The 115,343-nt window shown below is 73.4% G+C and carries 88 protein-coding genes, 1 other RNA gene and 2 pseudogenes (1 of these 91 only partly in view); 58 read left to right on the forward strand and 33 right to left on the reverse strand.

Going from position 1 to position 115,343, the window contains the following annotated elements:
* The first annotated feature begins 56 nt into the window (after window positions 1–56).
* A complete protein-coding gene (locus RM446_RS05615; RefSeq protein WP_311544039.1) occupies window positions 57–317 on the forward strand; it encodes a hypothetical protein in 261 nt (86 codons plus the stop codon).
* A gap of 18 nt (window positions 318–335) precedes the next feature.
* Here RM446_RS05615 and RM446_RS05620 read toward each other — a convergent pair whose 3' ends face one another.
* The gene (locus tag RM446_RS05620; protein ID WP_311544040.1) at window positions 336–788 is read right to left on the reverse strand and encodes a metallopeptidase family protein; all 453 of its coding nucleotides are present in this window, start codon (window positions 786–788) and stop codon (window positions 336–338) included.
* 119 nt (window positions 789–907) lie between these two features.
* Here RM446_RS05620 and RM446_RS05625 point away from each other — a divergent pair, with 119 nt between their 5' ends.
* The 5 genes from RM446_RS05625 to RM446_RS05645 all read left to right on the forward strand — a co-directional run bounded on the left by RM446_RS05625 (window position 908) and on the right by RM446_RS05645 (window position 5,553).
* Window positions 908–1,315, forward strand: a complete 408-nt coding sequence (locus RM446_RS05625; RefSeq protein ID WP_311544041.1) for a DUF3499 domain-containing protein — start codon at window positions 908–910, stop codon at window positions 1,313–1,315.
* Between the two features lie 137 nt (window positions 1,316–1,452).
* Window positions 1,453–2,811 (forward strand): phosphomannomutase/phosphoglucomutase, encoded by a 1,359-nt coding sequence (locus RM446_RS05630; RefSeq protein ID WP_311544042.1) that lies wholly within the window; start codon window positions 1,453–1,455, stop codon window positions 2,809–2,811.
* Between the two features lie 43 nt (window positions 2,812–2,854).
* Window positions 2,855–3,031, forward strand: coding sequence for a Trm112 family protein (locus RM446_RS05635; protein WP_155998242.1), 177 nt, complete (start codon window positions 2,855–2,857; stop codon window positions 3,029–3,031).
* Between the two features lie 55 nt (window positions 3,032–3,086).
* A complete protein-coding gene (locus RM446_RS05640; protein WP_311544043.1) occupies window positions 3,087–4,187 on the forward strand; it encodes an SIS domain-containing protein in 1,101 nt (366 codons plus the stop codon).
* Window positions 4,188–4,218: 31 nt separating this feature from the next.
* Window positions 4,219–5,553 carry a serine/threonine-protein kinase gene (locus RM446_RS05645; protein WP_311544044.1) on the forward strand — a complete coding sequence of 445 codons (1,335 nt, stop codon included), beginning with the start codon at window positions 4,219–4,221 and terminating at the stop codon, window positions 5,551–5,553.
* A gap of 106 nt (window positions 5,554–5,659) precedes the next feature.
* Here RM446_RS05645 and RM446_RS05650 read toward each other — a convergent pair whose 3' ends face one another.
* The gene (locus RM446_RS05650; protein WP_311544045.1) at window positions 5,660–7,141 is read right to left on the reverse strand and encodes a hypothetical protein; all 1,482 of its coding nucleotides are present in this window, start codon (window positions 7,139–7,141) and stop codon (window positions 5,660–5,662) included.
* A 357-nt stretch (window positions 7,142–7,498) separates the two neighbouring features.
* On the opposite strand from RM446_RS05650, the gene RM446_RS05655 reads away from it, so the two are divergent.
* Window positions 7,499–9,595 (forward strand): acyltransferase family protein, encoded by a 2,097-nt coding sequence (locus tag RM446_RS05655; protein ID WP_311544046.1) that lies wholly within the window; start codon window positions 7,499–7,501, stop codon window positions 9,593–9,595.
* A 29-nt stretch (window positions 9,596–9,624) separates the two neighbouring features.
* On the opposite strand, the gene RM446_RS05660 is transcribed toward RM446_RS05655, so the two are convergent.
* The gene (locus tag RM446_RS05660) at window positions 9,625–10,008 is read right to left on the reverse strand and encodes a MerR family transcriptional regulator (protein ID WP_311544047.1); all 384 of its coding nucleotides are present in this window, start codon (window positions 10,006–10,008) and stop codon (window positions 9,625–9,627) included.
* Window positions 10,009–10,316: 308 nt separating this feature from the next.
* On the opposite strand from RM446_RS05660, the gene ahcY (RM446_RS05665) reads away from it, so the two are divergent.
* Window positions 10,317–11,753: an adenosylhomocysteinase gene (ahcY, locus tag RM446_RS05665; protein WP_311544048.1), complete on the forward strand. Its 1,437-nt coding sequence runs from the start codon at window positions 10,317–10,319 to the stop codon at window positions 11,751–11,753.
* A 39-nt stretch (window positions 11,754–11,792) separates the two neighbouring features.
* Complete coding sequence (ahcY, locus tag RM446_RS05670) at window positions 11,793–13,055, forward strand: adenosylhomocysteinase (RefSeq protein WP_311544049.1); 1,263 nt, start codon at window positions 11,793–11,795, stop codon at window positions 13,053–13,055.
* A 256-nt stretch (window positions 13,056–13,311) separates the two neighbouring features.
* Here ahcY (RM446_RS05670) and RM446_RS05675 read toward each other — a convergent pair.
* A pseudogene (locus RM446_RS05675) lies at window positions 13,312–14,106 on the reverse strand (RDD family protein); the annotation flags it as partial.
* Between the two features lie 183 nt (window positions 14,107–14,289).
* On the opposite strand from RM446_RS05675, the gene RM446_RS05680 reads away from it, so the two are divergent.
* Window positions 14,290–15,285, forward strand: a complete 996-nt coding sequence (locus RM446_RS05680) for a stage II sporulation protein M (RefSeq protein WP_311544050.1) — start codon at window positions 14,290–14,292, stop codon at window positions 15,283–15,285.
* 99 nt (window positions 15,286–15,384) lie between these two features.
* Here the strand turns inward: RM446_RS05680 and RM446_RS05685 are convergent, their stop codons facing one another.
* The 5 genes from RM446_RS05685 to RM446_RS05705 all read right to left on the reverse strand — a co-directional run bounded on the left by RM446_RS05685 (window position 15,385) and on the right by RM446_RS05705 (window position 21,102).
* Window positions 15,385–16,686, reverse strand: coding sequence for a DUF58 domain-containing protein (locus RM446_RS05685; protein ID WP_311544051.1), 1,302 nt, complete (start codon window positions 16,684–16,686; stop codon window positions 15,385–15,387).
* Window positions 16,687–16,750: 64 nt separating this feature from the next.
* Window positions 16,751–17,743, reverse strand: a complete 993-nt coding sequence (locus tag RM446_RS05690; protein WP_311544052.1) for an AAA family ATPase — start codon at window positions 17,741–17,743, stop codon at window positions 16,751–16,753.
* Between the two features lie 82 nt (window positions 17,744–17,825).
* The gene (locus RM446_RS05695; RefSeq protein WP_311544053.1) at window positions 17,826–19,007 is read right to left on the reverse strand and encodes a DUF4350 domain-containing protein; all 1,182 of its coding nucleotides are present in this window, start codon (window positions 19,005–19,007) and stop codon (window positions 17,826–17,828) included.
* Window positions 19,004–19,651 (reverse strand): DUF4129 domain-containing protein, encoded by a 648-nt coding sequence (locus RM446_RS05700; protein WP_311544054.1) that lies wholly within the window; start codon window positions 19,649–19,651, stop codon window positions 19,004–19,006. The genes RM446_RS05695 and RM446_RS05700 overlap by 4 nt, the downstream gene beginning before the upstream one ends.
* Window positions 19,651–21,102, reverse strand: coding sequence for a hypothetical protein (locus RM446_RS05705; protein ID WP_311544055.1), 1,452 nt, complete (start codon window positions 21,100–21,102; stop codon window positions 19,651–19,653). Before RM446_RS05705 ends, RM446_RS05700 begins: the two co-directional genes overlap by 1 nt.
* 486 nt (window positions 21,103–21,588) lie before the next feature.
* On the opposite strand from RM446_RS05705, the gene mtrA reads away from it, so the two are divergent.
* From mtrA to hpf, 5 genes are all read left to right on the forward strand, one after another.
* Window positions 21,589–22,266 (forward strand): MtrAB system response regulator MtrA, encoded by a 678-nt coding sequence (gene mtrA / locus RM446_RS05710; RefSeq protein WP_311544229.1) that lies wholly within the window; start codon window positions 21,589–21,591, stop codon window positions 22,264–22,266.
* Between the two features lie 10 nt (window positions 22,267–22,276).
* Window positions 22,277–24,055: an MtrAB system histidine kinase MtrB gene (gene mtrB, locus RM446_RS05715; protein ID WP_311544056.1), complete on the forward strand. Its 1,779-nt coding sequence runs from the start codon at window positions 22,277–22,279 to the stop codon at window positions 24,053–24,055.
* On the forward strand, window positions 24,052–25,956 hold the full coding sequence (locus RM446_RS05720; RefSeq protein ID WP_311544057.1) for an LpqB family beta-propeller domain-containing protein: 1,905 nt from the start codon (window positions 24,052–24,054) through the stop codon (window positions 25,954–25,956). Before mtrB ends, RM446_RS05720 begins: the two co-directional genes overlap by 4 nt.
* 84 nt (window positions 25,957–26,040) lie before the next feature.
* Window positions 26,041–27,054: a ComF family protein gene (locus tag RM446_RS05725; protein WP_311544058.1), complete on the forward strand. Its 1,014-nt coding sequence runs from the start codon at window positions 26,041–26,043 to the stop codon at window positions 27,052–27,054.
* A 659-nt stretch (window positions 27,055–27,713) separates the two neighbouring features.
* On the forward strand, window positions 27,714–28,400 hold the full coding sequence (hpf, locus tag RM446_RS05730; protein WP_311544059.1) for a ribosome hibernation-promoting factor, HPF/YfiA family: 687 nt from the start codon (window positions 27,714–27,716) through the stop codon (window positions 28,398–28,400).
* Window positions 28,401–28,543: 143 nt separating this feature from the next.
* Here the strand turns inward: hpf and RM446_RS05735 are convergent, their stop codons facing one another.
* The gene (locus tag RM446_RS05735) at window positions 28,544–28,996 is read right to left on the reverse strand and encodes a hypothetical protein (RefSeq protein ID WP_311544060.1); all 453 of its coding nucleotides are present in this window, start codon (window positions 28,994–28,996) and stop codon (window positions 28,544–28,546) included.
* A 229-nt stretch (window positions 28,997–29,225) separates the two neighbouring features.
* On the opposite strand from RM446_RS05735, the gene secA reads away from it, so the two are divergent.
* Window positions 29,226–32,168: a preprotein translocase subunit SecA gene (secA, locus tag RM446_RS05740; protein ID WP_311544061.1), complete on the forward strand. Its 2,943-nt coding sequence runs from the start codon at window positions 29,226–29,228 to the stop codon at window positions 32,166–32,168.
* 237 nt (window positions 32,169–32,405) lie between these two features.
* Here secA and RM446_RS05745 read toward each other — a convergent pair whose 3' ends face one another.
* Window positions 32,406–33,833 (reverse strand): PTS transporter subunit EIIC, encoded by a 1,428-nt coding sequence (locus RM446_RS05745; RefSeq protein ID WP_311544062.1) that lies wholly within the window; start codon window positions 33,831–33,833, stop codon window positions 32,406–32,408.
* A gap of 73 nt (window positions 33,834–33,906) precedes the next feature.
* Window positions 33,907–34,647, reverse strand: coding sequence for a GntR family transcriptional regulator (locus RM446_RS05750; protein WP_311544063.1), 741 nt, complete (start codon window positions 34,645–34,647; stop codon window positions 33,907–33,909).
* A gap of 182 nt (window positions 34,648–34,829) precedes the next feature.
* On the opposite strand from RM446_RS05750, the gene RM446_RS05755 reads away from it, so the two are divergent.
* The 7 genes from RM446_RS05755 (at window position 34,830) to RM446_RS05785 (ending at window position 41,399) form a co-directional block, all read left to right on the forward strand.
* Window positions 34,830–35,873 (forward strand): SIS domain-containing protein, encoded by a 1,044-nt coding sequence (locus tag RM446_RS05755; RefSeq protein WP_311544064.1) that lies wholly within the window; start codon window positions 34,830–34,832, stop codon window positions 35,871–35,873.
* Between the two features lie 131 nt (window positions 35,874–36,004).
* The gene (locus RM446_RS05760) at window positions 36,005–36,253 is read left to right on the forward strand and encodes a PTS glucose/sucrose transporter subunit IIB (protein ID WP_311544230.1); all 249 of its coding nucleotides are present in this window, start codon (window positions 36,005–36,007) and stop codon (window positions 36,251–36,253) included.
* A 78-nt stretch (window positions 36,254–36,331) separates the two neighbouring features.
* Complete coding sequence (locus RM446_RS05765) at window positions 36,332–36,778, forward strand: PTS sugar transporter subunit IIA (protein ID WP_311544065.1); 447 nt, start codon at window positions 36,332–36,334, stop codon at window positions 36,776–36,778.
* On the forward strand, window positions 36,775–37,470 hold the full coding sequence (locus RM446_RS05770; protein WP_311544066.1) for an HAD family hydrolase: 696 nt from the start codon (window positions 36,775–36,777) through the stop codon (window positions 37,468–37,470). Before RM446_RS05765 ends, RM446_RS05770 begins: the two co-directional genes overlap by 4 nt.
* 22 nt (window positions 37,471–37,492) lie before the next feature.
* The gene (locus tag RM446_RS05775; RefSeq protein WP_311544067.1) at window positions 37,493–37,750 is read left to right on the forward strand and encodes an HPr family phosphocarrier protein; all 258 of its coding nucleotides are present in this window, start codon (window positions 37,493–37,495) and stop codon (window positions 37,748–37,750) included.
* A 12-nt stretch (window positions 37,751–37,762) separates the two neighbouring features.
* Window positions 37,763–39,445, forward strand: a complete 1,683-nt coding sequence (gene ptsP / locus RM446_RS05780; protein ID WP_311544068.1) for a phosphoenolpyruvate--protein phosphotransferase — start codon at window positions 37,763–37,765, stop codon at window positions 39,443–39,445.
* Between the two features lie 271 nt (window positions 39,446–39,716).
* On the forward strand, window positions 39,717–41,399 hold the full coding sequence (locus RM446_RS05785; protein ID WP_311544069.1) for a glycoside hydrolase family 3 protein: 1,683 nt from the start codon (window positions 39,717–39,719) through the stop codon (window positions 41,397–41,399).
* A 64-nt stretch (window positions 41,400–41,463) separates the two neighbouring features.
* On the opposite strand, the gene RM446_RS05790 is transcribed toward RM446_RS05785, so the two are convergent.
* A complete protein-coding gene (locus tag RM446_RS05790) occupies window positions 41,464–42,663 on the reverse strand; it encodes an acyl-CoA dehydrogenase family protein (protein WP_311544070.1) in 1,200 nt (399 codons plus the stop codon).
* A 211-nt stretch (window positions 42,664–42,874) separates the two neighbouring features.
* Here RM446_RS05790 and RM446_RS05795 point away from each other — a divergent pair, with 211 nt between their 5' ends.
* From RM446_RS05795 to pruA, 3 genes are all read left to right on the forward strand, one after another.
* Window positions 42,875–43,540: an HAD family hydrolase gene (locus tag RM446_RS05795; RefSeq protein ID WP_311544072.1), complete on the forward strand. Its 666-nt coding sequence runs from the start codon at window positions 42,875–42,877 to the stop codon at window positions 43,538–43,540.
* 189 nt (window positions 43,541–43,729) lie between these two features.
* Window positions 43,730–44,212 (forward strand): DUF6912 family protein, encoded by a 483-nt coding sequence (locus RM446_RS05800; RefSeq protein WP_311544073.1) that lies wholly within the window; start codon window positions 43,730–43,732, stop codon window positions 44,210–44,212.
* A 140-nt stretch (window positions 44,213–44,352) separates the two neighbouring features.
* Entirely contained in the window at window positions 44,353–45,981 is a 1,629-nt protein-coding gene (gene pruA / locus RM446_RS05805) for an L-glutamate gamma-semialdehyde dehydrogenase (protein WP_311544074.1), read from the forward strand.
* Window positions 45,982–46,026: 45 nt separating this feature from the next.
* On the opposite strand, the gene RM446_RS05810 is transcribed toward pruA, so the two are convergent.
* Complete coding sequence (locus RM446_RS05810; protein WP_311544075.1) at window positions 46,027–47,607, reverse strand: ATP-binding protein; 1,581 nt, start codon at window positions 47,605–47,607, stop codon at window positions 46,027–46,029.
* A gap of 197 nt (window positions 47,608–47,804) precedes the next feature.
* Here RM446_RS05810 and RM446_RS05815 point away from each other — a divergent pair, with 197 nt between their 5' ends.
* The 8 genes from RM446_RS05815 to ssrA all read left to right on the forward strand — a co-directional run bounded on the left by RM446_RS05815 (window position 47,805) and on the right by ssrA (window position 60,494).
* Window positions 47,805–48,506 carry an HAD family hydrolase gene (locus tag RM446_RS05815; protein ID WP_311544231.1) on the forward strand — a complete coding sequence of 234 codons (702 nt, stop codon included), beginning with the start codon at window positions 47,805–47,807 and terminating at the stop codon, window positions 48,504–48,506.
* 378 nt (window positions 48,507–48,884) lie between these two features.
* Window positions 48,885–53,792 carry an NAD-glutamate dehydrogenase gene (locus RM446_RS05820; protein ID WP_311544076.1) on the forward strand — a complete coding sequence of 1,636 codons (4,908 nt, stop codon included), beginning with the start codon at window positions 48,885–48,887 and terminating at the stop codon, window positions 53,790–53,792.
* A 113-nt stretch (window positions 53,793–53,905) separates the two neighbouring features.
* Window positions 53,906–55,021, forward strand: coding sequence for a peptide chain release factor 2 (prfB, locus tag RM446_RS05825; protein WP_311544077.1), 1,116 nt, complete (start codon window positions 53,906–53,908; stop codon window positions 55,019–55,021).
* A gap of 328 nt (window positions 55,022–55,349) precedes the next feature.
* Window positions 55,350–56,039 carry a cell division ATP-binding protein FtsE gene (ftsE, locus tag RM446_RS05830; protein ID WP_311544078.1) on the forward strand — a complete coding sequence of 230 codons (690 nt, stop codon included), beginning with the start codon at window positions 55,350–55,352 and terminating at the stop codon, window positions 56,037–56,039.
* Between the two features lie 75 nt (window positions 56,040–56,114).
* Entirely contained in the window at window positions 56,115–57,023 is a 909-nt protein-coding gene (gene ftsX, locus RM446_RS05835) for a permease-like cell division protein FtsX (RefSeq protein ID WP_311544079.1), read from the forward strand.
* Window positions 57,024–57,073: 50 nt separating this feature from the next.
* A complete protein-coding gene (gene smpB / locus RM446_RS05840; RefSeq protein ID WP_311544080.1) occupies window positions 57,074–57,538 on the forward strand; it encodes an SsrA-binding protein SmpB in 465 nt (154 codons plus the stop codon).
* A 22-nt stretch (window positions 57,539–57,560) separates the two neighbouring features.
* Window positions 57,561–59,594, forward strand: a complete 2,034-nt coding sequence (locus tag RM446_RS05845; RefSeq protein ID WP_311544081.1) for a penicillin-binding transpeptidase domain-containing protein — start codon at window positions 57,561–57,563, stop codon at window positions 59,592–59,594.
* A gap of 529 nt (window positions 59,595–60,123) precedes the next feature.
* Window positions 60,124–60,494: a transfer-messenger RNA gene (gene ssrA, locus RM446_RS05850) on the forward strand.
* Between the two features lie 223 nt (window positions 60,495–60,717).
* Here ssrA and RM446_RS05855 read toward each other — a convergent pair.
* From RM446_RS05855 to nagA, 4 genes are all read right to left on the reverse strand, one after another.
* Window positions 60,718–61,317: a DUF4352 domain-containing protein gene (locus RM446_RS05855; RefSeq protein WP_311544082.1), complete on the reverse strand. Its 600-nt coding sequence runs from the start codon at window positions 61,315–61,317 to the stop codon at window positions 60,718–60,720.
* A 251-nt stretch (window positions 61,318–61,568) separates the two neighbouring features.
* Entirely contained in the window at window positions 61,569–61,886 is a 318-nt protein-coding gene (locus RM446_RS05860; RefSeq protein ID WP_398694544.1) for a hypothetical protein, read from the reverse strand.
* A 204-nt stretch (window positions 61,887–62,090) separates the two neighbouring features.
* On the reverse strand, window positions 62,091–64,250 hold the full coding sequence (locus RM446_RS05865; RefSeq protein WP_311544083.1) for a glycosyltransferase family 2 protein: 2,160 nt from the start codon (window positions 64,248–64,250) through the stop codon (window positions 62,091–62,093).
* A 195-nt stretch (window positions 64,251–64,445) separates the two neighbouring features.
* Entirely contained in the window at window positions 64,446–65,600 is a 1,155-nt protein-coding gene (nagA, locus tag RM446_RS05870) for an N-acetylglucosamine-6-phosphate deacetylase (RefSeq protein ID WP_311544084.1), read from the reverse strand.
* Window positions 65,601–66,131: 531 nt separating this feature from the next.
* On the opposite strand from nagA, the gene RM446_RS05875 reads away from it, so the two are divergent.
* The gene (locus tag RM446_RS05875; RefSeq protein WP_311544085.1) at window positions 66,132–66,665 is read left to right on the forward strand and encodes an NADPH-dependent FMN reductase; all 534 of its coding nucleotides are present in this window, start codon (window positions 66,132–66,134) and stop codon (window positions 66,663–66,665) included.
* A 25-nt stretch (window positions 66,666–66,690) separates the two neighbouring features.
* Here RM446_RS05875 and RM446_RS05880 read toward each other — a convergent pair whose 3' ends face one another.
* Entirely contained in the window at window positions 66,691–67,623 is a 933-nt protein-coding gene (locus RM446_RS05880) for a hypothetical protein (protein ID WP_311544086.1), read from the reverse strand.
* 704 nt (window positions 67,624–68,327) lie between these two features.
* Here RM446_RS05880 and RM446_RS05885 point away from each other — a divergent pair.
* From RM446_RS05885 to RM446_RS24835, 7 genes and pseudogenes are all read left to right on the forward strand, one after another.
* Window positions 68,328–70,133 (forward strand): GDSL-type esterase/lipase family protein, encoded by a 1,806-nt coding sequence (locus RM446_RS05885; RefSeq protein WP_311544087.1) that lies wholly within the window; start codon window positions 68,328–68,330, stop codon window positions 70,131–70,133.
* Between the two features lie 58 nt (window positions 70,134–70,191).
* Complete coding sequence (locus tag RM446_RS05890; RefSeq protein ID WP_398694545.1) at window positions 70,192–72,234, forward strand: hypothetical protein; 2,043 nt, start codon at window positions 70,192–70,194, stop codon at window positions 72,232–72,234.
* Window positions 72,231–72,371, forward strand: coding sequence for a hypothetical protein (locus RM446_RS05895; protein WP_311544088.1), 141 nt, complete (start codon window positions 72,231–72,233; stop codon window positions 72,369–72,371). The genes RM446_RS05890 and RM446_RS05895 overlap by 4 nt, the downstream gene beginning before the upstream one ends.
* 248 nt (window positions 72,372–72,619) lie before the next feature.
* Window positions 72,620–74,080, forward strand: coding sequence for a glycosyltransferase family 4 protein (locus RM446_RS05900; RefSeq protein ID WP_311544089.1), 1,461 nt, complete (start codon window positions 72,620–72,622; stop codon window positions 74,078–74,080).
* Window positions 74,077–78,840: an alpha-(1->3)-arabinofuranosyltransferase gene (locus tag RM446_RS05905; protein WP_398694546.1), complete on the forward strand. Its 4,764-nt coding sequence runs from the start codon at window positions 74,077–74,079 to the stop codon at window positions 78,838–78,840. The genes RM446_RS05900 and RM446_RS05905 overlap by 4 nt, the downstream gene beginning before the upstream one ends.
* Complete coding sequence (locus RM446_RS05910) at window positions 78,837–79,916, forward strand: DUF3068 domain-containing protein (RefSeq protein WP_311544090.1); 1,080 nt, start codon at window positions 78,837–78,839, stop codon at window positions 79,914–79,916. Before RM446_RS05905 ends, RM446_RS05910 begins: the two co-directional genes overlap by 4 nt.
* A 71-nt stretch (window positions 79,917–79,987) precedes the next feature.
* Window positions 79,988–80,281: pseudogene (locus RM446_RS24835) on the forward strand (pyridoxamine 5'-phosphate oxidase family protein); the annotation flags it as partial.
* A 187-nt stretch (window positions 80,282–80,468) separates the two neighbouring features.
* Here the strand turns inward: RM446_RS24835 and RM446_RS05915 are convergent.
* Window positions 80,469–81,182, reverse strand: coding sequence for a class I SAM-dependent methyltransferase (locus tag RM446_RS05915; protein ID WP_311544235.1), 714 nt, complete (start codon window positions 81,180–81,182; stop codon window positions 80,469–80,471).
* Window positions 81,183–81,277: 95 nt separating this feature from the next.
* Window positions 81,278–82,024 (reverse strand): methyltransferase domain-containing protein, encoded by a 747-nt coding sequence (locus tag RM446_RS05920; protein ID WP_311544091.1) that lies wholly within the window; start codon window positions 82,022–82,024, stop codon window positions 81,278–81,280.
* A gap of 175 nt (window positions 82,025–82,199) precedes the next feature.
* On the opposite strand from RM446_RS05920, the gene RM446_RS05925 reads away from it, so the two are divergent.
* A complete protein-coding gene (locus RM446_RS05925; protein WP_311544092.1) occupies window positions 82,200–84,284 on the forward strand; it encodes a hypothetical protein in 2,085 nt (694 codons plus the stop codon).
* Window positions 84,285–84,305: 21 nt separating this feature from the next.
* On the opposite strand, the gene RM446_RS05930 is transcribed toward RM446_RS05925, so the two are convergent.
* Complete coding sequence (locus RM446_RS05930; protein ID WP_311544093.1) at window positions 84,306–85,658, reverse strand: acyltransferase family protein; 1,353 nt, start codon at window positions 85,656–85,658, stop codon at window positions 84,306–84,308.
* A 268-nt stretch (window positions 85,659–85,926) separates the two neighbouring features.
* Between RM446_RS05930 and RM446_RS05935 the strand changes: the two genes are divergently transcribed.
* From RM446_RS05935 to RM446_RS05955, 5 genes are all read left to right on the forward strand, one after another.
* Entirely contained in the window at window positions 85,927–86,850 is a 924-nt protein-coding gene (locus RM446_RS05935) for a DUF3068 domain-containing protein (protein ID WP_311544094.1), read from the forward strand.
* Window positions 86,851–86,862: 12 nt separating this feature from the next.
* Complete coding sequence (locus tag RM446_RS05940; protein ID WP_311544095.1) at window positions 86,863–87,840, forward strand: decaprenyl-phosphate phosphoribosyltransferase; 978 nt, start codon at window positions 86,863–86,865, stop codon at window positions 87,838–87,840.
* Between the two features lie 50 nt (window positions 87,841–87,890).
* Window positions 87,891–89,279, forward strand: coding sequence for an FAD-binding oxidoreductase (locus RM446_RS05945; RefSeq protein WP_311544096.1), 1,389 nt, complete (start codon window positions 87,891–87,893; stop codon window positions 89,277–89,279).
* A gap of 42 nt (window positions 89,280–89,321) precedes the next feature.
* Complete coding sequence (locus RM446_RS05950) at window positions 89,322–89,696, forward strand: hypothetical protein (RefSeq protein WP_311544097.1); 375 nt, start codon at window positions 89,322–89,324, stop codon at window positions 89,694–89,696.
* A gap of 84 nt (window positions 89,697–89,780) precedes the next feature.
* Window positions 89,781–90,542: a decaprenylphospho-beta-D-erythro-pentofuranosid-2-ulose 2-reductase gene (locus RM446_RS05955; protein WP_311544098.1), complete on the forward strand. Its 762-nt coding sequence runs from the start codon at window positions 89,781–89,783 to the stop codon at window positions 90,540–90,542.
* A 40-nt stretch (window positions 90,543–90,582) separates the two neighbouring features.
* Here RM446_RS05955 and RM446_RS05960 read toward each other — a convergent pair whose 3' ends face one another.
* Genes RM446_RS05960 through RM446_RS05975 form a run of 4 tightly spaced genes read right to left on the reverse strand, consistent with a single transcriptional unit; the run spans window position 90,583 to window position 94,590 of the window.
* Window positions 90,583–91,170, reverse strand: a complete 588-nt coding sequence (locus tag RM446_RS05960; protein ID WP_311544099.1) for a GTP-binding protein — start codon at window positions 91,168–91,170, stop codon at window positions 90,583–90,585.
* Window positions 91,151–91,525: a DUF742 domain-containing protein gene (locus RM446_RS05965; protein ID WP_311544100.1), complete on the reverse strand. Its 375-nt coding sequence runs from the start codon at window positions 91,523–91,525 to the stop codon at window positions 91,151–91,153. Before RM446_RS05965 ends, RM446_RS05960 begins: the two co-directional genes overlap by 20 nt.
* A gap of 12 nt (window positions 91,526–91,537) precedes the next feature.
* Window positions 91,538–91,981 carry a roadblock/LC7 domain-containing protein gene (locus tag RM446_RS05970; protein ID WP_311544101.1) on the reverse strand — a complete coding sequence of 148 codons (444 nt, stop codon included), beginning with the start codon at window positions 91,979–91,981 and terminating at the stop codon, window positions 91,538–91,540.
* A complete protein-coding gene (locus RM446_RS05975) occupies window positions 91,978–94,590 on the reverse strand; it encodes a sensor histidine kinase (RefSeq protein WP_311544102.1) in 2,613 nt (870 codons plus the stop codon). The genes RM446_RS05970 and RM446_RS05975 overlap by 4 nt, the downstream gene beginning before the upstream one ends.
* 476 nt (window positions 94,591–95,066) lie before the next feature.
* Between RM446_RS05975 and RM446_RS05980 the strand changes: the two genes are divergently transcribed.
* Window positions 95,067–95,564, forward strand: coding sequence for a hypothetical protein (locus RM446_RS05980; protein ID WP_311544104.1), 498 nt, complete (start codon window positions 95,067–95,069; stop codon window positions 95,562–95,564).
* 69 nt (window positions 95,565–95,633) lie between these two features.
* On the forward strand, window positions 95,634–96,197 hold the full coding sequence (locus tag RM446_RS05985) for an RDD family protein (RefSeq protein ID WP_311544105.1): 564 nt from the start codon (window positions 95,634–95,636) through the stop codon (window positions 96,195–96,197).
* Window positions 96,198–96,213: 16 nt separating this feature from the next.
* Here RM446_RS05985 and RM446_RS05990 read toward each other — a convergent pair whose 3' ends face one another.
* Entirely contained in the window at window positions 96,214–96,627 is a 414-nt protein-coding gene (locus tag RM446_RS05990) for a DUF3592 domain-containing protein (RefSeq protein ID WP_311544107.1), read from the reverse strand.
* 390 nt (window positions 96,628–97,017) lie between these two features.
* A complete protein-coding gene (locus RM446_RS05995; RefSeq protein ID WP_311544108.1) occupies window positions 97,018–98,457 on the reverse strand; it encodes a GuaB1 family IMP dehydrogenase-related protein in 1,440 nt (479 codons plus the stop codon).
* 260 nt (window positions 98,458–98,717) lie between these two features.
* Here RM446_RS05995 and RM446_RS06000 point away from each other — a divergent pair, with 260 nt between their 5' ends.
* Window positions 98,718–99,731, forward strand: a complete 1,014-nt coding sequence (locus tag RM446_RS06000; RefSeq protein ID WP_311544110.1) for a CDP-alcohol phosphatidyltransferase family protein — start codon at window positions 98,718–98,720, stop codon at window positions 99,729–99,731.
* Window positions 99,732–99,842: 111 nt separating this feature from the next.
* On the opposite strand, the gene RM446_RS06005 is transcribed toward RM446_RS06000, so the two are convergent.
* Window positions 99,843–100,949, reverse strand: coding sequence for an acyltransferase family protein (locus tag RM446_RS06005; RefSeq protein WP_311544111.1), 1,107 nt, complete (start codon window positions 100,947–100,949; stop codon window positions 99,843–99,845).
* 504 nt (window positions 100,950–101,453) lie between these two features.
* On the opposite strand from RM446_RS06005, the gene RM446_RS06010 reads away from it, so the two are divergent.
* Both RM446_RS06010 and RM446_RS06015 read left to right on the forward strand, forming a co-directional pair.
* The gene (locus RM446_RS06010) at window positions 101,454–103,634 is read left to right on the forward strand and encodes an amidohydrolase (RefSeq protein WP_449657174.1); all 2,181 of its coding nucleotides are present in this window, start codon (window positions 101,454–101,456) and stop codon (window positions 103,632–103,634) included.
* Between the two features lie 108 nt (window positions 103,635–103,742).
* Window positions 103,743–104,540, forward strand: a complete 798-nt coding sequence (locus RM446_RS06015; protein WP_311544237.1) for a M48 family metallopeptidase — start codon at window positions 103,743–103,745, stop codon at window positions 104,538–104,540.
* 108 nt (window positions 104,541–104,648) lie between these two features.
* Here RM446_RS06015 and RM446_RS06020 read toward each other — a convergent pair whose 3' ends face one another.
* A complete protein-coding gene (locus tag RM446_RS06020) occupies window positions 104,649–106,808 on the reverse strand; it encodes an elongation factor G-like protein EF-G2 (RefSeq protein ID WP_311544112.1) in 2,160 nt (719 codons plus the stop codon).
* A gap of 341 nt (window positions 106,809–107,149) precedes the next feature.
* Here RM446_RS06020 and RM446_RS06025 point away from each other — a divergent pair, with 341 nt between their 5' ends.
* The 3 genes from RM446_RS06025 (at window position 107,150) to RM446_RS06035 (ending at window position 110,349) form a co-directional block, all read left to right on the forward strand.
* Window positions 107,150–107,914, forward strand: coding sequence for a CPBP family glutamic-type intramembrane protease (locus RM446_RS06025; protein ID WP_311544113.1), 765 nt, complete (start codon window positions 107,150–107,152; stop codon window positions 107,912–107,914).
* Window positions 107,915–108,216: 302 nt separating this feature from the next.
* Window positions 108,217–109,029: an alpha/beta hydrolase family protein gene (locus RM446_RS06030; RefSeq protein ID WP_311544114.1), complete on the forward strand. Its 813-nt coding sequence runs from the start codon at window positions 108,217–108,219 to the stop codon at window positions 109,027–109,029.
* Window positions 109,030–109,110: 81 nt separating this feature from the next.
* Window positions 109,111–110,349, forward strand: a complete 1,239-nt coding sequence (locus RM446_RS06035) for an MFS transporter (RefSeq protein WP_311544116.1) — start codon at window positions 109,111–109,113, stop codon at window positions 110,347–110,349.
* Between the two features lie 152 nt (window positions 110,350–110,501).
* Here RM446_RS06035 and RM446_RS06040 read toward each other — a convergent pair whose 3' ends face one another.
* From RM446_RS06040 to RM446_RS06050, 3 genes are all read right to left on the reverse strand, one after another.
* Window positions 110,502–111,488 carry a coiled-coil domain-containing protein gene (locus RM446_RS06040; protein WP_311544117.1) on the reverse strand — a complete coding sequence of 329 codons (987 nt, stop codon included), beginning with the start codon at window positions 111,486–111,488 and terminating at the stop codon, window positions 110,502–110,504.
* 203 nt (window positions 111,489–111,691) lie between these two features.
* Window positions 111,692–112,249: a peptide deformylase gene (locus RM446_RS06045; RefSeq protein WP_311544118.1), complete on the reverse strand. Its 558-nt coding sequence runs from the start codon at window positions 112,247–112,249 to the stop codon at window positions 111,692–111,694.
* Between the two features lie 87 nt (window positions 112,250–112,336).
* Window positions 112,337–113,146, reverse strand: coding sequence for an aminoglycoside adenylyltransferase domain-containing protein (locus RM446_RS06050; protein ID WP_311544119.1), 810 nt, complete (start codon window positions 113,144–113,146; stop codon window positions 112,337–112,339).
* A gap of 888 nt (window positions 113,147–114,034) precedes the next feature.
* Between RM446_RS06050 and RM446_RS06055 the strand changes: the two genes are divergently transcribed.
* Together RM446_RS06055 and RM446_RS06060 are read left to right on the forward strand one after the other, a co-directional pair.
* On the forward strand, window positions 114,035–114,715 hold the full coding sequence (locus tag RM446_RS06055; RefSeq protein WP_311544120.1) for a sirohydrochlorin chelatase: 681 nt from the start codon (window positions 114,035–114,037) through the stop codon (window positions 114,713–114,715).
* 403 nt (window positions 114,716–115,118) lie between these two features.
* Window positions 115,119–115,343 carry the start of an aminoglycoside phosphotransferase family protein gene (locus tag RM446_RS06060; protein WP_311544121.1) on the forward strand. The gene runs 708 nt beyond the window's last position, so 225 of the gene's 933 nt are visible here — the first part of the coding sequence; its start codon is at window positions 115,119–115,121; the stop codon falls past the right edge of the window.

Genomic DNA, 115,343 nt, shown 5'->3' on the forward strand with positions numbered 1-115,343 from the left:
CGCGGGCCGGGGCGCGCGGGCGCCGGGGGGCGGGCCCGCGGGTCCGAGGGAGCCCCATGCGATACAACGGCTACGAGCAGGCGGGCGAGGCGCGAGAGCGCTACGCCGGCACCTACGACACCGCCTTCGCGGCGGCGCGCTGGCTGCGCGGGCGCTACGCCGAGTACCAGCGGGGAGTCGCCAGCCAGTCGGTGCCGGTCATCCGCGAGTGGTTCGCCGAGATCCGACTGGGTAACGGCGAGCCGGTCACCTGGGAGTGCCGCACATCCGACGGGCGGTGGGTGGCGCTGTCCGTGGTGCCCGACAGCCGGTCCTGAGGCGCCCGGCGCGCGCGGTCAGGTCTCGGGGTCGACGGTCTCCGGCTCCAGCCCGAGCAGGTTGGCGACCTCCTCGACCACGCTGTCGTAGACGAGCAGGGCCATCTCGTCGGGCTCGCGCGTGCGGATCTCGACCGGCCTGCGGTAGACGATGATGCGCGCCTGCCCGTTCTTGGCGGTCTCCAGTCGCGAGAAGGGGATGCCGTCCTCGGCCGTGACCCCGCGGGGAACCCGGGGGACGTCCTCGACCAGGAACTCCACGTTGGCGAGCTCTCGCGCCCAGTGGCGCTCCAGCCGCTCCACGGCATCGAGGACCAGGTCGTCGAAAACATGCGCCCGGCTGCGGCTCATGGGGAGCTCAGGCGGCGCCAGGGGTCCGCGGACCCCCCGCCCGCGCCGGTCTCGGCGTCGTACTCGGTCGGCTTGAGCCCTATCAAGGTGCACTCGTCGCACGGTTCGAGAGTATGCCATCCGCCGCCCGGATGCAGCCCCCGCGGGCCGACACACGCGCGGTTCCCGGCTTCCCGGAAGGCCGGGCACAGCGGGGCGATGCTGGCGTGCGGCGTCGGAAGGGCATAAAGTCGGTCCTCGTGAGCGTCGGACGATGCTGCTCGCGCACGGCGTGCCGGCAGCCCGCAGTCTTCACGCTCACTTATGTTTACGCCGATTCCACCGCCGTGCTCGGTCCCCTCGCCGCCTACGCCGAGCCGCACTGCTACGACCTGTGCGCCATGCACGCCGAGCGGCTCACCGCGCCCCGCGGCTGGGAGGTCGTGCGGCTGCCCGCCGACACCTCCGGCGCCGGCCCCGGCAGCGACGACCTGGAGGCGCTCGCCGACGCCGTACGCGAGGCGGCCCGCCCGCCGGCCGCCGGCAGTCCCGTGGGCCAGGGCGTCGAGACCAACAGGCGCGGCCACCTCCGGGTGGTCAAGTCCGAGTCCCAGCAGCACGATCCCCCCTCGCCGCAGCGCTCGGCCCGGCCCGGCCGCGACGCCTGACCCCGCGGCCCGGCACGCGCCCGCATCCCCCGCCCCCTTGGTAACTTGGGACCGACGTGGACGGTGCCCGCCCGCGGCCGCCCCGGCGGCGCGGCGGAGGCCGAAAGCCCCGATCACTACCGAATCCGGAGCAGCGTGTGGGTGACCTAGGCGACATCTTCAAGGCCTACGACGTGCGGGGCGTCTTTCCCGACACCCTCGACGCCGCCACGGCGCGCGCGATCGGCGCGGCCTTCGCGCGCACGGTCGGCGGTCCGTCGGCGGTGGTGGCCTACGACATGCGGCCCTCCTCGCCCGAGCTGGCCGCCGCCTTCGCCGAAGGCGTGACGGGTCAGGGCGTCGACGCGGTCATGGCCGGGCTGGGCTCGACCGACATGCTCTACTTCGCGGCCGGCCGGCTCGACATGCCCGGCGCCATGTTCACCGCCAGTCACAACCCCGCCCAGTACAACGGCATCAAGATGTGCCGGGCCGGCGCGGCACCGGTCGGCTCAGAGAGCGGACTGGCCGAGATCCGCGCGCTGGCCGAGCGAGGCGTGCCCGAGGCCGAGGGCGCCCGCGGCTCCGTCACCGAGCGCGACCTGCTCACCGACTACGCCCGCTACCTGCGCACCCTGGTCGACCTGTCCGGTGTCAGGCCGCTGCGGGTCGTGGTCGACGCGGGCAACGGGATGGGCGGCTACACCGTGCCCGCCGTACTGGGCCCCGATCGCCTGGGCGAGCTGCCTCTGGCGATCGACCCGCTGTACTTCGAACTGGACGGCACCTTCCCCAACCACCCCGCCAACCCGCTCGACTACGACAACCTCGTCGACCTGCAGGCCCGGGTGCGCGAGACCGGCGCGGACATCGGGCTGGCCTTCGACGGCGACGCCGACCGGTGCTTCGTGGTCGACGAGCGCGGCGAGCCCGTGCCGCCGTCGGCCATCACCGCGCTGGTCGCGGTACAGGAGCTGGCCAAGGAGCCGGGTTCGTCGATCATCCACAACCTGATCACCTCCCAGTCGGTGCCCGAGATCGTGCGCGAGCACGGCGGCGAGCCGGTGCGCACGCGGGTGGGCCACTCCTTCATCAAGGAGACGATGGCCGAGACGGGGGCGATCTTCGGCGGCGAGCACTCCGCCCACTACTACTTCCGCGACTTCTGGCGCGCCGACACCGGTATGCTCGCGGCGATGCACGTGCTGCGCGTGCTCGGGTCCGACCCCCGCCCGCTGTCGGAGATCACCGCCGAGTACACCCGCTACGCGGCCTCGGGCGAAATCAACTCCGAGGTCGCCGACCAGCAGGGGCGCATGCAGGCCGTAGAGCAGGCCTACGGCGGTGCCGCGGAGGTCGACCACCTCGACGGCCTTTCGGTCAGCCTGGCCGATGGCTCCTGGTTCAACCTGCGCGCATCCAACACCGAGCCGCTGCTGCGGCTGAACGTCGAGGCCGCCGACTCCGCGGCGATGGCGAAGCTGCGCGACGACGTGCTCGCCATCGTGCGCGCCTGAGCCGGCGCCCGGCGCACCACGACCACCTGACGGGAAGACGGCGATGACCGCGAAGATCGACGACTGGCTGCTGGAGATCCTGGCCTGCCCCAAGAGCAAGGCGCCGCTGCGGCTCGACGAGGAGGCCGGCGAACTGGTCTGCGACGAGAGCGGCCTGGCCTACCCCATCCGCGACGGCATCCCGGTGCTGCTGGTCGACGAGGCCCGCGCCATCGGCTGAGGAGGTTCGCCGCGTCTGCCGGCGCGGTCCGCCCGCACCACCGCGAAAGGAACCGATGCTGCGGGAACCCGACGAGGAGCGGTTGGACGATCCCCGAGTCGGCGCCGAGGCGCTGCGTGCGACGGCGTCGGCGGCGGCGCGGCTCCGGGCGGCGCGCGGGGCGGCGGCCGAGGCCCCGCTCGACGCGCTGTCCCGCGAGGGGCGGCCGCGCTCGCTCGTCGTCGTGGGCGCCGGTGCGGCCGGCCTCGCGGGCGAGGTGCTGGCGGCCGTACTCGGGCCGGGCTGTCCCATCCCCGTCGTGACGGTGCGGGACTACCGGCTGCCCGGCTGGGTGGGCGGCCACGACCTCGTCGTGGCCGCCGCGTCCACAATCGGCCAGATTCCCGAATGGGTGCGCGAGTGCGCCGCCGAGGCGGTGCGGCGCGGCTGCCGGTTCCTCGCGGCGGGGCCGCGCGGCAATCCGCTCGCCGCCGTCGCCGAGCAGGCCCGCGCGCCCGCGGTGACGCTTCCTCAGGTCGGAGGGCCTCCCGACGCGGTCTGGGAGCCGGCCGCCGCCCTGCTGGCGGCGGCCGAGAGCATCGGCCTCACCGCTCCGCCCGACGCCGCCTATGAGGCTGCCGCCGCGCGCCTGGAACAGGCCGCCGCCGACTACGGTCCGACCGTCGAGACCTGGGAGAACGAGGCCAAGACCGCCGCGCTGGAAATCGCCGGCAGCGTTCCGCTGGTGTGCGGGGCCACCCCCGCTGCCGCCGCCGCTGCGGGCTATCTGGCCTCCCGGAGCGCCTCGGTGGCCGGTTATCCTGCGGTCTGCGGCCGGGCGCCCGGACTGCTCGACGGCCCGATCGCCGTCGTGGACGGGCCGTTCGGCGGCACCGGTCCGCGGTCCATCTTCGACGACCCGGTGGAGGGCGGCGCCGTGTCGGTCCGGCTGGTCCTGCTGCGCGACCCGGAGGAGGAGCCGGCGGCCGCGCGCGACCTGGACGCCGCCGCCGATGCGGCCCGCGAGCGGGGAGTCGGCGTGACCGAATTCTCCGCTTCCGAAGCGGGTGCATTGGAACGGATTGCCGGTTTGATCGCTCTAATCGATTACGTCACTGTGTATGTAGCCCTCGCCTATGGCGCGGAGCCCCCAACCCATACGCTGGTCGTGCGCTAGCGCCAGCCACGGCCGCATCTGGAGGACATCGATGCCCGGTCCCGAGTCGCTGTCGCCGAACGACCCCGCCTCGTTCGGTGGCTACAGCGTGGTCGGACGCCTCGGGAAAGGCGGCCAGGGTGTTGTCTACCTCGGCCGCGACGCGGAGGGCGACGAGTTCGCCATCAAGGTCCTCAACGACCAGTGGTCCCAGGACGACGATCTCCGCAAGCGCTTCGCCAAGGAGGTGCGCGCGGCGCAGAAGGTGGCCTCGTTCTGCACCGCCGCCATCCACGACGCCCAGCTCGACGAGGACCCGCCCTACGTCGTCTCCGAGTACGTGCCCGGCAGGTCGCTGCAGGAGGTGGTCGCCGACAAGGGGCCGCACAAGGGCGCGGCGCTGCAGCGCCTCGCGGTCTCGACCGCGACCGCACTCGTCGCCATCCACCAGGCCGGCATCGTGCACCGCGACTTCAAGCCCGGCAACGTGCTGCTTGGCCCGGACGGCCCGCGGGTCATCGACTTCGGGATCGCGCGCGTCTCCGACGGCACGGCGACCATGACCAACTCGATCGTGGGAACGCCGTCCTACATGGCGCCCGAGCAGATCGAGGGCAAGGCGATCACCGAGAAGGTCGACGTCTTCGCGTGGGGCTGCGTGATGGCGTTCGCCTCCACCGGCAGCGCCCCCTTCGGCAGCGACAGCGTCCCCGCCGTCGTTCACCGCGTGGTCAGCGCGCCGCCCAGCCTGAGCGGGCTGCCCGACTGGCTGCTGGGCATCGTCCAGAGCTGCCTGGACAAGGACCCCGCCCGCCGGCCCTCCGCACAGGAGCTGCTGATGCGGCTGCTCGGTCACGAGAGCGCCGTCTCGACCGACGACGCCGTCAAGGAGGGCGAGCGCATCGCCGAGGGGCCGCTCAGCGGTCCGCAGACGCCGATGCCCGGTCCCGGCGTCCCGCCCGTGCAGGGCGGCCCGGCCACGCCGGCGCCCAGCGGGCCGCAGACGCCCCACCCGGGCGGCTACGGCGGCCAGGGCGGCGCAATGGGCCCCCCGCCGAACGCTCCGCCGGCCACGGGCCCCCAGCAGGGCGGCTTCCCGCCGCGCCAGCCGATGGCTCCGGGGCCGCAGATGCCCGGCCCCAACCCCAATCCGAACATGACCGGCGGCCCGCCGCCCGGCCCGCCGCCGACCGGCCCCAACACCATGTACGGCAACCGCGGCATGCCGACCCAGCCGCCCCCGAACATGGGCCGGCAGCGCCCGGGCATGGCGCAGCAGCAGCGGGCCGACGACCCGATCCTGTCGCAGGGATGGGTGGTGCCGGCGGTGCTGATCGCCATCATCATCTTGCTGCTGGTGCTGTTCCTGGTGGCGCTGAGCGGCTAGCGCCTGCATCCCCGAATCCCGTTGATCTTGTAGCTATCGTGAAGGAAAACGATTTCCAGTGACGATGGCTACAAGATCAACGGTGCTGTGCTGGGCGCCGGTGCGGTCAGTAGCGGGCGGTGCGGGCCAGCTGGCCGATGGAGCGCGAGAGCACGTCGTCGACGAAGGCCTCCACCTCGGGCCAGCGGTCGTCGGCGGCGTCGGTGGGCACCAGCGTCACGCAGTCGGCGCATCCGGGTTCCAGGACGTCCATCGCGCCGTCTTCGGCGTTCAGCCGCCCGTCGGCCGTCACGGCGAGCACGCCGGTGGCCGAGGAGCCCACTTCCTGGACGAACACGGTCAGACGAAGGACGCCGTCGGCCAGGTCCACGTCGAGCGAGGCGTGCCACTCGTTCGCGCCGGGGCTGAACAGCGCGCGCCGGGCGGAGTCGCGGCCGCGCTCGGCGGTCGCGGGAGCGACCGCGGTGCGGGTGGCGGTTGCGGAGTCGTCGGCCCGACTCGCGGGTGACGGCTCGGGCTGCGCGCCGGAGGGGCCGCCGCCCTCGGTGCCGCTCGGTGTGGCGAAGGCGGGGCCGCCCGTCGAGCTGCTCACCACGGACCGGCATGCGGGGTCGAGTTCACGCAGGACCAGCTGTAGCGGCGCGCAGCGCAGGCGCAGGTGGTCGACGATCCGGCGGTGGACCGCGGCGGCCAGGCGGCCGCTCTCGCCGCGGCGGGCGGCGGGAACGCGCGGGGGGCGGCTCAGCTCGGAGCGCAGCGCGGCGGTCTCCAGGTCGGCCAGCAGCAGTACCAGCGGAGTGAGCCGGTCGCCCTCGGGACCGGACTCCGTGCTGAGGGCGGCGGCGGGTGCGCGGCCGGGGCCCGGCTCACCGCCCGGGACGGGCGCGGCTGCGGGGACGTCGGGGGTTTCGCCTGCCGCGACGGGCCAGGGCAGGGCGCTCCCGCCCGCGGCGGAGCGCGGCGGAAGGTCGAGCGGGCAGCGGCTGTCGATCGCGGGCGGCGGGAGATCGGAGCGGATCAGCGAGAGCGAGGCCAGCCACCACGGCAGCGGGCGCAGGTGCGCGGGCGGGTCCGGCGGGGCCGGCCGGTCCCCGGCGACTCCGGCGGGGCCTCCGGTCGCAGCGGGGTGCGCCGAGCCGGTCGCCAGCGCCTCGGTGCAGGTAGCGAACAGGTGCGCCGCGCGGATCACCGGATGGGTCTCGACGGACGCGGCCTCGGCCAGCAGCGCGCCCACGCCTTCAGGGGCGGGCAGCGGCGGGCCGAAGTCCGGTGCCCCGCGCGCCAGCGCCTCGAAGTAGTCCGGGGTCAGGCGGACACCGGAACGGCAGTCCTCGGCCGCGGCCAGGAACGCGTCCTCCTCGGCGGCGATGGCGTCGGAGGCGGCGGAGTCCTGGCCCGCCAGCAGCCGCAGCCCCTCGATTCGCCGGCGGGCGCGGCGCCGGTCGACCGCCGGGTCGTCGGTCCGGTCGCCGTAGCGCCGGTTGTCGGCCCACACCTCGCGCAGCCGGTCGAGGTCGCCGAGCCTCCTGCGCACGGCGTAGGGGAAGCGCTCCGGGGCAAGGGCGCCGGCGCGTCGTCGGGTGTCCACGCTGTCACCGTAGCCAGCGGCACGGCCGATAAAACCCGGCATGTGATGATCCTTCCAGGGATTGCGGAGATCGGACCGGGGCCCGCGCAAGCTAAGGATCCGGCCTCGAATCGGCCAACACAGAGCGAACACGCCGATCCCGGGACGGGCGGACCGATAATCTTCCACCGAGACGCACCGGTCCCGACCTCCCGCGATCCTCTGCCGCGCGGGTCCCTGCGGCGTGGGCCGGGCAACCGGAGGCGTACTCCCCGCGTCCTCGATTTCGTCACCTTCGCGCGTCGGCGGTGCTGGGCCGCCGATCCCGCCGCGCGTTCGCCTGCCCCGGCACGGACCGTGAAAGGAGTGGCCGCTCCCGTGCAGACGTCATCGGGCTCCGCTGGGCAGCCCCAGAAGCCTTCGGGCGCCGCCGAGCGCGGCGCGGGCACCGGCCGGGAATCCGGCTCCGGATTCCGCCCCGAGCTCCAGGGGCTGCGTGCCGTCGCGGTGCTGCTCGTGGCCGTCTACCACATCTGGCTGGGCCGGGTATCCGGCGGCGTGGACGTGTTCCTGCTGCTCACCGGCTTCTTGATCACGGGCTCGCTGCTGCGCACCGTGGAGCGGCGCGGCCGCGTCGGCTACGCCGCGTTCTGGTCCCGGCTGGTAAAGCGGCTCTTTCCCGGCGCGGCGGCGGCCCTGGCCGGCATCCTCGTGGCGAGCTACCTGTTCCTGCCCACGACGGCCTGGCGCGACGCGATCTCGGGGACGATCGCGTCGGCGCTGTACTTCCAGAACTGGCATCTGGCGCTGAACTCTGTGGACTACCTCGCCCAGAACAGCGGGGCGGGACCGGCCCAGCACTTCTGGTCGCTGTCGGTTCAGGGGCAGTTCTACCTGGCGTGGCCCCTTCTCATCACGGCGGCAGCCGCCCTGGCACGAGCGGCCGGATGGCCGCTGCGGAGCGTCGCGGCAGCGGCACTCGCCCTGGTCTTCACCGCCTCGCTGGCCTACTCCGCGGCCGTCACGGCCACCGACCAGCCCTGGGCCTACTTCGACACCGGTGCCCGCCTGTGGGAGCTTGCGCTGGGCGGACTGCTCGCCCTCGCCCTGCCCCACCTGCGCCTGCGTCTCCTGCCGCGCATCCTGCTGGGCTGGACCGGGCTCGTGGCCCTGGTCTCCTGCGGCCTCCTGGTGAACGTCTCCACGCTGTTCCCCGGCTATATCGCGCTGTGGCCCACCCTCGCCGCCGTCGCCGTGATCGTCGCGGGCAGCACCGGCTCGCCCCTGGCCGCCGACCGGCTGCTCAACCTGCGGCCGCTGCACTACATCGGAGACCACGCCTACGCGCTCTACCTCTGGCACTGGCCGGTGCTGGTCTGCTACCTGGCGGTCACCGACCGCACCCAGCCCAGCCTGACCGGCGGCTGCCTGGTGCTGGCGGTGTCGATGGCGCTGGCGGTCGCGACGCGGTGGGTCGGCGAGGACGGGGTCGACGCGTTCACCCGCGCCCGCCCGGGACGGCTCTGGTCGGTGTCGGTGGGCGCGGCCTTCCTCGTCCCGGTGCTGGCCGCCTCGGGCGTATGGTCGGGCTATCTCACCCACCAGCAGCGCCAGCAGGAGTTGGCCGCCACGGGGGGCCAGGCCGCCGACTACCCGGGCGCGGCCGCCCTGGCCGCGCCCGCCACCGCACCGGACCAGACCCCGGACGCACCCGTCTACCCCGCCCCCGCCAACGCCGCCGAGGACGTGCCTCTCACCTACGCCGACGGCTGCAACCAGGGGATCCCGGAGTCCGAGGTACTCACCTGCGCCTACGGATCCCAGGACCCGGCCCGCACGATCGCCCTGGTCGGCGCCTCCCACGCCGCGCACTGGTTCCCGGCGCTGCACGAGATCGCCCGGGAGAAGCACTGGCGCGTCGTCAACATCATCAAGGGCTCGTGCCTGTTCACGGCCGCCGAACAGCTGCGCCACGGGCAGGCCTACGAGTCGTGTGCGGTGTGGAACTCCGGTGTCATGGCCGAGCTCGCCGACCTGCGCCCCGACGCCGTGTTCACCACGGCGACACGCACCAACCTCGACCCCGGGTCAGGACCCGTGGGGGAGTCGGTCGTCGAGGGCTACGTGTCGCGCTGGCGCGAGCTGGACGCCATGGGCATCGACGTGATCGCCGTGCGCGACACCCCGCGGCTGGACTTCAGCGCCCCCGACTGCCTGGCCGAGAACCGCCCCGAGGACTGCGTCGGCCAGCGCCACCGGTCCATGGCGCGCACCTCCCCGCTGGAGAGGATCGCGGACCTGCCCGGCAACGTCGCCTACATCGATCTCACCGACCTGCTCTGCCGTGGCGACCGATGCCCGACGGTGATCGGCAACATTCTCGTCTACTGGGACCGCGCCCACATCACCGCCACCTACATGCGCTCACTCGCCCCCGTCCTGAGTGACCGGATCGAGGCCGCCGGCGACCTGTGACGGGCGCCCCCGCCCGAGGGCGGCGCCGCTCATCGCCCGGTCGGACGTCCGCCGCCGGGCTGCTCCCTGTGCTGGAGGAGGCGCAGCGCCTTCTGCTTTTCGAAGTCCATGGCGCGGGCCGGCGCGGGCGCCAGGCGGCCGACGCGCTCGCCGAAGGAGCGGACCCGGGCGAGGATCGCCGGCTCCGCGAGGACGCGCAGCGCGAAGGCGAGCGCGGCCGGCGGGATGCCGTAGGCGCGTTCCAGCTCCAAGCCGGCCGACACCGCGGCGAGGTCGTTCTCGCTGAAGCGCCGGTGGCGGTGGCCGCGGCCGGTGGGCTGCTCCTTGGTCGGGGGGACCAGGCCCAGCGCCTCGCGGTAGCGCAGCATCCGGGCGGTCGTGCCCAGGCGTTCCGCGGCGGCCGAGATCGGCATCCCCGGAGGGGTCTCGGACGGGCCGCCCGAAGGCCGCCGGGGTGCCGGTCCGCCCTCCGCCTGACCCTGAACGTGAGGGGAGTCACCCCGCTCCTCGGATCGGCCGGGGCCGATCGGTCCGAAGCGCGTGGAATGGGAGGTTGTCGCGCGATCGTCTGGGTGCGCCATGGGCAGTAACTGTAGTCCTTCGCAGCGTTTCGCGGCAGCGAATCTGACACTAGGGCGTCAAATTCTCTCCGATGGTCGTGCTTCGGTCGGGCATGCCGTCCTAGACTCGGTGCGCATCCACCCAGGAGGAGTAAAGACGCATGTCCTTCGACTACAAAGTCGCTGACCTGTCCCTCGCCGAGTTCGGGCGCAAGGAGATCCGGCTCGCCGAGCACGAGATGCCCGGCCTCATGGCCACCCGCGCCGAGTACGGTGCCTCTCAGCCGCTCAAGGGCGCGAAGATCATGGGCTCCCTGCACATGACCGTGCAGACCGCCGTCCTCATCGAGACCCTCGTCGCGCTCGGCGCGGAGGTCCGCTGGGTCAGCTGCAACATCTTCTCCACCCAGGACCACGCCGCCGCCGCTGCGGTGGTCGGCCCCAACGGCACCCCGGACAACCCCCAGGGCGTGCCGGTCTACGCCTGGAAGGGCGAGACCCTCGAAGAGTACTGGTGGTGCACCGAGCAGGCGCTGACCTGGCCCGGTGGCGAAGGCCCCAACATGATCCTGGACGACGGCGGCGACGCCACCATGCTCGTCCACAAGGGTGCCGAGTTCGAGAAGGCCGGCGCCGTGCCCTCGCCCAGCGAGGACGACGCCGAGGAGTTCAAGGTCTTCCTGAACCTCCTCAAGAAGAGCGTCGCCGACGATCCGCAGAAGTGGACCCGTGCCGCCTCGCGCATCAAGGGCGTCACCGAGGAGACCACGACCGGTGTGCACCGCCTCTACGAGATGCACCGCGACGGCAAGCTGCTCTTCCCGGCGATCAACGTCAACGACTCGGTCACCAAGAGCAAGTTCGACAACAAGTACGGCATCCGCCACTCGCTGCCGGACGGCATCATGCGGGCCACCGACGTGCTGATCGGCGGCAAGATCGCGCTGGTCGCCGGCTACGGCGACGTCGGCAAGGGCTCCGCCGACGCGCTGCGCGGCCAGGGCGCCCGCGTGGTCGTCACCGAGATCGACCCGATCAACGCCCTCCAGGCCGCCATGGACGGCTACGAGGTCGCCCGGGTCGAGGACTACATCGAGACCGCCGACATCTTCATCACCACCACCGGCAACTTCGACATCTTCACCGCCGACCACATGAAGCGGATGAAGCACCAGGCCATCGTCGGCAACGTGGGCCACTTCGACAACGAGATCGACATGGCCGGCCTGGAGAAGACCCAGGGCATCAAGAAGACCGAGATCAAGCCGCAGGTCCACGAGTACGCGTTCCCCGACGGCCACACCATCCTGGTGCTGTCGGAGGGCCGCCTGCTCAACCTGGGCAACGCCACCGGTCACCCCAGCTTCGTGATGTCCAACAGCTTCACGAACCAGACGATCGCCCAGATCGAGCTGTTCACCAAGACCGCCGAGTACCCGCTCGACGTCTACACGCTGCCCAAGCTCCTGGACGAGAAGGTCGCCCGGCTGCACCTGGACGCCCTCGGCGTGCGCCTGACCGAGCTCACCAAGGAGCAGGCCGCCTACATCGGCGTCGACGTGGCCGGCCCCTACAAGCCCGACCACTACCGCTACTAAAAGCGGTACGGGCTACACGGGATCTGGGACACTCCCCGGATGGCATTCCCAGACAGTGACGTCGCGGACCTCGGCCTGGCCCAGGCCGGGGTCCGCCGCGTCGAATGGGCCGAGCGCGCGATGCCGGTGCTGCGCAAAGTGCACGACCGCTTCGCCGCGGACCGGCCGATGGCGGGCATGCGCGTCGCCGCGTGCATGCACGTCACGGCCGAGACCGCCAACCTGCTGCGGGCGCTCAGCGGCGGCGGCGCCGAGATCGCGCTCGCGGCGTCCAACCCCCTGTCCACACAGGACGACACCGCGGCGGCCCTGGTCGCCGAGTACGGGATCTCGGTCTACGCGCGGGCGGGCATCGACCCCGCCTCCTACGACCGCAACCTGGCCACCGTCCTGGAGCGCCGCCCGCACCTGCTGCTGGACGACGGGTGCGACCTGGTCAACCTCGCCCACATGGAGCGCCCGGAGCTGCTCGACGAGGCCCTGGGCGGCTGCGAGCAGACCACCACGGGCGTCATCCGGCTGCGGCGGATGCGCGCCGACGGCGCGCTGAAGCTGCCCATGGTCGCGGTCAACGACACCGCCACCAAGCGGATGTTCGACAACCGCTACGGCACCGGCCAGTCCACCCTCGACGGCATCATGCGCGCCACCAACGCGATGATCGCCGGCCGCACCGTCGTCGTGGCCGGGTTCGGCTACTGCGGCCGCGGCCTCGCCGAGCGCGCCCGCGGGATGGGCGCGCGCGTCGTCGTCACCGAGGTCGATCCGGTGAAAGCGCTGGACGCGGTGATGCAGGGCTACACGGTGCTGCCCATGGACGAGGCCGCGCCCATCGGCGACGTGCTGGTCACGGTCACCGGAAACCGCGACGTGGTCCGTGCCGAGCACCTCGCCTCGCTCAAGGACGGTGCGGTGCTGGCCAATTCGGGCCACTTCGACGTCGAGATCGACCTGCCCGCCCTCGAAGCGATGTCCGTGGACATCCGCCGGGAGGTGCGCCCGCAGGCCGACGAGTACGTGCTGGCCGACGGCCGCCGGATCGTGCTGCTGGCCGAGGGGCGCCTGGTCAACCTCGGCGCCGCCGAGGGCCACCCCGCCGCGGTGATGGACATGTCCTTCTCGGTGCAGGCGCTGACGGTGGCCTGGCTGGCTCGCAACGCCGCCGACCTGCAGCCCGGCGTCCTGGAGGTGCCGGGAGGCATCGACACCGAGGTGGCGCGCCTGGAGCTGGAGGCCCTGGGTGTGGGCGTCGACCGACTGACCCCCGAGCAGGAGGACTACCTCAACTCCTGGCAGGAGTGAGGCCGCAGCAGGCGCCGCGCGGCTGCACCCGGCCGCTGCGCTAGCCCGGCCCGCGCCCTCCGTCCGGTGCGCCGCGGTGGTCCGCGCCCGGCGCCTGCGACGGGTACCCGCCGTCCTGTGGCTGCGCCTGCGGTCCTCCCGGACCCGCGGGCGCGGCGCCCCCGTAGCCGGGGCCGGGTCCGAACGGGCCTCCTCCGGCGGGCGGCCGCGGTCCGTAGGCGGCCCAACCGGGCGGGCCGACGGTATCCGGCCGGACGCCCTGGCTGTGCTCGCGCAGCCGGGCCTGCCGCTCCTCCTCGCGGCGGCGGCGCTCGGCCAGCACCGCCGCGAGGTACTCCGGGGGAGTGGTGCCCGGCGGCGGCGGAGGGCTGACGGCGGCGGCCACCAGATCGGCGATGCGCACGCCCATCCGGTAGCGGGTCTCCTCCGCCAGTTCGCCGAAGCGCAGCAGGTACTGGCGGGCCGTGCCCGCCGTTTCCGGCGACAGCTGCGACAGCTCGGCCCCGCGTGCCCAGTCGGCCAGGTGCGGCGGCATCGGCAGGGTGTCGTCGGGGCGCCGGGCGGCCCGCTCGTGCACCACCAGGGTGCCGGCGACGAAGTCGCCCACCCGGCGGCCGTCGGGGTTGACCAGCGACGTGATCAGGGCGACGACTCCGGTGGTGATCCAGATCTCCACCACTCCGGTCAGCGCCCGGCCCAGGGCCTGGCGAAACCGCTCCGGCGAGCCGTCGGTGCCAACGACCCGCAGCCCCAGTGCCATCTTGCCCAGCGAGCGCCCGCGTGTAAGGGACTCCATCGCGGTGGGATAGCCCACCAGCACCAGCACGCTCAGTCCCAGGTTCACCGCGGCCGTGGCCGCGGCATCCAGTCCGCTTGCGACGAGGTTGGTCGCCACGGCGGCGGCGAGCAGCGCGGAGATCTGGACGACCCCGTCGACGACCAGGGCCGTCATGCGGCTGGCGAAGCCCGCCGGGCGCAGGTCCAGCACGACAGCGTCGCCGGTGACCAGGGACGACTGTTCGTCGGGTAGTCCACCGCCCGGGTATGCCACCGTTGTCCGCCTCCGTAGGTCCGCCGCGGGTGCTCCGCATTCGTCCCGCCTGTCGTGCTCCCTCCAGTCTGTCAGGAGACGGTCGGCGCCGGTGACACGCACGCCTCCCGCCCCGCCGCGGGCGGGCTATGCCCGCACCGCCGCCGACTCGGCGCCGCAGGGTCGGCCGGTAGAGTCGCCCGCGTGGATCTGGACGTCTTCGCCGCCGCGCACCGCCCCGAGTGGGAACGCCTCGACAGCCTCGTGCGCCGGCGCCGCCGCCTCAGCGGCACCGAGGTCGACGAGCTGGTCGACCTCTACCAGCGCGTCTCCACCCACCTGTCGGTGGTGCGCTCCGCCGGGCAGGACCCGGGGCTGGTCGGCCACCTGTCCGGACTGGTGGCGCGGGCGCGCTCGGCCTCCACGGGCGCCCACGAGTCCTCCTGGCACGACGCCGCCCGGTTCTTCACCGACACCTTCCCGGCCGTGCTGTACCGGCTGCGGTGGTGGTGGATCGCCGCCGGCCTGGGCACCGTGGCGTTCTCCGCCGTGATCGCGGTCTGGATCGCCACCGACCCCCGAGTGCTGGCCGCCGTCGGCACTCCCGAGGAGATCCGCGCCTATGTCGAGAACGACTTCGCCAACTACTACGTGGAGCACCCCGGCGCATCCTTCGCCGCCCAGGTGTGGACCAACAACGCCTGGGCCGCCGCCCAGGCGCTCATCCTCGGCGTGTTCCTGTGCCTGCCCACCCTCTACGTGCTCGCGCTCAACGGCGCCAACCTGGGTGTGGGCGCGGGGATGATGTTCGCCAACGGCAAGGGCGACGTCTTCCTCGGGCTGATCCTGCCGCACGGGCTGCTGGAGCTGACAGCGGTCTTCGTCGCCGCGGGCGTGGGCCTCAAGCTCGGCTGGACCCTCATCGCGCCCGGACCGCGCCCCCGTCTGCGGGCGCTGGCCGAGGAAGCGCGCCCGGCCATCGCGGTGGCGCTCGGGCTGGTGCTCGTGCTGTTCGTCTCCGGACTGATCGAGGGCCTGGTCACCGGATGGGTGCACACCACCTGGCTGCGCATCGGCATCGGCGTGGCCGCCGAACTGCTGTTCTTGGCCTATGTGTTCGTGGTCGGCCGTGCCGCGCACAACCGGGGCGTGACCGGCGACATCGCCGCCGCCCCGCAGGCGGCGCCGGTCGCGGGCTGAACGCCCGGGGCGCGCGGTCACCGCGCAGGCGCGGCCACCCGACGCGCGACCACGGCCCCTTCTGCGGGAGTGATCTGCGGCCGCCGCGCACCTCGGAGCTTATAGCCGCCCCTGGGCCTTGAGGCCGATGTAGGCGTCGGCCAGCGCCGGCGCGATGTGCTCGGGGTCGGCGTCGACGACCTCCACGCCGTGGCGGCGCAGCTCGGCGGTGATGCGGCCGCGCTCGCCCAGCGCGCGCTCGGCGGCCGCGGCGTCGTAGGTGGCCCGGGCGCTGCCGCGCGCCGCGGCCATCTCGCTCACCCGGGGATCGCCCACGGCCGCCACCATCAGCATGTGCCGCGAGGTCAGCGCGGGCAGCCGCGGCAGCAGCCCCTCCTCCAGCGCGGCCGCGTTCAGGTCGGTCAGCAGCACCACCAGCTGCCGGGTCCGGCTGTGGCCGCCGAGGATCGTGGCGACCAGCCCGGCGGGGTCGGACTCCACCAGCTCGGCCTCCAGCGGCGCCATCGCCTGCACGATCTGGGGGACGCGGCTGCCGCGGCCGTGGCTGCGCACCTGGGCGCGCACGCGGCGGTCGTAGGCCAGCAGGTCCACCCGGTCGCCGGCGCGGCCAGCAAGGGCCGCCAGCAGCAGTGCGGCGTCCATGGCGTGGTCCAGGCGCGGCACGTCGCCCACCCGTCCGGCGGAGGTGCGGCTGGTGTCGAGCACCAGCAGGATCCTGCGGTCGCGCTCGGGCCGCCAGGTGCGCACCACGACCGCGTCCCTGCGGGCGGTTGCGCGCCAGTCGATGGAGCGCACGTCGTCGCCGGGCACGTACTCGCGCAGAGAGTCGAACTCGCTTCCCTGGCCGCGCACCAGCGCCGTGTGCTGGCCGTCCAGCTCGCGCAGCCGCGAGAGCTTGCCCGGCAGGTGCCGGCGGCTGTGGAAGGGCGGCAGCGCCCGCACCGTCCACGGCACCGCGTGGGTGCACTGGCGTGCGGCGAGCCCCAGCGGCCCGAGGCTGCGCACCGTGACCCCGGCGGCCGCCTGGTCGCCGCGGCGCGTGGGCGTGAGCCCGGTGGCCACCCGCACCCGGCCGCCGCCGGGCACGGCTACCGGCCGCCGCGGGGGCCGCGCCCCGGCGCTGGGCGCCCACGCGTCGCGGAGCACGCCCCGCAGCCGGCGGCGCGAGGGGTTGGCCACGACCAGCGCCACCTCGGCGGTCTCACCCAGCCGGACGGCGGTGTCGCCGGAGCGCTCGAAGCGCAGGGCCCGCGGGCTGGGCGCCAGAAGTACGTCGGCCAGGATCGCCGCCGCGAGCAGACCCGGCGCCGCCCAGGCGATCCAGCTCCCGACCGCGCCCGCGACCAGCACCGCGAGCGCGGCGGCGAAGGCGGCAAGCACCGCACGCCCCGTGATCGCCATCGTCGCTCCTTCCGTGCCTTTCGACCTGTGCGGACGCGGTGTCCCGCCCTCGTCGGGCGGAGAATCAGCGGGGCACCGGCACCGACGCCAGCACGCCGTCGAGCACCCCCGCGCTCGTGGCGCCTTCCAGTTCGGCCTCGGGGCGCAGCGCCACCCGGTGCCGCAGCGTCGCCTTTGCGAGCGCCTTGACGTCGTCGGGGGTGACGTAGTCGCGTCCGGACAGCCACGCCCAGGCCCGGCTGGTGCGCAGCAGCGCGGTGGCGCCGCGCGGAGAGGCGCCCAGTTGGAGCGACGGCGAACCGCGGGTGGCGCGGCAGATGTCGACGATGTAGCCCAGCACCTCGGGTGCGACCGCGGTCGCGGCCACGGCCGCGCGGGCGGCGCGCAGGTCCTCGGCGCCCGCCACCGGGCGCAGCCCGGCCGCGTCCAGGTCGCCGGGGTCGAAGCCCGCGGCGTGGCGGCCCAGCATGTCGACCTCGTGGGCGCGCTCGGGCAGCGACACCACGAGCTTGAGCAGGAACCGGTCGAGCTGGGCCTCGGGCAGCGGGTAGGTGCCCTCGTACTCCACGGGGTTCTGGGTGGCGGCCACGACGAAGGGGTCGGGCAGCGCAGCCGGCTCGCCCGCGACGGTCACCTGTCGTTCCTCCATGGCCTCCAGCAGCGCCGCCTGCGTCTTGGGCGGCGTCCGGTTGATCTCGTCGGCCAGGAACAGGTTGGTGAAGACCGGTCCCTCGTGGAACTCGAACTTGGAGGTGCGCGAGTCGTAGACCAGCGAGCCCGTGACGTCGCCCGGCATCAGGTCGGGGGTGAACTGGACGCGCTTGTGCCCCAGGGACAGCGCAGCGGAGACCGCGCGCACCAGCAGGGTTTTGGCGACGCCCGGCACACCCTCCATCAGCACGTGGCCGCGGCACAGCAGGGCCACCACCATGCCGGTGACGGTCTCGTCCTGGCCCACGACGGCCTTGGCGACCTCGTGGCGCAGCGCGGTCAGCGCGGCTCTGGCCTGTTCGGCCTGCCCGGACGCGGGCGGGCCGTCGGCGGGGAAGGCGGTCACTTGTGGTCTCCCTCGGTCAGCGGAGTCGGCAGCGGCGGTTTCGGTTGGCGGGCGCCGCCGGGAGCGCCTGCGTGCACGGGTGTCACCGCAGCCGCCCCTCCAACCCGTCCAGTTCGTCGGTCAGCCGCACCAGACCCTGGTCATCGGCAGTGTAGGGGTCGGCGGTCCCCGGTTCGCCCGGGCCGTACAGCAGGGCGCCCACGTGGGACGGCTGCAGGCCGGAGCGCGCGGCGGCCGCCTCCACGACGGCGCCGGGCGCGGTGTCGGGACCCAGTCCCAGCCCGGGCCTGACCCGGCGCAGGGTCCCCGAGCGCAGAGCGTCCGCGGCGCGGTCGCGGGCCCGCCGCGCGGCGTACAGCCCGGCGCGGCCCTCGGTGGTCTCCGAGGCCCGCACGACGACAGGCAGCCGCTCGGTGACCAGCGGGCCCAGACGCCTGCCGCGCCAGAGCGCGAGCAGCACCAGCGCCGCGCAGAGCGGCACCAGGCTCATCCGGACCGAGAGCGGCACCAGGTCCCACAGCCCCGACTGCCCCTGCTCGGGCACGGGGTCGGGGCGCAGCCACACCACGTCGCGCTCGCCCACGAGCGACAGCGCCAGAGCGGCGTTGCCCTCGCCGGCCAGGTCGGCGTTGGTCAGCGGCGCGGGAGCGCCGAGCACGGTGGCGGTGTGCTCGCCGGTGACGCGCACCAGCGCGTGGCCGCCGTCGGCCGGGTAGCAGCCCCGGCCGCCCGGCGGAACCGTGTAGACCTCGCCGCCGACGTCGGCCGCACCGGCGGCCCGGGCGGCCGCGAGCCCGCAGCGGGGCTCCAGGGTCTGCTCGTCGGTGCGTCCGGTCGTCCGCACGCCCGGCGCCAGCGCATCGAGCGCCGGGGTGGTGGGGCGGACCAGGATCCGGTCGCCGAGCCCGTCCGCGAGCCTGCGGACCTGCTCGCGCGGCAGCCGGTGCGAGCCGGCCACCACGGTGACGGTGCCGGGCCCCGCCGCCTGCAGCGCGTCCTCGGTCGTGCGGGCCACCGTCACGTCGCTGCCGCGGTCCCGCAGGATCTGCACGAGCGCGCGGCTGCCCTGGGGGTCGGGCCCCTCGGGCTCCAACGGACCCTCCCGGGGCTGCCGGGCCCCCAAGGACATCAGCACGGCCAGCACGAGGAGGGCGGTGATGAAGGCGGCGGGTCCGCGTACGCGCCGCCACAGCTCTCCCGCTCCGGGCGACACGCGCTCCGAGCGCTCCTCCGGCGGGGCGGGTGCGGCGGCGGGCGCGCTCACGGGGCCCCTCCCGGGGTCTGCGCCGGGCCCGCGGCCGCCTCCTCGGGACGCGCGCGGCGCACCTGCTCGTCGAGCCCGGCGAGCAGTCGGTAGCCCTCGGCGGTGGCGGTGCGCTGGCCGTAGGCGGAGTCGTTGAAGATCTCGGCGGCGGCGTAGAGACTCTCGCGCAGTCGCGGCAGCACGGCCGCGGTCTCGGCGGCAAGTTCCGTGGCGGTCCGGCCGGGGCGTGGTGTGACCACGGCGCCGTCCTCCAGTTCGCGGGTGACGGCGCGCAGCCGCTCGCGGACCGCGGCGCCGAACTCGCCATGGGCGGCGTGGCGCTCGGCGGCGGCGCGGTGGTGGGCGGCGGTCAGCGGCGCGGCCTCGTCGATGGGCTTCCTGCGGCGGGCGCGGCGGGCCGGGCGCATGTACACCAGCAGGGCCACGATCAGCGCGGCCAGTACCACCAGCAGCGGGCCCAGCGTCCACCAGCCGGTCGGGCCGTAGACCTCGACCCCGGAGAGCCCCTCCCGGATGCGCTGCCAGGCGATGTCGAGCAGGCTCGGCTGCGCCTCGCCGTAGATGCGCTTGGCCAGCTCCTCGCGGGCCAGGCGCCGCCCTTCCCCGCGCTCGACGACGGCCGGCGCGAGCAGGAGGGCCCCCATCAGGCGGAGGTCCCCGGACCGCCGTGGCCCGAGCCGCCCCAGCCGTAGCCCTCCGCCGCGTAGCCCCCCTGCGGCGGACCCGGCTGCGCGCCGCCGTAGGGTGCGCTCCCCGGACCGTAGTAGGCACCGCCGGGCGGCGGGTATCCGCCGCTGACCGGGCCGCCGTAGGCACCCGGGCGGGGGTGGGCGAGTGCGGGCGCACCCGGCGCAGCCTCGTCGGGGACGTACACGTCGGCGTCGACCTGCTCGCCCGACTGCGCGGCGGCCTGCAGCCTCAGGTCGAGCCCTTCGCGCCGCATGCGCAGGTCGACGTAGAGGAGCGTGGTGACACCGATGATGAAGGGTGTGCCCAGGGCGCCGGCCAGGACGGTGCCGATGTAGGCCAGTGCGGTCGCGGCCACCGGCACCCACGCGGCGTCGGGCGCGAGGAAGGACAGCACCGCCGCAACCCCCGTGAAGGGCGTCGACAGCAGGTTCACAACGAAGCCGACGAGGAGCTGCGCCAGCAGCAGGATGCCGAACACCCGCCACCAGCTGCGGTTCGTCACCCGCCAGGAGCGCGCCAGCGCCGTCGCGGGGCCGACGCGCTCCAGCACCGCCACCGGCATCGCCAGCGAGGTGCGCACATAGACCCACACGGCAAGAACGAACAGGGCAGGCATGCCCAGGACGCCCACGGCCACGCCCGCGGCGGGGTGGACCGCCGCGCCCAGCAGAACGGCGCCGACGACGAGGCCGACCACGAGCGCGGTCCACAGAAGGCTCAGGAGCACGAGCAGAAGGGCCACGCCGAAGAGCGTGGGCATCCGGCCGCGCGCCACCTGCAGTGCTTCGCGCATCGACAGCCTGCGCCCCAGCACCGCCAGGCCGACGACCGCCGCGAGCAGGCCGGTCAGCAGGATCTGGCCCACGTAACCGAGCAGCGCTCCGCCGTACATCGCCGCGATCGACCACAGCTCGAAGGGCATCGGGTCGTTGGCGGTCGGGCCGTAGGGGTCCTCCAGCGTCTCCTGCATGATCGTGCCGTAGTCGCTGAGGTAGCCGCCCACGCCGATCGAGGTGACGATGCTGAAGACCGCGGTGACGATGAGGGCCAGGCCCAGTGTGGCCTTGGGGTTCTGCCGGATGTAGCCGAATGCGCCGTTGAACACGTCGCCGAGGTTCATCGGCCGCAGCGCGACGACGCCGGGGCGCGGTGCCCAGGGCCGGCCGAGCCCGGGCGGGGGCGCAGTGCCGTGGCCCGGGGGCGCCTGGCCGCCCTGGCCGTAGCCCGGGGGCGCGCCGCCGGACCCGCCGGGAGCCGACCACCCGCCGCCGGAGGAAGGGGGGGCGTCTTCGCCGATAGGCGCCCACCAGCCCCCGGGGTGCGGACCGCCCGCCGCCTCTCGCGGCTGGCCGGAACCGGGTTCCGACCCCGGCGCCCGCCAGTGCCGGCCGTCGTCGTGGCTCATCGGAATCGGTCCTCCGTAGCGGTCCTGGTCGTGCTCGGGGCGGTGGCGGTCTCCACGTTATGCCACAGGTGTCCGGATGCGAGTGCCGGTGGGAGCTCCGGAGGCCCGGGGAGCTTCGGGAACGCCGCTCCGGTTCATTCGTTTTGTATGCTTTCTGTTATCGGCCGACCAGGTCGGCCCAGGCTGCGCAGGCACCGCGGGTCCGCACATCTGGACGCGCGGCGGCGCAGGCGGCAGGGTGGCGCGTGTGACCCGTCGCGCGGAGCGGCCACCGGGAGCGCGTGGCGCGCCCTCCGGCACCGGCTCCTCCGCGGGCCAGCCCGGGCGAAGCCCGGTTCCGAAGATGGCAAGGTTAGTGGGGAGGACGGCTCCCACAAGGGACCCGGCGAAAGTGTCCGAAGTACTGCCGCTTGAGTGTCCGGAAAGGAGAAGGCGCGAGCTGCCGCGCCTCCGACGTGGGAGGAGGGGCTCGTGCCGGATACACCCATGAAGGGACGCGTACTGGTCGTCGACGACGACCTCGCTCTCGCTGAGATGTTGGGCATCGTCCTCAGAGGCGAAGGGTTCGAGCCGTCGTTCGTGCACGACGGCGACAAGGCCATGGAGGCCTTCCGCGAGACCAAGCCCGACCTCGTGCTGCTGGACCTGATGCTGCCCGGCGCCGACGGAATCGACGTGTGCAGGCAGATCCGCGCCGAGTCGGGCGTGCCGATCGTGATGCTCACAGCCAAGAGCGACACCGTGGACATAGTGCTGGGCCTGGAGTCCGGCGCCGACGACTACATCGTCAAGCCGTTCAAGCCCAAGGAGCTGGTGGCCCGGGTGCGCGTGCGGCTGCGCCGCACCGAGGAGCCGGCCCCCGAGGTGCTGCAGATCGGCGACATCACCATCGACGTCGCCGGCCACTCCGTGCGCCGCGACGGCGAGCCGATCAGCCTCACCCCGCTGGAGTTCGACCTGCTGGTGGCCCTGGCCCGCAAACCGCGCCAGGTATTCACCCGCGAGGTCCTGCTGGAGCAGGTGTGGGGCTACCGGCACGCGGCCGACACCCGGCTGGTCAACGTGCACGTGCAGCGGCTGCGGGCGAAGATCGAGAAGGATCCGGAGCACCCCGAGGTGGTAGTCACCGTGCGCGGTGTCGGCTACAAGGCGGGCACCGCCTGAATCCGGCGGGATGGCACAGGTGACGGACGATGACGACACCCGGCACGCCTCCGTGGCGCAGCCGGACGGCGGTCCGGGCGCCGCGCGGTCGCGCTGGCACCGCATCGCCGCCTTTCCGCTGCGCTGCTACCTGACCGCTCAGCGTGGCGCCCGCGCCCTGGTCCGCGCCGTGCATTCGCGCTGGAGGCGCTCACTTCAGCTGCGCGTGGTCACGACGACCCTGCTCATCTCCGCCCTGGTCACCGCGGTCCTCGGTTTCTTCCTGGTTCAGCAGGTGCTGACCGGCCTGCTCGACGCCAAGCGCGAGGCCGCGCTCAACGACCACAAGACCGGGCTGGACACGGCCGTCAGCATCATGCAGGAAGGCGACCAGAGCACCGATCAGGACGGCCGCGCCAAGGAGATCACGACCGAACTGAGCAACCACAGCGGCACGACCGGCCTCTACGAGGTGGTCATCCTGCCCACTGTGGGCGGGCTGCGGGGCTATGCCACCGTCGAGGAGTCCAGCGTCCCCCAGCGCCTCCGCGATGAAGTGAGGCCGAGCCCCGAGCTGGGCGAGCAGTACGTCACCTACACCCAGATCGTCGACGACGACTACCGGGCGCCAGGCCTGGTCGTGGGCGCGCGGCTGTCCAACACCTACGAGCTGTACTACCTGTTCCCGCTGGACCACGAGCAGCAGATGCTCGACCTGGTGCAGAACACAGTCTTCTTCGTCGGAACCGTGCTGATCCTGCTGCTTGCGGTGATCGCCTACATCGTGACGCGCCAGGTGGTGAACCCCGTCCGGGCCGCCGCCGGCTCGGCCGAGCGCCTGGCGGCAGGCGACCTCTCGGAGCGAATGAAGGTCCGCGGTGAGGACGACCTCGCCCGCCTCGCGCTGTCGTTCAACGACATGGCCGGCAACCTGCAGGAGAAGATCCGCGAGCTGGAGGAGCTGTCGCAGGTGCAGCGCCAGTTCGCCTCCGACGTCTCCCACGAGCTGCGCACCCCGCTCACCACCATCCGCATGGCCGGCGACCTGCTGTACGAGGACCGCGACGAGCTTGAGCCCCACATGGGCCGCTCGGTCGAGCTGCTGCAGAGCCAGCTGGAGCGGTTCGAGGAGCTGCTGGCCGACCTGTTGGAGATCAGCCGGCACGACGCGGGCGCCGCGACCCTGTCCATGGAGAGGGTGGACGTGCGCGACGCCGTTATGAAGGCGGTCGGTGACGCCGAGCAGATCGCCGAGAAGTCCGGCATCAAGGTCGTCATGCGGCTGCCCGCCGAGCCGTGCACCGCCGAGTTCGACGCGCGCCGCATCAACCGCATCCTGCGCAACCTCATCGTCAACGCCATCGAGCACAGCGAGGGCAAGGACGTCATCGTCACCGCGGCCGGAGACCGCGACGCCGTCGCCGTGGGCGTGCGCGACTTCGGCGTGGGCCTCAAGGAGGGCGAAGAGCACCTGTGCTTCGACCGCTTCTGGCGGGCCGACCCGGCGCGGGCGCGAACCACCGGGGGCACCGGCCTGGGCCTGGCCATAGCCAAGGAGGACGCCCAGCTGCACGGCGGCTGGCTGCAGGCCTGGGGCATGCCCGGCAAGGGGTCGCAGTTCCGCCTGTCGCTGCCGCGCCGCGAGGGCCAGGAGCTGCGCGGTTCCCCGCTGCCGCTGGCGCCGCCGGAGATGGCCACCGGGCGCGTCCGCGGGTTCTCCGCGACGATGGGCGAGGGCGCTCCGGGCGCCGGATCGGCTGACACCGTCGGCGAACGCGCCGAGGCCGGCGCACCCGAGGAGGTCTCGTGACCACCGCTCACAGCGCGTCCCCCGGGCGCACGCGCCGCGCCGGCGCCGCCGCCGCGCTGCTGGCCCTGGGCCTGTCGGCGTGCGCGACGGTGCCCAGCGGCGGCCCGGTCGTCGAGGGCGAGGGCGGCGCCGCCGGCTCGCTGAGCGGCAGCGGCTACGTCCGCCAGATCCCGCCCGGCCCCCAGCGCGACGTCGAGCCCAACGGCCTGGTGCGCGGCTTCCTCAAGAGCATGGCCAGCTTCGAGGAGAACCACAGCGCCGCCCGCGAGTACCTGGCGCCCAAGACGCGCTCCGACTGGCTGCCCAGCGGACGCGTCCTGGTCTACGAGGACAGCGACAAGCTGGCCCTGGACGCCGAGGTCGCCGACGACGGCGAGACCGCGCAGGTGCGGCTGCTCAGCAGCCAGCTGGCCACCATCGACGCCAGCGGGCAGTACACGCCCGCCGGGGCCGGCCAGGTCATCGACGTCACCCTGGACCTGGTGCGCACCGGCGACGATCAGTGGCGCATCTCCGACCCGCCCGAGCTGCTGGTGCTCAGCCGCAGCGACGTCGACCTCGTCTATCGGCCGCTGAACCTGTACTTCTTCAACCGCGACCGCAGCACCCTCGTGCCCGACGCGGTCTTCCTGCCGGTCAGCAGCGACCGCTCGGCCACCCGGCTGGTCAAGATGCTGGTCGCGGGTCCCACCAGCTGGCTGGACGACGCGGTGGAGTCGGCCTTCCCCAAGGACGCGACGGCCGACGTCGCCTACGACTCGGGGACCGTGACCGTCGAGGTCGACAACGCCTCCGGAGGCACGACGCAGCGCTTCGGCATGCGGGCCCAACTGGTGTGGACGCTGCGCCAGCTGCCCGAAGTGCAGGAGCTGCGGCTGCGCGTGGGCGGCCTGGACATCGACATCCCCGCCGACGAGAGCGAGAACCTGCACACCGGCGAGGGCGACTGGGACTCGGTCAACCCCGCGGGCGTGACCGGGAGCCTGCGGGCCTACTTCGTGCGCGACGGCCGGATGTGGGCTCTGGAGAGCGACAGTCGCGACGCCCAGCTCACCGAGAGCCGGGTCGCGGGGGCTCCGGGAGCCGGCCAGGTTGCTCTGGAGCAGCACGCGGTGTCGCTGGACGAGGACCGGGTGGGCGGCATCCGCGCGGGGGGCAAGGAGGTCGTCGTCGCCGGCACCAGCGAGGGCAGCGACTACACCGCCGTACTCTCGGGCGGCGACTACACTTCGCTCTCCTGGGACGGCTACGGCAACCTGTGGGTCGCCGAGGACGTCTCCACCGGCCGCGAGAGCGACGACGACCGGCAACAGCAGGACTCCGAGGAGGTCGCCGAGGACACCGAGCGCGGCGACCCCTCGCCCACGGCCTCGCCTTCGGGCGGCGAGGCCGGTGACGTCGGCACCCGCGTGTGGATGCTGCGCGGAGGGACCGACCCCGTCGAGGTGGACGCCCCCGAACTGGCGGAGAGCCGGGTCACCGCGCTGCGGATGTCCCGCGACGGAACCCGTGCCGCGGTCCTCAGCAGCAGGGGCGAGGGACTGCCCCGGCTGGCGGTGGGCCGCGTGGTCCACTCGGACGCCGGTATCACCCTCAGCGGCGAGTTCCCGCTGGCCACCGAGCTGCAGGAGATCACCGACGTCGCGTGGCGGGGCGGCGACCAGCTCGCCGTGGTCGGCCACGTCGAGCAGGGCGCCGAGCAGAGCTACCTGGTGGCGCTGGACGGGAGCACCGAGACCACCAGCGCCGGCGCGCCTCCGGGCACCGACATGGGAGGCATCGCCGCCGCGCCGGGACTGCCGCTGCTGTCGGGCACCGAGGACGACAACGTCTGGATGACCGACGACCGCATCAACTGGAAGCGCGTCGGCGTCGGCACCAACCCCGTCTACCCGGGCTGACCCGCCGCCGGTGCGGGGCAGGCGCCGTCCACAGGGCGCGGATCCGCGTGGCGGCGGAGGCTTCGCCGGGCCGAGCCTGGATCCATGAACCAAGAGAGCACCGGGTTCCCGCCACCACCCGGCCCAGTCGGGCCGTCCGCACCCCGCCGACGCCCGGCCCGGTCCGGCCCGTCCGCCGCCGAGGGGGCCGAACCGAGGCCGCGGCCTCCGACACCGCGTACCGCACCGGGCGGCCTCGCGGCGGCCTTCGAGGGTCTGCTCGGCCTGCTGCTGGGCGACCACTGCGCCGGGTGCGCGCGACCCGGCGGCCGGCTGTGCCCCGACTGCGCCCGCGCGCTCGGCACCCGTCCCCGGCCCTGCCGCCGCCGCGCGGGCTGCCCGCTGGTGTGGGCCGTCGGCGCGTACACCGGGCTGGAGCGCACCGCGCTGCTCGCGTTCAAGGAGCAGGGCGCGCGAGGGCTGGCCGTACCGCTGGGCGCACGGCTGGCCGGGGCCGTCGCCGCCGCGGCGGCCTGCCATCCCGACGCGCTGCTGGTACCCGTGCCGGCCCGGCCGGCGGCGCTGCGCACGCGCGGCTACGACCCGGTGCTGCTGATGGCCCGGGCGGCCGAGCGCCGCTGCGCTGCGGTGCGGCTTCCGCCCGAACCGGTGCTGGCGCACCGCCGCCGCGTCCGCGACCAGGTCGGACTCGACCGCGACCGGCGCAGGGCCAACCTCGCCGGCGCTCTGGAGGTGCGCGCTCCCGCCGCGGCGGCGGGGCGGCGGGTTGTGCTCGTCGACGACGTCGTCACCACCGGAGCCACCCTGGCCGAAGCCGCCCGGGCGCTGCGCGGCGCGGGCGCGGCGGTCGTCGGCGGCGCCGTCCTCGCCGAGCGCGGGCGGCCCCCGCCCGCGACAGCCCCGGCCGCCCCCGCGGTCGCCCCCCGCGTGTCCTGCGCGGCCTCCCCGAAGCCGCCCCGCCTGCGGCGACCCCCCGCCCGCGAACGCCGTCCGCGACCGCGGCGACGCTTCGCCTTCGCCCGGATCCGGCGCCCCGGACGGCGTTTCCCGCCGGTCCGGCGCCATGCCCGGGGTGCGCCGGAAGCGCTCCCCACCTGACATCCGGCAGAACTCGGGTTAGCGTGCAGAGCATGGCACCCGTCCGGGTCCGTGGTTGCGCCGAATACGGAGCCCCTTCGCGGGGGCGCCGGCTCGGCAAGCCGATGCCAGCCGCAGGCGAAACGGCCCACGTAAGGCGACTTTTCGTCGACCGATCACGGTGCGGCTTAGAGGTAAGTCCTGCCTCGCGGAGGGACCCGATGTCCCTCGGTCGCGGGAGAAGGGCGGTAGTCGCGCTCAAGCGCGGCGGAACCCTCAGCAGGCGGATGTGGGGACGAAGACCAGGTCGGCCGGACGGGTGGCATCCGAGGGCGGCACGCGGAGCGGGCGAGGCCCCTCCGCGGCCGGCCCGTGGATCGCGCCGGCCCGCTACCGCCCCGCACCGCCCCGGTTCGCACGCCGGCGTGCGGCGATCTGCCCCCCGTGTCCGAAAGCCTCACCTGACCAGTGGGGATTCCTTTACGCGCTTTGGATATGAGCCGTGATCTCGTGGGTATACGCAGAGCCAAACTCAATGACCAGCCGAGTCACCGGCGGCGCCGGAGCGGCGCACCACGGTGGCGGAGAGGAGGCAGCGGAGCGGGCTCCGCGCCCCGCGCGGAGCGGCAGAACGAAGCCGGGCCACCGGTCATCGGTGGCCACGCGTTGAAGGGGGTCTTGTGGACATCATCGTCAAAGGTCGGCGCACCGGTGTCAGCGAGAAGTTCCGGCAGCACGTCGAGAACAAGCTGACCAAGCTCTCCAAGTGGGAGAAGAAGGGCATGAGCGTCGATGTGGAGGTGTCCAAGGAGCGGAACCCGAAGCTCGCCGACATGCGCGAGCGGGTCGAGCTGACCATCCGCGCCACCGGCCCGGTCATCCGCAGTGAGGCGTCCGCCGACGACCGTTACAACGCCCTCGACCTTGCGATAGGCCGCATCGAGGCGCGGCTCCGCAAGCTCGCCGACCGCAACAAGGTGCACAAGGGCAACCGCGCCCCCGTCTCCGTCGCCGCCGCCACTGCCGATCTCGGCAACGACACGGCCGCCCCGTCCCGCGGCCCCGGCGATACGGCGCAGTCCCCGACGGTGCCCGCACCCGCCCCGCACCCCGACGAGTTCGACGGAAGCGCGGTCGACGAGCAGTTCGCCGAGGACGTCGTCGAGCTCGACACCAAGGGCGACGGCCCCGTGATCGTCCGCGAGAAGTTCCATTCGGCCAAACCGATGACCATCGACCAGGCCCTCATGGAGATGGAACTGGTCGGCCACGACTTCTACCTGTTCCACGACGAGGAGCGCGACGCCCCCAGCGTGGTCTACCGCCGCAAGGGCTTCAACTACGGCGTGCTGCGTCTGGTGGACTGACACGCCGGCGCGGACCGGCTGTCGGCGGCCCCGGAGTCCTCTCTGCGGGGCCGCCGCACACGAAAGCCGCGGCACCCCTCTGCCGCGGCGGTTTGCATCCGGGCCCGCCGCTGCGGCGTCCGCAACGGCGGGCCCGGACGGACCTACTCGTCGGGGACCTGCCGGTCGTCGGCCGCGGCGCGGTGGCCCTCCTCGCCCTCCGCGTGCTGCCGGTCCTCGGACTTGATGTGATGCAGCGGGGTGTTGTGCGGCTCCTCCGACTCGTAGTGCGGCTCGTCCAGCACCACGTCGGTGAAGATGTCGGTCACCAGGAACAGCACCCCGCCCGCGGCCATCAGCCCCAGTCCGGAACCGATCAGCCACCAGTTCACGCCAAGCGAAATCCCGATTCCGCCGACCAGGAATCCGACGAAGAACACCCCCACGGCGACCCACGAGGCCGTGCGGCCCCGGTGGGTGTTGGTGGGCGCGAAGTCCCCGCCCGCACCCTGGTAGCCGCGGATGTAGCGGTGGGGTGTGCGCCCGCGTTTCGCGCGCCCCCCGCCCCGACCGCCGGTGGTCCGGGTCCGGGACTCGGAACCCTCGCCGTCCGTCATCACGGCACCCCCCGGTCCAGTTCGGTGTGCACGATTCCCTCATGGGCGGGATAACCGGATCCGCGGGCCCCAAACGGTCCCCTTACCGGGGGCGACGTGTCCGTGACGGTGCTGTGACCATCCGTGAGTGCACCGCGGGGCGGAACCGTCGCCTAAGATGGAAAGCTGGGGGTCAAGGATCCGTCCCGCCTCCAGACGCGGGCCCAGATCTGCGAGGAGCGCATAAGAAGTGCCAGCCATACTCGACAAGGTCCTCCGCGCAGGTGAGGGCAAGATTCTGCGCAGGCTCAACAAGCTGAAGGACCAGATCAACTCGATCGAGGACGACTTCGTCGATCTCAGCGACACCGAGCTGCGCGAACTCACCGACGAGTTGCGCGAGCGCCGCAAGGACGGCGAGTCGCTCGACGACCTGCTGCCCGAGGCCTTCGCCGCTGTGCGCGAGGCCGCCACGCGCACGCTCGGCCAGCGCCCCTTCGACGTCCAGCTCATGGGCGGCGCGGCACTGCATCTCGGCAACATCGCCGAGATGAAGACGGGTGAGGGCAAGACGCTGACCTCGGCCCTCGCCGTCTTCCTCAACGCGCTGTCCGGCGACGGCGTGCACGTCGTGACCCCCAACGACTACCTGGCCAAGCGCGACGCCGAGAACATGGGCCGCATCTACCAGTTCCTCGGCCTCAGGGTCGGCGTGCTGGCGCCCGAGATGGCGCGGACCGACCGCCAGGCCGCCTACGCCGCCGACATCACCTACGGCACCAACAACGAGTTCGGCTTCGACTACCTGCGCGACAACATGGCCATCTCGCTGGAGGAGACGGTCCAGCGCGGCCATCCGTTCGCGATCGTCGACGAGGTCGACTCCATCCTCATCGACGAGGCCCGCACCCCGCTGATCATCAGCGGCCCCGCCGAGCAGAACTCGAAGTGGTACGCCGAGTTCGCGAAGATCGCCCCCCGCCTGCGCCGCGACGCCGACTACGAGGTCGAGGAGAAGAACCGCACGGTCGGCATCACCGAGAGCGGTGTGGCCAAGGTCGAGGACTACCTCGGCATCGACAACCTCTACGAGTCGGTGAACACGCCCCTCATCAGCTTCCTGAACAACGCCATCAAGGCCAAGGAGCTGTACCGGCGCGACAAGGAGTACATCGTCAAGGACGGCGAGGTTCTCATCGTCGACGAGTTCACCGGCCGCGTGCTGCGCGGGCGCCGCTACAACGAGGGCATGCACCAGGCGATCGAGGCCAAGGAGCGCGTCCAGATCAAGGACGAGAACCAGACCCAGGCCAAGATCACCCTGCAGAACTACTTCCGCCTCTACGACAAGCTGTCCGGCATGACCGGTACGGCCGTCACCGAGGCCGCGGAGTTCAACCAGACCTACGGCATCGGCGTCGTGCCCATCCCTACGAACAAGCCGATGATCCGCGCCGACGAGCGCGACGTGATCTACAAGGGCGAGGACGCCAAGTTCGAGGCCGTCGTCGACGACATCGCCGAGTGCAACGAGAAGGGCCAGCCGGTCCTGGTCGGCACCACCAGCGTCGAGAAGTCCGAGCTGCTGTCGAAGATGCTCAAGCGGCGCGGCATCGACCACGAGGTCCTCAACGCCAAGAACCACGCCCGTGAGGCCTCGATCGTCGCCCGGGCCGGCAAGCTCGCCGGGGTCACCGTCGCCACGAACATGGCCGGCCGCGGAACCGACATCATGCTCGGCGGCAACCCCGAGTTCATGGCCGACGAGGAGCTGCAGCGGCGCGGCCTGAGCCCGCTGGAGACTCCGGAGGAGTACGAGGAGGCCTGGCCCGAGGCGCTGGAGAAGGCGAAGAAGGAGGTCGAGAGCGAGCACGAGCAGGTCGTCGAGGCCGGCGGGCTCTACGTTCTGGGCACCGAGCGCCACGAGTCCCGGCGCATCGACAACCAGCTCCGCGGCCGCTCCGGCCGCCAGGGCGACCCCGGCCTCTCGCGCTTCTACCTCTCGCTTGAGGACGACCTCATGCGGCTGTTCAACAGCGCGCGGGTCGAGCTCATCTACGACCGGCTGAACATCCCCGACGACCAGCCCATCGAGTCCAAGGTCGTCACCAAGGCCATCCAGTCGGCGCAGGCCCAGGTCGAGGCGCAGAACTTCGAGATCCGCAAGAACGTCCTGAAGTACGACGAGGTCCTCAACCGCCAGCGCAAGGTCATCTACGCCGAGCGCCACAAGGTCCTCGAAGGCGCCGACCTGCAGGAGCAGGCCGCGGGCATGCTCGACGACGTGCTCGACGGCTACGTCCGCGCCGCCACCGCCGAGGGTGACGCCGGCGACTGGGACCTCGACCGGCTGTGGAAGGCGTTCAAGCAGATCTACCCGATCAGCTTCAGCGTCGACGACCTGATCGAGGACAACGGCGGCGAGCTCACCACGCTGACGCCCGACATCATCTCCGCCCGCGTGCTGGAGGACGCCCACGAGGCCTACCAGCGGCGCGAGGAGGAGCTGGGCTCCGAGGCCATGCGCGAGCTGGAGCGCCGCGTGATCCTCGAGGTCATGGGCCGCAAGTGGCGCGAGCACCTCTACGAGATGGACTACCTCCAGCAGGGCATCGGCCTGCGGGCCATGGCCCAGCGCAACCCGCTGATCGAGTACCAGCGGGAGGGTTTCGACATGTTCCAGGAGATGCTCGAAGCCATCAAGGAGGAGTCCGTCGGCTACCTCTTCAACGTCGAGGTGCAGGTGCGCGGCAAGACCAGCGCGTCGGTCACCCCGGCCAGCGCCGCGGTCGCCGCCGCGGGCACCGGCGGCGCGGTCGTCACAGCCACGCCGGCCGAGGGCTCCGCGGGCGCCGTGAAGACCGGCGAGGAGCCGGAGGACGAGGTCGGCGCCGAGTCGGCCGGTCTGGAGCCCGAGGACGTCGCCGAGGCCGAGGCCGCCGCCGACCGCGAGGCCGCGACCGACGAGGACGCCGTCGACGACGGCGGCGAGGAGCTCGTGGTGCCGGGCTTCGGCCAGAGCCGCCCGAGCCGCCTCCAGTACTCCGCGCCCTCGGAGGACGGGGGGGTCGACACCCGCACCGAGACCGTCGAGGACGCCTACGCCGGCGCTTCGCGCAATGCCCCGTGCCCCTGCGGGTCGGGCAAGAAGTTCAAGAAGTGCCACGGGGACCCGCGCAACCGCGCCTCCTAGCGAGGGCGCAGAGCGGGCCCGGCATCCGACGGTGACGGCCGCGGCCGGAGTGGGAGAACTCCGGCCGCGGCCGTCACCGGTTCGCTGGTCCGTTTGCTGCGGCCGTCCCGCCGCCCGGAAGGCGGATCCCGCAGGAAGCTCCTCACGCGGGATCCGCCCGGCTCACCCGCATGCGGGCGCCCGGCAGGGCACGGACCGGTCAGCGCCGCCGGGCCTTATCCGGCGGGCGGCCCCGCTTCAGCCGGCGCCTTTTCCTCCGTCGGCCGTGCCCGCGCCGCTCGACGCAGTCGCGCCGCTCGACGCACCGGCGTCGTCCGAGGCGTCGGGGTTCGCGGCGACCGACGCCTGCTCCTCCGCGGGCTCGCGGCCCGGGGTGGGCAGGTTCAGGCGCGTGATCAGGAAGTAGAAGATCACGTAGTACAGCCCGGCGTAGACCACACCCATCAGCAGGATCCACACCAGCCCTGTGGTGTTCGACTTGAAGGCGTTGAGCCCCATGTCGATGAGGCCCGCCGAGAACCCGAAGCCGAGATGGGCGTCCAAGGCGTTGAGGATCGCCATCGATATGCCGGTGAGCACGACGTGCACCACGAACAGCACCGGCGCGATGAAGATGAACGCGAACTCGATCGGTTCGGTGATCCCCGTGACGAAGGCGGTCAGCGCCGCCGAGATCATGATGCCTCCGACCGCGGCGCGCTGGGTGGGGTGGGCGGCGCGCCACATCGCGAAGGCGGCCGCGGGCAGCCCGAACATCAGGACCGGGAAGAACCCGGCGAGGAAGCCTCCCGCAGTGGGGTCGCCGGCGAGGTAGCGGTTGATCTCGCCGTGGAAGACGTCGCCCGTCTGGGGGTCGGTGTAGCTGCCGAACACGAACCACACCACGGAGTTGACGATGTGGTGCAGGCCGAAGGGCAGCAGGAGGCGGTTGACGACGCCGTAGACGCCGGCGCCCACGGCGCCCGAGCCGACGATCCACTCGCCGAGGCCGTTGATCCAGCCGCCGACGGTCGGCCAGACGAAGCCGAACACCACGGCCACCAGCAGCGAGGCCACGGCGGTGATGATCGGCACGAAGCGGCGGCCGCCGAAGAAGCCCAGCCAGGTGGGCAGTTTGATGCGGTAGTAGCGCTGCCACAGCAGGGCGGCGAGCAGGCCGATGACGATGCCGCCGAGTACGTCGGTGGGGTTCTTCACGCCCCAGTTGAGGATCTCGGTCCCCGCCTCGTCGTAGGTGGTCACGGTGCCGCGCAGTTCACCGCTGGGGTCGAAGTTGAAGAACATGTACTTCGTGACGCGGTCGAAGACGGCGTAGCCGACGACCGCGGCCAGCGCCGTGGAGCCGTCGGCGCGCTTGGCGAAGCCGATGGCCACACCCACGGCGAACAGCAGCGGCAGCGCCTGGAAGAGCGCGTCGCCGGCGGTGCCGATGACACCGGCCACGGGCTCCATCCAGCCCATGCCGGAGGCATCGGCGAGGCCGCCGGGTTCGGGGCCGTTGCTGCCGAGCATGTCGCCCTGGCCCAGGCGCAGCAGGATCGCCGCCGCCGGCAGGACGGCGATGGGCATCATCAGGCTGCGGCCGATGCGCTGCAGCACTCCCAGGACTTTCGAGGACGAGCCTGCGGCCGGTGGGCCGCCGGTGGCTGCCGAAGTGGAACTCACGGTTCCTCCCAGTTGGAACGGGTCGGATGGTGTGCGTACGCGCGGACGCGTGCGCGGTGGGGCCGGGCGGTGGTCAGGAGCCGCCCGGACGTCGGGGGTCGAGGCGCGAGTGCAGCGTGTAGCGGTCGGCGCGGTACCGCGAGGTGGCCATTTCCACGCAGCGGCCGTTGGCGAAGCTGCGGCGCCGCATGGACAGCACGGGGCTGCCCTGGGGGAGGCCGAGGAGCTTGGCGTCGGCGGGGTCGCAGACGCCGGCCTCGATCGTCTGCTCACCGGAGTCGAGGATGATCCCGTACTCCTGCTCCAGCACGGCGTAGAGCGAGCGGCCGGCCAGGGAGTGCCGGTCGAGTCCGGGGGCCAGGTCGACGGGGATGTTGGAGCGCTCCACGGCCATGGGCTCACCGTCGGCGGTGCGCAGGCGCTCGATGTGGTGGACCGGCGTCTCCGGCGCGAGGCCCATGGCCCGCGCGGTGCTGCCGCTCGCGGGCAGGACGCGGCGAACCAGGTCCTGGGCGCCGGGGCGGTAGCCGCGGGCGCGCATGTCCTCGGTGAACGACGCCAGCGCCAGCGACATCTCGATCTTGGGCCGGGCAAGGAACGTGCCCTTGCCCGGGACCCGGTAGAGCTTGCCCTCCGAGACCATCAGGTCGATGGTCTGGCGCACCGTCATCCGGGACAGCCCGTAGCCCTGGCCGAGTTCGCGTTCCGAGGGGATCGGGTCGTCCACCGACAGGCCGGTCTCCACGATCCAGTCCAGCAGCAGGTCCCTGAGCTGTGAATACTTGGGGACGGGGCTCGTGGGGTCGATCGCCATTGAGGTCGCCTGTTCGGTCGTGTGAGATTCTGGTATGACTGGTATAGGCCGGACTAGACCACAGCTCCGCCACGCGTGTCAACATGTGGACCGCGGCACCGTCGGTGGCATCCGGCGACCTGCCGTATCCGCTGGCCACAACGGCGTGTCGGCGCCGAGACGGACCCGAGGGAAGACATCTGATGACTACGACCGCGAGCGTCATGCGCTCGGAGATCGCCGAGCAGCCCCAAGCTCTGCGGGCGACCCTGGATACGCTGCTGCCGCTCATTCCGGAGATCGCGGCCCTGGGCCGGGAGACCCGGCAGGTGCTGTTCGTCGCCCGCGGCTCCTCCGACAACGCCGCCGTCTACGGCAGCTACCTCCTCCAGGCCCATTCCGGGCGCCTGGCCACCCTGGCCTCACCCTCCATCGCCACCACCTACGGCGCCAAGGTCGACCTGTCCGGGGTACTCGCCGTCGCCATCTCCCAGTCGGGCCGCACCGAGGAGATCGTCGACACCATGGCCTGGGCCGCCGAATGCGGCGCCCGCACGGTCGGCATCACCAACGGCGAGGGCTCTCCGCTGACCCGAGCCGCCGACGTCGCCATGGTCACCCGCGCCGGCACAGAACTGGCGGTCCCCGCCACCAAGACCTACACCACCCAACTGGCGGCGCTGGCCGTGCTCGCCCTCGGCCTGGGCGCCGACCTGGACCCCGCCGAGCTGCAGGCCGTCCCCGACGCCATCGACCAGATGCTCGCCCGCCCGACCGACGACACCGACGCCATCGCCGAGCGCCTCGTGGGCGTGCAGGGCGCCGTCGTCTCCGGGCGTGGCATGGCCTTCTCCACCGCCCTGGAGGCCGCGCTCAAGCTCAAGGAGGCCTGCTACCTGCACGCCATGGGCCTGTCCTACGCCGACCTGCTGCACGGACCCATCGCCGTGGTCGACCGCTCCACCCCCGCGCTGCTGACCGCCGCCGGCTCCGGCCCCACGCTGGAGGGCACCGTGGCGCTGGCGGAGCGCGTCACCGCCGCGGGCGCCCCGGCTTACGGCATCGGCGGCGGCCCGGCGCTCGCCGAAGCCTGCGACCTCTGCGTGCCGGCCCCCGAGCTGCCCGAGTGGCTCGCCCCCATCTCGCTCATCGTCCCCGCCCAGCTGATCACCGAGCGGCTGGCCCGGCGGCTGGGCTACGACCCCGACGCCCCGCGCGGCCTGGGGAAGGTCACCCAGACCTCCTAGCCGACGCGACCCGGGCACCGGGTGGGCGGCGCCCGCGGTGCCGCTTAAGCTCGAATCGTCCCCGGCGCCACGGCACCCCCGGTCGCGGGTACTCCGCGAACCGGCCGGGCACCGGACCACGCACGACCGAACTGGAGGAACACATGGCCGACAAGGCAGCGGCGATCGTCGCCGGGCTCGGCGGCGCCGGCAACATCGAGGACATTGAGGCCTGCATCACCCGGCTGCGCACCGAGGTCGGCGACCCGGCCAAGGTCGACGAGCCGGCGCTCAAGGCGGCCGGCGCGCACGGCGTGCTGATCTCCGGCAACGTCGTCCAGGTCGTGGTGGGACCCGAGGCCGACGCGCTGACCGACGACATCAACGACCTGCTCGACTGACCCGTTCGGTCCGGCAGACACCACTCACCGGGCGCGGTCCGCCGCCGGCGGCCGCGCCCCGTCCGCAGGAGGTGCCGCGTGCTCCAAGTGCTCTCCCCCGTCCCCGGGACCGCCGTCGCCATGTCGGAGGTCGCCGACCCCGTCTTCGCTCAGGGCATGGTCGGCCCCGGCGCGGCCGTGCGGCCCGCGCCGTACCTGCAGGAGGCCGCCGCCCCGGTCGGCGGTCGCGTCGCCAAGCTCCACCCGCACGCGTTCATGGTGGTCGCCGAGACCGGGCGCGGCGTGCTCGTGCACCTGGGAATCGACACCGTCAAGCTCGACGGCGCCGGGTTCGACAAGCTCGTCGAGGAGGGCGCGCACGTCGAGGCCGGCACCCCCGTCATCCGGTGGAACCCGGCCGAGATCGAGGCACGGGGGCTGTCCTCCGTCGTGCCGGTCGTCGCGCTGGACGCCGACACCGCCGCCGTGGGCGCGCCCGCCGAAGGGGAAGTCGCGGCCGGCGACGCGTTGTTCACGTGGTCATGACGGCGATCGACGACACCGCGCCGCGCGCCGCCCTCTTCGACCTCGACGGAACGCTGATCAACAGTGAGCCGCGCTCCATGCAGGTGTGGTCGCGGCTGCTGGACATGCACAACGTCCCCCACGACGAGAGCACCCTGCACCGCTTCATGGGACGCCGCGGAGCCGACGTGCTCAACGAGGACCCCCACCTGTTCCCCGGCGTCACCTGGGACGTGCTTCTCGCCGAGCTGCAGATGATCCAGGCCTCGCCCGACCTCCCCGACTCGCAGGTGCTGCCCGAGTCGGTGCGGTTCCTGTACCGCCTGCACGCTGACGGCGTCCCCTTCGGCCTGGTGACCTCCGCGGGCCGCGGGTGGGCCCGCATCGCCCTGGACCGCCTGGGCGTGCTGCCGATGTTCCGCGGCCTGGTCACCGCCACCGACGTCGCCGAGGGCAAGCCCGCCCCCGAGGGCTACCTCAGCGGCGCCCGCCTGCTGGGCGAGGACCCCGCGCGCATCGTGGTGTTCGAGGACACCCCCGCCGGGATCGAGGCCGGGCGGCGCGCCGGCATGCGCGTCGTCGGCATCACCACCACCCACGAGTCCGCGGTTCTGGACGAGGCCGATCTGGTGGTCGACCACCTCACCGAGGTCGACTGGCCCCGGATCGCCCGCCGGGTGCGCCCCGGGGAGCAACCGCAAGACGAGCAGTAGCAATCCGAAGAAAGGTGCCTCCGTGGCGCAACGCCGAGTCACAGTCCAGTCCGAGGTCGGCCTGCACGCCCGCCCCGCCGCCCTGTTCGTCGAGGCCGCCGCCAAGGGCGGCTCCGAGGTGACCGTCGCCAAGGGCGACGGCGCCCCGGTCTCGGCCAAGAGCATTCTCGCCGTGATGAGCCTCGACGTCCGCAACGGCGACGAGATCGTCATCACCGCCGACGGCCAGGACGCCGAGGCGCTGCTCGACCGGCTCGCCGAGATCGCCGACGCCGGTTAGGTGGAGAGAAGCATGCCGCAGACGCTCAAAGGCGCCGGGGTCAGCCCCGGTGCGGGCTACGGACCCGCCAAGCGGCTGGTCCGCGAGATCCCCGATCCGGATCCCGACGCCGGGCACGGCGGCGACCCCGCCGCCGAAGCCGAACGCGCCGTCGGCGCGATGGAGGAGACCGCCCGGGACCTGACCGATCGCGGCGAGGCCGCCGGCGGCGACGCCGCCGAGGTGCTCAATGCCCAGGCGCTCATGGCGCGGGACCCCGCCCTCGCCGACGATGTGCGCAAGCGCGTGGAGGAGGGCGCGTCGGCGGCGCGGGCCGTCTCCGAGGCGATGGCGGTCTACCGGCGGATGCTCGCCGGGGCAGGGGACTACCTCGCCGCCCGCGTCGCCGACCTCGACGACGTCCGGGACCGGATCGTGGCCCGCCTGATGGGCGCACCGGTGCCCGGGATCCCCGAATCCGACGCCCCCTTCGTGCTGGTCGCCGAGGACCTCGCGCCCGCCGACACCGCCGCGCTCGACCCCGAGCGCGTCGTCGCGTTCGTGACCCGTGAGGGAGGGCCGACGAGCCACACCGCCATCCTCGCCCGTGCGCTGGGCCTGCCCGCCGTGGTCGCCTGCCCCGGCGCCGAGACGGTCGCCGAGGAGACGATGGTGCTGGTCGACGGCGCCACCGGCGAGGTCGCCCTCGACCCCGACGCCGCGGCCGTCGAGGCCGCCACCGCCGCCTCCGCTGCCCGTGCCGCCGCGGCGGCACGCAGCACCGGGCCCGGCCGGACCGCCGACGGGCACGCGGTGCCGCTGCTCGCCAACATCGGCGGCCCCAAGGACCTGCCCGCCGCGCTGGAGAACGGCGCCGAGGGCGTGGGGCTGTACCGCACCGAGTTCCTCTTCCTCGACCGCGCCGACGCCCCCGGTCACGACGAGCAGGTCGCGGCCTACCGGGCGGTGCTGGAGGCGTTCCCCGGCGGTCGGGTCGTGGTGCGCACCCTGGACGCCGGCGCCGACAAGCCGCTGGAGTTCCTCCCGGCGGGCGAGCCCGAACCCAACCCGGCGCTGGGGGAGCGCGGGCTGCGGATGATGCGCCGGCTGCCCCGGACCCTGGACGCCCAGTTGTCGGCATTGGCCGAGGCCGGACGGGACACCGGTGCCTATCTGCAGGTCATGGCGCCCATGGTGACCGACGTGGCCGACGCCGAGTGGTTCGCGGCCGCCGCGGCCAAGACCGGTATCCAGCACGCCGGTGTGATGATCGAGGTGCCCGCCGCGGCGCTGCGGGCCCGCCACATCGCCGACCACGTGGACTTCTTCAGCATCGGGACCAACGACCTGACGCAGTACACGTGCGCGGCCGACCGCGAGACCGCGGGCCTGGGGCGCTTCCAGGACCCGTGGCAGCCCGCGGTGCTGGACCTGGTGGCGGCCTCGGCCGCCTCCGCCGCCGACGCGGGCCGCAGTTGCGGCGTGTGCGGCGAGGCGGCGGCGGACCCGCTGCTCGCCTGCGTGCTCGCCGGGCTCGGGGTCACCAGCCTGTCCATGGGCGCTCCGGCCCTGCCGCTGGTGCGGGCCGCCCTCGCCCGCGCCGAACTCGCCCAGTGCCGCGCCGCCGCCGAGGCGGCCCGCGCCGCCCGGAGCCCCGAGGCGGCCCGCGCCGCGGCGGCCGAGCGGCTTCCCGGGCTGGCCGAGCTGGGGCTGTAGCCCTCCCGGTGCGCCGCCGACCGCGGGTGCGGTCGGCGGCGGGCGGTTCCCCCGGCGGCCCCGGAGCCGTGAGGGGGCGCCTCCCCACGTTCCGCCGCACGCCGCGGCGCGCTCGCGCGGTCGGGCCAGGCGCTATCGTGGGGCGGGCCGCGATCCGCCGCGGGCACACTCCCTGCGCGCGCCCCTGCGCGCCGCCGCGCACAGCGCCCCGGCTTCGCGACCTTCCCCCTCCGTACCGCCGCCCCGCCGTGTCCGCCCCCGGAAGGTCCGCATGCCGCTTCGCCGCCTGTCCGCGCTGCTGGGAACCGCTGTACTGGCGCTGGTCCCCGCCATGTCCGGGTGCACCTCGGGCTCCGCACCGTCCGGCTCCCCCTCCGGCTCCCCCTCACCCTCCGCGTCGGCGTCCGACTCCGCCGCGGCCGAAAGAGCCCGCGAGCGCCTTTCCGGGATGTCGGTCGAGGAGAAGATCGGCCAGCTGATGGTGCTGCTCGCCGAGGGGACCACCGCAGAGGAGAGCGCCGGCCTGGTCTCCGCCTACAACCCCGGCGGGCTGATCTACTTCCCCGAGAACCTGTCCGGGGCCGAGCAGATCGCCCGCATGTCCAACGGGCTGCAGCGCACCGCCGCCGACAACGGCGCCGGGGTCCCCCTGTTCCTCGGCATCGACCAGGAGCAGGGGATGGTGTCCCGGCTGCCGGTGGGCACGCGCTTCCCCGACGCGATGGCGGTCGGCGCCACCCGCGACACCGCCCACGCCGAGGCGCTGGCCGGAGCCACCGCCGAGGAGTTGACGGCGCTGGGCATCAACCTCGACTACGCGCCGGTGGCCGATACGAACACGAACCCGGACAATCCCGTAATCGGCATCCGCTCCTTCGGTTCCGACCCCGACCTGGTCTCCGAGATGGCCGCGGCCGAGGCCGCCGCCTTCGGTGCGGGCGGCGTTGTGCCGGTGGTCAAGCACTTTCCCGGCCACGGCGACACCGATGTCGACAGCCACACCGGGCTGCCCGTCATCGACAAGCCGCGAGATGAGTGGGAGAAGGAGGACCTTCCGCCGTTCCGCGCCGCGGTCGAGTCCGGTGTCGACGCGATCATGACGGCGCACGTGCTGATGCCCGCACTCGACGACTCCGGCGAGCCGTCGACGCTCTCGCCCGACGTCATCGGCGGCGTCCTGCGCGACGAGCTCGGCTACGACGGCATCGTCACCACCGACGCGCTGAACATGGAAGGCGTCCGCCAGACGCATTCCGACGGAGAGGTCGCGGTGCGCGCCGTCCTGGCCGGAGCCGACCAGCTGCTGATGCCGCCCGACCCGCAGGCGGCATTCGACGCGCTGCGCAATGCGGTGCGCAAGGGGCGCATCAGCACCGAGCGGCTGGACCGGTCCGTCCTGCGCATCCTCACCGCCAAGGCCGAACGCGGCCTGTTCGGCGCCGAACCCGCCGACGCCGCCGGCGCCGAGGCGGCGGTCGGCACGCAGGAGCATCGCGCGGCCGCGCGCGCCCTCGCCGAGGACTCGGCGACCCTGCTGCGGAACAAGGGCGGCGTGCTGCCGCTGGATGCGGATGCGACGGTGAGCGTCACCGGCTCCGGCGCCGAGGATATCGGCGCGGGTCTGGAGGAGCTGGGCTACACGGTCACCGCCGATCCGGCCTCCGCCGACGCCGCCGTCGTCGGCACGCTCAGCGCGCGCGGCGACGCGGAGCAGCTGTCGCTCGTCTCGGCCGCCCGGGAGTCGGGCACCCCCGTGGTGGTCGTCGCGCAGGGCACCCCCTACGACATCACCGACCTGGGCGCGGTCGACGGCTATCTGGCCACCTACTCGTCGGTGGACGCCTCCCGCTCGGCGGCGGCCCGCGTCCTCGCCGGCGAGGTGGCCCCGGCGGGCAGGCTGCCCGTGGGCATCCCGGGGACTGACCTGGACTTCGGCGACGGGCTGTCCTACTGAGACCCGCCGGGGGCGCCGGGGGCGCCCGCCCCGGCGCCCCCGAGCGTTCGGAGCGGCTCGCCCCCTACGGCCGCCGCCTGGTCTCCTGGCGGGCCAGGGAGCGCAGGTGCACCTCGTCGGGGCCGTCGAAGATCCGCATCGCCCGCGCGTGGGCGTACATCTCGGCCAGCGGGAAGTCGTCGCTGACCCCGGCGCCGCCGTGCACCTGGATCGCGCGGTCCAGGACCTCGACCGCCGCCCGCGGCGCCGCGACCTTGATCGCCGAGATCTCGGTGCGCGCCTCCTTCGTACCGCGGTTGTCGATCAGCCAGGCCGTCTTGAGCACCAGCAGCCGCGCCTGCTCGATGGCCAGCCGCGACTCCGCGATCTGCTGCTGGACCACGCCCTGCGCGGCCAGCGGCTTGCCGAAGGCCTCCCGCTGGCCGGCGCGGCGCACCAGCAGCTCCAGCGCCCGCTCGGCCATGCCGATCGCCCGCATGCAGTGGTGGACGCGGCCCGGGCCCAGCCGGGCCTGGGCGATCGCGAAGCCCTCTCCCTCGCCCGAGACCAGGTTGCCGGCAGGCACCCGAACGTCGGTGAACCGCAGTTCGCAGTGGCCTTCCTGGTCCTGGTAGCCGAAGACGGGCAGCGCACGCACGATCTCCAGACCGGGGGTGTCGCGGGGGACCAGGATCATCGACTGCTGCCGGTGCGCGGGAGCCCGGGGATCGGTCTTGCCCATCACGATGAGGACCTCGCACCGCGGGTCCGCCGCACCGCTGATCCACCACTTGCGCCCGTTGATCACATACTCCTCGCCGTCGCGGACGATCGAGGTGGCGATGTTCGCGGCGTCGGAAGAGGCCACATCGGGCTCGGTCATGGCGAACGCCGACCGGATGCGCCCGTCGAGGAGCGGCTCCAGCCACCGCTCGCGCTGCTCGGCGGTGCCGAACATGTGCAGCACCTCCATGTTGCCCGTGTCCGGTGCCGAGCAGTTCAGCGCCTGGGGGGCCAGGACCGGCGAGCGGCCGGTCAGCTCGGCCAGCGGCGCGTAGTCGGTGACGCTCAGGCCGCCCACGTCCGGCAGGAACAGGTTCCACAGTCCGCGACTGCGCGCCTCGGTCTTCAGGTCCTCCACGACCGCCGGCAGGTCGTGGCTGTCCCGCCCGGCCTCGGCGCGCTGCCGGTGATAGACGGGTTCGGCCGGATAGACGTGCTCGTCCATGAACGACTGCAGCTCGGCCAGGCGGTCGCGGGCGGTGGCGCTGAGATCGAAGTCCATGACCGCAGTATGCCATCAGACCGACTGGTCGGTACCGTGTGGGCGGCGGTCTGTGCGTACCGCCCCGCCCCGCGCGGTCCGCGGCGACCGATCGCCCGGGGGGTTGGCGGGGCCCCGGCCAGGGAAGAAACCGTCCCCCGGCGCGGTCCGACACAGGCCGCGCCGGACGAGGCGCCCGGGCAGGGCGCACCACGAGGGACGGAGGGCGAGTATGACCACCGCGTGCCGTGCGATCATCACCGACTGGGGAGGGGTGCTGACCACCCCACTGCGCGAGACCATCACCGCCTGGCTGGCCGACGACGGCATCGACGACGCGCGCTACCGCGACGTCATGCGCTCCTGGGTCCAGGGCGCATACGCCGGAGGATCCGTCGACGGCAACCCGATCCACGCCCTGGAACGCGGCGAGCTCGCGACCGCCGAGTTCGAGCGCATCCTCGCCGCCGAGCTGCGGCTGGCCGACGGCGGCCCCGTGCCCGCCTCGGGCCTGATCAAGAGGATGTTCTCCGGCTTCCACCCCGTCGATGAGATGTACGCGGCACTGCGCCAGGCCCGTGGCCAGGGCGTGCGCACCTGCCTGCTGTCCAACTCATGGGGCAACGGCTATCCCCGCGACCGGTTCGGCGAGGCCTTCGACGCCGTCGTCATCTCCGGCGAGGTGGGCATGCGCAAGCCGGAGGAGGCCATCTTCCGGCACGCGGTCGAGCTCGTCGGGCTGGCGCCGCAGGAGTGCGTGTTCATCGACGACATCGAGCACAACGTGCACGCGGCGGTCGACCTGGGCATGGTCGGCATCCTGCACAGCGACCCCGTCGATACGCGGGAGCGGTTGGCCGAAACCTGCGGTATCGAGCTGGACGCCATGCCCTTCTGATCACCGGGGCGGATCGGGGAGCCGGCGGCCCGCGCCGCCGGCTCCCCTCCCGGATCGCCCCGCCGCGCCCCCGCGGGTGCGCTGCGTGCCGCGCGCGGGAGCCTCTGGCACACTTTCGATGGCACTCCCCACCGCCGGCACACCCGGCATACCCTGCACTGGCCACGCGAGACGACCCGCGGGACGACGATGCGCATCTACCTGCCCAGCACCTTCCCCGGCCTGGCCGAGGTCCTCGACTCCGGCGGCCTCGGCGAGCCGCCGCTCACCGCGTTCGCCGTCACCGAGCGGCTGGCCGGTCCGCAGGGGGCGCAGGACGACGAGGAGCTGGAGTACGAGGCGCTGAGCTGCGCCGCCGACGCGTCACTGCGGCTGCTGTCGGCCGACCCCGCGGCACCCCGCCGCCGCGCCGTCCTCGCGGTCGAGGCACCCGACGCGGCGGTCGGGCCGGCCGGCGACCACGCCGGTCACCCGGCCGCGGTAGTCGTCACGGCCACGCTTGCACTCAAGCGCGTCGCCGCCGTGCACGTCGACGCCCCCGACGCCGAGGACGCCGTCGCCGCCGCCGCGGCGGACGGCCCTGCCCACGGCGGCGAGACCGGCGCGCCGGCGGAGCACGAGCTGCTCTGGTACGCCACCCAGGAGCTGCCCTACCTGCTCGGCCGCAGCTGAGCGGCGTACGCCGCCCGACGATTAGCGCCCCCTGCCGAGCGGGTATGGACCATCCCGCGGCGCAGCCGGGGTCAGGGCGCTCGCCCCGCATCCGCCCGGCTCCGGGCCCGCCGCCGCACCCGGAACAGGGAGGCAGTGCGATGGATGCCGTGACCGACGTCCCCGTCCCCGTCAACGAGCCGAACCTGGCCTACGCCCCCGGGAGCCGCGAGCGGGTCGTGCTCGAAGCGGAGATCGCACGCCAGTCGGCCGAGGAGACCGAGCTCCACCAGGTCATCGGCGGCGAGCGCGGCCTCGGCGCGGGCGAGCCGGTCCCGGCGCTCAAGCCGCACGGCCACGCCCACGTCCTGGGCCGGATGGGCAACGCCACGCCCAGCGAGGTGCAGCGGGCGATCGCCGCCGCCCGCGCCGCCGCCCCGGCCTGGCGGGCGATGTCCTTCGACGACCGCGCGGCCATCCTGCTCCGCGCCGCCGACCTGCTGGCGGGCCCCTACCGCGCCCAGGTCAACGCCGCCACCATGCTCGGCCAGTCCAAGTCCGTCTGGCAGGCCGAGATCGACGCCGCCTGCGAGCTGATCGATTTCTGGCGGTTCAACGTCCACTTCGCCCGGAGCCTCTACGCCGAGCAGCCCCTGTCCGTGCGCGGCGTGTGGAACCGCCAGGAGCTGCGGCCGCTGGAGGGCTTCGTCCTGGCGATCACCCCCTTCAACTTCACCGCCATCGCCGGCAACCTCCCCACCGCACCGGCGCTGATGGGCAACGTCGTGGTGTGGAAGCCCGCACCCACCCAGACCTACTCCGCGCACTTCGTGATGCGCGTGCTGGAGGAGGCGGGGATGCCGCCCGGCGTGGTCAACATGGTCACCGGCGACGGCCATGCGGTCTCCGAGATCGCGCTCACCCAGCCCGACCTGGCCGGGATCCACTTCACCGGCTCGGCCGCCACGTTCCAGCACCTGTGGCGGACCACGGGCGAGCACATCGCCGAGTACCGCTCCTACCCGCGCATCGTCGGCGAGACCGGCGGCAAGGACTTCGTCGTCGCCCACTCCTCGGCCGACCCCGACGTCCTGCGCACCGCACTGATCCGCGGCGCCTTCGAGTACCAGGGCCAGAAGTGCTCGGCCGCCTCGCGCGCCTACATCCCGCGCAGCGTGTGGTCGCGGATGCGCGGCAGCCTGCTCGACGAGGTCGGCAGGCTGACCATGGGCGACGTCACCGGCGACGTTTCGACGTTCATGGGCGCCGTCATCGACGACCGCTCCTTCGCCAAGAACTCCGCCGCGCTCAAGCGTGCCCGCGACACGGACTCGATCACCGTCCTGGCGGGCGGCGGGGCCGACGACAGCGTCGGCTACTTCGTCGAACCCACGGTTCTGGAGTGCGACGACCCCGAGGACGAGGTGTTCCGCACCGAGTACTTCGGCCCGATCCTGGCCGTGCACGTCTACGACGACTCCCGCTACGAGCAGGTCCTCGCGCAGATGGCCGACGTCGCGCCCTACGCCCTGACGGGGGCCGTCATCGCCCGCGACCGCGCAGCCGTCGCGAAGGCCGACGCCGCGCTGCGGTTCTCCGCCGGCAACTTCTACATCAACGACAAGCCCACCGGGTCGATCGTGGGCCAGCAGCCGTTCGGCGGCGCACGCGCCAGCGGCACCAACGACAAGGCGGGCTCACGCTTCAACCTGGCACGCTGGGCCAGTCCGCGCGCCATCAAGGAGACGTTCGACCCGCCCACCGACTGGCGCTACCCGCACATGGGCTGACCCGGCCCCCGCGGCCGGGCGGAGCCGTGCCGCCGCCGCGGCGGGTCAGGCCTCGGCGAGCAGCCGGCGCACCGCCTGCAGGTCCTCCCGGGCGCGCTCGGCTGCCGAAGCGGCCTCGCTGCGGAGGCCGCGGTACTCGGCGGCGCCCTCCTGCACCTTGTCGCGCAGTCGGCGGCGGGCGCTGGCCACCGCGGTCGCGGCGTCGGCGGCGCCGCTGCGGCCCCGGTAGACGAACAATCCGGCCGCGCCCAGCGCGGCCGCGGGCGCGACCCAGAGCCACGGTGCCGCACCGGAGACCGCGACGAGCACGGCCAGCACGACGGCGGCGCCGGCGGCGATCCCGGCGTAGACGTAGGGGCGTCGCTCGGGCGCGTACGAGGCCTCCAGGGCCGCCTCGGCCTCGCGCAGCGACGCGTCGTCCGCGCCCTGGGGGGTGATGCGCATCCGCTGCCCGTGGTAGGCGACCTCGGCGCCTTCAGGCAGCGGCTCGGCGGCCGCGCTCGCCAGGTCCTCGGCGGCCGAGGCGACGACCGTGCCGTACACGCCGACCGCCAGCGCCCGCCGCGCCCGCGGGGCGAGCATGCTGGTCGCGTCGGCGCGCAGCAGCTCCAGCGTGTGTCCGGCCGGGTCGGTCCAGGCGGGGGCGGGCTCGTCGGGCGACGCGGTCCCGCTGCTCTCGATGACGGCGCGCAGCTGGTTCGCCCGCGCCAGGTGCGGGGCCTCCTCCGAGGTCCCCTCACCGACGAGCATCCGCAGCGTCTCGGCCGCTTCGTCGTCGAGCCGCGGCCGGTCCGGCTGCTCGCCGGCGCCGCCGCCGGGCCGCTCCAGCACCTCCTCCAGCCACGTGCGCAGCGCGGAGAGCCGCCCCGCCGCCTCCAGCTGCTCGCGGCCGGGCCGGCCCTCCAGCGCCTTCGTCGGCGCGGGCGGCCTCGGGGCGGACACCGCCGACGTCCAGAACTCCGGGCCCGCCGCGGGATCCTGCCCCCGCTCGGCGCGGCGCGCCGCCTCCTGCGCCAGCCCGGCCACCAGTGCCCTGGCGTCGGCGCCCAGCAGGCCGTCGGCCGCCGCCACCCACAGCGCCCGCTCGTAGCGACAGACGCGCTCCGGCAGCTCCTGGAGGACCTTGGGCAGGATCCAGTCGGCCATCAGCGGCGCCTGGTCGGGGGCGGCCGCAGCGGTGCCCAGCAGTGCGAAGGTGCCCGCGCGCAGCGCGTCGGCGCCCGCGGCCTCGGCCACCAGCGAGCGCGCCTCCCCCGTGTCGCCGCGCACGGCGGCGGCCAGGCCGCGCGAGGCCGGGCAGAGCCAGTAGCCCGCCGCCCGCTGCACGGTCGCGGCGTCGCCGCCGGCGGCGCCCTCCAGCAGGCGGTGGGCGCGGTAGCGGACGGCGGCGGGGCCGGGGAAGGCCGCCAGCAGCGCGCGGACGTCGCTGAGCTCCACGAACGCGTCGAAGGAGGTCGAAAGCCGGTCGAGCCGCTGCTCCAGGCTGCCGCGGATACGGCGCATCTCCGAGTTCAGCCGGGCCTGCGTCCGCGAGATCTGCGCGTCGAGCGCGGTGATGGCGTCGTTCTGCCTGCGGTTGTGCGCGTCGGTCAGAAAGGCGTTGTCGGGGGGCAGGTCGTACACCATGGGGATGGCCTCCGCAGGCGGGTCGCCGGGGTCTGGGGTGGACTACTGTGATTGGGACGCGGTACCGGGGCCGGGCGTTCCCGCCTCGCCGCGGCCTCCGTGCGGCGGCGGGCGGGCGGTTCCGGCGCGAGGAACAACTGTGATGAAATGCCCGCACGCCCATTTCCTCTGAGGAGACTGTCATCAGCCGGCTGGTGTTGTGGAATATCGACCTCACGCTCGTCGATGTCGCCCAAGTGACCCGTGCGGCCTACGCCGAAGCGTTCGAGCAGGTCACCGGTACGCCGCTGGTGTATCTGGCCTCCACGGGCGGCCGCACCGACTCCGAGATCTTCTTCGAGTTCCTGGCGCGCAACGACGTGCGCCTGGAACCGGGTGAGGAACCGCTGTCCGACTTCGTCGACGCCCTGGGCGAGGCGTTCGCGCGCCGCCGCGACCAGCTCACGGCGCGCGGACGGCCCATGCCCGGCGCTCAGGAGGCGGTGGCGGCCGTCGCCCGCCTGGAGGACACGGTGCAGACCGTCGTCACCGGCGCGATCATGGCCAACGCCGTTGCCAAGCTCTCGGCTTTCGGCCTCGACGGCTATCTGGACCTGAGTATCGGCGGTTTCGGCTCGGAGCACTATCCGAAGGCGAGTCTCATCCAGTTCACCCGCATGCGCGCGGCACAGGCCCACGGCTACGACTTCCCGGAGTCGGCCACCGTCTACATCACCGACTGCCCGCGCGACGTCGAGGCCGCCATCATCGGCCACGCCACCCCGATCGCGGTGGTCAGCGGGTCGGCCACCGAGTCCCAGCTGCGCGCCGCCGGCGCCAAGCACGTGCTGGAGGACCTCACCGACACCGTGCGGCTGGTAGGCGCGGTGCGTGAGGCCACCGGCGCCGCCACGGCCTGAGAGACCGCCGCGGCTCCCAACCCCGTTGATCTTGTAGCTATCGTGAAGGAAAGCGATTTCCGTTTGCGATGGCTACAAGATCAACGGGGACATTGCGCAATCCACTCCTAATCCCCGAAACGCACAGTTAACGGTGTTGATCACAAAACCGCGGTACTCGAACCAGTAACCTGGGCCGCGGCGGGGTCGGACAACGACGTCCGACCGCAGAACCGCACCTGTGCGCACAGGTTTCCCGCGCCGGCGATCCGGAGAGCGGGGACACGACGGGGCGCCCGCCCGGCGTCCGTCCGACAACTCCACACCACCCGACGTCCCGGATCAGCCCGCAGGTCCGGGGCCGGCCCCCTACGACTCACAAGGGAGTGAGGTCGCACGATGCCCGGCCAGCCAGACGCCGTCCAGGACCGATTGCTGCGCGAGGCAGTCGCGCACTGCTCCGGTCGGCCTCCGTTCACCGGCGATACCGAGCAGACAGCGCGGTTGCTCGGGAACTACTACCGCCACGTGGCCACCGAGGAGCTGCAGGAGCGCGACCCCGCCGAAGTCTGCGGTCCCGCAGCATCGCACCTGGAGTTCGCCCAGCAGCGGCCCCGCGGCCGGGCCAAGGTCCGCGTCTACACGCCCATGCGCGAGCGCGACGGCTGGGAGACCGGTCACTCGGTGGTCGAGATCGTCACCGACGACGCCCCCTTCCTCGTCGACTCCGTCACCATGGAGCTGGGCCGCCGCGGCATCGGCTACGACCTGCTCATCCACCCCCAGCTGAAGGTCGCCCGCGACGTCGCGGGCGAGCTCCTGGCGGTCGAACCGGCGCCGGACGCCGACACCGGCGGCCTGGTGCCGTTCCGGGAGTCCTGGATGCACCTGGAGATCGACCGCCGCGGCGACCCCACCGCACACAAGGAGCTCGCCGCCGACCTCGAACGCGTGCTCGCCGACGTGCACGGCGTCCACGAGGACTCCGACCGGATGCGCCACCGCGCGCTGCGGCTGGCCGACGAGGTCGCCGCCTCCGCCGAGCGCCTGGCCGCGGGCGGCGTCGACAGCCGCGAGATGTCGGAGAGCGTGGAGTTCCTGCGCTGGGTGGCCGACCGCCACTTCCACTTCATGGGCTTTCGCGAGTACCTGCTGGTCAGTGACTCGCACAGCGCCGACACCCCGGCCGCGGGCGGCGAGGACTCCGAGCGGCTCGGCCTGCGCCCGCGCCCGGGTACCGGACTCGGCCTGCTGCGCGCCGACGCTCCGGCCTCCGAGAGCTTCGCCGCCCTGCCCCCCGAAGGCCGCGCCAAGGCCCGCGAACCCCACGTGCTGGTGCTGACCAAGGCCAACTCCCGCGCGACGGTGCACCGCCGCAAGTACCTCGACTACATCGGCATCAAGCGCTTCGACGAGCAGGGGCGCGTGGTCGGCGAGCACCGCTTCCTGGGCCTCTACACCCACGAGGCGGTCACCACGAGCATCGCCCAGATCCCCATCCTCAAGCGCAAGCAGGCCGAGATCCTCGACCTCGCCGGCTTCGACCCCGAGAGCTACGACGGCAAGGACCTCGTCGAGATCCTGGAGGGGTTCCCGCGCGAGGAGCTGCTCCAGGCGCCGGTCGACCAGCTCTACGACATCGTGCTGGGCGTGCTGCGGCTGCGCGAGCGCCGCGGCACCAAGCTCTTCCTGCGCCGCGACCCCTACGGCAGGTTCATGTCCTGCCTGGTCTACATGCCCCGAGACCGCTACAACACCGACGTCCGGCTGCAGATCCAGCAGGTCATGAGCCGCGCCTTCGAAGGCGCCACCATGGACCACAACGTCACCGTCGGGTCGGCGCCCTTCGCCCAGCTCTACCTGGTGGTGCGCGCCGAGCGCGGCGGCCTCCTCGCCGACGTCGACCACGCCGCACTGGAGGCCCAGGTCGTGGCCGCCACCCGGTCCTGGGACGACGACCTCGACCGCGAGCTGGTCGCCCGCCTGGGCGCCGAGCGCGCGGGCCGGCTCATGCACGACTACGGCTCGGCGCTGCCCGAGGGCTACAAGGTCGACACCGACGCGGCCGCCGCCGTCGACGACGTCGACCGGCTCGACCGCCTCGACCAGGACGAGCTGACCGTCAACCTCTACCGCCCCCACCGCGCGGAGCCCGGCGAGTGGCGGCTCAAGGTCTACCGCAAGGGCGACCCGATCTCGCTGTCCCGTGTGCTGCCGCTGCTGGAGGACATGGGCGTCGAGGTGCGCGACGAGCGCCCCTACGGAATCACCGGCCCCGAGAGCGGCCGCGCATGGATCTACGACTTCGGGCTGGCCCCGATCACCGACGCCGTCGAGATCCCGGCCCAGCGGCTGAAAGCGCTGTTCGAGGCGGCCTTCACCGCGCTGTGGCAGGGCCGGGGCGAGTCCGACCGGTTCAACGCGCTGGTGGTGCGCGGGGGCCTCGACTGGCGCCAGCTGACCATCCTGCGCGCCTACGCCAAGTACCTGCGCCAGACCGGAAGCCCCTTCAGCCCCGCCTACATCGCCGATGTGCTCATCGCCAACGTGCACATCGCCAACCTGCTGGTGCGGCTGTTCGAGTCCCGCTTCGACCCCGACCTCGGCGCGGGCCGCCAGGAGCGCAGCGACGCCATTACCGAGGAGATCCGCGGCGAGCTGGACCAGGTGGCCAGCCTCGACCAGGACCGCATCCTGCGCTCGTTCCTCGCCGCGATCGAGGCCACCCTGCGCACCACGTACTACCAGGGCGGCGCCGACACGCCCAAGCCCTACCTGGTCTACAAGCTCGACCCGCGGCGCATCCCCGACCTGCCCGCGCCGCGCCCCCGCTACGAGATGTACGTCTACTCGCCGCGCATCGAGGGCGTCCACCTGCGCTTCGGCGCCGTCGCCCGTGGCGGGCTGCGCTGGTCCGACCGCTTCGAGGACTTCCGCACCGAGGTCCTCGGCCTGGTCAAGGCGCAGACGGTGAAGAACTCCGTCATCGTGCCCAGCGGCGCCAAGGGCGGGTTCGTATGCAAGCGGCTGCCCGTCGGGGGCGACCGCGACGCAGTCCAGACCGAGGTCGTCGCCTGCTACAAGCAGTTCGTCAGCGGCATGCTCGACGTCGCCGACAACCGGGTCGGCGGCCGCATCGTCCACCCCGACCGCATGGTGCGCTACGACGGCGACGACCCCTACCTGGTCGTCGCCGCCGACAAGGGGACCGCAACCTTCTCCGACATCGCCAACGGCATTGCGATCGAGCGCGGCTTCTGGCTGGGCGACGCGTTCGCCTCCGGCGGATCGGTCGGCTACGACCACAAGGCGATGGGCATCACCGCCCGCGGCGCCTGGGAGTCGGTCAAGTACCACTTCCGCGAGCTCGGCACCGATGTGCAGAACGAGGACTTCACCGTCGTCGGGGTCGGCGACATGTCCGGCGACGTATTCGGCAACGGCGTGCTGCTGTCCCGGCACATCCGGCTGGTGGCCGCATTCGACCACCGGCACGTCTTCCTCGACCCCGACCCCGACCCCGAGCGGTCCTTCGCCGAACGCCGGCGCATGTTCGAGCTCCCGCGCAGCACCTGGGCCGACTACGACACCGGGCTGATCTCCCGGGGCGGCGGGGTGCACCCGCGCACCGCCAAGTCGATCCCCATCACCCCCCAGGTCCGCCAGGCCCTGGGCATCGAGAACGGCGTCACCGCGCTGCCTCCCTTCGAGCTCATCCAGCGCATCCTCACCGCCCCGGTGGACCTGCTGTGGAACGGCGGGATCGGCACCTACGTCAAGGCCGCCCCGGAGTCCAACTCCGAGGTCGGCGACAAGGCCAACGACCCGCTCCGGGTCAACGGCGCCGACCTGCGCTGCAAGGTGGTGGGCGAGGGAGGCAACCTCGGGCTGACCCAGGCCGCGCGCATCGAGTTCGCGCGCAACGGCGGGCGCGTCAACTCCGACTTCATCGACAACTCCGCCGGCGTCGACACCTCCGACCACGAGGTCAACATCAAGATCATGCTCGACCGCGAGGTCGACGAGGGCAAGCTCGCCAAGTCCGAGCGCGACGAGCTGTTCCTGAGCATGACCGACGAGGTCGCCGACCTGGTGCTGGGCAACAACCAGGCGCAGAACGCGGTGCTGGCCGCCGCGCGCAAGCAGGCCGGCGCCATGATGCACGTCCACGCCCGCTACATGCGCCGCCTGGAGCGCGAGGGCAAGCTCAAGCGCAAACTGGAGGAGCTGCCCGACGACAAGGAGATCGCCCAGCGGCGCGGCGCGGGCCAGGGCCTGACCGGTCCCGAGTTCGCCACGCTGCTGGCCTACACCAAGAACACGCTCAAGGACGAGGTCGCCGACTCCGAGCTGCCCGGCGACCCCTACCTGCGCCAGACGCTCGTGGAGTACTTCCCCACGGCGCTGCGGCGGCGCTTCTCCGACGCCCTCGCCGACCACCCGCTGGGCCGCGAGATCGTCGCCAACCAGGTCGTCAACGACATGGTCAACCGGGGCGGCACCACGTTCGCCTTCCGGATCGGCGAGGAGCTCGGGGCCGCCCCCGACGACATCGCGCGCGCCTACCTGGTGGTGCGCGAGGTCTTCGGCCTGCGGGAGCTCTGGGACGAGATCGAGCACCTGGAGCACTGGGTCGACGTCGACGTCCAACTGGCGCTGCTGCTGGAGGCGCGCAAGCTCGCCGAGCGCGGCACGCGGTGGCTGTTGCGCAACCGCAAGTCGCCGTTCGACCTCGGGGCGGAGATCGCGTTCTTCTCCTCCGGCGTGGCCGAGATCGTTCCGCAGCTGCCCGAGCTGCTGCAGGGCCGCGACCTGCGCCTGTTCACCGAGCGCCGCGACCGCTTCGCCAAGGCCAATACCCCCCGGGAGCTGGCCGAACGGGTGGCGAGCATGGTCCCGGCCTACTCGACCTTCGATCTGGTCGCCATCGCCCATCGCACGCAGCGGCCGCTGCCCGAGGTCGCCGAGGTCTACTTCGACCTCGCCGAGAGCCTGCAGATCGGCTCGCTGCGCGAGCGCATCATCGCGCTGCCGCGCAACGACCGTTGGGCGACGATGGCGCGGGCGGGCCTGCGCGACGACCTCTACGCCGCCCACGCCGGACTGACCCGCGCGGTGCTGCAGAGCGGCGGGGCGGGGGAGGCGCCCGACCAGCTGCGCGAGACCTGGATCGAGCGCAACCGCGTGGCCGTGGACCGCGCCGAGCAGACGCTGCGCGAGATCCGCGAGACCGACCAGTACGACCTCGCCACCCTCTCGGTCGCATTGCGCTCGGTGCGCTCTCTGCTGGTGTCCGCCGAGGAGTGATCGGCCGCGGCCCGGGCCGGTGGGGGTTCCGGCCCGGGCCGAGTGGCGGCGCACGGGCGCCGGCGGGCGCACCGTGGCAGGCAGCGGGATTGCGACGCCCTAGACTTGGGCGCGTGGCAGACCTAGACCCCGCAGACAAGATCAAGGAACTCACCACCACGCTGGCGAATGTGGAGGCCGTCCTCGACCTCGACGCCAAGCGGCGCGAGATCGACGAGCTGCGCGAGCAGTCTGCCGACCCGGAGCTGTGGAACGATCCCGACCGCGCCCAGCAGGTCACCCGCAGGCTGTCCCACCTGGAGTCCACGGTCAGCAAGGTCGGCACGATCCGGAGACGGCTGGACGACCTGAGCGTGCTCTACGAGCTCGCCTCCTCCGAGGACGACCCCGACACCCGCACCGAGGCCGACAACGAGCTGGAGTCGCTGCGCTCGGACATCGGCGAGCTGGAGGTCCGCACCCTCCTCAGCGGCCCCTACGACGAGCGTGAGGCGCTGGTGAGCATCAACTCCCAGGCCGGGGGCATCGACGCCGCCGACTGGGCGCAGATGCTGCAGCGCATGTACCTGCGCTGGGCCGAGCGGCACGGCTACCCCACGCTGATCTACGAGACCTCCTACGCCGAGGAAGCCGGCATCAAGTCCACGACCTTCGCGGTCAAGGCTCCGTTCGCCTACGGCACGCTGCGCGGCGAGCACGGCACTCACCGGCTGGTGCGCATCTCGCCGTTCGACAACCAGAACCGGCGCCAGACCTCCTTCGCGGGCGTGGACGTGGTGCCCGTCGTCCAGCAGAGCGACCACATCGAGATCGACGAGAACGAGTTGCGCATCGACGTCTACCGCTCCAGCGGCCCGGGCGGGCAGAGCGTCAACACCACCGACTCCGCGGTGCGCATCACCCACCTGCCCACCGGCGTCGTCGTCACCTGCCAGAACGAGAAGAGCCAGATCCAGAACCGGGCGACCGCGATGGGCATGCTCCAGGCCAAGCTGCTGGAGCTCAAGCGCCGCGAGGAGAAGGCCGAGATCGACGAGCTGCGCGGCGAGAACGTCAGCAGCTGGGGCACGCAGATGCGCAACTACGTGCTGCACCCTTACCAGAGCGTGAAGGACGTGCGGACGGGGGTGGAGAGCGGCAACACGGGCGGCGTGCTCGACGGTGAGATCGACACCTTCATCGACGCCGAGATCCGCTGGTTGCGCAGCCAGGAGGGCGACGAGGGCTGACCGCCGGCGGTGGTGCCCGCCCCGCGGGCGCCGCCGCGGGGGTGTCCATGACGCCCGGTATATGCGAACGTTATCGCTGCTTGACACTTCCGATATGCTCTGATCTGCTGTTCTGTGAACAGCCGAGGCCGATCAGCCGTGTATGGTCGAGGCCGCCCGAGCATCCGCCCGCCCCCTTCAGGGCCCTCGCGGGGGTTGCGGGCCGATTTGGACATTCCGGGTTGCGATCACCTCTACACTGACGATTGGCCCTGTGGCCGGTACTGCCTCTTGCGGAACCAGTCATCCGCTGAGGTGCCCCTACCCTTGAGAACCTTGTGATGCTGCCGTGATCCATTTTGAGAACGTCACCAAGGCCTATACGACCCAGAAGCACCCCGCGCTGGAGAGCGTGTCCATCGACGTCGACAAGGGGGAGTTCGTCTTCCTGGTCGGCCCCTCCGGCTCCGGGAAGTCGACATTCCTCCGGCTCGTCCTGAAGGAGGAGAAGCCCAACAAGGGCCGGGTGCACGTTGCCGGCAAGGACTTGGCGCGGTTGTCCAACTGGAAGGTTCCGCACCTGCGGCGCCGGATCGGATGCGTGTTCCAGGACTTCCGGCTGCTGCCGAACAAGAACGTCTTCGAGAACGTGGCCTTCGCCCTCGAGGTGATCGGCAAGCCGCGGAGGTTCATCCGCAAGGTCGTCCCCGAGGTCGTCGAACTCGTCGGCCTCGAAGGCAAGGCCGACCGCATGCCCGACGAGCTGTCGGGTGGCGAGCAGCAGCGGGTCGCCATCGCGCGGGCGTTCGTCAACCGCCCGCAGATCCTGCTTGCTGACGAGCCCACGGGGAACATCGACCCCGCTACGTCGATCGGCATCATGAAGGTGCTCGACCGAATCAACCGGACCGGGACGACCGTTGTCATGGCGACCCACGACGCGGCCATCGTCGACTCGATGCGCAAGCGCGTCATCGAGCTCGAGGACGGCGTGGTCGTGCGCGACCAGACCCGCGGCGTCTACGGGCAGGCGTACTGACGCACGGGCCTGCCAGCGCTCCTGCGTTGGTCAGTGCAGCGCGGCGAAGCCCACGAGGATGGACCCTTAACTCTCATGCGTGCACAATTCGTACTTTCCGAGATCTGGATCGGTCTGCGTCGCAACCTGACGATGACCGTGGCGGTCATCACGACGGTGGCCATCTCCCTCGCCCTGTTCGGCGGCGGTCTGCTGATCAACCAGCAGGTATCGCAGATGCGCCAGTACTGGGACGAGCGTGTGACCCTGACCATCTACATGTGCACGGAGATCTCCAACTCCACCACGTGTGAGGAGAACGGGCCCGCCACCGACGAGCAGCGCCAGGGCATCCAGAGCGACCTGGAGTCGATGAGCCAGGTCAAGAGCGTCGAGTACGTCTCAGCTGAGCAGGCATACAAGGACTTCCAGGAACGCTTCTCCAACAACCAGGCCATGGTGGACGCCGTCCGCAAGGGCGACATCCCCGACAACTTCCGGGTCCAGTTGGTCGACCCGACCAAGTACCAGTCCGTGGCCAACGAGGTGGAGGGCCGCGCGGGCATCGACTCCATCTACGACGACCAGGCGGTGCTGGAGCAGTTCTTCGGCCTGCTCGACGGCCTCACCGGCGCCGCGCTGACCGTCGCGTTCGTGCAGTTGGCCGCGGCGGCGCTGCTGATCGGCAATACCGTTCGCCTGGCCGCCTACAACAGGCGCAAGGAGACCGGCATCATGCGGCTCGTCGGCGCGTCGAACTTCTATATCCAACTGCCGTTCCTGCTGGAAGGCGCGATCGCCGGCCTGATCGGCGGTGTCATCGCCTCCGGCTTCATCGTGGCCGCGCGTTATCTGCTGCTGACGCGGATCCAGGAGTGGTTCCAGTTCGACGTCACGCTGTCGACCGGTTCACTGATGTCGGTGATCGGCGTGACGCTGATCCTGGGCATCCTGCTCTGTACGGTGGCCTCGTTCCTGACACTGCGGCGCTACCTGCGGGTCTAGCCTCGCAGGCGGGGGACCGCGCCACAGCGCGGTCGAGGAAGGGGATACCTGTGGCACGCGAAAAGGGGCGGAAGCTCGTCGCGCAGAACCGGCGTGCTCGGCACGACTACCACATCGACGACACCTACGAGGCGGGCATCGTGCTCACCGGGACCGAGGTGAAGTCGCTTCGCGCCGGGCGCGCGTCCCTGATCGACGGCTTCGCCCAGGTCAAGGACGGCGAGGTGTGGTTGGAGAACGTCCACATCCCCGAGTACGCACAGGGCACGTGGACCAACCACTCCGCCCGCAGACCCCGTAAGCTGCTGTTGCACCGCGAGGAGATCGCCCGCCTGATCGGCAAGACCCAGGAGGCCGGGCGCACCCTGGTCCCCCTGTCGCTGTACTTCAGCGAGGGCCACGCCAAGGTCGAGATCGCGCTGGCTCGTGGTAAGCGCAGTTACGACAAGCGCCGCGACATCGCCGAACGCGAGGCAAAGCGCGACATGGAGCGCGCGCTGCGGCGTCGGCGCTGAGCGCTGTGAAAGGATCGCAAGGGTGTCCCCCCGTCACCTCCGCCGTCTGCTAGCGGCAGGAACCGGGCTCGCCGTCGCCGCGGTGGTCTCGGGCTGCACCACTCAGCCCTCGCCGGAGGTCGCGGTGCGCAACTTCCTGCTGGAGTGGCAGGCCGGCGATTACTCCAACGCGGCCGCCTACACCCAGGGCGGCGAGGCCGAGAAGGTCGCCGAGGCGTTGGAGGACACCCACCGCCAGCTCGACCTCGCCGGGCTGCGCTTCTCCCTCGGGCGCATTACGCAGGACGGCGACACCGCCGAGGCGGAGTTCCAGGCCCAGGCCGACCTGGGCATCGGCGACCCGGTGTGGAAGTACACCGGGTCGCTGTCCCTGCGGGACGGCCCCGGCGGCTGGCTGATCTCGTGGTCGCCGTCGGTGATCCACCCCGACCTGGGCCAGGACGAGCGCATGGCCGTCAGCTACGACGTCCCCGACCGCGGGCAGATCGCCGACCGCAACGGCGATCCGCTGGTAGGCACGACCTCCGTCACCGCGTTCGGCGTCGTGCCCACCGACTTGGAGGACGCTGAGCGCGGCGTCGCCGAGCTCGCCGATGTGCTGGGCGAGGACGAGCAGCCGCTCCTGGACCGCGTCCGCTCCGCGCCGCCGGAGGAGTTCCAGCCGCTGGTGCTGATGCGCGCCGGCGAGGTGACGGACAAGATCCGCAGGCAGACCACGTCGATCCCCGGTGTGCGGACCGAGCGTCTCAAGATGCAGCTCAAACCGGAGGCCGCCGCCCCCGTCGTCGGGGAGGTCGCGGGCACGGCCGAGCACAACGTCTCCTCCCGTGTGGCGGGCACCTACCAGGCCGGCGACACGGTGGGCCTCACCGGCCTCCAGAACGTCTTCCAGCAGCGTCTGGCGGGCACGGCCACGACCAAGGTCGTCACCGTCGACAGGAAGGGCGACGCGACCGGCGTTCTGCATTCGTGGCCAGGGCTGCAGAGCGGCTCGCTGGAGACCAGCCTGGACCTCGACGTTCAGCAGGCCGGCAAGGCGGCTCTGGAGACCCTGCCCGAGCGGGGCTACATGGTCGCGCTGGACGCCCGCACCGGCGAAGTGCTCGCCTCGGTCGGCAACGGCGGCGCGGACGACGACGGCGCGTTCACCGCGCAGTACCGGCCCGGCGAGGCGTTCAGCATCGTCTCCTACGCGGCCGCCCTGCGCAGCGGCGCCTACTCGCCGGACGACACTCTGACCTGCGACAACAGCACCAAGGTGGGGGGGCGCACCTTCACCACGCCGAACAACACCGGCCTGTCGGGCCTGCCCGACCTCACCACGAACTTCAGCTACTCCTGCACGACCGCTTTCGCCCGGATGGGCGAGAAGGTGGGCGCCGACGCGATCGAGTCGGCCGCCCGCGACTTCGGTATCGGCGGCGACTGGCGGCTGTCCGTGCCCACCTACAACGGGGGCTTCGAGCGGCCCGGCTCGACTGGCGAGGCCGCGGCGGCCATGGCCGGTACCGACCAGGTGCGGGTGAGCCCGCTGTCGATGGCCCTCGCGGCGGGAGCGGTCAGCGACGGGGCGTGGCACGCGCCGCGGCTGGTCTCCGGCGACGATGCCGCGGCGGTGTCGGACGGGGCGACCCGCCGCCTCGACCCGGGGGTCGTCAAGCCGCTCCGCGAGATGATGCGCTCGGCCGTCGAGCTGAGCGCGGTCGATGCCGACGTCGGCACCGTCCCGGTGCACGGCCAGGTGGCCAACACGACCCAGAAGGTGCGCGGCGACACGACCGCGGTGCAGTGGTTCGTCGGCTACCAGGGCGACATCGCATTCGCGGTGGCGGCCGAGGTACACCCCTCCATCCAGCTGTGGGAGCAGTACGCGGCGCAGGCCGCCGGATCCTTCCTGCAGCAGCTTCCCTACGGCTACGTCGAGAAGATGGCCGAGCAGGACCCGCAGGCCGCCGACACCGGGGGCGGCCAGCAGTCCGGCCAGGCCGGCGCTGGAACTTCGCCCTCCGCGACGCCGCCCGGTGCGAGCGGCGCGTCCGCCGAGCAGAGCGGGTAGGCGCCGACGCACGCCCGGCTGCGGGCGCGGGCGTGTGCTCGGCGCGCGTCCTCGGCGCCGTTCGGCCGGATTCGTAGCGGGCTGCGGCGTGTTGTCCCGAACCGAGAAAAAAATCCGGTGGGCGAGCAACCCCTGCAGGGACGACACGCGTCTTCACGAGTGACTGGGGACCGCAAAGGGGGTTGCGGCCCAGTCGATAGCAGGACCTCGTCTCGGGGGAGGCCCTGCCGAAAGGAAAAGGCCGGCCCGACCCTGCCGGCCGCCCTCGCGGGCAGCGTCGATGGTTCCCGTCCGCGCCCGCGAGGGATTCCCTTCGCCTCCGGCACCTCCGTCCCCTGGGGACCCCAACCGCGCCGATCTTGTAGCCATCGTGAAGGAAAGCGTTTTCCAGTGACGATGGCTACAAGATCGGCGGTGGACGATACCGGGAATCAACTTGGACCCCGGCGCGTTCTAGGGGTAGCGTTGGATCATGCGGGGACACCTCGGTGGTCCCGCATGCGGGCTGCGGCCCGTTGAAAACTACACAGGGGGTGATCGGTTTCGACTTTGATCGCCGTGCCAGGGGAAGCGAGCCGAGGGTTGCGACGTAACCTCGTAAATCCTGCCTCGCGCTAAATACAAGTGCCAATTCTAAGCGCACTGAGTTCGCTCTCGCTGCATAAGCGATAGTGACTCTGTCGGCCTGGACCCGTCCTCGGTCCAGTGTCCGGCATCGACTTGAGGACTTACCGCTCGGATCAGGCCACGGGGCCCGAGCGGGACATTCACGTGGCTGGGCTCGTCAGCGACTCGTTCGCGGGAGCGCTGGAGCCGAGTAGAACGCCAACGCGAACTGCGCTCGGAGAAGCCCTGGCTCGTCATCGAAGGACGCGGGTTCGATTCCCGCCACCTCCACCCGAATCGGAGACGACCCCGCTCAGCGGCCGAAAGGCCCCTGAGCGGGGTCGTCTTTCTTCGTCCGAGGGTGCGCGGCCCGGGGGCGAGGCGGGGTGTCACCCCGCCGGGCGGCTTCTGAGGCGTCCCGGTCGGGTGCCTTCGGCGTGCGGCGGCGCCGCTCGCACGCTGCGCCCGCCGGCGGGCGTCGCCGCCCGACCGGCGCGGTCCTTGCGCCCCATGCACCTCACGGTTCCAACGTCGCCGGAGTCCCCGGGGTGTAGGGATCGGACAGCAGTTCCACCGACGACAGTTGGACGCCGTCCGCGACGGTGAAGATGACGTCCGTCTCCACGGTGCCGCCGGGGTTCAGTTCCTCCCCGCAGTAGTCGTCGCACGTGGTGAGCGCGGCGTCGTAGTCGTCCACGTACTGGTTGCCCTCGACGTCGTAGGCGTGCGAGCCGCCCCAGTCGAAGTACTTCGGGCTCGACGTGGTGTTGGTGATCTGGACGTTGAAGACGACGTATCGGCTCCCGCTCGGCGCGCGGGAGGATGTCCCCGCGCCGTCGGTGATCACATCGTCGTCGTCCACGTAGGCCTCGTTGATGCGCATGTCGAAGTACCCGTCGCTGCCGGACATCCCGTGGAACTCGGTGAGGTCGGGCGCCTCGGGGGGCTTGCCCTTCGGCCGTACCTGCTCGCGGGGCCGCTCCGGCTCCCCGCTCCGCTCCGTCTTCTCAGGCTCCGGCGACGGGGACGCGGGCGTCTCGACCTCGACCGGGAGGCAGGCGATCAGCCCCGCACAGGTGGCGGCGGCCGCCGGAGGAGCCAGTAGTCTCCCAAACATCTTCCGCTCATTTCCGAATGCGCCCGTTCGCAGGTCAGACGGGTCACACTCGGTTCCTACCCGGGTCGGTGCCGGCGTAGAGCAACGCCGGCCGACCGGTCCGGCCGCGGCTCCCGGCTCCCGGCCGCGGCGACCGTCCGCGCCCGCGCGGTACCGAACGCGAGGGCGTTCCAGCGACTGCTGCGCGAACAGGGGGTGGCGGCATCGACGACGCCCTCGGCGCCGCGGGTCGAGTCGGCGGCCCCCTCCGCTCACTCCGGTGTGGCGCCGACGAGCCAGGCCACCTTTCCGGCGGTCAGGTCGATGCTCTCGCTGTTGCCGAGATAGACCCCGAAGGACGCGATGAAGGCGTGGTCGTGGGCGCGCGCCTCGCAGAAGACGTCCTCGACGGCGGCCTCGGACTCGGGGTTGCTGACCCGCAGGTAGGGCGACCCGTCGTCGATGACGCGCGCCCACACGCCGTAGCGCGTCACGGCCGTGGCCAGCCGGGAGAGCTCCGCGCGCCCCGCCGAGTTCCGCAGCGGTGCGGGAGCGGGCCGGGAGTTGCTGCTGGAAGGCTGATCGACCACGGCGGCCTCCTAGGCTAGTGAGCTCGCGCGGGGCGCGCTATCACCGCCATTGTGGTCCTGTAAACAGCTGAAACTGTGTAGCCTGCCGACGACACGCCGTGTTCGCCACCCCGCCGGACCCGCCCCCGCGGTCGTCGGGCGGGCTCGGGCGGACGGCGGCCGGGCTCTTTGCCGGGCCGCCGCAGGCCGCAGCGCCTCCGTCCCTCACCGCTTTGCGCCGTGCCCGGCAGGGACCTCCTCCGACGGAGCGCCGCCCCGGCGCGGCAGCGCACTCGGCGCGATCGCCCTGCCGCTCCGCGGGACGGCCGCCCCGTCGCCGGTCGGCTCCTCCGAGCCCTGCTCCGAGCCCTGCTCCGAGGGCGGCTCCTGCCCGGCGAACGCAGGGACGCGGCGCAAGGGCTCCGAGAGCCTGCCGGCGAGGCGCCGCACTCCCCGGGTGCCCGCGCGGGCGCACCGCCGGGCCAATCCGCCCGCAGGTCGGCCGATCCGCCACCCCGCCGGTGTCCAGTACAGGTCGATCCCCAACTCCGTGTACTCGTCGCCCTCGCCGACGCCGACGTGCAGCGCACCCCTCGCGGAGGGGACCGGCAGCGTTGCGCTGAGGATCGCTGTCGGCAGCGACCCGTGCCCGGCCGGGCACGGCTGCGCCGTGACCCGCGCCGGGGCGCTGATCGGCTCTCGGCCCTCGCGGGCGAGGGTGAGGGTCAGCTCTCCGGGTATCGCGGCCTGCACCGCCAGCGGAATGTCCAGGCGCAGCCCCGCCGCGGTGCGGGCGACGCCGACCGGTCGGCCTGTGCGCAGTGCGCGCCGCAGCGGGCGCCGGCTTCCCGTCGTGGAGAAGACGAGCACCCCGTCGGAGTTCCAATAGGGGTTGGCGAAGCGCGCGCGGTCCCGGGGGCCCACGAACGCGGGCACGCGGGTGCGCTCGGCCCCGGAAGCGCGCTCCGGGCCGAGCGTGTGGCCGCTGCTGACGCCGCCGAGGACCACGCGGGTGTCGAACCTCCAGGTGCCGGCCAGGGGGCGCCCGTGGTCGGCGGTCTCGGCGTCGATGCGCAGCGAGCCGGACAGCCGCAGACGGAAGCGGCCGGGGGCCTCGGCGGGCTCCTCGCACACCTTGTAGTCGAGCGGCAGTCTGACCACGGCCGGGTCGTCGGGGCGCGAGGCGTAGGCGCGCCAGGCCGCGGCCGGCGGTGCGTCGCCGATCTCAGCCGCCCGCTTGATCTCGGGCACCGCCGCGAGATCGGCGGGCAGGTCCCAGTAGACCGAGCCCCCTTCGCGCACGAACTCCAGCGGAGCGCCGGACGACACCCGCTCCAGGCCCGTCTCGACGTCCACGGCGAGCTCGGAGCCGCGCCAGCGGAAGCCGGTGATGCGGGTGCGGTGCGCCACGTCCTCCTCGAACTCGGCGACCCGGCGCAGCGCGTCGGGGCCGCCGCCGGTCAGCGCGGCCAGGCGCAGTCGGGCGAACGGGTTCAACCGGGCCGCGGCCGACGCGGTCACGCGCCTGCGGACGAGGTCGCCCGCGAGCCGGTGCATCAGGGCGACGCGGTCGTCGTCCTGGCGCAGGAAGGAGCGGCCCTGGAACAGCCCCAGCAGCTTCGAGCGCAGCCAGTGCGCGATGAGGCGGTCGCGGAACGGGCCGGGCTCGACCTGCTCGTCGATGATGTCGAAGATCCGCTCGATGCTGCCCAGGAACTCTCCCGGCTCCTTGCGGGCGTAGGAGATGTTGTTGGACTTGCCGTCGCGGACCCAGAAGTAGCAGGTGTGGTCGTGCAGCACCGACACCCGCTCGGTCGCCAGGTAGGCGCGCAGCATGAACATGTGGTCCTCCAGGCGCACCCTGCCTTCCGGGAAGGCGAGCCCGTTGTCGAGGAGGAACTCGCGCCGGAACAGCTTGTGCACGGTCAGGGTGCTCAGCAGCTGCGCCCGGCTGCGCAGCGAGCCGCCCGACATGGGCCGCTGGAAGATCTCCCGCGGTGCGTTGCGGCCCACGCCCGCCATGCGGCCGACGACGATGTCGGCGCGGTCCCGTTCGGCCCTGCGGTACAGGCGTTGGAGCGCCTCGGGGCCGAGCCGGTCGTCGTCGTCCATGAAGAGCACGTAGCGGCCCCGGGCCTTGCGGACGCCGACGTTGCGCGGCCGTCCCGGCCAGCCGGAGCCGTCGATGCGCACCACCTCCACATTGGGGTCGCCGGCGGTCTCGGCGTCCAGCAGCTCCGCCGTGCCGTCGGTCGAGCCGTCGTCGACGTAGAGCACCTCGAAGCGCTCGCGGCGCAGCGACTGCCGACGCAGCGACTCCAACCCCCGCAGCAGCCCCCGCGATCCGTTGTGCGTCGGCACGACCACCGATACGGCGATGTCCATCGTTCTCCCCCCGGGCACGTATGCGGCCTCGGCGCACCGGCTAGCCGGCTGACGGCCGCGCGCCACATGCGTACCGCCGCCGAGCGGTTGCCGCAGGCCGACACTCCGAATCCGCCGCGACCTGGTGGCCGGGTTCCGGCGGGCCGGGGGAGGGCCCCGCGCCGGGGGAGAGGGCAGCGGCGGCCTCCGGCCGCCTCAGGGGCGGCGGACCCAGGAGCCGTTGTGCATGACCCCGGCCACAGACAGGTCGTCGTCCAGAAGCTGCAGATCGGCCTTGCCGCCCGCCGTCAGCGACCCGACGCCCGGCAGGCCCAGCGCCCGTGCGGGAACCGCCGAGGCCGCGTGCGCGGCCGCCTCCAGCGGCACGTCCATGGTGTGCACGGCCCGCCGGACCGCGTCGGGCAGCACGATCGTGCTGCTGGCGATCTGCCCGGTCTCGGCGATGCGGGCTCGGCCGTCCTCGACGCGGACCCGCAGGTTGCCGAGGCTGTACTCGCCGTCGCCCAGCCCTGCCGCCGCCATCGCGTCGGTGACCAGCGCGACCCGGTCGCTGCCGGCGTTGTCGAACACCAGCCGCGCGGCGCCGGGGTGCACGTGCACGCCGTCGTTGACCAACTCCACGGTGATGCGCTCGTCGTTCAGCGCTGCGGCGATCGGGCCGGGCTCGCGGTGGTGCAGCGGGCGCATCTGGTTGTAGATGTGCGTGGCCACGGTCGCGCCGGCGTCGAACGCGGCGCGCGCCTCGTCGTAGGTGGCCTCGGTGTGGCCCACGGCCGCGACCACGCCCTCGGAGACGGCGGCGCGGATCAGCTCGAGCGCGCCCGGAAGCTCGGGGGCCACGGTGATCATCCGCATGTGGCCGCGCCCGGCCTTCAGTATCGCGGCGAATTCGGCGAGGTCGGGTTCGCGCAGCAGGGCGGGGTCGTGCGCGCCGCACTTGCTCGCCGCGATGTAGGGGCCCTCCAGGTACACGCCGGCGATGCCGCCGCTGTCGGCCACCTCGGCCAGCGCCGCGATCTGGTCCAGGGTGTCGGCCGGCGCGGCGGTCACCAGGCCGCCGACGATCGTCGTGACGCCTTGGGTGCGGTTGAACTCCGCAATGCGCATGGCCCGTTCAGGGTCGGCGTCGGTGAACGCGGCGCCCGCCCCGCCGTGGATGTGGATGTCGACGGCGCCCGGCAGCACCCACCGGCCGCCCGCGTCCACGGTCACGGTGCCGCCTTCCGGCGCCTCCCCCGTGCCCAGAGCCGTGATGCGCTGCTCCTCCGCCCGGAGCCAGCCCGCCCGGACCCCGTGCGGGGTGAGCAGCCGTGCGTTCGTCAGCGTCGTCCCGGTCGGCCCTTGGCCCATGTCCCGCATCCTCCTGTGCCCGATACCACGTGGATCATCCTCTGCCGGCCGGAGGTCCGGGCGCGCGTCCCGGCACCGCGGATGACGGGCGCAGGGGCGGGCGCCGTGCCGTTTCCGGCGCGGCGAAGGGGCGGGCGGTCGCACCCGCCCACGCATTGACGATAGCCGGGACCCCGATCATCATGGGGAACATGTCCGCCGGTGAGCTGCTCGTCCAGCGCCTGCACGTCGACCTGCGCCAGCAGGCCAGCGCACTCTGTCGCAGATAGCGCCATCGGGGAGCGGCGCCTCCCCGACCGCCCGGCACCCGCGGCGGCCCCGCCCGCACCGTCGCCCAAGTGCGCTCGGACCGCTGACATCGAGGCCACGGCTTTGACAGCCCGGTGCCCCCCGTCGCATTCGTTTCCCCCGCGGCCCCGCCCGCCCCTCGACGCGTTCCGGCCGCGGCCGTCCAGAGCGCCGGCTCCGCCACCCCTCGGCGCCGCCGCCAGTGAACGGCCAGACCAGCCGCACTCACCAGGAGCTACGAACATGACGCGATTCACCGTTCTCGTCGCCGACCCCGAGCCGCGTTCGGCCATCCGGGCCGCCGCCGCGCACGCCGCCCAGGCGCTGGCCCGCGCCGTCGGTCCGCTCGCACCGGGCGGCGAGGACCGCACCGACGTCGTCGACCTGGCGCAACTCGGCCCCGCCCTGCTGGCGGCCCGGCCAGGCCGCGACATCGTCGAGGCCGTGGAGACCGTACGCCGCAGCGACGTTCTGCTGGTCGCCTCACCACAGGCGCACGGCAGCTACACCGGCCTGCTCAAGGTCTTCCTGGACCGTCTGCCGGAGCTGGGGCTGGGCCACGGAGTGGCCGCGCCGATGGCGGTCGTCGAGGACCTGCGCAACGGGCGCACTATCGAGGATGACCTGCGGGTGCTTCTGGCCGACCTGGGCGCCTGGGTCGCTGAGCCGGGCCTGCTGATGAGCCGGCGCGAGCTCGCCGAGCCGACGGAGGTCGCGGGGGCCTGGGCCGAGGTCGCGGCCCCGGCGCTCGCGGACGCGCTGTCGGTGCGGGCCTGAGCCGCGCTCCGGTGCGGGCGGCGGGTCAGCGTCCGGGAGCGGGCTGCCCGGGCTGCGGGGCGCCCTCGCGGGCGGCGCGTACGCGGGCGGTGTCGGCCTCGGCGCGGGCGACGTTGCCGCGGATCAGCACTACGACGACCAGGGTCAGCGCGAAGCCCGCGACGCGCAGCGCGAGCTGCAGCGGGTCGTCGGGAAGTTCCTCGGCGAAGACCGCGGTGCCCGCGACCACCATGAACACGTTGCCGGTCACGTTGGCCACCGGCGCGGTGACTGCGGCGCGGGAGCGCTGCATCGAGGTCTGGAACAGCACGATGCCCACGGCCCACCCGACGCCGTAGAGGTAGGGGTAGGGGGAGGCGAGAACGGCCGGCACCGCCGCCGCCGGGCCGTGGTCGGCGAGCAGGCCGCCGACCGCCTTGCCCTGCAGCCCGGCGGCGCCCTGAGCCAAACCGGCGGCCGCGCCCATGGCCGCCGCCGACACGTAGCGTCCGGCGCGCCCGGCCGCGGCCATCGCCAGGACGCAGCCCAGGACCGTCGCCGCGCTGACGCCGAGGAGCAGCGGCAGGTTCGGCACGGTACCGGTGCGCCCGCCCGGCGCCAGCGAAAGGCTGAGCAGCAGCAGCGCGACCGGCATCAGTGCCAAGGCCAGCCGCTCGCCGCGGGTGATCGGCTCGCCCAGGACGAGCGCCATGATCAGCAGCATGGTGGAGATCCCGCCGGCGAAGGCGGGCTGCACCACCGAGACCGGCGCCAGGCCGAGCGAGACGATCAGGCCGACGCTGCCCGCGGCCGCCAGCGCGCAGCCGGACACCCAGCGGGGGTTGCCCAGCAGCACGCGTGCGAGGTGCAGCGGCCGGTGCACGCTGATACCGGGGGAGCGGTGCAGGGCCCGCTGCTCGACCGTCAGGCCGAGAGAGTAGACCGCGGCGGAGACCAGCGCGGCGATCAGACCTGTCACGGGCGCCGCCTTTCCGGACGGTGGCCGCGGCCTGCCCGGACAGGGGACGGTGCGCGGCGCGGGGCTGGGGCGGACGGGAGGGAGGAAGCGCGTTCGGGCTCGGGCGACAGTACCGGACTCCGGCCCGGCTCGGGCGGGTCCGGCCGGGAACGGGCCGCGCGGATTGCAGACGGTCGGCCGCGGCCGGGCGGACGTGCCGCCCGATCCTAGTCGACTGCGGATATATAACAAGTTCTGTCGTCGTGGTCGGCGGCGCGGCAGCGGGTGGCCGGGCCGGCGGCGCACGCACGGCGCACGGTGCCGCAATCGCGCATCGACCGAGGCAGCCGCGGTCGAGGCGGGTGGGAGCGCCGTGCCCGGGTCCGGGGTCGGCACCAGGCGGCGCCGGTTTCTGCGAGTGGTACGTGTTCTACTGGAATGTGCGGTCGCGTACCCGTTCGCCCGCCCGGCGCGCCGACGGCTCTTCCACAGGGCCGCGCCCCGGGGTGCGGACAGGGCGCCGGGTGGAGTTCAATCGTCGGCGGGGGCGCACCGTGCGGCCCCGCCCTGCCGGCGGCTTCCGGCAGCGGCGCCGTCGCCGAATACCGCAGCCGAGCAGCCACGGAGGACCGCGCAAGTGCCACCCCACACCGCGACCGTGCGGCCGTCCGGGCCGGTACGGGCGACGACCCCCCCGATCCGCGACGCGCGGAGGTGACCCGAGCGTGGCCAGCGAGCACGATCCCCCCGCCCGCGTCCGCAGGGCGCTGGACCGCCTCATCCCCTTCATCCGCCGCCTTCGCCCCGGCGGCGCCGCCCGGCAGGGCGGCGAGCACAGCGGCGTGCCGGGCCGGCACGTACCCGGCGACGGGGGCGGCGACACCGGCGCACGCGGCGACGACCGCGCCGGCGAGGCTCTCACCGGCCGGAGCAGGCGACTGGTGCAGGTGCTGCGCAAGGGCTCCGAGGACTCGCGGCCGCGCCTGCGCCCGACCCCGCTGGGGCTGTTCGGCATCACCGTCGCCGCCATGTTCGTCACCCTGCTGCTGATCCAGAGCCTCATGGGCACCTTCCGCACCGACGACGCCGACGGCGCAGACGGATCCGGGGGTGCCCAGGCGACCGCCGCGCCGCCCCCCTCCGGCACGGCCCGGATCCTGGTCGTCGGCGACTCGATCGTCCAGGGCAGCAGCGGCGACTACACGTGGAGGTACCGCCTCTGGCGGCACCTCAGCCACCGGTCCGACCTCGACGTCGACTTCGTCGGGCCCGAGACCTCCATGCTCGACCTCGCCACAGGCACCGGGGGCGCGGACAGCTACGCCGAACCCGGGTTCGACACCGACCACGCGGGCCGGTGGGGCGCCACGGCGGCCGGCCTCGCCCGCGACGTCGGCGAGCAGGTGGCCGAGTACGACCCCCATTACCTGCTGTTCATGGCCGGCGTCAACGACTTCGTGCACGGGGGCTCGGCCGAGGACGCGCTGGGGGCCGTTCGCGACGCCGTCACCGCCGCCCGGGTCGCCAAGGGCGGGGTCCGGGTGGTGCTGGGCGAGGTCACCCCGGTCTGGGGCAGCGGCTCCGACGAGTCGATGAACAACCGGATCGCCGAGTTCAACGCGTCGCTTCCCAGCCTCGCCCGCGACATCAGCGGCGACCGCTCGCCGGTGGTCGTCGCCCGGACCGCGGCGGACTTTGCGCCCGCACAGGACACCTGGGACGGAACCCACCCCGACGCGCGCGGCGAGCTGAAGATCGCGGCGGCGTTCGCCGACGCGCTCGCCGAGGACCTCGGCCTGGGCCGGCCCTACCCGCGCCCGCTGCCCGACGTGCGGACCGGCCCGCGCCGGGCGCCCGAGGTCGAGGCCGAGGACACCGACGACGGCGTGCGGCTCGCCTGGGACCCGGTCCCGGGCGCCACCCGCTACCAGGTCCTGCAGCAGCGCCTGCGCCCCGAGCGCGATGAGCAGGTGGCACTGCCCGTGGAGGTGTCGGCGCCGGGGGAGGGGCGGGCGGCGGTCGCGGTCGACCGGCTGCTGGCCGGAGCCACCTACGAGTTCGTCGTCCGTCCGTTCAAGGGCGACGACGGCGGTGCCCGCTCCGATCCGGTGCGGGTCAGCCACGCCGACGATCCGCCGCCCGCGCCCGACCGGGTCCGCATCCGGTCCGACGGAAGCAGGCTCACCTGGGACGGGGTCTCCTCGGCGACCCACTACGAGGTGTGGCGGCGGCCGCTGAGGTGCGCGCTGCCCGAGCCGCCGTCGGAGTCGCCCTCCGCGGGCTCCGGGCAGGGGACGCCCTCACCGTCCGCTCCGGCGCAGGAGCCCGGCGGCGAGGACTCCGCCGAGTGCGAACCGCGGGACGGCAAGGGGCCGGAGGACGGCGAGGGCTGGTCGAGCGCCGCGGTGGTCGACGAGGGGACCCGGTGGCAGATCGACGGCGGCGCCGCCGGCTGGGAGTTCGCCGTGCGCGCGCACCGCGACTTCGTGCGCGGCGGCTACTCCGGGACCGTGAGCGGAGGTTCGGGGTGAGCGGGCCCAACGCCGGCTTCCGCCGGCCGCTGCGCGCACGGGCGCGGAGACGGGCACCGTGGCCGCGCGGCTGAGCGCGGCCCGGCTCGGCCGCCTGCTGCCCTGGGCGGCGGGTGCGGGCGCGGGCGTGCTGGCGCTGGGACCCGCGCTGGGGCCCGGCTTCGTGCTGAGCTACGACATGGTGGCCGTTCCCGACCCGCCCCTGTCGGCGGTGACCCTGGGCGGCGGTGGCGGCTTCCCGCGCGCGGTACCCAGCGACGCCGTGTCCGGGGCGCTGGCTCTGCTGCTTCCGGGCGACGCCGTCCAGGCGCTGCTGCTGATGGCCGTGTTCACGGTCGCCGGGGCCGGAGCGGGACGGCTCGTCCCCGCCGGATGGGCGGGGCAGGGCGGCGAGGCCGCGGCGCGTGTCGCGGCGGCGGTCTTCTACGTGTGGAACCCCTTCGTGGCCGAGCGCCTGCTACTGGGGCAGTGGGCGATGCTGCTGGGCTATGCGGGCCTGCCGTGGGTGGCGGCCGCCGCAGGACGCCTGGCGGGAGCGGCGCGCCCCGCCGGGCCGGGCGACGTCGCGCGGCTGGTGCCGGCGCTGCTGCCGGCGGCGGTAGGCGGGTTCTCCGCGATGGTGCTGTCGGCGCTGGTCGGACTTCCCGCGGCGGTGCTCGGCGGCTTCGCCGGGAACGGCGCCCGGGCCGCTCGCGCGCAAGCGCCGACCGGGTGCCCGCCGTCCGCTGCGGCGGCCCCCGCAGGACCCACCGGACCCGCAGGATCGACCGGACCCACCGGACACGGCGGACCCACCGGACACGGCCGAGGCCGCGGGAGTGGCGTCGGCCGTGCGCTGCGGGCAGGCGGCGCCGTGGCCGCGGCGATCGTGCTGCTGTCGCTGCCGTGGCTCGTGCCGGCGCTGGGCAGCGGCGCGCGGACGGACCCCGGAGCGGTCGCGCTGTTCGCCGCACGCGCCGACACCCCGTTCGGCGCAGCCGGCTCGCTGCTGTCGCTCGGCGGGGTCTGGAACGCCCACGCGGTGCCGGAGTGGTTCGGTGCGCCGTGGCCGGCCGCGTGCCGGCTGACGCTGTCGCTCGCCGCCGTCGCGGGCTGGGTGTGGCTGGTCCTCCGCGGCGGCGCGCCGGGCTTCGGCGCGGGCCTGTCGGCGGCCGCCGCGGCCGGGCTGGCCCTCGCGCTGGCGGGCACGACCGCCCCCGGCCGCGACGCCCTGGCGTGGCTGATCGGCCAGTGGGCGGGGTTCGGCCCGCTGCGCGACGGCCAGTTGTACGTGGCCCCGCTCGCGCTGCTCCAGGCGGCGGGTGTCGGCGGAGCGGTGCTGTGGGCCTGCCGCGCGTCGGCCGGTCCGCCCGGGCGGGAGCGCGCCGGCGCGCTGCTGGGAGCCGTGCTGGCGCTGGCCCCGGTCGCGCTGCTGCCCGGCCTGCTGTGGGGCGCGGCAGGGCGGCTCGAACCGGTCGACTACCCTCGGGAATGGCACCGCGTGCAGCGGCTGGTCGACGGCGACCCGCGCCCCGGCCGGGTGCTGGTGCTGCCCTGGAGCGCCTACCGCGGCCTTGACTGGCGCGGCGACGGACGTAGTGTCGTCGTACTCGACCCCGCGACCAAGCTGTTCGACCGCCGCACCGTCTGGAACGACGACCTGCGGGTCGGCGGCGCCGGCGGAGTCCGCCTCGCCGAGGGGGAGGACCCCCTCGCCCGGCGGGTCGCCCGGCTGCACGACGCGCGTCCGGGAACCCGCGCTTACACCGAGTCCCTCGGTGAGCTCGGCATCCGCTACATCCTCGTCGAGCTGCCCGCTGCGCGGCGGCTCGACGGAGCAGCCGCGGCCCCAGGCCTCGGCCCTCTCGGGGGCGATAACAGGTTCTCACCCGGCCCCGGTGGGCCGGTCGCCGTGCACAGCGGTGGCGGACTGCTGCTGCTCGAAGTGCCGGATAGGCATGTGGATCCGGCAGACGACGCGCTAACAGGCTTGGAAGCCTCGACATGGTTCGTTACAGTTGGGGCACTTGTCTGGTCCTTAGGTGTATCAGGTTCTAGTCTCGTTTCCAGGCGTACCGAACCGCTCGAAGGCGCGGTATCGCGGAAGGAGAACCCCACGTGATCAAAATCGTCGCCGCCTGTGTCATCGGCGCGGCCCTGGCCGGTGGACTGGCCTTCATCGGCACCACAGTCGCCACCGAGACCTCGTCGTCGGCGGAGCCGGTGAACCAGTCGCTGTACAACTACGGCGACCGCTGACGCGGCGCGCCTCAACCCCCGGCCGAGCCCCCGCCCGGGCCGATCGACCGGACCGCCCGCCCCCGGCGGCCCCGGCCCCGGGGCGGCGGGCGCGTCCGCCGCGCCGAAAGTCGCCCGCATCCCCCTGCGCGGTCCCCACCGACCCCGCCCCGGCCGTGCGCCGCCTATTGCCCCGTCGTCCGGGCGCCGCACCCGGTGGCCGCCCGCTCGCCGGATGACCGGGTGCAACGGGCGGAACAGGAGAGCATGTGGCGTTCCAGCAGATCCCCCTCTTCCCGGAGTACCCCGGGTTCGGCCCCGGGCAGCACCGGGCGTCCCCGCCCGCTGCAGCCGAGGCGGGCTTCGCCGAGGACGCGGACGTCGCCCCACCGGCCCGGGACGCCGGAGGGGCCGAAACCTCCTCCGGGAACGCGCGGGAGGCGGCGGGGCCGCGGCTGGACGGCCTGCGCGCAGTCATGATCAACTGGCGCGACCCCTGGCAGGCCGCGGCCGGCGGCGCCGAGGAGTACGCCTGGCGGATCAGCCGCCACCTCGCCGCCCGTGGCGCCGTGGTCGCCTTCCTCACCAGCCGTGAGCCCGGCCAGGCCCGCGTCGAGACCCGCGAGGGCATCGTCATCCGCCGCATGGGCGGGAAGTTCACCGTCTACCCGCTGGTGATGCTCTGGCTGCTGCTGTGGCGCCGCGAGTTCCACGCCGCCCTCGACTGCATGAACGGCATCCCCTTCTTCTCCCGCCTGGTCCTGCCGCGCCGCACCCGGGTGATCAGCGTCGTGCACCATGTCCACGACCTCCAGTTCGACGCCTACTTCAGCCGCCCGCTGGCCTGGTTCGGCAGGTTCGTCGAGAGCGCCGTCGCCGGCCGCGTCTACCGCAACTGCCCCACCGTGACGGTCTCGGACTCCTCCCGCCGCGCGATGCGGGAGAAGCTGCGGTGGCGCGCGCCCATCACGGTCGTGCACAACGGCAGCCCGCCGCGCCAGCCGGTGGCCCCCGACCGCTTTCTCAGCGAGGCCGAGACCGGTTCGCCCGCCATCGTCAGCCTGGGCCGGCTCGTGGTGCAGAAACGGGTCTCGCGCATCGTGGACATCGCACGCGACCTGCGCGGCTCCTATCCGCAGCTCCGTGTGCACGTGGTCGGCCGCGGGCCCGAAAGCGCGACGCTGGCGGAGCAGGTCGAGCGCGACGGGCTCTACGACCACGTCCGGCTGCACGGCTACCTGCCCGAAGAGCAGAAGAACGCCGTCCTGGCCGGATCACTGCTGCACGTCACGGCCTCGGAGTTCGAGGGCTGGGGGCTGACCGTGATCGAGGCGGCCGGACTGGGCGTGCCCACGGTCGCCTACGATGTCGACGGCCTCCGCGACTCGGTGCGCCATGGCGAGACCGGCTGGCTGGTACGTGAGGGGGAGGAACTGAGCGACGTCGTCGCCGCGGCGCTGCGGGAGCTGAGCGACCCCGTGCGCGCCGCCCGCATCCGCCGCGCCTGCCGCGAATGGGCCGCCCGCTTCACGTGGGAGGGCAGCGGCGCGGCCATGGCCCGTCTCATCACCGGCGAGCCCGATGGCACTCCCGCCACCGGCCGGGACGGGCTCCGCCCCCCGCCCCCCGCTGCCGCCGCCCCCGCCCGCCGCAACCGGCTGCGCGCGGACACCGCGGCCTCCCGCCCCGGTACGGGCCCCCCGACACGTTCCGCGAAGGCCGTTCGGTGACCGACGCCCGACCCGGGGCGCGGCGCCACGACGACGAGCCTGACGCGGAACGGGCGCCGGACCGCGTCGGCGCGAACGGATCAGCAGGCTCCGACGCCGACGACAGCGCCGAGCCCGAACCCGACGGCGGTCCCGCCGTAGGCGCCCGCTTCGACACACCCGGCACCGCCCGCGACGAGCCCGAGACGCCCGCCGAGGACACCGCCGACGACACCGCGCTGCTGCGCCGCCTCAAGCTGCTCGGCGCGAGCCTGCTGCTGTGCGGGATCGCGCTGAGTCTCGACCCCGCGAAGATCGTCGGCGACACCAAGATCGACCTGACGGTCAACCCCTTCGGCTTCCTGCAGCGCGCCCTCCACCTGTGGGACCCCTCCTACTTCGGCCAGCTGCAGAACCAGGCCTACGGCTACTTCTTTCCCAACGGCCCCTTCCACGCGCTGCTGATCGCCCTGGACATGCCCGAGTGGCTGGTCCAGCGCGTGTGGATGTCGGTGCTGCTGTGTGCGGCGTTCCTGGGTGTCGTCAAGCTCGCCGAGGCGCTGGGCATCGGCTCCCTGCACACCCGCATCCTGGCGGGTGCCGCCTACGCCCTCGCCCCGCGTGTGCTGACCCTGCTTTCCTACAACTCCGCCGAGCTGCAGCCGATGATGCTGCTGCCGTGGATCGTGCTCCCCCTGGTGTACGGCACACGGCACGGCCGCCCGCCGATGCGCATGGCGATGCTGTCGGCCCTGGCGTTCCTGTTCTGCGGCGGCACCAACGCCGCCTCCGAGCTGGCCGTGCTCGTGGTGCCCTTGGTCTACCTGCTCACCCGCGCCCGCGGGCCGCGCAAGCGGCGGCTGCTGGCCTGGTGGCTGGCGGCGCTGTTCCTGGCGTCGTTCTGGTGGATGGTCCCCCTGCTGATCATGGGCCGCTACGTGTTCTCGTTCATGCCCTACACCGAGGACGCGGCCACCACCACCGGCGTAACGACGCTGACCAACGCGCTGCGCGGCGCCGACAACTGGATGGGCTACGTGCCCGTGCCCGGCCAGCCCGCGCTGCCCGCCGGCGCCGAGCTGTCCACCGACCCGTGGATGGCCGCGGCCACCGCCTTGGTCGCCGGCCTCGGCCTGGCCGGGCTGGTCAACCGGGGCACGCCCGAGCGGCTCTTCCTGATCACCACGCTGCTCACCGGTACGGCGATCGTCGTCGCCGGCTATACGGGCACGTTGACCGGACCCTTCGCCGAGACGATGCGCGACCTGCTGAACGGCGCGCTGAGCCCGTTCCGCAACATCCACAAGTTCGACGCGCTCATCCGGCTTCCCGTCGTGCTCGGCCTGGCCCATCTGCCCGTCGTCCTCGCCCGCGACACCGCCGACCGCCGGGCCCGGAGCCCTCGCGCAGAACCCGCCCCGATGCGCGGGGGCCTGGCGGCGCGCCTTCTGGCGGGCGCCCGCGGCGCCGGGCACGAAGGCGGAGGGTCCGCCACCGTGCCCCCGCCCGGCACCGTCTACCGCGCCTCGGCCGCCGTGTGCGCGCTGGCACTGGCCGCGACGCTGACCCCCGTGGCCACGGTCGGCGTCGCCACCCCCGGCGGGTTCGAGCGGATCCCCGGCTACTGGTACGAGGCCGCGCGCTGGCTGGACTCCCACAACCGCTCCGGCACGACCATGGCGGTCCCCGGCTCCGCCCGCGGCGAGTACACGTGGGGCCGCCCGATGGACGAGCCGATGCAGCCCCTGATGGAGACGGCCTGGGCCAACCACCAGATCATCCCGTGGGGGTCGGCCGGCGTCTCCCGGCTCAACCATGAGATCGACCAGCGCATCTCCTCCGGCCGCGGTTCGGCGGGGCTCACCGCCACCCTGGCCCGCATGGGCGTCACCCACCTGCTGGTGCGCAACGACCTGGAGCGCGAGAGCCTCAACGGCGGCTGGCCCGCCCGCGTGCACCAGGCGCTGGCCGACTCGCCGGGCATCACGCGCGCGGCCTCGTTCGGCCCCGAGGTCGGATCCGCCGACAGCGGGCAGGCCTCGCTCTGGTACGACCAGCCCTACCGGTCGCTGGACGTCTACACCGTCGACGGCGCGGCACCCCGGGTGGGGACGGTCCCCGCCGACGAGGCGGTGCGGGTCGCCGGCGGCCCTGAGGCGCTGCTCGACCTCGCCGAGCAGGGCATGCTCCCCGGCGACCGCCCGGTGATCGTCGGCGACGACCCCGGAGCCGAGGACATCGCCGCCGAGGACACGGTGGTCACCGACACCGCCCGCCGCCGGGAGGTCGTCTACTCCGACGTCCGGCGCAACGCCGGCAACACCCTGACCGCCGAGGAGGACCGGCGCGAGGCCCCGGCGCCCGACATCGCCGACCCCGCCTGGAACGGCTACACCACGGTCGCCCGCTACGAAGGTGTCTCCGACGTCTCCGCCTCCTCCTCCGAGGCCGGCTCCGGCGCACTGCCCTCCGCCCGCGACCCCGGCCGGATGCCCTTCGCCGCGCTGGACGACGCCCTGGACACCTCGTGGCGCTCCAGCGCGTTCGCCGGGGCCGTGGGCGAGTGGCTGGAGATCGAGTTCGAGGAGCCGCGCGAGGTCGGCCGGCTGTCCATCGCCTTCGAGCAGATGTCCGGCGAACCGCCACCGGCCCGCATCAGCCTGATCACCGACGACGACCGCACCAGCGCACCCGTCGCACCGACCGAGGACCCGCAGGAGTTCGCCGCACCCGCCGGCGAGACCTCCACGCTGCGCATCCGCGTCGACGAGCTCGCCTGGGAGCCGGAGTACCGGTTCGGCACCCGGGTCGGCATCACCAGCGTGACGGTGCCCGGCCTGGAGGCCGAGCGCACGCTGAGCGTGCCCGGGGTCCCGGGCGCCGGGACGTTCCTCTTCACCGGCTCCACCGGGACCGTGCCCGGCTGCATGGAGGGCTCGCGGGTGTGGGTGTGCAACCCCGACCTGGCGGTCCAGGGCGAGGGCGCCTACACCTTCGACCGGAGCTTCGCGATGACCGGCCGGGCCGCGAACGGCGAGCACACCGTCAACGGGCACGCCGTGGCCACCGACCCCCACGACGTGGAGAACGCCGCCAACCGCTCCGGCGGCTACCCCAAGGTGACCTCCTCCTCCACCTCCGTGGACCACCCCGCCGCGATGGGGCGCAACGCCTTCGACGACGACGAAGCCACCGTGTGGTACCCGAGCCCCGACGAGGACGAGCCCTGGCTCGACGCGGAGCTGAAGGAGCGCACCGAGATCGGTGGGCTGCGGGTGGACTTCCCCGGCGGCGCCGCCGCGCCGGTCGAGGTCACCGTCGAGGCCGGAGGCACCGTCCGCAGCGGATGGCTGGACGGCAGCGGGTGGCTGGGCTTCGACCCGGTGACCGCCGACCGCCTGCGCATCTCCTTCGACCCGCCTGCGGGGCAGCCGCTGGAGGTCGGGCGCGTCGCGCTGCCGGACGTGGAGGCGCTGCCGCCTGTCGAGGGCGGCGAGGCCGCCACCCCCTGCGGCCTGGGCCCGGTGCTGCGGGTCAACGGCGAGCGGGTGGAGACCCGCATCGTGTCGGGCACGCTGGAGGACCGGGCCGCCGGCCGCCCGCTGCCCTACGAGAGCTGCTCGGACGTGCCGGTGCGCGAGGGCGGGAACCGCCTCGTGGTCGAACCCGGCGACCAGTACCGGGTGCGCTCGGCGGTGCTGAGCGGGGCCGACTCCGCCCTGCCCGCAGTGAAACCGCAGGGTTCGCAGGGCGCGGAGGACTCCGGTGCCGCCGACGGCGGATCCGGTGAGGGCGGATCCGGCTCCGCCGAGGTGGAGACGGCCGGCGTCGCGGCGGTTTCGGGCTGGGGCAGCAGTGAGCGCCGCGTCACCGTCGACGCCGGCGGGGACAGGTTCCTCGTCGTCAACGAGAACTTCAACGAGGGCTGGCGGGCGACGGTCGACGGGCGCGAGGCCCCACTGGAGCCGGTGCGCCTGGACGGCTGGAAGCAGGCGTGGCGGCTGCCCGCGGGCACCTCCGGCCAGGTGACCCTCAGCTATACGCCGGACGCGGCCTACCACGCCGCCTTGGCGCTCGGCGCCGCGTTCGCCCTGGTGGTGGCGGTACTCGCGCTCCGTCGCCCCGTCGGCGAGCGGAACGCCGCCCGCGCCCGGCGGCGCGCGCGCCGCACGGCCGCGGGCGAGCCCGCGCCCGAGGTCCGGCCGGTCCTGGGCCGCGCGGCCGCGCTGCCGACCGCGGTCCCCGGGCGCCTCCCGCGCCCCGCACTGGTGCCCCTCGGGGTGGTCTACGGACTGTGGGTGGGCGGCGCCGCCGGCGCCGGTGCCGTGGGCGGCGCGCTGCTGCTGGTGTGGTGGCTGGGCCGCACCCCGTCGCGGTCCCTGCGCCACGCCAGGCCCGAGCGCCCGGCGCTGGGCGGTCGGCTGCTGCAGGTGCTGGCGGGCCCCTGGACCGTGGTGGTGTGCATCGCCGGCGCCGGCGTGTGCCTGGGCGCGGGCACCTACCTGGCGCACCAGATGCCCTTCCACGACCTCAGCGACCTGCTGAGTGAACCGCTGCGTGAATGGGTGCCCCAGGCGCTGTGCCTGCCCGCGCTGGCGCGGCTGGTGGTCGCCGTGGGCGAGCTGCTCGGACCGGCCCGCGAGACGGCACGGGAGGCCCCGCCCGCAGGGGGCGCGGCCGCGGGCGGCCCCGCCGATGCGGGCGCGTCCGACGGCGGCCACCGCGATGCGCCGGAGCCGGCCGGCGAGCAGCAGGCGGCCGCCGAGGAGGTGCGCACATGAGCGGGTCCGCGGCCGGGGCTGCCGTAGCCGCGTCACCCGGCCCGGGGCCCGCGGGGGCCGCCGCCGGGCGGGGCCCGGGCGGCCGCGGCAGGGGCCGCCGCGCATCGGCGGCACTCGCGCGCAACGGGCGGCTGATCGCCGTGGCCGCGGCGGCGTTCCTGCTCACCGCCGCGCCGATGCTGCGCTTCTACGTCGCCGGGGAACTGGAGCGCATTCCCGCCCGGATCGACCTGACCATGCGGCTGTCCGACGACTCCGCCGCCTACCTCGACACCGGCACCTGGGAGACGGTGCGCGACACCGAAGTGGAGCGCACCACCCGCGTGGAGGGCGGCTTCGCGCCCGGCAACCCCGACTGGACCACCTGGGGCGTGTCGACGTCGACGGCCGCCCGCGGCACGACGCTGTCCCACAGCCACCGCCGGGTCGTCGTGGACCGCGACACGGGAACGGCGGTCAACTGCTGCGGCGAGCACGTCGACGGCGACCGGGCCGTCCGCCAGGCCGGCTTGGTGCTGCTGTGGCCGGCGGGCGGCGGCTGGCGGGAGTACCCCTTCTACGACGCCGACATCCGCGCGGCGCCCCCCATGGTCCTCGACGACCGCGACCGGGTCGGCGGGCTGGCCGTGCGCCGCTACGTCCAGCGCTTCGACGCCACGCAGCTCCCCGACTCCTCCCGCCCCGTGCCCGCGCGGGCGCTGGGCCTGGAGGAGCCCGGCACGGTCCAGGCCAACCGCTGGCTGGAGCTGGAGCGGACCTACTGGGTCGAGCCGGTCACCGGCCGCGTGGTCGACGCCCGCGAGGTACGCCGCGAGACGCTGCGGCCGGAGAACGGCGGCGGAAGCAGGGTCCTCCTCGACGCCGACCTGCGGATGGCCGGCGAACTGGTCCAGGCCCGGGTCCGCGAGGTCGAGGAGCTGCGCACGCTGCTGGAGGCGGTTCGCACCTGGCTGCCGACCGGACTCGGCGCGGCGGGCGGCCTGCTGTGCCTGGCGGCCGCCGTCCGCGAGCTGCGCGCCCGCCGCGCCGCGCCGACCGCGGAGGGCGGCGGAGAGGTTGACCTCAAGCTTGATTGAGATTCTACGTTCGCGGTAGACCGGTCCCGCATTGCCGGGACACCCCGCCGAGCGTGAGGAGACGCGGCGCCATGCCATTCACCGAACACGAGCGCGCCTACCTGGACTCCCAGCACATCGGTCGGCTGTCGACCGCCGGCCCGCGCGGTCCGCACACCCGGCCCGTGGGATTCGTGCTCAACGACGACGGCACGGTCGACATCGGCGGGATCGCGCTGTCGACCACCCGCAAGTACCGCAACATCGAGGAACGCCCCGGCGCCGAGGTCTCCTTCCTCGTCGACGATCTGGAGCCCGAAGGGCCCGGCGCGATCGCACCCGGGTGGGGCAGGGGAGTGGAGATCCGCGGCAGTGCCGAACTGCTCACCGACACCGACCCGCCCATCGCCCCCGGCGCGTTCAGCCGCGACGCGCCGCATCATCAGCTGGCACATGAACCCCGAGACCCCCGAACTGCACGGGCGCAGCGGCACAGCACCGCCGATCTTGTAGCCATCGCAAACGGAAACCGTTTTCCTTCACGACAGCTACAAGATCAACGGGGGTTCGAGGCTAGGTGCGCTTCCGCAGCACGAGCAGCAGGTTCCAGGTGGCCACCTCGCGTACCAGCGGAACGCGCACCACGGGCTTGGCCCAGCGGGGCAGGTAGCGCGGGAGCACGTCGACGACCTCGGCGTCGGGGCGGGTCCGCACCCAGCGGATCATCTCCGCCGCCGAGACCGCGAACATGGTGCGGCCGAAGTCGTTCTTGGGGCGGCGCCCGGTGCGCCGGGCGAACCGCTCCGCGGCGTAGCGGCCGCCCAGATAGTGCCAGGGCGAGGTCTCGTGGCCGCCCCACGGCGACAGCCACAGGGTGTAGGAGAGGTAGACCAGTCCGCCCGGGCGGGTGGCGCGCACCATCTCCGCGGCCATGCCGGGCGGGTCGGGCACGTGCTCCAGCACGTTGGAGGAGAAGCACACGTCTGCCGATCCGGTGCGGACCGGCAGCCGCAGCGCGCTGCCCATGACGGCGGACTGGGGCAGCAGCCCGTCGCGCAGCCGCAGCTCGGCGGGGTCGGCGTCCACGCACACGCTGCGGGCTCCGGCCGCGCGCAGCGCGTCGGCGAAGTATCCTGGCCCGCCGCCGACGTCGACCACCACCGCGCCGTCCAGACGGGTGTAGGACCGCAGCTGGGCGACCGTGTCGCGCGCCAGCGTGCCGTAGAAGCGGTCGGGGTCGGTCTGCTCCTTGCGGAAGGCCGCGAACAGCGCCGCGGACCGCGCCAGCGTCGCCCGGAAAGGCGCGGCCGCGGCACCCCGGCCCGCCGGAAGGCCCGCTTCCCCGCCCGCGCCGGACCGCGCGTCTCCGTCGTGTTCGCCGGTCACGCGTCCTCCCCGCGGGGCATCCGCACGTAGTGGCGCAGATGGAGCCAGTGGTCGCCGCCCCAGTACTCCACCGAGTCGGCGACGCGCGCGCCGCTCTCCGCCAGCACCGCCGCGAGCCGGGCGCGCGGGAGCGGGTGCATGCGCATCGGCGCCGGGTAGCCCAGCAGGCGCCGCTGGGCGATCCGGATCAGCGGCCAGGGCGCGAACCGGAAGACCAGCCCTTTGAACGTGGGCCGCTCCCGGTCGGGCACCCCGACGACCATCGACCCGCCGGGCCGCAGCACCCGCGCGAACTCGCGCAGGTAGCCTTCGGCAAGCTCCGGCGGCAGGTGCTGGAGCACCAGGTCGGTGTAGACCAGGTCGAAGGAGCCCTCGCCGAACGCGGCCAGGTCGGGACGGTCGTTCAGCCGGAAGTCGATGCGCCCGCCGCTGCGGTCGAGGCGGCGCGCCTCGGCCAGCATCGGCTCGGCGATGTCCACGCCCACGACCTGCTCGAAGCGGGCGGCCAGCGCGTTGGAGAGCCGGCCGGCGCCGCACCCGAAGTCCAGTGCGCGCTCGCGGCCGGGCCGCAGTCCCAGCTCCTCCAGGTGCTCCAGCGCCGCGTCGATCTCCGCGCTCCCCGAGGCCAGGAACTCGTCGTCGTCCCACGCGCCGCCGCGTTTGGCCGGGTCGACGCACACCGCCCACAACGGCTCGGCGGACCCCAGGCGGGTCCAGTCCGCGCGTACCTCGTCGAGTCCCACGGGCCACTCCTCGGCACTGCCGGAGAACCGGAGTGAACCAGGTTCTCGTTTCGTTATCGCTGCTCTAACGGCCAACATGCGACGATCGCCGATCAAGCTGGAACGTGTTGTATTCTGGCACCCCCGCAGCGGGGGGCGTCAACCGGACCGGACACGCCTGGAGTTTTGGAGCGGCATGAACGACGCCGATGCCCCCGCACCCGCATCCGGGGCGACGGCCGGGAGCGGGCATCCGCCCCGGGCGCAGGAGTACCAGGACAGCCGGGCCCCCGACCGCGCCGAGTCGGCCGCGCGGCGCGGCGCCCGCGCGGCCGCACTGGTGAACCGGGCGCTGCGCGACCCCATCGTGCTGGTCGGCGCAGCGCTGATCCTCGCCTCGCTCGCGCTGAAGATCCATGTGCTCCAGGCGGCCTACTTCGTCGAGGACGACTTCCTGTTCATCGGCGACGCGGCCGCCACCGACCTCACTCTCGACTACCTGACCGACCTGCACAAGGGCCACATGATGCCGGGCGCCCTGCTGCTGGCCTACGTCCAGGCGGGCATCGCGCCCTACAGCTGGGCGGCGGCCGCGGGCGCCATGCTGGCGTTCCAGGCGGCGGCCTCCGTCGCGGTGTTCGCCCTGCTCTGGGAGGTCTTCGGGCGCCGGTGGGCCGTCGTGGGGCCGCTGGCCGTGTACCTCGCCGCCCCGCTGACGGTCCCGGTGCTGGCCTGGTGGTCGGCCGCCCTCAACGCGGTGCCCTTCCAGCTGGCGACGGCCCTGGCGCTGCTGTGGGCGGTGCGCTACCTGCGTACCGGCGAGGGCCGCTACGGGTGGCTGACTGCCGGCGCGGTGCTGCTGGGCATGGCCTTCTCCGTCAAGGCGGTGTTCCTGCCCGTGCTGCTGTTCGCCGTGGCGGCGCTGTTCCTGGTGCCCGGCCCCCTGCCGCGGGTGCTCTGGCGCACTGCGGACCGCGACCTGCCGTTCTGGGCGGGTGCGGCGCTGATGTCGGCCGCCTACGGCCTGCTGTACCTGTCCCGGCAGGACACGGCCGAGGGCGAGGGCGCCGGGATCCCCGACCCCGGCGTCGCATGGGACATGGTGCGGCGCATGCTGGGCGAGACGTTCCCGGTGGGCGCGATGGGCGGCCCCGGCGCATGGGGGCCGGTCACCCCCAGCGGCGGGCTGCTGGAGCCGTCGGCCGCGGCGGTCGCCGCGGCCTGGTCGGGGCTGGCGCTGGTCGTCGTGGGGAGCCTGCTGGTCCGCCGCCGGGCCTGGCGGGCGTGGGCGCTGCTGGCCGGCTACCTGGTCGTCGTCGACGCGGTGCCCACCGTCGTCGCCCGCGGGCGCTACGAGTCCATGGTGGGCTACGACCCCCGCTACGTGGCCGACGCCGCGCTGGTCTTCGTCCTCTGCCTGGCGCTGGCCTACCTGCCGGTGCGCAACGAGGACGATGCGCTGCGGACCGGGCGGCTGCGCCCTCCGAAGCGGGCGGCGCGGGCGGCGGCGGCCGCGGCCACCGCCGTGATGACCGCTGCCGGGGCCTACTCCACCTACGCCTTCACCGACACCCTCAGCGGCGACCGGGTGCGGTGGTATCTCGACACCGTCCGGCAGTCGGTGCGCGAGGTCCCCGCTGAAGCGGGGATCTACCCGCGGCCGGTCCCCGAGGACATCGTGCTGCCGTGGAACGGCCCCCGGCGGCTGACCTCGCACGTGCTCAGCCCCCTGGCCGATCCGGGGGTGGCCGAGCGCATCCGCGATCCGGAGCCGGCCAACTCCGCACTGGTGTTCAACGACGCCGGCTTCCTGGTCCCTGCGGAGCCGGCGGAGGGCAGCGCGTTCTTCGGTCCGCCGGAGGACGAGGAGTGCGTGGCCACGTTCGGCGGCCAGGTGCGCTGGCCGGTGGAGTCGCTGGGGGGTCCCCGGATGGTGCTGGCCCTCGCCTACACCGCAGAGAAGCCGACCGAGATGGGCGCCGTGCTGGGCGAGGCCTGGGTGACGACCCGGCTGCCGGCCGCGCCGAAGGGCGGCGTCTGGTACCTCCCGGTGGACGGCGCCGGCACCGAGCTGACCCTGCACACCAACGCCGACGAGCTGTGCATGGAGTGGGTGACCTTCGGCGAGCTGGAACCCGTCACCGAAGGGGACCCCTGGTCGCAGGACGGCGGCGGGCAGCAGGAGGAAGACCCGGATGGCGAAGACGGCGGGAAGGCCGAGGGCGGCGGCGACGGCGGCACCCAGGGCGAGGACGGATCCGGCGGCGGGGGCGGCGACTGACGGCGGTCCGCGCCGCGGCCGCTAGTTGACCGGGGTGCGCCGGCGCGCCGTCGGGCGCGACAGCCGCCGGGAGCCGACGGAGCCGTACCAGCGGCGGACGGGCCGCTCGACGAAGCGGTGGGTGAGGTCGGCCATCAGTACCGTGCCCGCGGCCACCGGGACGAGGTCCATCCAGAACGACCCGGTGAAGATGTCCTCGCCGGTGAACTCGCGCCACAGGTACAGCACGACGAACTGCCACAGGAAGATCCCGTAGGAGACGCGGCCCAGGTAGCGCATCACCCGGTGGGCCAGGAACGCCTCAAGCCAGGCGCCGCGGCCCGCGCGGAACGGTGGCGGGCCGCCGGGGCGCTCGGGGCGCAGCGCCACCGGCGCGACGGCGAAGAACGCGAACCCCATCGCCACGGCCATGCTCACCAGCGAGATCCACAAGCCGGTGGAGCCGACGAACCTGGGGCCGGCCGCCGGGGTGGCGGCGACCAGGTAGCAGATCCCCGCCAGCACCCAGCACAGCGCCGCGTTGCGCGGCAGCGTCCGGCACAGCCGCCGCACCGGCCCGTCGCGGCCGCTTTCGCGCCAGGCCCACTCGCCGAGCACGGCGAGCGCCATGCCCACCGCGAACATGCTCAGGCAGCGGGGCAGCCAGGAGTACATGTAGGGACGGGGCTCGGGATAGTACTGCGGCACCAGCGCCAGCACCGCCACCGCGGTCATCCCGACCAGGCACACCATCAGCCGCCGCGCGCGGGCGTCGGGGTCGGCGCCCGCGCGGCCGGCGGCGCGGGCGGCCAGCAGCCCGATCACCGGCAGCAGCGCGTAGAAGCACGCCTCGACCGATAGGCTCCACATCTGCCCGAGGCCGTAGGGGCCGGTGCCCAGCCACCACGGGTCGGTGTCGAACACGAAGGTCAGCGTCATCACCCCGACCCACGCCCAGACGGAGTCGAGGTCGTCGCGCGACCACAGCAGGAGTGCGGCCAAGGCCACGATCCAGTAGGGGGGCATGATCCGCAGCGCCCGCCGCCACAGGTACGGGCCGACCGGCGGGAGCGCCGTCTGGTCGAGCGCGGCGCGCACCCAGGGGCGGTACAGCAGCAGGCCCGACAGCGCGAAGAAGAGCGGGACGCCCATCTCGCCGGTGGCCAGCAGGGCGCCGACGACGCCGGGCGCCAGCGCGGCGCCGCTCTCCACGGCCACGTGGAAGACGAGCACCATCAGCGCGGCGATCGCCCGCACGCCGTCGAGCGCCTCATTGTGCCCGCGCACCTGGGGCAGTCCCGCCGCCGCGGCGGACTGCTCGGGCGGGCGGGCGGCGGGCCGGGGGGAGTCCGGGGCCGCGGCTGGCGCCGACGGGTCCTCTCGGGGACCGCTCACAGGCCGACCCTCCCGTGTCGTGTGCGTCGCGGTAGGCGGCCGGCGGGACGCCGGGGGCGGCGCGCGCCGCCGCGCGTCTCGGGAGAACGGGATGCTGTTGGGCGCCTCATCCCCTTGCCACCACACTAGAACCGGTTATAAATATTCAGCCACGCCGTGGTGACGTTGTCTGCTGTGGGGCAGTACTCTACCCGAAAATGAAGCGAGTTCCAGCTTTGCCTTCCCCGCCCCCGGTATCCGCCCCGCCCCGTTTCGCCCAGGAGGGCTAATGCGTCGCACTGTCGCGGTCGTCTGCATCGCGTTGGGAGTCTGCCTGCTGGCTCTGGCCCCCATGCTGCGGTTCTGGACGGCCGACAGCTTGATGAAGGCCCCCCTGGACTACTACAACAAGGCCACCAACCGGGGTGAGGACGTCACCTACTTCAGCGCCGAGGAGATGGAGCTCATCGAAGGCGCGACGGTGGAGGCCTACACCACCGTGCGCGGCGACGTCGCCGCGAGCGACGAGCAGACCGCCGTCTGGGACCAGTTCACCTGGGTCAAGGACATCGAGCGCGACTTCGCGATCTCCTCGACCTACCGCCGCGCCGGCCACGACCGCTTCACCGGCATGGGTGTGGACTGCTGCGACTCCTCGGTCAACGACGAGGAGGTCGAGCAGAACGGCCAGGTCTTCAAGTTCCCGTTCCTGACCGAGAAGCGCGACTACGACTTCTTCGACACCACCAGCCGGACCACCCGCCCGATCACCTTCGAGGGCGAGGAGGAGTACCACGGTGTCGACGTCTACCGCTACGAGCAGGTCATCGACTCGGTGAAGATCGACGAACGCACCCTGCCCGCGAGCCTGCTGGGCATGGACGACGAGGGCGACGTCACCGGCGACGAGATGTACAGCATCACCCGCACCTACTGGATCGAGCCGACCACCGGTGTGCCCATCGGCCTCAGCGAGGACCAGCACCGCGGGGTCTCCGTCGACGGCGAGGAGCGCCTGGTGCTCTTCGACGGAACCATGGTCTGGGACGACGAGACCATCGACGGCCAGATCGAGAGCGCAGAGCAGGGCATGTTCGTGCTGCCGCTCGTGCGCACGGTCATCCCGATCGTCTGCCTGGCCGCCGGTCTGGTGCTGGCCGCCGTCGGCGGCGGGCTGCTGATCGGCACCGGAATCCGCGGCAACGGGCACTGACCTGCCCGCCGGATGAGCGACGCGAGCTCCGCCGCCCCGCGCGGCGATGCGGCCGCCTCCCCGGACGGCGCGCCGACCGGGCCCCACCCGGTCGGCGCGCCGCCGCGCACACGCGGCGGCCGCACCGCGGCCGGGGCGCTGCTGCGCGCGGGACGCCCCAAGCAGTGGCTGAAGAACCTGCTGGTCTTCGCCGCGCCCGGGACCGCCGGCCTGCTCGGCGACCCCGCAGTCCTCGCGTGGAGCGCCGCCGCCTTCGTCCTGTTCTGCGCCGCCTCCAGCGGCACCTACCTGCTCAACGACGTCCGCGACGCCGCCCGCGACCGGCTGCACGAGCGCAAGCGCACCCGCCCGGTGGCCGCCGGAGAGCTCCGCCCCTCCGTCGCGGCGGGCGCGGGAGCCGTGCTGCTGCTGGCCGCCCCGGCTGCCGTCGCACCGACGGGCAACTGGCCGCTGCTGGCCGTCCTCGCCGGCTACCTGGTGCTGACCACCGCCTACACGCTCGTGCTCAAGCACGTCGCGGTGCTGGACCTGGTCGCGGTGGCCGGCTGCCACGTGCTGCGCGCCGTCGCCGGCGGTGCCGCCATCGGCGTCCCGCTGACCCGCTGGTTCCTGATCGTCGTCTGCCTGGGCGCGCTGCTGGTGGTCACCGGCAAGCGCGAGGCCGAGCTGCGCACGCCCGGCGCCGCCCGCGCCCGCGACGCGCTGGGCCGCTACAGTCTGAGCTACCTCACGCAGGTGCGCACCATGGCGTCGGCGGCGATGATCGTCACCTACTGCCTATGGGCGCTGGAGGACCCGGCGACCACACCGGCGTCGGTGGTCCACGGAGCCAGCATCGTGCCGTTCATCGTCGTCGTGCTGCGCTACCACCTGCTGGTCGACAGGGGCGTGGGCGAGGAGCCTGAGGAGATCGCGCTGGGCGACCGGCCGCTCCAGCTGTGCGGCGCCGCGCTGCTGGCACTGGTGGGCTTCGGCGTCTACCTGGTATAGCGGCGCACCCGCGGAGTGCGGCAGCGGCGGGGGAGAAGGGAGGCACCGCGATGGCGGACACGTTCGGACGCGCGGCGCTGCTGACCGGATGGGGGCGCACCGCGCCCACCGCGGCCACCGTGCAGCGCCCGCGCACCCCCGAGGAGGCGGCCGATCTGCTGCGCGCGGCCGCGGAGCAGCCGACCGCCCGGCGGCGCGGCGCGATCGCGCGCGGCCTCGGACGCTCCTACGGCGACGCCGCCCAGTGCGCGGGCGGCACCGTGATCGACTGCACCGACCTGGCTCCCGGCTTCCGGCTCGACCCCGGCCGCGCGGAGGCCACCGCCTCGGCGGGCACCGGCCTGGCCGAGCTGATCGGCCGCCTGCTGCCGCACGGCCGCTTCCCGCCGGTCGTGCCCGGCACCCGGCACGTCACCGTCGGCGGCGCGATCGGCGCCGACATTCACGGCAAGAACCACCGCGCCGCCTCCTCCTTCGGCGCCCACGTGCGCGCGCTGCGCCTGCTCACCCCCGACGGCGAGCACCGCGCGCTCTCGCCCGGGTCCGAGCCCGACCTGTTCTGGGCGACGGTGGGCGGCATGGGACTGACCGGGATCGTCACCGAGGCCACGTTCGCCGTCGAGGAGGTCGAGACCTCCGCGATGCGTGTGGACACCGACCGCGTACCCGACCTCGACGCCGCCATGGCGCTGATGAACGCGGGGAACGGCGCACACCCCCACCCCTACGCCGCCTGCTGGATCGACCTGCTCGCCCGCGGCGCCGCGCTCGGACGCGGCGTGGTCACCCGCGCCCGCCACGCCCGCGTCGGCGAGTTGCCGCGCGCCGCCCGCCGCGACCCGCTGGCCTACGCGCCGCGCGCCGCTGCGGCCGCTCCGCCGCTCGTGCCGCCCCGGCTGCTCAACTCCTACAGCGTGCGCGCGTTCAACGCCGCCTACTACGCCCGGGCCCCCCGGCGGGGCAGGGGCGCCGTGCGGCCGCTGGCGTCGTTCTTCCACCCGCTGGACGCCGTGCGCGACTGGAACCGCCTTTACGGTCCGCACGGGCTCGTGCAGTACCAGTTCGCGGTCCCCCTCGGCGCCGAGGAGGAGCTGCGCCGCATCGTCGCCGACCTCGCGGCCGCCAAGGCGCCCTCCTTCCTCGCCGTGCTCAAGCGCCTGGGTGCCGGTACGCCCGCGCCCCTGTCGTTCCCCCTCCCGGGGTGGACCCTGGCCCTGGACCTCCCGGGCGACCTGCCGGGCCTCGCCCCGCTGCTGCTGCGGCTGGACGAGCGGGTGCTGGCGGCGGGCGGGCGCCTCTATCTCGCCAAGGACAGCCGAGCGCGGCCCGGCGCGGTGCGTGCGATGTACCCGCGGCTGGAGGAGTGGCGGGCGGTGCGCGCCCGCGCCGACCCCGACGGCGTGCTCACCTCCGACCTGGCGCGCCGCCTTGAGCTGTGAGCGCTCTGGGGCCCTCTACCAAGCGGGATAGGATCAGCGTCCATGGAGCCGACACCGACGAAGGAGACCGTCGAGCTGACCACCGAAAGCGGAACCCTCCGCCGCCGCGGCGAGTGGGTGGTGCCGCGCCTGCTGCGCATCCGCTCGCAGGCCGGCGCGGTGCGACTGGACATGTCCCAGGCCCGCATCGCGCATCCTGTCGTCGACATCGAGCTGTCCGTGCTCAGCGGCTCCATCGTGCTCGTACTGCCCGACGGCGCAACCGCCGACCTGGACCGGCTGCACTCCCCGCACGCCTCGCACCGCTCACGCGTCCCGGCCGTGCCCACGCACCAGGCGCCGCATTTCGTGCTTTCCGGCGAGACCTACACCGGTGCGCTGCGGGTCCGTTATGCGCGGGGACACCGGCGCCGCTAGCGCCGGTCAGGCCGCAGCCGCCCGGGCGAGTGCGGCCGACCGCCGGGGCGCGCAGCTCCCGGCACGTCCCAGAGTGGAGGAGTCATGCGCGACGCTGTAGGCGCCGTGGGTTCGGTCCTGCTGCTGGGCGGACGCAGCGAGATCGGCGCGGCGGTGGCGGAGCGGCTGGTGCGCGGGGGCGCTCGCCGCGTAGTGCTGGCCGCGCGCGGCGACGCCGGCACCGGGGAGGTCGCCCGGCGGCTGCGCGCCGCTGGCGCGGACGAGGTGCGTTGGCTGGAGTTCGACGCCGCCCGTCCCGACACCCACGCCGCCGTCGTGGACGGGGCGGTCGAGCTGCTCGGCGACCTCGACGCGGTGGTCGACGCGTTCGGGGTGCTCGGCGACCAGGCGGCGTTCGAGGACGACCCGGCGGCGGCAGCCGAGGCCGCCGCCGCGAACTACACCGGGCATGTCTCGGCGGGGCTCGCGGTGGCCCGCCGGCTGCGCGAGCAGGGACACGGCACGCTCGTGGTGCTCTCTTCGGTCGCCGGCGTCCGGGTGCGCCGTGCCAACTTCGTCTACGGATCGGCGAAGGCGGGCCTGGACGGCTTCGCCCAGGGCCTCGGGGACGCGCTGCACGGCACCGGAGCCCGAGTGCTGCTCGTGCGGCCCGGCTACGTGCCCACGCGGATGTCGGCCCACGTGGCGCCGGCGCCGTTTCCCGCCACGGCCGGACAGGTGGCCGAAGCGGTCGCCGAGGGCCTGCGCACCGGCGCCGAGACCGTGTGGGTCCCACGGCGCCTGCGCCTGCTCTTCGCGGGGATGCGGGCGCTGCCGCGCCCCCTCTGGCGCCGCCTGCCGCGCTGACGCCCGCGGGCCGCGGCGCCGCAGTGCCGCAGTGCCGTCGTCAGGCGGGCGCGGCGGCCGTGGCGGAGACGTGCCTGACGAGGGCCTCCAGAACCCCCTTCGCCGACGCGCGGCTGCGCGCGTCGCACAGCAGTACCGGCACCCGCTCGTCGAGCGTGAGCGCCTCGGCGACCTCCCGCTCGTTGTAGCGGTGGGCCTCGTCGAAGCAGTTCACCGCCACTACGAACGGGACGCTGCGGCGCTCGAAGAAGTCCACCGCGGGGAAGCAGGTGTCCAGCCGCCGGGTGTCGGCCAGCACCACCGCGCCCAGCGCGCCCTCGGCCAGCTCCTCCCACATGAACCAGAAGCGCTGCTGGCCGGGGGTGCCGAACAGGTAGAGCATCAGCTCGTCGCTGATCGTGATGCGGCCGAAGTCCAGCGCGACGGTCGTGGTCTGCTTCTGCTCGACCCCCTGGAGGTCGTCCACGCCCACGCTGGCCTCGGTCATCACCTCCTCGGTGCTCAGCGGTTCGATCTCGCTCACGGAGGCGACGAGTGTCGTCTTCCCGGCGCCGAACCCGCCCGCGACCAGGATCTTGATCCCCGAGGGGATGACGTCGCCGGGATGCTCAGAGTCGTTGGATGCCATCGAGTACCGCCTGGAGTATGTCCCGGTGCACCGGGCTCTGCTGGGTGTAGGGGGCGCGGGCCAGGACGTAGCCCCGGCCGATGAGGTCGCCGAGCAGGACCTTGACCACGGCGACGGGCATGTCGAGGTGGGCCGACACCTCCGCCACCGACTGGGGGCGCCGGCACAGTTCGAGGATGCGCAGCTGCTCGGGTTCCAGCGCCGCCTCGTCCACCTCGGCCCGCGCCGCGATGACCACGCTGATCATGTCCAGCTGGACGGCGTCGGAGTGCTGCCGCCCCTGGGTGATGACGTAGGGCCGGACGAGGGGGTCCGTCCCTTCCGCGTCGTAGCCCGGTCCCTGGTGCTCTGCCATTGGCCCTCGCTCCTATCCGGCTGAGTCGCCGGGTGATCCGTCGCCGGGGGCCGCGGCCGTTCCCACGTGGCGCGGCGACGCGTCGAGGAAGCGGCCGACCTGGTCCACGAGAACGTTCATCTCGTAGGCGATGAGGCCGACGTCGGAGCCCTCGTCGGCGATCACCGCGAGGCAGGCGCCGCTGCCCGAGCCGGTGACGAACAGGTAGGCGTGCTCCATCTCCACGACCGTCTGCAGCACCTTGCCGCCGTCGAATTGGCGGCCGGTGCCGCGGGCCAGGCTCTGGAACGCGGAGGCGACCGCGGAGAGGTGCTCGGCGTCGTCGGTGCCCAGCTCCTGGGAGCGGCCCATCAGCAGGCCGTCGGCGGAGAGGACGATGGCGTATCTGGCGCCGACGGCCCGTTCCACGAGCTCGTCGAGCAGCCAGTTCAGGTCCTTGGCGGCGTTGTTCGTCACGGTCGGGAATCCTTCTCACGTGTCGTTCCGGCGCTGCTGGCCTCGTCGCGGCCGCGACGGGTGCCCTGCTGGAACGCCGACATGTTGCGGCGCAGCCGGGCCGAGCGGTCCTCGCCTTCCTCTGCGGGCTGCGAGGAGCCGAAGGCCGGGTCTGAGGGGTTCTCGTAGAGCTGCGGCGCCAGGTTCTCCTGGGGCCGGCGCTTGGGCAGCGGCGGGCGCCCGTCGGAGTCCGCCTGCGCGGCGTCCGCCGGATCCGGTGCATCGGCGGATGCGCCGCCGGGCTGCGGGGGCGGTGCGGTCGTACCGGCGCCGGATCCGGGGGCCCCGTTCGCCGGAGCGCCGCCGTCGCCGCTCTGCCCGGCCGGGGCGGAGGAGGCGGCGGGTGCCGACGCTCCGTCGCCGCCGCGGGCCGTGCCGCCGTCGCCCGTAGCGCTGCTGCGGCGGCGGGGCAGCCCCGACCCGGTGCGGTCCTGCTCCGCCGGGGCGGCGGTCTCCGCCGCGAGCACGTCGCCGCCGCCCGGTGCGGTGCCGGCGCCGTCGGCCGGAGCGCCGCGCCCGCCCCCGTCCGCGCCGCCGGAGGCGGGACCGCGCCCGGATTCGCCGGGCCGCGTCGGGAGTATCGCCCGCGAGCGCTCTTGCGTGGTGTCGAACGCCGAGTCGGGCAGGTCCGCTTCGGCGATGAGCATCGAGGGCAGCAGGACGATCGCCTGCACGCCTCCGTAGGGCGAGGTGCGCAACCGCACGCCGATCTCGTGCCGCTGAGCCAGCCGCGAGACTACGAACAGGCCCAGGCGCATCTTCTCGTTGAGCCGCATCACGTCGAACTCGGGCGGGTTGGCCAGGATCTCGTTGGCCGCGGCCAGTTCGTCCTCCTGCATGCCCAGGCCGCGGTCCTCGATCTCGACGACCACGCCGTTGGGCACCTGCTCGCTGCTGAGCCGGACCTTGGTCTGCGGCGGCGAGAACGTCGTGGCGTTGTCGACCAGCTCCGCGACCAGGTGGATGACGTCGGCGACCGCCGGTCCCTTCAGCGCCACCCGCGCGACGCGCTGGCGGTCGACGCGGGTGTAGTCGCCGGACTCCGAGATCGCACCGCGCAGCACGTCCACCAGCGGCATCGGCTTGTGGAAGGTGCGGCCGGGATTCTCGCCGCCGAGGATCAGCAGGTTCTCGGCGTTGCGGCGCGAGCGCGTGGCCAGGTGGTCGAGCTTGAACAGGTCGGTGAGCTGGTCGGGGTCCTCCTGCTCGCGCTCCATGCGGTCCAGCAGCCGCAGCTGCCGATGGATGAGGGTCTGGCTGCGGTGCGCGATGTTCAGGAACACCCGGTTGATGCCGTAGGCGAGCTCGGACTGGCGGACAGCGGCGTCGACGGCGAAGTGCTGGGCCTTCTGGAAGGAGGCGGCGACCTTGCCGACCTCGTCGTCGCCGGTGGTCAGCTGCGGGATCGCCGCGGCCGAGTCGATCGGATCGTTGTTGCGCAGCCGGCCGACGAGGTCGGGCAGCAGGTCGTTGGCGCGCCGGTCGGTCTCGTCGCGCAGGCGGGCCAGGCGCGCCACGACCCGGTTGGTGGTTCCCACACCCGAGCTGATCGCCAAGAAGCCGATCAGCGCGACGCCGACCGAGCCCGCGCCGGCGATCAGCATCGCCCGGGTCGCGGCGTCGGCCTGGATCCCCGCGGCGTAGCGGGCCTGCGCCGCGCCGATCTCCGTCAACTCCTCCTTGACCGGCGTGTAGGCCGACCTCCACTCCTGCTTGTCCATCGGGACCGTGGTGTCGCGGCTGTGCTCGCCGGTCACGGGGTCCATGAGGATGTGCGGGTCGTGGTCGACGATGCGCTGCTCCATGTCGACCAGGCGCTGGTATTCGCCGCTGTTCAGCAGCCGTTCGAGCTCGCGGCCCTGCTCGGGGCCGAGGAAGCCGCGCACGTGCTCCAGCGTGCTGTGGTAGGAGCTGGTCAGCCGGGTGAACTCCTGCTGGTCGTCGTGGGTGAGCTTGCCGTTGGTGAAGCTGCGGGTCAGCCGGGCGTCGCTCAGCGCCAGCAGGTCGACGACGCGGAAGGTGTCGGTCGCGCTCACGCCCGGGCCGATCGAGCCGTTCTGGGGGCTGCCGCGCGACTGCTCGTCGAAGAGGTCGGCGGCCGCGGTCATCACCCGGTTGTAGTCGTCCAGGACCTTCTCGCGCGAAGCGCTGCCCTCGTCGACCTCCTCGCGGATGTCGTCGATGGCGCGGTACTGCTTCTCGAACTCGGCCATGCGCTCCCGGATGGCGTCGGGGGCGTAGTCGCGGTAGGTCTCGAAGCGGTCGAACACCGTTCGGGTGTGCTTGTCGGAGGCCTGACGCGCCGCGACCAGCTCGTCGCGGGTCTCCTCGGGCTGCTCCAGGTAGGCCACGGTCTGGGAGCGTTCGTCCATCACGGCCGTCAGGGAGACGGCGGCGGGTGTGGACAGCTCGCTGGCCGCCTGGGCGGACGCCGTGGTCTCGACCGCCTCCCAGCCGAGGTAGCCGCTGATGGCGAGCCACAGCGCGATGAAGGCGGCGCTCGGCAGAAGCACCGCCCTGCGCAGACGCCGCCGGATGCTGGGCGTCCGCTTGCTCTTCGCTGACTGCACGGTACTCCTAGTGGCGAATCAGGGGGCGGGGCTGCGGCGCGGGCCGCGCAGCCGGCTGTTCGCCGGGCGGCGGTTGCGCGGTGTCCGCAGCCCGTCGCCGGTCCGCGTCATGGCGGGATCCACGAGTCCCGAGCAAGGAAGGGTTCACAGGGGTCTTCGCATGCTCAATGAGGGGCACGGACAGGTTCCCCGTCGAGACGCAGATCGCGATGACGGTACTGCTTTGCACACAGGCAAGCGCTAAGCGTTAATTGCCCGAACACGATAGCGTGTCGTCCCTTTGCTCGGCGATCCGCCTCGGGCTGTTTCTCTGCGACGACATCATCCCACAACGGCGATTTGCGGAATTTGCAGTTCTGTGTCCGAATTTCGCCGCAATATGGTGGACGACCTGCCCCGAAACCCGCCTGCCTGTCCGGGGCGGATCCGGCGTTCTCCTGCGGCGCACGAGGACCGGCCGCTAGCCTTGCGGAGCCATGGGAGGGCTATTCGCGGCCGACGCCGCAGCGCACGGGGCGGCCTACGGTGTGGCTCTGGCCGTGTCGATCGGCGCGACCGGATTCCTGCGCCGCCAACACCGGCGCTTCGGCCGGTTGGCCGGCTGGTCGGGCCGGATCACCCTGGCCGTGCTCGCCGCCGGGATCGCCCTCGCGGCCTTCGCCGTGTACCCGCTTCCGGTGCCCGACGCCGGCGTCTGCGCGGGCGGGGGAGCCGAGCCCGCGCCTGCGCCGCTCGCGTTCCTCGGCGCGCTCGACCGCCCCGCCGCCGCGGTGCACGCGGCCTGGGCCGCAGGCGCTCTGCTGCCCGCGGGTCTGCTGCTGGCCTATCGCCACCGCCGCGGTGCGGCGGCCGCCGCCGCGGTCTGCGCGCTGATCGCGGCGGGCGTCGAGGGGCTCCAGTACACAGGGCTGCTGGGCGCCTACCCCTGCCCCTACCGGGTGGCCGCGGCCGACGACGTGCTGCTGGGCGCCTGAGGCGGCCTGGCCGGCTGGCTGCTGGGCGCCGCGGCCAAGCGTGTACTGCCCCGAGCCTGGCCGGGAGCCGTGGGGGACCTGTTGCCGCCGAGCGCCTTCCGCCGGACGCTCGCCCGCATGCTCGACCTCGCCGTGTGCTGGTACGGCGCCTGCGCGGTGGCCGCCGCAGCGCTACCGGCCGCCCGGGCAGACGGTAGCGCGGTCTCCGAGGAAGGGCTGCGCGTCGCCGCTCTGGCGGTGTTCGCGGTGGTGTCCGGCGCCGTTGTGCCGATGCTCCGGCGCGACCGGGCCACCCCCGGGCAGGCCGCCTCCTACCTCGCGCTCGCGTCCGCCGGGCCGCCGCGCCCGGCAGGGCGGTGGCGTGCGCTGGTGCGCAGCGCACTGCTGTTCGTTCCGGCGACCGCACTGCTGGCGACCGGCATGGGCTGGTGGGCGCTGCTCGTGGCGGCCCTGCACGGCGCGCCCGCGCTGGTGCGCCGGGACCGGGCCGGGCTGTTCGACCTGATCGCCGGCACCCGCACGACCACCCGCACCTGGGTCGCCGGCGGGATGCCGGACGAGTTGATGACCTTCTCGCGGCAGGGTGGAGCGGCCCCGCCGGCGCCCGCGGGAGCCGTTCCCGCCCAGCGCTGAGTGCCCGCTCCCATCCTCAGCCGCCCGAGAGCGCCTCGGACCACGCCAGCCAGCCCAGCACCAGCCCGATGCCCACCAGCAGGAACCCGAGTACGCCGATCATGATCAGCACCCAGTTGCTCAGCCACGGCGCTGCGACGATGCGGGCGCGCTCAGGGTCGCCGGGGTCGTAGGAGACGGTGACGATGTCGCCGCTGCGTGAGGCGGTCCACCCGGTGTTCTCGTGCGCGGCGTGCACCTCGCGGCCGTCGGGCGTGCTGAAGCGCACGACCATCGACGCCGAGGTGGCGGTTTCGCGGTAGCCCACGACCTCGCCTTCGGCCTGCACGCCGTAGAGGGCGAGGAACATCGAGAAGCGCAGGTGGCGGAGGAGGAACCAGAGCATCACGACTCCGGCGCCGATCGGCAGCAGGGGATAGACGTATGCCACGGTCGCTTCGACTCCCTGTGTGCACAACGGGCGAGCGCCGCCCGGCGACCAGCGCCTCCCGGTGCCGGATGCCGCGGGCCGCTCCCGGCGGCGATGGCGATACCGTATCCGACCTGCCCGGTGCGCGCGCCAATGCGCGGCGCAGGTCGGCGTGGCCGGATGCGCTCCGCGATGTAGGCGGCTACGACCGGAGGACGACTCCGCCACCCTCTCTCGGGGGAGCGGCGAATACCTCCCCTGGGCGATGATCCGCCGCCCCGGCGCACCTACGCTCGCAGAGCACGGTCGGAGCGGCACGAGGTACGGGATGCGGCTCCGGGCGGACAGCGGAACCGGGGGGCTGGGCTGGGCGCGCTCCAGCCCCCCGCCTTCCGGCTCGCCGGCGCGCCGCTACCAGCTGGTGGGCACCGGCCGACCCTCGTTGTAGCCCGCGCTGCTCTGCACCCCCACCGCGGCCCGCTCGTGGAACTCCTCCAGCGTGGCCGCTCCGGCATAGGTCATCGAGCTGCGCACGCCCGCCACGATCTCGTCGACGAGGTCCTCCACGCCCGGCCGCACCTCGTCCAGGTACATCCGCGCGGTGGAGATCCCCTCCTCGAACAGGGCCTTGCGCGCCCTCTCGAACGGGGAGTCGTCGGAGGTGCGCAGCCGTACCGCCCGCGCCGAGGCCATCCCGAAGCTCTCCTTGTACATCCGCCCCTGCGCGTCGCGCACCACATCGCCCGGCGACTCGTAGGTGCCGGCGAACCAGGAGCCGATCATCACGTTGGAGGCGCCCGCGGCCAGCGCGAGCGCGACGTCGCGCGGGTGGCGCACACCGCCGTCCGCCCACGCCGACGCCCCGAGCTCGCGCGCGGTGGCGGCGCACTCCAGTACGGCGGAGAACTGCGGGCGGCCGACCGCGGTCATCATCCGGGTGGTGCACATGGCGCCCGGCCCCACGCCGACCTTCACGATGTCGGCGCCGGCCTCGACCAGGTCCCGCGTACCCTCGGCCGAGACGACGTTGCCGGCCACCAGCGGGACCGCCGGATCCAGCGCTCGCACCTTGCGCAGGGCCGCGAGCATCTTGTCCTGGTGCCCGTGCGCGGTGTCGATGACCAGCACGTCCACGCCCGCCTCGATCAGCTCGGCTGCCCTGGCGGCGACGTCGCCGTTGACCCCCACCGCCGCGCCGATCCGCAGGCGGCCCCGGGCGTCGGTCGCCGGCTCGTAGAGCGTGGCCCGCAGCGCGCCGGTGCGGGTGAGCACCCCCACGAGGGCGCCGCCGCCGTCGACCACCGGCGCAAGGCGGTGCCGGAAGTCGTGCAGCGACCCGAACGCCTCCTTGGGGTCGGTGCCCGCCGGGATGGTCAGCAGGTCGCGCGACATCACCTCGCGGACCTGGGTGAAGCGGTCCACACCGGCGCAGTCGGCGTCGGTGACCACGCCGACGGGGCGCCGCCCGCCGTCGACGACGATCACGGCGTCGTGCGCCCGCTTGGGCAGCAGGTTCAGCGCCTCGCCGACCGTGCTTTCGGGGGTCAGTGTGATTGCGGTGTCGTAGAGCAGGTCGCGGCGCTTGACCCACGAGACCACCTCCGCGACGACGTCGAGGGGGATGTCCTGGGGAAGCACCGCGATTCCGCCGCGCCGGGCGATGGTCTCGGCCATCCTCCGCCCGGCGACGGCGGTCATGTTCGCGACTACGATGGGCATCGTCGTCCCGGTGCCGTCGTGGGTCCGCAGATCGACGTCCAGCCGTGATCCCACGGCCGAGTGCCGCGGCACCATGAACACGTCGCTGTAGGTCAGGTCGTGGCCGGGAACCTGGTCGTTGAGAAAACGCACGCCTCTACCTCGGTCGGAGCCGTTGCGGGGGCGGCGCGCGGCCTCGGCCGCCGGCGACCGGGCCGACCGCAACCCCCCTTACTCGACAATTATCACCGCCGGCACCGTGCCGATTGGCCCGGGCGAGGAGCGGTCTGCCATTATTCTGCGGCCGACCCACCCTCCCTTCCCGCCCGGCCGCGCGATGACCACCGACACCGCGGCGCCCGCGGCGCCGGGCGCGGCCGTCCGGCGCCGGGGGAAGCCCTGCAGGAGATGAGATGACGAGCTTCACCCTCGCGGACGTCCGCGAGCGCACCTACAAACGCCGCGACGCCTGGTGGACGGTCTTCCTCGTCGACCCGCTGGCGGCGCGGCTGGTCGTGTGGGTGGCGAACCGCACCTCCGTCACGCCCAACCAGATCACCTTCGGGGCGGGCGTGCTGGGCGCGGGCTCGGCGGTGTGCTTCGCGCTGGGCGAGTGGCCTTGGCTCGTCGCCGGCGCGCTGCTGTTCCACCTCAGCTTCGTGCTCGATTGCATGGACGGCAAGATCGCCCGGCTGAAGGGCAACGGGTCGGTCTTCGGCGCGTGGGTCGACTTCATCTTCGACCGGATCCGCTTCTTCGGCTGCATGCTGGCGCTGCTGATCGGCCAGTGGGCACTCACCGGCGAAGTGCTGTTCCTGCTTCTGGCGCCGGTGGTGACCTTCCTGGACCTGGTGCGCTACCTCAACGGCTCCCAGGTCGGCAAGACGCGCCAGAGCATGCGCGCCCAGCTGCGCGCCGCCGCTGCGGGCGACACCCGGGCCCCCGCCGAGGACGACCCGGAGAACACCGAACCCGACGGCGGACCCGAGGCCGAGCAGGGCGGCGGCGCGGATCCCGACGAGGCCGGGGCCGAGGTCGTGTTCGTCGAGGAGGTGCTGCGCGAGAACCCCGAACTGGACCACGAGCAGGCGCGGGAGCGCTCCGCCGAGGCCGGTACCCGGGTCATCGACGTGCACCAGGGGTTCACCCGCAAGTTCGGCTGGTACGGGCGGCTGCGCGCCGCGCTGCTGCGCGGGCGGGTGCGGCCGCACCTCTTCAGCGGCATCGAGTTCGAGATGTTCGTGTGCGTCGTCGCGCCCCTGACGGCGCTGGCCTCGGCCCTGGTCCCGGGCGCGACACTGCTGGTGCCCGTGGTCGTGTTCTCCTGCGCCGCCCTGGCCGCATTCGAAGCCCTCATCGTCTACAAGCTGTGGCTGGCCACCCGCGACTTCGGCGTCGAGATGGCCCGCCTGCGCAGCGAGGGCTGAGTCCGCCCGGGATCCGGAGGACGACGACGGCGGAGGCCGCGGGGGTAGGCCTCGCGGCCTCCGCCGTGATCGGAGCCGTCTCCCGCCGGGCACAGGCGGCGGCCTCCCGGGCTACCGGTCGGCGGGCGCCGGCCGCGCCTCCGCGGCGGTGGACGCGGAGGCGTCGGCCCCGCGGTCGCGCAGCGCCCATCGCACCCGGGGCTCCACGGCCCAGCCGGCGGCGCGGCGGACCCACGGCGTGCACAGCAGGTAGGACGCTGCCACGGCAAGCGCCGCCGTGACGCCCAGAGCGGCGTGGTCGCCCAGCGCGGATCCGGCGAAGTCGTACCAGCCGAGCGCGTCGGCGCCTCGCACCAGTAGTCCGTGCAGCAGGAAGACGTACATCGTCAGCGCGCCCAGGCGGGTGAAGTGCGTGGCGCGGCGCGGCGTCAGCGAGAGCACGGCCGCGGTCAGCGCGAAGGCCAGCACCATGAACATCAGCCGGCCCGGAAGGCCCACCGGCAGGAACTCCATGTCGCGGTCGACGATGCTCTGGCGCCAGTACACCCATTCGCGGCTGAGGGTCTCGAGGTGGATCCAGCACATCGCCGCGGTGGCGGCGACGACTCCGGCGCTCCACACCCGCACCCAGGTCTGCTTGAGCAGGTCCAGATGGTCGGGCCGCAGCACGAGACCGGCCACGAAGAACGGCAGCAGGCTGACGATGCGCGAGACGTCCAGAACGTCGCCGGTGGTGACCGCACCGCCCAGCAGCGAGATCGCCACCGAGACCGCGAACGGCCAGCGGACGCGGTTCCACAGCGGGACGGTCATCCGCCACACGAACAGGGCCGCCAGGAACCAGGTCAGCCACAGCGGCTCCAGCGGGCTGTCGGGCAGGGCGCGGCCGGTGGCCAGCGACACCAGTGCGTAGATGCCCCAGAAGAGCAGGTAGGGCGCTGCGACGGTGGTGAGCAGCTTGTCGATGCGCCGGCCCGAGGCGTCGAAGGACTTCGACAGATAGCCGCTGATCAGAACGAACGCCGGCATGTGGAACAGGTAGACCCAGTAGTACAGGGCGTCGGCGAGGCGGGTTTCGTCGGTCATCGGCTCGATGGCGTGGCCGACGACCACGAGCACGATCAGCAGGAACTTGGCGTTGTCGAGCAGGGCGTCGCGCTGCGTGCCGGGGGCGCGGCCGGCGCGGACGTCCTGCGGACGGTCGATGGTCGTGGCCAATGGGTCTCCGAGTAACCGTTACGCGGGCAGCGGGTACGGCCGCCCGTCGCTGGAGGGCGCTGGGACGGCGCGCGCGGATTCGATCCTGGGAATTCACTGGGAATGCTGTGAGCCGATGCTACTCGGGTGCCGCGGAGGATGCGTCATAGAGTGGGCATCCGGTGGTTCTGTGTGACGATCCCAGCATCCGAAGGGGGTCCACGATCTCGAAACGGTAACATGCCGCCCCCGTAAGCTGTGAATAAGCTGAGAAACCTGGGGCGGTCCGCGGTCTCACGCGGCGGCGTGCACTAGCCGCATCCCGCATCCCGCATCCCGCATCCCGCAGGCCTCAGTGCGCTGCGGGCCCGGCGGACGGGGGGCCGCACCGTTCGACGGGGCTGGGACACCCCCTCCTCAGCGGCGGGGATAAGCTCATAAGGCGGATGCTCGCCGTCCGGGCGACGTTTGAGATTCGCAGGGGCGAGCGGGACAATCGGCGCTGCGGTCGCACGCCGGTGGCGAATGGCCGACTGGGAGGTCGCTCCCAGTCCATCTCAGACGAAGGCGGTGGAAGCGGTGCCGCACGCGGTCGATCCCCAGCGTGTCGCTGAGCACGGAGGTGCGGTGATGCGGCTCGTCGACGAGATATTCCCGCTGGTCGAGGGGTTCTACGTCGACCTGCACAAGAATCCCGAACTCTCGAACCAGGAGCACCGCACCGCGGGGGCCGTGGCCGAATGGCTGACCCGCGCGGGCTTCGATGTCGAGACCGGCGTCGGGGGTACGGGGGTGGTGGGCGTGCTGCGCAACGGCGAGGGCCCCACGGTTCTGCTGCGCGGCGACATGGACGCGCTGCCGGTCCAGGAGCGCACCGGCCTGCCCTATGCCAGCACCGCCCGCGGTCGCGACGACGACGGCCGGGACGTGCCGATCATGCACGCCTGCGGCCACGACGCGCACACGGCGTGCCTGGTCGGTACCGCAGACCTGCTCGCCGAGGCACGGGACGAGTGGCACGGCACCCTCATGGTCGTGGCCCAGCCCGGCGAGGAGACCCTCGACGGAGCCACGGCCATGCTGCGCGACGGCCTCTACACCCGCTTCGGCCGGCCCGACGTCGTCCTCGCCCAGCATCTGGGGCCCCAGCCCGCCGGCATGGTGGCCCACCGCGCGGGTACCATCATGGCCGCCACGACCAACCTGCGTGTGCGGGTGTTCGGCTCCGGCGGACACGCCGCGCGCCCGGAGAACACCGTCGACCCGGTGCTGATCGCCGCCAACATCGTGAACCGGCTGCAGACCATCGTGGCCCGCGAGATCAGCCCCAGCGAGATGGCGGTGGTCACCGTGGGCGTGCTGCGCGCCGGCACCAAGGCCAACGTGATCCCCGAAGAGGCCTACCTGGAGGTCGACACCCGCGCGCTGAACCCGGCCGTGGCCGACCGCCTGCACAGCGCGATCGACCGCATCGTCCGCGCCGAGGCGGCCGCCTCCGGCGCGCAGCGCGACCCGGAGATATCGGTGGCGCGCGAGACCGGCGTGACCGCCAACGAGCCCGAGGCCACCGCCGAGGTCGTCGCGGCCCACCGCGCCTACTTCGGCGACGACCGCGTGGTGGAGCTGCCCGAGCCGACCACCGGCAGCGAGGACTTCTCCGCCTTCGGCCTGCCGGGCGACTCCGCACCGGTGCCCTACGTCTACTGGTTCCTGGGCTCCACACCGCACGACGTGTGGGAGGCGGCGCCCGGCGAGACCCCGTACGAGAAGCTGATGGGCGTGCCGGCGACGCACTCGCCGTTCTTCGCGCCCGACCGCGAGTCCACCCTGCGGGCCGGCCTGGCGGCGATGTCGCTGGGCGCCCTCACCTACCTCGGCACCCCGGAGGCGCACGCGGGCGCGGCCACCGGCGGCCAGGCCTCGATGAGCGCCGGGCCCGCGCGCCTGGACGAGCCGGCACCGGCGCCCGAGGCCGCGGCTTTCGCCGAGAGCGGGTTCCCCGCTGCCGCCGCGCCCGAGGGCGACGCCGCGGCCCCGGCCCCGGACTACCCGCCGCCGGTGCCCCCGACCGCGGTCCATCCCGATGAGCCTGCCCCTGCTCCGGCCGCGGCCGATAGCGGCAAGGAGCAGGGCGAGTCCACGGCCTACACCGATATGGACCCCTACCCGAGCGACGACGACGCGGCGCCGGGCTACGGGCCGCCGCCGCAGGGCCCGCCGGTCGCACCGCCGCCGCAGGGCCCGCCCGTCGCGGCGCCCCCGCCGCAGGGCCCGCCAGTGGCGGCTCCGCCGCCGCCCCCGGGAGCGGTGCCGTACTCGACCGAAGGGGCACCCGAGGCGGGCGGCCACCCGTCGGGCGGCTACCCGGTCGGCAGTGCCCCCTCCGGCGGCTACCCCGCGCACGGCTACCCGTCGGGCGGGTATCCGGCGGAGGGCTATCCCGCCGACGGCCCGCCGAGCGCCTACCCCGGGGAAGGCCGGCCGCCGAGCGCCTACCCCGGAGGTCCTCCGCCGGGCGGGTACCCGGCCGATCCCTACGGCCGGCCGCCTCCCGATCCCGCGTACCCCGATCCCCGGTCGCCCGCACCGCAGCCGCCCGACGCGCAGCAGCCGGGCCAGTACAGCTGGCCCGAGCAGCGGGACGATCACGACCGATCCGGTGACAACGGCCAGGAACCGCCCCAGGGTCCCCCTTACCGCCTGTAACGTAAGGCTGGACACAGCGGGCGTCGGCGGCTGGGCGGTGCGTGGCGTATGGATCGGTCGACGCGTCTGTCACCGCAGAAGCGGGCGTTTCGGCCGCAGCGCTGGGCCATGCTGGTGGGCCGCTGGGGCGACCCCCGGCGCGCCCGCGCGCTGCGCCACCCGCGCGAGAACGCCGCCCTGCTGATCTGCCTGGCGGTCACCGCGCTCGCGGTCGTCGGCGCCATCAACCGTGCCCTGGACGGCGATTCGGGGCAGCCGCTGGTGGTGCTCGCCATCCCCGCTCTGGTGTTCTTCGTGCGCGGGCAGCTGTACGCGCACCAGCGGGTCAACGGGGTGCGCATCTCCGAGACCCAGTTCCCGGAGGCGCACCGGATGGTGGTCGAGGCCGCGCGGGCGTTCGACCTGCCGCAGGTGCCCGACGCCTACGTGGTGCTGGGCAACGGCCACATCAACGCCTTCGCCTCCGGGCACGGTGCGCGCCGGTTCGTCGCGCTGCACAGCGACCTGTTCGAGATCGGCGAGCGCCTGGCCGACCCCGACGCGCTGCGCTTCATCATCGGCCACGAGGTCGGCCATATCGCCGCCGGGCACGTCTCCTACTGGCGGCAGTTCGGGGTCTCGGTCGCCGACATCATCCCCGGGATCGGCGCCACGCTGAGCCGCGCCCAGGAGTACACCGCCGACAACCACGCCCACGCGTTCTGCCCGGAGGGCAAGGAGGGCCTGCGGGTGCTCGCCGCCGGCAAGTACCTCTACCGCGAGGTCGACTTCGCCGACATCGCGGCGCGCGCCCACACCGATCAGGGCCTGTTCGTGATGCTGGTGAACCTGCTGTCGAGCCATCCCGTGAACACCTGGCGGTTCCAGGCCCTCACCGACCGCTCGCGGTCCGGCCGCCTGCTGTGACCGGCGGGACCGATTCCGGCTCCGGCACCCGCCGATCAACCGGAAGCGGCCCGGTCCGGCCCCTCCCCGGCCGGCCCGGACCGCTCCCGCCCGCGGCCGCCCGCCCCGTCAGGGCGAGCCGGCCAGCTCCCGCGCGTACTTGTCCACGAGCTGGGACGGCAGCGGCTCGTGGCGCAGGTAGGACCGTGTGAACGTGCCGGTGCCGTGCGACAGCGAGCGCAGGTCGACCGCGTAGCGGACGATCTCCAGCTGCGGCACCTCGGCCCGGATCAGCGTGCGCCCGTTGGCCGTCGGCTCGGTGCCGATCACCCGACCCCGGCGCGCCGCCAGGTCGCTCATCACCGCCCCCATGTACTGGTCGGCGACCAGCACAGCCAACTCGTCGAAGGGCTCCAGCATCGACAGCCGGCACTTCTCCGCCGCGTCCTTCAGCGCCAGCCGCCCCGCCTTCTGGAAGGCCATGTCGGAGGAGTCCACCGAGTGGGCTTTGCCGTCGTAGAGCGTGACGCGGATGTCCACCATCGGATATCCCGACTGCACGCCGCTCTCCATCTGCGAGCGGATGCCCTTCTCCACCGACGGGATGAACTGGCGCGGCACCACGCCGCCCACGATCCGGTCGACGAACTCCAGGCCCGCCCCCGACGGCAGCGGCTCCACCTGGATCCGGCAGATGCCGTACTCGCCGTGGCCGCCGCTCTGCTTGACGTTGCGGCCCATGCCCTCGGCCGGCTCGGCGAAGGTCTCGCGCAGCGGCACCCGCAGCTCGTCGGTCTCGACGGCGACCCCGTGGCGTGAGGAGAGCCGGTCGAGTGCGACGTCCAGGTGCGCCTCGCCCATGCACCACAGCACCAGCTGGTGAGTCTCGGGGTTGACCTCCACGCGTAGCGTGACGTCCTCGGAGGCCAGCCGGTTGAGCGCCTGGGCGAGCTTGTCCTCGTCGGATTTGGACGACGCGCGCAGCGCCACCGGCAGCAGCGGGTCGGGAAACGTCCACGGCGGCATCCGCAGCGGGCGCTCCTTGGCCGACAGCGTGTCGCCCGTCTCGGCGCGGGTGAGCTTGGCGACGGCGCACACGTCGCCCGCCACCACCTCGCCCACCGGCTCGCTATGCTTGCCCAAGGGGGCCAGCAGCGCGCCGATGCGCTCGTCGACGTCGTGGTCCTCGTGCCCGCGGTCGGCGAGGCCCTGCCCGCACACGTGCACCACGGTGTCGGGCAGCAGGGTGCCGCTGAACACCCGGACGAGGCTGACCCGGCCCACGTAGGGGTCGCTGATGGTCTTGACGACCTCGGCCAGCAGCGGTCCGCCGGGGTCGCTGGAGAGTCCGTCGACCGGGCCGCCGGATGCGGTGGCCACGTCGGGCAGCGGGCGCTCGGTCGGCGACGGGGTGGCCCGGGGCAGCTCCTCCAGCAGCTCGGGCACGCCCGCGCCGCGCAGCGCGGAGACCGCCAGTACCGGGTAGAAGCCCGCCCGCGCGACCGCCGACTCCAGATCGGCGATCAGCATGGCGGGGTCGAGCTCCTCGCCCTCCATGTAGCGGTCCATCAGGGTCTCGTCCTCGCTCTCCTGGATCACCCCCTCGATCAGCGCGTCGCGCATCGGCGCGGTCCGCTCGGCCAGTCCTTCGGGCGGCTCGGCCTCGGCTCGGGTGCCGGCGGAGTAGTCGTGATAGCGGCCGGAGATGAGGCCCATCAGGCCGCGCACCGTTCGGGAGTCGCCGTCGCCGGCGTACTCGGGCACGTAGGCGGGCAGCACGTTCTCGCCGAAGGCTTCGCGGCACTGCTCGACGACGGCGTCGAAATCGGCGCGGTGGTGGTCGATCTTGGTGACCGCCACGGCGCGCGGGATGCCGATGGCCGCGCACTCCTCCCACAGCAGCCGGGTGCGTCCGTCGATGCCGTCGACCGCCGAGACCACGAACAGCGCGGCGTCGGCGGCACGCAGCCCGGCGCGCAGGTCGCCGACGAAGTCGGCGTAGCCCGGGGTGTCCAGCAGGTTCACCTTGACGCCCGCTGAGACCACGGGGGCCACGGTGAGGTTGACCGAGCGCTTCTGGCGCACCTCGACCTCGTCGTAGTCGCTGACAGTGGTTCCGTCCTCGACGCGGCCCAGCCGGGACGTGCCACCGGACTCGTGCAGCAGGGCCTCGATCAGTGTGGTCTTTCCGGCTCCGGACGGGCCGACCAGCACGACGTTGCGAATCTGCGCCGGGTGGTCGGCCCTGGGAGCCCTGCCGGTGGTCGCTGGACCGGATTTGTCCGCCATGCTCTGCCACCTTCCTTCGTCGACCGGGCCGCGGTTCCCATCGGCCCGGACCGCGCGGCCCGCCGGAGGTTGCCGGCGCCTCGTCGGGAGCGGCCGCGCGGATGGACGCCGAGTCCGCGCCGATGTGACGCGGAACACTCTCTACGGTCACCCGTTGCGGCCGATATCACAAGAGGCGTTTCGCCGACCCGCCGGGTGCGGGTTCGCGCGGATCCGGGGACATGGGGGACGGGAAACGCCCGCGGTGTGCGGTGTGCGCGCGCTCGGCGCCGACCGGCGCAGCGTGGAGAGGTTGCCCGCAATGTGCGGATTCGGCTGCGCGGATCTCCTAGTGTGTGGCCGTGCATTGGACCGAGAGCGTTCCCCAGTTCGGCGTCGCCGCCGGTGCCGTGGCGACGCTGCTGGTCGTATACGCCGCAGTGGGCGAGCCGCTGCTGGGCCGGCGCGCCTTCACCAGGCTGCAGCGCACGCGCGGGAGCGACCCGCGCGCCCTGGTCCGGTTCTACCGCCTGGCGATGAGCGTGCACCTCGCCTGGACGGCTGCCATCGTCCTCATCGTGCTGCTCGCCCCCGGCGTCGGCGCCGCCCACCTGGGGCTGCGCGCTCCGCAGGCCTGGCTCCCGCTGCTGGCGGCCGTCTTCGGGTTCTGCGCGGCCATGCTCATCATCTGGCTGATCACCCGCGACCGGGCCCGGTCCTCGGCGGAGGGCGCGAACCCGACGCTGCCTCCGCTTCCCGACCCCGGCCAGGCGCTCGGTGTGCTGGTCCCGCGCGGGTCGCGGGAGCGCCGGGCGGCCGCCGCGGTTGCGGTGACGGCCGGCGTCAGCGAGGAACTGCTCTACCGGGGACTCCTCGTGGCCTTCGGCGCGGCACTGGGCGTGCCGGTGTGGCTGGCGGCGATCGCGGCCTGTGCGCTGTTCGCGCTGGCCCACCTCTACCAGGGCTGGTGGGGGCTGGTGGGCCCGGGGCTCCTGGGCGCGCTGTTCATGGTGGTCTATCTGGGCACCGGCAGCCTGCTGATCCCCGTCGCCGTGCACATCGCGCTGGAGATGCGCTCCCTGCTGCTGTCGGGCAGCGGCCGCCGCCACCGCGCCCGCGCGATCTAGATGGATCTAGAAGTGACGTCCCGGCACGTTGGTAACAGCCGACACGCCTGAGGCAGCGGTTGCATTAGAAGTGTGGACTACGACACCTACGCCGATGCTCAGAAGGCCCTCGTGTGCCACCGCAACGCCCCGCTGACCCCCACCGGCCGCCTGCGACTCGCCCGCTGCGTCGTCGACGGCGGGTGGAGCCGGCGCCAGGCCATCGGCGTGGGGGCACCCCCGGCCGCAGTGGTGCCAGCACCTCCCGCGTGTTCGCGCCAGCCGTCCTGCTGTTGTGCGAGGCGATCAGGCACGATGGTTCGGTGACTGATGCGCTGTACCGCTCCGATCCGCTGTCCGCCCCCGAGCGTCGGCGGCTCACCACCTCTGACGGGATCGACCTCGACACCGCGCTGATGCGTGGCGGCACCGACCGGACCACCGCCGTCGTGCTGGCGAACGGCTTCACCGGCACCTGGCGCAGCCCCGGCACCCGCTCGATCGCCGAGCGCCTGCTGCCGATCGGCGACGTGATGACCTTCGACTTCCGCGGCCACCGCGACTCCGGCGGGCTGTGCACCGTCGGCAACCTCGAGGTGCACGACCTGGAGGCCGTCTGCGCGCACCTGCGCGGGCTCGGCTACACCTCCGTCGCCTCGGTGGGCTTCTCCATGGGGGCGGCCGTTGCGGTGCGCCACGCTGCGATGTTCGGCGGCGTCGGCGCCGTAGTCGCCGTCAGCGGGCCGAGCATGTGGTATTACCGCGGCTCGCGGCGGATGCGGCTGCTGCACTTCGGCGTCGAGCAGGCTCTCGGCCGCTGGTTCCTGCGCGTGGCCCGCCGCGTGCGCGTCGTCGACACCCAGTGGGACCCGGTGCCGCCCGACCCGACGCAGGCGGCTCCCGACCTCGCCGCGCCGCTGCTCGTCGTGCACGGCGATGCCGACGGCTACTTCCCCGTCGAGCACGCGGAGCGGCTGTACGCCGCCGCGCCCGAGCCCAAAGACCTGTGGATCGAGCCGGGCATGGGCCACGCCGAGCGCGCGATGACGCCCGGACGGGCCGAGCGCATGGCGCGGTGGCTGGAGCACAGCATGGCCGGGCCCAACGGAGAGGACGGCGCCGAGCGCGCGACCTGAGGGGAGGTCGCGGCGGCGCGGGCGGCGCACAGAGTCCGCTGAGGTACAAAGAGAGTCATGGTGAACTCCTCCGATGTCCGGATGAATCCACCGGCGGGAACGTCGCATCTCGGGCTGCACGGATGGGCCTTCCGGCTGCTCGTCCTGGCGACCGCGCTGACGTTCGCCGGCTTCGTGCTGCTGCTGCCCGTCGTCCCGCTGTGGGCCACCCGCGGCGGCGCGGGCGAGCTGGGGGCCGGTGCCGCCACGTCGGTTTTCATGCTCACCACGGTGCTCACCCAGCTCGCCATGCCCTGGCTGCTGGACCGCGGCGGCTACCGGTGGACCTTCCCGGTGGGAGCGCTGCTGATGGGCCTGCCGGCGCCGCTGCTGCTGGCGACCACCGACCTGGTGCCGCTCCTGGCGGTCTCGGCCGTGCGCGGCGTCGGGTTCGGCATGGCGACCGTGTCCGGCTCCGCTCTGGCGGCCCGGCTGGTGCCGCCCGAGCAGCTCGGTCGGGCTGCCGGCTACTACGGCCTCGCGGTAGGCCTGCCCAACGTGTTCTTCCTGTCCACCGGCGTGTGGGCGGCGCTCAACCTCGGGTTCGGGACCGTGTTCTGGGCCGCCGCACTCGGTCCGGTGGCGGGAGCGGCCGCCGCGGCCGGCATCTGGGTCCTCGCCGGCGACGGCGCGGGCCGCGGCGGTGCCGCGAGCGGGCGGGACGCCGCCGCGGAGACCGGGGAGAAGCCCGGCGGTCCGCGGCTCTACCGGCGGCTCGGCGTGCCGCTGCTGGCCATGCTGATGCCGGCGATCGCCTCCAGCGCAGTCGTGACGTTCCTGTCCATCCCGCTGTCCGAGGCCTCAACCGTGGTGTTCGCCGCCCTGCTGGCCTTCGGCGTGCTGTCGGTGTGCGGCCGGTGGGCGGCGGGCACGCTCAGCGACCGGTACCGGCGCCCCGTGCTGCTCGTCTGCGGAAGCGTCTCCGCGGTCGCCGGCACGGCCATCTCGGCGGCGGCTCTGTGGCCGGCCGCAGAAGGCTGGTCGGGACCGGGCGCCTGGGGGGCGGCCGCCGCCGTGGCGGGCGCCGGGCTGTTCGGCGCGGGGTTCGGCGCGGTGCAGAACGACACGATCGTCATCATGTTCCGCCGCGCCGGAGCCCGGGCCTACGGTACGGCCAGCGCGGTATGGAACATCGGCTACGACGCCGGGACGGGCCTGGGCTCCTTGGCCCTTGGCGTGGCGATCCAGGCCGCGGGCTACGGTCCCGCGTTCGCCGCCATGGGAGCGGTGCTGGCCGCCTGCCTGCCCGCCGCCTTCGCCTTGGCGCGGCGACTCGACTGAGGGCGTGCGGCGGGCGGGTGAGGATCCATCGCCGAGCACGAGCACGAGCACGGGGGCGCGGGGAGGCTGCGGGCGGTACCGGTGGGCCGCTTGCAACCGCCGACCGCGCGACGCCGCCGGCCCCCTGGCATCCTCGTTGATCGCCGCCGGCGTCAGTACGAGGAGATGTGCACGTGGTCGTAGTGGTTGGCGGTGATGCTGCCGCGGTCGTTCATCATCTCCCAGCCGGCGCCGGGGTTGGCGGAGTGCCAGATGCGCTGCTCCCAGATGATGTACATCACCCCCAGCCGGTCGGCGTTGGCCTGGGCGTAGTCGGCGATCTGCTGGCCGAGCTGCTGGTTGGACGCCGAAGGGGTCGCGCCTCCCGAGCTCATCATGAAGTCGCACGCGCGGCCGGAACCGTGGTCGCCGGAGTCGCCGGGGCGCAGGCAGCCGACGGGGTAGGGCGCGCCGAACTCGCGGACGATCTCGTCGCGGATCGCGGCCATGCGCGGACTGGCGCCGTCCCAGCCCCAGCCCTGCGCGCTCGCCGGGATGCTGCCCGTGCCAGAGCCCCCCGCGGGGGCGGGGACCTGCTCCTCCTCGTACTTCTCGATCTTGGCCAGGACCTCGTCGCGCTGGGACTCCAGGTCCTCGACCAGCTCTTCTGCGTCCTCGAGCTTGCCGTCGGCCTTGTCGACGGCGTCCTCGCGCTTCTCGCGCAGGTCGACGAGGTCGACGACCCGCTCGCTGTGGTTGGCCGAGACCTGGCTCGCCATGGCGGCGTTGTCGAGCATGTTCTGCGGGGCGCTGCTCATGACCACCTCGACGGTGGGGTCGAGCCCGCTGCTCATGTACTGGGCGGCAGCCAGGCCGGCGACGTCCTCGCGGTACCTGCCGAGCTCGTCTTCGACCTTCTCCAGCCGCTTCTGCGCCTTCTCGGCGTCGTCCTTGGCGTCCTCGTACTGCACCAGTTCGGTGTCGTACTCCTCCTCAAGGGACTCGGCGCGCTCGTTGAGCTCCTCCAGGCTCGGCTTCTCGTCGTCCTCGGGGTCGGCGTAGGAGGAGGTGGCGGGGAGCAGCAGGGCCGCCGCGGCGGCGAGGCAAGGCAGCAGGAGGGCGCGTCGGCGCTTGTGCGGGGGTGGGGTTGGTCTGTGCATGGATGTCACCTGATGTCGGTCGCGGACCGGCCGGAAGGGGCACACGGGGTGAATGGTGCGCGCGGGAACAATGAGGGCGGGGGGCCGCGCGGTGCTCAAGCAGACGATACGAGACCGTGACGTTACCTGGCTAGCGGTCGCCCGACACTACCCCGCCCCGCGCGGCCGGCGCGACGGCGGTCAGCCGCTGTCCGCCGCCGCATTCAGACCGGTCCGCCCAGGCCGCCGGGGAGCGTCTGCGCGCTCGGCTGCGGCGCCGGCTCGGCGTCCAGGAACCAGGTGGAGTGCCGCACCGCGCGCATGGCCTCGCGGCGGGAGTCGCGGTCGAGGCGGTCGATGTAGAGCCGACCGTCGAGGTGATCGGTCTCATGCTGCAGGCAGCGCGCCATCAGCCCTTCGCCTTCGACGGTGACCGGTTCGTTGCGCAGGTCCACACCGGTGACCACGGCGCGCAGGGCGCGCCGGGTCGGGAACGCGAGTTCGGGCAGCGACAGGCAGCCTTCCTCGCCGTCCTGGACCTCCTCGGACAGCTCGGCGACCTCGGGGTTGATGACGTAGCCGATCCGCCCGCCGACGTTGTAGCTGAACACCCGCAGCCCCGACCCGATCTGCGTGGCCGCGACGCCGGCGTGGCCGGGCTCGTCGACGGTGTCGAGCAGGTCGCGGACCAGCGCCTCGGTGTGCCGGCCGAACGAGGTGACAGGGGAGGTGGGGGTCACGAGAACGGGATCGCCGAACAGGACGATGGGGCGCTTGCTCATGAACTCCAGGTTAGCCGGGCGCGGGTGCGGAACGGCGCGCGCGTGGACGCGGGGGGAGGTACCCCCGTCGGCGCCGTACGGGCGCGCTCAGGCCGGCCGGCGCCGCAGGGCGTCGTCCAGAACCATCTCGATGTAGTCCAACGCCGCCCGCCGGCGGCCCAGTGCGCTCTCGTACAGCGAAGGCAGGCGGCTGTCGCGGCGGACCCGCAGGCACTCGTTGACGATGCGCTGCCAGCGCTCCGGGAACGCGTGCAGGGCGTACATGCCCGCCGCGGACTTGGAGGTGATCTCGCCGGTACGCAGGGTGAAATGCAGTCGGCTGACGCTCAGCACGCTCCAGGACGGCGCGAGCGAGCCCAGCGCGGCCAGGCCGCGCGGGCTGACGATGCGCCCGGCCTTGGCGCGCCAGCGGCGCCACTGCTCGTCGAGGTTGCCCATCGACCAGGCCCTCAGGCTGGCCGGGTTGTCCCACACGTCCAGCTCCACCGGTAGCGGACCGCGGACGGTGACACCGCGCTCAGCGAGCACGTGCCAGGTCACGGGGTTGACGTCGGCGCTGGCGCGGGTCTTGAACCGGCCGCCCAGCACTGATGCGACAGGCCCGCAGTCGGCGGGGTCGCCGGCGAGGTCGTCCCAGGTGACGTGGATGCCGTTGAACTGGGGACGGGGAGCCTGCGCGCGGGTGCGCGCATGGGCCCGGCGCAGCGCCTCGTTGTCGTCGCCGGTGGCGCGGCGCGAGGTGACCACCACGAAGTCGACGTCGCTGGCGTGCGGCCGGAAGTCGCCGAGGGCTACCGAACCCGCCAGGTACAGGCCCTGGACCAGTCCCGGCGCCTCGTCGTCCACGTTGCGAAGGAAGGCCTGGACAAGGCTCTGCACTCGCGGGTGGATCGCCATGTGCTCTCCAGTCGGGGTCGTACTCGGTCTGTGCGTCGCCGCCAGCCGCGCGGCGGTTCGGGTGCCGCCCGTGTGCGAGGCCGAAGGACGGTGACCGGAACCGGCCGCGGCGGCACGTCCCCCGGAGGCGGGCCGCTCGTGCTTAGCGCAGCGTATGGCCAGGTCGTGTCCTTGATTCTAAGTCTGCGAGGCGCATCGGCTCATGGCAAGTGATGGCGCCGGATCCGCATCCAGTCCCCCGCACGGCGGTGGTGCCAAGGGTAGAGGATGGAGTAGTGCCATCTTCCTTGCCCAATGACAATGAGATGTGATACGGGGCCTATCGTCACTCTCCGCGCCCGCGCGAGGCCTGTGCCCGCAAGGCCTCTCCCGGCGGCGGTCCGCGCCGGAATCCGCGGGGGCCCGGGAACGTGACCGATTGTTTGCACCTGCATTTGCAAGAGCGCGGAAAGTAATCCCGGAGTCAATGCGCATGCGGCGCGGCATCAAGGCGAGACGGGGGAGCGATTCCATTCCCTCGGCGCCGCGCATCTGCAGAGAAGTTTCGGGGCAAACGCCCAGTTCCGGCGGATCGGCGGGCGCGATCCGGCTGCAGTGCCGGTACCGCGAAAGTGACCAGCGCGACTCCGGCGGCTATGGAAATGCCGATCTCGAACCGTTAACATCTCGTATTGTACAAGCGTACAACAGGTTGGTTTCGACGAGCCCGGCTGCGGTGAAACTTCGTTCCAAGCGGTCCGTGCGTCGAACTCAGCCCCCTATCCCGTTGCCCTTCACCTGCCAGTGATCATTTTTCGTATGCGTAACACCAGGTCATTCGGGCGAAACGGCCGCGTCCTAGGCTGTCGCACCAGGATCGGCGTTCCCGGCGATTTCAAGGAGATGGATATGGTGCCCACCATGGTGCTCGTCGCGGACGATTCTCAGGACACGGGCCGCACGGAGGCCCTGCAGGGACTGGCCGACGCCGTCGCGCAGCGGGGCGAGGCCCGGGTGGTTCCGGCATTCGGCTCCGGAGGCGAGGTGCGCCGGGCCGTCGACTCCGTCGAGGGGCCGATGGTGGTCGTGCCGGCCTTCGTTGCGGGCGGCGATTTCGCCAGCTCCCTGGTGTTCTCCGATCTCGACCTCGAAGGCCGCTTCGACGCCTGCCCCACCGCGCCGCTCGGTGCGGTGCCCTCGATCGTGGCGGACCTGGCGGGTCGGCTCGTCGAGTCCGGATGGTCCTCCGACGACGGGGTCGTCCTTGCCGCCGACGGAAGTACCGGTCAGGAGGAGCGCCAGAGCGTCACCGACGTAGCCCGCATGCTCAGCCGCCGACTCGGTTCTCCGGTCCAGGTGGGATATCTGAACTCCTGGGCGCCGTCCGTCGGCGACGCGGTCGAGCGGCTGCGGCGCAACGGGCGCGACCGGGTCGCCGTCGCGGCCTGGCGCCTGGTCGAGGGGCGCGACTACGAGCGGCTGCACGAGATGGGCGCGACCTCGGTCACCGCCCCGCTGTGGCCCTCCGAGATCGTCGTCGACAGCCTCCTCGCCCAGCACCGTGCGGCCAAGGCGCGCCTGGCCGCCTGAGGCCGCCGCCCGGGAGGCCGTGCGGCCCGATGATGCGGTAGCGTGATCGTCCCGCTGCCGACCGTGACCCCGCGGGGTCAGGCGGCAAGCCGCAGCTCGATACCCGAGCCCCCGCACAGGAGGTGGCCAGCCGGATGCGCGGCACCACGCCCCCGCGGGCTCTGCGCAGGTCCCGGCGGCACGGTCCGCGCCCGGCGCCCGGCCTTCCGGGCGGCGCTTGCCGCCCTCCGGCCGCGGACCGCTCCGCCGATCCTCCCTCCGGTCTGGGACGGGGAGGAGAGCCCCGCGAGTGGGTAGGTCCGCCGGTGCGCCCCGCGCCTCCAGCCGCGTACCGGCGACCCGGGTTGTCGCCGTCCGGTAGCGCAGCCACGTCCCGGGGCAGGCCGATGCACAAGGTGGGCAGATGAACGACATCACACAGCAGTTGGTCGACGAGCAGCAGAAGCAGCGGCTCCTCCGCAGGTTCGGGACCGGCGCCACCGCCTGGCTGGCCGACCTGCCCGCCCTGGTCCAGGACCTGGCCGAGCAGTGGAACCTCACCGTCCAGGGCCCCGCACCGCACGGGCGCACCTCGGTGGTGCTGTTCTGCCGCCGGGCCGACGGCACCCCCGCGATCCTCAAGGTCTCG

Source organism: Streptomonospora wellingtoniae (assembly GCF_031845375.1).
GTDB classification, from domain to species: domain Bacteria; phylum Actinomycetota; class Actinomycetes; order Streptosporangiales; family Streptosporangiaceae; genus Streptomonospora; species Streptomonospora wellingtoniae.

Bases quoted from the DNA above. Each gene is read 5' to 3' on its own strand.
- RM446_RS05925 (WP_311544092.1), top strand. From the start codon at position 82,200: ATGAACGACGCCGATGCCCCCGCACCCGCATCCGGGGCGACGGCCGGG.
- ftsX (WP_311544079.1), top strand. From the start codon at position 56,115: ATGCGTGCACAATTCGTACTTTCCGAGATCTGGATCGGTCTGCGTCGC.
- RM446_RS05820 (WP_311544076.1), top strand. From the start codon at position 48,885: ATGCCCGGCCAGCCAGACGCCGTCCAGGACCGATTGCTGCGCGAGGCA.
- mtrB (WP_311544056.1), top strand. From the start codon at position 22,277: ATGGCACAGGTGACGGACGATGACGACACCCGGCACGCCTCCGTGGCG.
- RM446_RS05955 (WP_311544098.1), top strand. From the start codon at position 89,781: ATGCGCGACGCTGTAGGCGCCGTGGGTTCGGTCCTGCTGCTGGGCGGA.
- RM446_RS06015 (WP_311544237.1), top strand. From the start codon at position 103,743: ATGCTGGTGGGCCGCTGGGGCGACCCCCGGCGCGCCCGCGCGCTGCGC.
- RM446_RS05950 (WP_311544097.1), top strand. From the start codon at position 89,322: ATGGAGCCGACACCGACGAAGGAGACCGTCGAGCTGACCACCGAAAGC.
- RM446_RS05635 (WP_155998242.1), top strand. From the start codon at position 2,855: ATGACCGCGAAGATCGACGACTGGCTGCTGGAGATCCTGGCCTGCCCC.
- nagA (WP_311544084.1), bottom strand. From the start codon at position 65,600: ATGGGCCAAGGGCCGACCGGGACGACGCTGACGAACGCACGGCTGCTC.
- RM446_RS05945 (WP_311544096.1), top strand. From the start codon at position 87,891: ATGGCGGACACGTTCGGACGCGCGGCGCTGCTGACCGGATGGGGGCGC.
- RM446_RS05910 (WP_311544090.1), top strand. From the start codon at position 78,837: ATGAGCGGGTCCGCGGCCGGGGCTGCCGTAGCCGCGTCACCCGGCCCG.
- RM446_RS05700 (WP_311544054.1), bottom strand. From the start codon at position 19,651: ATGGGGGCCCTCCTGCTCGCGCCGGCCGTCGTCGAGCGCGGGGAAGGG.
- RM446_RS06050 (WP_311544119.1), bottom strand. From the start codon at position 113,146: ATGGCGATCCACCCGCGAGTGCAGAGCCTTGTCCAGGCCTTCCTTCGC.
- RM446_RS05980 (WP_311544104.1), top strand. From the start codon at position 95,067: ATGGGAGGGCTATTCGCGGCCGACGCCGCAGCGCACGGGGCGGCCTAC.
- RM446_RS06020 (WP_311544112.1), bottom strand. From the start codon at position 106,808: ATGGCGGACAAATCCGGTCCAGCGACCACCGGCAGGGCTCCCAGGGCC.
- RM446_RS05770 (WP_311544066.1), top strand. From the start codon at position 36,775: ATGACGGCGATCGACGACACCGCGCCGCGCGCCGCCCTCTTCGACCTC.
- RM446_RS05725 (WP_311544058.1), top strand. From the start codon at position 26,041: ATGAACCAAGAGAGCACCGGGTTCCCGCCACCACCCGGCCCAGTCGGG.
- RM446_RS06040 (WP_311544117.1), bottom strand. From the start codon at position 111,488: ATGCACAGACCAACCCCACCCCCGCACAAGCGCCGACGCGCCCTCCTG.
- RM446_RS05640 (WP_311544043.1), top strand. From the start codon at position 3,087: ATGCTGCGGGAACCCGACGAGGAGCGGTTGGACGATCCCCGAGTCGGC.
- pruA (WP_311544074.1), top strand. From the start codon at position 44,353: ATGGATGCCGTGACCGACGTCCCCGTCCCCGTCAACGAGCCGAACCTG.
- RM446_RS05865 (WP_311544083.1), bottom strand. From the start codon at position 64,250: ATGGACATCGCCGTATCGGTGGTCGTGCCGACGCACAACGGATCGCGG.
- RM446_RS05960 (WP_311544099.1), bottom strand. From the start codon at position 91,170: ATGGCATCCAACGACTCTGAGCATCCCGGCGACGTCATCCCCTCGGGG.
- RM446_RS05685 (WP_311544051.1), bottom strand. From the start codon at position 16,686: ATGGCGATCACGGGGCGTGCGGTGCTTGCCGCCTTCGCCGCCGCGCTC.
- RM446_RS05660 (WP_311544047.1), bottom strand. From the start codon at position 10,008: ATGCCGATCTCGGCCGCCGCGGAACGCCTGGGCACGACCGCCCGGATG.
- RM446_RS06035 (WP_311544116.1), top strand. From the start codon at position 109,111: ATGAATCCACCGGCGGGAACGTCGCATCTCGGGCTGCACGGATGGGCC.
- RM446_RS05855 (WP_311544082.1), bottom strand. From the start codon at position 61,317: ATGTTTGGGAGACTACTGGCTCCTCCGGCGGCCGCCGCCACCTGTGCG.
- RM446_RS05940 (WP_311544095.1), top strand. From the start codon at position 86,863: ATGAGCGACGCGAGCTCCGCCGCCCCGCGCGGCGATGCGGCCGCCTCC.
- RM446_RS05620 (WP_311544040.1), bottom strand. From the start codon at position 788: ATGGCATACTCTCGAACCGTGCGACGAGTGCACCTTGATAGGGCTCAA.
- RM446_RS05800 (WP_311544073.1), top strand. From the start codon at position 43,730: ATGCGCATCTACCTGCCCAGCACCTTCCCCGGCCTGGCCGAGGTCCTC.
- RM446_RS05755 (WP_311544064.1), top strand. From the start codon at position 34,830: ATGACTACGACCGCGAGCGTCATGCGCTCGGAGATCGCCGAGCAGCCC.
- RM446_RS06000 (WP_311544110.1), top strand. From the start codon at position 98,718: ATGACGAGCTTCACCCTCGCGGACGTCCGCGAGCGCACCTACAAACGC.
- RM446_RS05965 (WP_311544100.1), bottom strand. From the start codon at position 91,525: ATGGCAGAGCACCAGGGACCGGGCTACGACGCGGAAGGGACGGACCCC.
- ptsP (WP_311544068.1), top strand. From the start codon at position 37,763: ATGCCGCAGACGCTCAAAGGCGCCGGGGTCAGCCCCGGTGCGGGCTAC.
- RM446_RS05615 (WP_311544039.1), top strand. From the start codon at position 57: ATGCGATACAACGGCTACGAGCAGGCGGGCGAGGCGCGAGAGCGCTAC.
- RM446_RS06045 (WP_311544118.1), bottom strand. From the start codon at position 112,249: ATGAGCAAGCGCCCCATCGTCCTGTTCGGCGATCCCGTTCTCGTGACC.
- RM446_RS06055 (WP_311544120.1), top strand. From the start codon at position 114,035: ATGGTGCCCACCATGGTGCTCGTCGCGGACGATTCTCAGGACACGGGC.
- RM446_RS05790 (WP_311544070.1), bottom strand. From the start codon at position 42,663: ATGGACTTCGATCTCAGCGCCACCGCCCGCGACCGCCTGGCCGAGCTG.
- RM446_RS06010 (WP_449657174.1), top strand. From the start codon at position 101,454: ATGGCCGACTGGGAGGTCGCTCCCAGTCCATCTCAGACGAAGGCGGTG.
- RM446_RS05645 (WP_311544044.1), top strand. From the start codon at position 4,219: ATGCCCGGTCCCGAGTCGCTGTCGCCGAACGACCCCGCCTCGTTCGGT.
- mtrA (WP_311544229.1), top strand. From the start codon at position 21,589: ATGAAGGGACGCGTACTGGTCGTCGACGACGACCTCGCTCTCGCTGAG.
- RM446_RS05705 (WP_311544055.1), bottom strand. From the start codon at position 21,102: ATGAGCCACGACGACGGCCGGCACTGGCGGGCGCCGGGGTCGGAACCC.
- RM446_RS05810 (WP_311544075.1), bottom strand. From the start codon at position 47,607: ATGGTGTACGACCTGCCCCCCGACAACGCCTTTCTGACCGACGCGCAC.
- RM446_RS05735 (WP_311544060.1), bottom strand. From the start codon at position 28,996: ATGACGGACGGCGAGGGTTCCGAGTCCCGGACCCGGACCACCGGCGGT.
- RM446_RS05875 (WP_311544085.1), top strand. From the start codon at position 66,132: ATGACGCGATTCACCGTTCTCGTCGCCGACCCCGAGCCGCGTTCGGCC.
- ahcY (WP_311544048.1), top strand. From the start codon at position 10,317: ATGTCCTTCGACTACAAAGTCGCTGACCTGTCCCTCGCCGAGTTCGGG.
- RM446_RS05750 (WP_311544063.1), bottom strand. From the start codon at position 34,647: ATGGCGATCGACCCCACGAGCCCCGTCCCCAAGTATTCACAGCTCAGG.
- RM446_RS05935 (WP_311544094.1), top strand. From the start codon at position 85,927: ATGCGTCGCACTGTCGCGGTCGTCTGCATCGCGTTGGGAGTCTGCCTG.
- ahcY (WP_311544049.1), top strand. From the start codon at position 11,793: ATGGCATTCCCAGACAGTGACGTCGCGGACCTCGGCCTGGCCCAGGCC.
- RM446_RS05795 (WP_311544072.1), top strand. From the start codon at position 42,875: ATGACCACCGCGTGCCGTGCGATCATCACCGACTGGGGAGGGGTGCTG.
- RM446_RS05785 (WP_311544069.1), top strand. From the start codon at position 39,717: ATGCCGCTTCGCCGCCTGTCCGCGCTGCTGGGAACCGCTGTACTGGCG.